This window comes from Ramlibacter albus, assembly GCF_014297445.1.
GTDB lineage: Bacteria > Pseudomonadota > Gammaproteobacteria > Burkholderiales > Burkholderiaceae_C > Ramlibacter > Ramlibacter albus.
Genome location: NZ_JACORU010000004.1, coordinates 112084 through 224250, shown reverse-complemented (window position 1 = coordinate 224250; position 112167 = coordinate 112084). Strand labels below are relative to the sequence as shown.

106 protein-coding genes (2 of these 106 cut by a window edge) are annotated in these 112167 nt (G+C 68.7%); 54 read left to right on the top strand and 52 right to left on the bottom strand.

The window, feature by feature from the left end; genetic code table 11:
• On the bottom strand, positions 1-2127 hold the 5' portion of the coding sequence (locus H8R02_RS12795; protein ID WP_187081816.1) for a polysaccharide biosynthesis/export family protein. It extends 201 nt beyond the left edge of the window; the window shows 2127 of its 2328 coding nt (coding positions 1-2127); the start codon lies at positions 2125-2127; its stop codon lies off the left edge, out of view.
• Between the two features lie 219 nt (positions 2128-2346).
• On the opposite strand from H8R02_RS12795, the gene H8R02_RS12790 reads away from it, so the two are divergent.
• Complete coding sequence (locus tag H8R02_RS12790; protein WP_255429321.1) at positions 2347-3270, top strand: S1C family serine protease; 924 nt, start codon at positions 2347-2349, stop codon at positions 3268-3270.
• Here H8R02_RS12790 and H8R02_RS12785 read toward each other — a convergent pair whose 3' ends face one another.
• Positions 3271-4200, bottom strand: a complete 930-nt coding sequence (locus H8R02_RS12785; RefSeq protein ID WP_187081814.1) for an NAD-dependent epimerase/dehydratase family protein — start codon at positions 4198-4200, stop codon at positions 3271-3273.
• 49 nt (positions 4201-4249) lie between these two features.
• On the opposite strand from H8R02_RS12785, the gene H8R02_RS12780 reads away from it, so the two are divergent.
• From H8R02_RS12780 to H8R02_RS12770, 3 genes are all read left to right on the top strand, one after another.
• Positions 4250-5287 (top strand): CDP-6-deoxy-delta-3,4-glucoseen reductase, encoded by a 1038-nt coding sequence (locus H8R02_RS12780; RefSeq protein ID WP_187081813.1) that lies wholly within the window; start codon positions 4250-4252, stop codon positions 5285-5287.
• 9 nt (positions 5288-5296) lie between these two features.
• Entirely contained in the window at positions 5297-6259 is a 963-nt protein-coding gene (locus H8R02_RS12775; protein WP_187081812.1) for a Bug family tripartite tricarboxylate transporter substrate binding protein, read from the top strand.
• Between the two features lie 94 nt (positions 6260-6353).
• Positions 6354-6809: a hypothetical protein gene (locus H8R02_RS12770; protein ID WP_187081811.1), complete on the top strand. Its 456-nt coding sequence runs from the start codon at positions 6354-6356 to the stop codon at positions 6807-6809.
• Between the two features lie 3 nt (positions 6810-6812).
• Here the strand turns inward: H8R02_RS12770 and H8R02_RS12765 are convergent, their stop codons facing one another.
• The 6 genes from H8R02_RS12765 to H8R02_RS12740 form a co-directional block, all read right to left on the bottom strand.
• The gene (locus H8R02_RS12765) at positions 6813-7535 is read right to left on the bottom strand and encodes an ABC transporter ATP-binding protein (protein ID WP_187081810.1); all 723 of its coding nucleotides are present in this window, start codon (positions 7533-7535) and stop codon (positions 6813-6815) included.
• Positions 7532-8344, bottom strand: coding sequence for an ABC transporter ATP-binding protein (locus H8R02_RS12760; RefSeq protein WP_187081809.1), 813 nt, complete (start codon positions 8342-8344; stop codon positions 7532-7534). The genes H8R02_RS12765 and H8R02_RS12760 overlap by 4 nt, the downstream gene beginning before the upstream one ends.
• A gap of 12 nt (positions 8345-8356) precedes the next feature.
• The gene (locus H8R02_RS12755) at positions 8357-9457 is read right to left on the bottom strand and encodes a branched-chain amino acid ABC transporter permease (protein WP_187081808.1); all 1101 of its coding nucleotides are present in this window, start codon (positions 9455-9457) and stop codon (positions 8357-8359) included.
• 13 nt (positions 9458-9470) lie between these two features.
• Positions 9471-10400 carry a branched-chain amino acid ABC transporter permease gene (locus tag H8R02_RS12750; protein WP_187081807.1) on the bottom strand — a complete coding sequence of 310 codons (930 nt, stop codon included), beginning with the start codon at positions 10398-10400 and terminating at the stop codon, positions 9471-9473.
• Between the two features lie 193 nt (positions 10401-10593).
• Positions 10594-13998 (bottom strand): PAS domain S-box protein, encoded by a 3405-nt coding sequence (locus H8R02_RS12745; protein ID WP_187081806.1) that lies wholly within the window; start codon positions 13996-13998, stop codon positions 10594-10596.
• On the bottom strand, positions 13995-15107 hold the full coding sequence (locus H8R02_RS12740) for a chemotaxis protein CheB (RefSeq protein WP_187081805.1): 1113 nt from the start codon (positions 15105-15107) through the stop codon (positions 13995-13997). Before H8R02_RS12740 ends, H8R02_RS12745 begins: the two co-directional genes overlap by 4 nt.
• A gap of 57 nt (positions 15108-15164) precedes the next feature.
• Between H8R02_RS12740 and H8R02_RS12735 the strand changes: the two genes are divergently transcribed.
• Positions 15165-15515, top strand: coding sequence for a hypothetical protein (locus H8R02_RS12735; protein ID WP_187081804.1), 351 nt, complete (start codon positions 15165-15167; stop codon positions 15513-15515).
• A gap of 3 nt (positions 15516-15518) precedes the next feature.
• Here H8R02_RS12735 and H8R02_RS12730 read toward each other — a convergent pair whose 3' ends face one another.
• From H8R02_RS12730 to H8R02_RS12715, 4 genes are read right to left on the bottom strand one after another with little or no spacing between them, the layout of a single operon-like run.
• Positions 15519-16811 (bottom strand): replication-associated recombination protein A, encoded by a 1293-nt coding sequence (locus tag H8R02_RS12730; protein ID WP_187081803.1) that lies wholly within the window; start codon positions 16809-16811, stop codon positions 15519-15521.
• A gap of 9 nt (positions 16812-16820) precedes the next feature.
• Positions 16821-17450: an outer membrane lipoprotein periplasmic chaperone LolA gene (gene lolA, locus H8R02_RS12725; protein WP_187081802.1), complete on the bottom strand. Its 630-nt coding sequence runs from the start codon at positions 17448-17450 to the stop codon at positions 16821-16823.
• Between the two features lie 55 nt (positions 17451-17505).
• Positions 17506-19836: a DNA translocase FtsK gene (locus H8R02_RS12720; RefSeq protein WP_187081801.1), complete on the bottom strand. Its 2331-nt coding sequence runs from the start codon at positions 19834-19836 to the stop codon at positions 17506-17508.
• On the bottom strand, positions 19837-20511 hold the full coding sequence (locus H8R02_RS12715; RefSeq protein WP_187081800.1) for a Crp/Fnr family transcriptional regulator: 675 nt from the start codon (positions 20509-20511) through the stop codon (positions 19837-19839).
• 111 nt (positions 20512-20622) lie between these two features.
• Here H8R02_RS12715 and trxB point away from each other — a divergent pair, with 111 nt between their 5' ends.
• From trxB to rpmG, 3 genes are all read left to right on the top strand, one after another.
• Positions 20623-21576 carry a thioredoxin-disulfide reductase gene (trxB, locus tag H8R02_RS12710; RefSeq protein ID WP_187081799.1) on the top strand — a complete coding sequence of 318 codons (954 nt, stop codon included), beginning with the start codon at positions 20623-20625 and terminating at the stop codon, positions 21574-21576.
• Between the two features lie 113 nt (positions 21577-21689).
• The gene (gene rpmB, locus H8R02_RS12705) at positions 21690-21923 is read left to right on the top strand and encodes a 50S ribosomal protein L28 (protein ID WP_187081798.1); all 234 of its coding nucleotides are present in this window, start codon (positions 21690-21692) and stop codon (positions 21921-21923) included.
• 20 nt (positions 21924-21943) lie between these two features.
• On the top strand, positions 21944-22114 hold the full coding sequence (gene rpmG / locus H8R02_RS12700) for a 50S ribosomal protein L33 (protein ID WP_187081797.1): 171 nt from the start codon (positions 21944-21946) through the stop codon (positions 22112-22114).
• Between the two features lie 46 nt (positions 22115-22160).
• Here the strand turns inward: rpmG and H8R02_RS12695 are convergent, their stop codons facing one another.
• The 4 genes from H8R02_RS12695 to purN all read right to left on the bottom strand — a co-directional run bounded on the left by H8R02_RS12695 (position 22161) and on the right by purN (position 25814).
• Entirely contained in the window at positions 22161-22544 is a 384-nt protein-coding gene (locus H8R02_RS12695; RefSeq protein ID WP_187081796.1) for a hypothetical protein, read from the bottom strand.
• Positions 22545-22640: 96 nt separating this feature from the next.
• Positions 22641-23831 carry a DesA family fatty acid desaturase gene (locus tag H8R02_RS12690; RefSeq protein ID WP_187081795.1) on the bottom strand — a complete coding sequence of 397 codons (1191 nt, stop codon included), beginning with the start codon at positions 23829-23831 and terminating at the stop codon, positions 22641-22643.
• A 130-nt stretch (positions 23832-23961) separates the two neighbouring features.
• Positions 23962-25224, bottom strand: coding sequence for an RsmB/NOP family class I SAM-dependent RNA methyltransferase (locus H8R02_RS12685; RefSeq protein ID WP_187081794.1), 1263 nt, complete (start codon positions 25222-25224; stop codon positions 23962-23964).
• An 8-nt stretch (positions 25225-25232) separates the two neighbouring features.
• Positions 25233-25814 carry a phosphoribosylglycinamide formyltransferase gene (gene purN, locus H8R02_RS12680; protein ID WP_187081793.1) on the bottom strand — a complete coding sequence of 194 codons (582 nt, stop codon included), beginning with the start codon at positions 25812-25814 and terminating at the stop codon, positions 25233-25235.
• A 24-nt stretch (positions 25815-25838) separates the two neighbouring features.
• Here purN and H8R02_RS12675 point away from each other — a divergent pair, with 24 nt between their 5' ends.
• The 14 genes from H8R02_RS12675 (at position 25839) to H8R02_RS12610 (ending at position 39601) form a co-directional block, all read left to right on the top strand.
• Entirely contained in the window at positions 25839-26489 is a 651-nt protein-coding gene (locus tag H8R02_RS12675) for a YceH family protein (RefSeq protein WP_187081792.1), read from the top strand.
• A gap of 43 nt (positions 26490-26532) precedes the next feature.
• Positions 26533-27711 (top strand): acyl-CoA dehydrogenase family protein, encoded by a 1179-nt coding sequence (locus H8R02_RS12670; RefSeq protein ID WP_187081791.1) that lies wholly within the window; start codon positions 26533-26535, stop codon positions 27709-27711.
• Positions 27712-27722: 11 nt separating this feature from the next.
• Entirely contained in the window at positions 27723-28838 is a 1116-nt protein-coding gene (locus H8R02_RS12665; RefSeq protein ID WP_187081790.1) for an acyl-CoA dehydrogenase family protein, read from the top strand.
• A 56-nt stretch (positions 28839-28894) separates the two neighbouring features.
• The gene (locus tag H8R02_RS12660; protein WP_187081789.1) at positions 28895-30235 is read left to right on the top strand and encodes an alpha/beta fold hydrolase; all 1341 of its coding nucleotides are present in this window, start codon (positions 28895-28897) and stop codon (positions 30233-30235) included.
• Positions 30236-30417: 182 nt separating this feature from the next.
• Positions 30418-31623, top strand: a complete 1206-nt coding sequence (locus tag H8R02_RS12655; RefSeq protein WP_187081788.1) for a helix-turn-helix transcriptional regulator — start codon at positions 30418-30420, stop codon at positions 31621-31623.
• 93 nt (positions 31624-31716) lie between these two features.
• The gene (locus tag H8R02_RS12650) at positions 31717-32202 is read left to right on the top strand and encodes a cyclic nucleotide-binding domain-containing protein (RefSeq protein WP_187081787.1); all 486 of its coding nucleotides are present in this window, start codon (positions 31717-31719) and stop codon (positions 32200-32202) included.
• 98 nt (positions 32203-32300) lie between these two features.
• Positions 32301-33446, top strand: a complete 1146-nt coding sequence (locus H8R02_RS12645) for a nucleotidyltransferase domain-containing protein (RefSeq protein ID WP_187081786.1) — start codon at positions 32301-32303, stop codon at positions 33444-33446.
• Positions 33443-35152 carry an ABC transporter ATP-binding protein gene (locus tag H8R02_RS12640; protein WP_187081785.1) on the top strand — a complete coding sequence of 570 codons (1710 nt, stop codon included), beginning with the start codon at positions 33443-33445 and terminating at the stop codon, positions 35150-35152. The genes H8R02_RS12645 and H8R02_RS12640 overlap by 4 nt, the downstream gene beginning before the upstream one ends.
• Entirely contained in the window at positions 35149-35607 is a 459-nt protein-coding gene (locus H8R02_RS12635; protein WP_187081784.1) for a lasso peptide biosynthesis B2 protein, read from the top strand. Before H8R02_RS12640 ends, H8R02_RS12635 begins: the two co-directional genes overlap by 4 nt.
• Positions 35604-37451, top strand: coding sequence for an asparagine synthetase B family protein (locus tag H8R02_RS12630; protein ID WP_187081783.1), 1848 nt, complete (start codon positions 35604-35606; stop codon positions 37449-37451). Before H8R02_RS12635 ends, H8R02_RS12630 begins: the two co-directional genes overlap by 4 nt.
• 46 nt (positions 37452-37497) lie before the next feature.
• A complete protein-coding gene (locus tag H8R02_RS12625) occupies positions 37498-37914 on the top strand; it encodes a tail fiber domain-containing protein (protein ID WP_187081782.1) in 417 nt (138 codons plus the stop codon).
• Positions 37898-38818 carry a hypothetical protein gene (locus H8R02_RS12620; RefSeq protein ID WP_187081781.1) on the top strand — a complete coding sequence of 307 codons (921 nt, stop codon included), beginning with the start codon at positions 37898-37900 and terminating at the stop codon, positions 38816-38818. The genes H8R02_RS12625 and H8R02_RS12620 overlap by 17 nt, the downstream gene beginning before the upstream one ends.
• On the top strand, positions 38812-39096 hold the full coding sequence (locus H8R02_RS12615; RefSeq protein ID WP_187081780.1) for a PqqD family protein: 285 nt from the start codon (positions 38812-38814) through the stop codon (positions 39094-39096). The genes H8R02_RS12620 and H8R02_RS12615 overlap by 7 nt, the downstream gene beginning before the upstream one ends.
• 22 nt (positions 39097-39118) lie before the next feature.
• Positions 39119-39601, top strand: coding sequence for a YkgJ family cysteine cluster protein (locus H8R02_RS12610; protein WP_255429320.1), 483 nt, complete (start codon positions 39119-39121; stop codon positions 39599-39601).
• A gap of 13 nt (positions 39602-39614) precedes the next feature.
• Here the strand turns inward: H8R02_RS12610 and H8R02_RS12605 are convergent, their stop codons facing one another.
• Positions 39615-40103 (bottom strand): Crp/Fnr family transcriptional regulator, encoded by a 489-nt coding sequence (locus tag H8R02_RS12605; protein ID WP_187081778.1) that lies wholly within the window; start codon positions 40101-40103, stop codon positions 39615-39617.
• Positions 40104-40319: 216 nt separating this feature from the next.
• Between H8R02_RS12605 and H8R02_RS12600 the strand changes: the two genes are divergently transcribed.
• On the top strand, positions 40320-42812 hold the full coding sequence (locus H8R02_RS12600; RefSeq protein ID WP_187081777.1) for a cadherin-like domain-containing protein: 2493 nt from the start codon (positions 40320-40322) through the stop codon (positions 42810-42812).
• Positions 42813-42863: 51 nt separating this feature from the next.
• Here H8R02_RS12600 and H8R02_RS12595 read toward each other — a convergent pair whose 3' ends face one another.
• Positions 42864-43421 (bottom strand): HNH endonuclease, encoded by a 558-nt coding sequence (locus H8R02_RS12595; RefSeq protein ID WP_187081776.1) that lies wholly within the window; start codon positions 43419-43421, stop codon positions 42864-42866.
• 147 nt (positions 43422-43568) lie between these two features.
• Between H8R02_RS12595 and H8R02_RS12590 the strand changes: the two genes are divergently transcribed.
• The 4 genes from H8R02_RS12590 to H8R02_RS12575 all read left to right on the top strand — a co-directional run bounded on the left by H8R02_RS12590 (position 43569) and on the right by H8R02_RS12575 (position 49737).
• A complete protein-coding gene (locus tag H8R02_RS12590; protein WP_187081775.1) occupies positions 43569-44579 on the top strand; it encodes a bifunctional riboflavin kinase/FAD synthetase in 1011 nt (336 codons plus the stop codon).
• Positions 44580-44687: 108 nt separating this feature from the next.
• A complete protein-coding gene (gene ileS / locus H8R02_RS12585; protein WP_187081774.1) occupies positions 44688-47531 on the top strand; it encodes an isoleucine--tRNA ligase in 2844 nt (947 codons plus the stop codon).
• Positions 47531-48037 carry a signal peptidase II gene (gene lspA, locus H8R02_RS12580; RefSeq protein WP_187081773.1) on the top strand — a complete coding sequence of 169 codons (507 nt, stop codon included), beginning with the start codon at positions 47531-47533 and terminating at the stop codon, positions 48035-48037. Before ileS ends, lspA begins: the two co-directional genes overlap by 1 nt.
• 23 nt (positions 48038-48060) lie before the next feature.
• Positions 48061-49737, top strand: coding sequence for a Na/Pi cotransporter family protein (locus tag H8R02_RS12575; RefSeq protein WP_187081772.1), 1677 nt, complete (start codon positions 48061-48063; stop codon positions 49735-49737).
• On the opposite strand, the gene H8R02_RS12570 is transcribed toward H8R02_RS12575, so the two are convergent.
• Positions 49725-50102 carry a response regulator gene (locus tag H8R02_RS12570; protein ID WP_187081771.1) on the bottom strand — a complete coding sequence of 126 codons (378 nt, stop codon included), beginning with the start codon at positions 50100-50102 and terminating at the stop codon, positions 49725-49727. The two genes, H8R02_RS12575 and H8R02_RS12570, sit on opposite strands and share 13 nt — an antisense overlap.
• 65 nt (positions 50103-50167) lie before the next feature.
• Entirely contained in the window at positions 50168-51148 is a 981-nt protein-coding gene (locus tag H8R02_RS12565) for a quinone oxidoreductase family protein (protein WP_187081770.1), read from the bottom strand.
• 92 nt (positions 51149-51240) lie between these two features.
• On the opposite strand from H8R02_RS12565, the gene H8R02_RS12560 reads away from it, so the two are divergent.
• The 4 genes from H8R02_RS12560 (at position 51241) to H8R02_RS12545 (ending at position 53961) form a co-directional block, all read left to right on the top strand.
• On the top strand, positions 51241-52143 hold the full coding sequence (locus tag H8R02_RS12560; RefSeq protein ID WP_187081769.1) for a DMT family transporter: 903 nt from the start codon (positions 51241-51243) through the stop codon (positions 52141-52143).
• Between the two features lie 58 nt (positions 52144-52201).
• On the top strand, positions 52202-52402 hold the full coding sequence (locus H8R02_RS12555) for a DUF3606 domain-containing protein (protein ID WP_187081768.1): 201 nt from the start codon (positions 52202-52204) through the stop codon (positions 52400-52402).
• Positions 52403-52468: 66 nt separating this feature from the next.
• Positions 52469-53068 (top strand): SH3 domain-containing protein, encoded by a 600-nt coding sequence (locus H8R02_RS12550; protein ID WP_187081767.1) that lies wholly within the window; start codon positions 52469-52471, stop codon positions 53066-53068.
• Positions 53065-53961: a M48 family metalloprotease gene (locus tag H8R02_RS12545; RefSeq protein ID WP_187081766.1), complete on the top strand. Its 897-nt coding sequence runs from the start codon at positions 53065-53067 to the stop codon at positions 53959-53961. The genes H8R02_RS12550 and H8R02_RS12545 overlap by 4 nt, the downstream gene beginning before the upstream one ends.
• On the opposite strand, the gene H8R02_RS12540 is transcribed toward H8R02_RS12545, so the two are convergent.
• The 7 genes from H8R02_RS12540 to H8R02_RS12510 all read right to left on the bottom strand — a co-directional run bounded on the left by H8R02_RS12540 (position 53936) and on the right by H8R02_RS12510 (position 61731).
• Positions 53936-54841 (bottom strand): DMT family transporter, encoded by a 906-nt coding sequence (locus H8R02_RS12540; RefSeq protein WP_354004911.1) that lies wholly within the window; start codon positions 54839-54841, stop codon positions 53936-53938. The genes H8R02_RS12545 and H8R02_RS12540 overlap by 26 nt on opposite strands.
• Positions 54838-56121 carry a DUF3422 family protein gene (locus tag H8R02_RS12535; RefSeq protein WP_187081765.1) on the bottom strand — a complete coding sequence of 428 codons (1284 nt, stop codon included), beginning with the start codon at positions 56119-56121 and terminating at the stop codon, positions 54838-54840. The genes H8R02_RS12540 and H8R02_RS12535 overlap by 4 nt, the downstream gene beginning before the upstream one ends.
• Positions 56122-56202: 81 nt before the next feature.
• Positions 56203-57714 carry a tripartite tricarboxylate transporter permease gene (locus tag H8R02_RS12530; RefSeq protein ID WP_187081764.1) on the bottom strand — a complete coding sequence of 504 codons (1512 nt, stop codon included), beginning with the start codon at positions 57712-57714 and terminating at the stop codon, positions 56203-56205.
• A gap of 9 nt (positions 57715-57723) precedes the next feature.
• On the bottom strand, positions 57724-58212 hold the full coding sequence (locus H8R02_RS12525) for a tripartite tricarboxylate transporter TctB family protein (protein WP_187081763.1): 489 nt from the start codon (positions 58210-58212) through the stop codon (positions 57724-57726).
• Positions 58213-58329: 117 nt separating this feature from the next.
• Positions 58330-60123, bottom strand: coding sequence for a type IV pilus assembly ATPase TfpB (tfpB, locus tag H8R02_RS12520; protein WP_187081762.1), 1794 nt, complete (start codon positions 60121-60123; stop codon positions 58330-58332).
• 7 nt (positions 60124-60130) lie between these two features.
• A complete protein-coding gene (locus tag H8R02_RS12515; RefSeq protein ID WP_187081761.1) occupies positions 60131-60892 on the bottom strand; it encodes a class I SAM-dependent methyltransferase in 762 nt (253 codons plus the stop codon).
• Positions 60889-61731, bottom strand: coding sequence for a TatD family hydrolase (locus tag H8R02_RS12510; protein ID WP_187081760.1), 843 nt, complete (start codon positions 61729-61731; stop codon positions 60889-60891). The genes H8R02_RS12515 and H8R02_RS12510 overlap by 4 nt, the downstream gene beginning before the upstream one ends.
• Positions 61732-61817: 86 nt before the next feature.
• On the opposite strand from H8R02_RS12510, the gene H8R02_RS12505 reads away from it, so the two are divergent.
• From H8R02_RS12505 to H8R02_RS12490, 4 genes are read left to right on the top strand one after another with little or no spacing between them, the layout of a single operon-like run.
• The gene (locus tag H8R02_RS12505) at positions 61818-62816 is read left to right on the top strand and encodes a S1C family serine protease (RefSeq protein WP_187081759.1); all 999 of its coding nucleotides are present in this window, start codon (positions 61818-61820) and stop codon (positions 62814-62816) included.
• A gap of 59 nt (positions 62817-62875) precedes the next feature.
• A complete protein-coding gene (locus H8R02_RS12500) occupies positions 62876-63874 on the top strand; it encodes an AAA family ATPase (protein WP_187081758.1) in 999 nt (332 codons plus the stop codon).
• Positions 63855-64796 carry a DUF58 domain-containing protein gene (locus tag H8R02_RS12495; protein WP_187081757.1) on the top strand — a complete coding sequence of 314 codons (942 nt, stop codon included), beginning with the start codon at positions 63855-63857 and terminating at the stop codon, positions 64794-64796. Before H8R02_RS12500 ends, H8R02_RS12495 begins: the two co-directional genes overlap by 20 nt.
• A gap of 16 nt (positions 64797-64812) precedes the next feature.
• The gene (locus tag H8R02_RS12490; RefSeq protein WP_187081756.1) at positions 64813-65853 is read left to right on the top strand and encodes a VWA domain-containing protein; all 1041 of its coding nucleotides are present in this window, start codon (positions 64813-64815) and stop codon (positions 65851-65853) included.
• Between the two features lies 1 nt (position 65854).
• On the opposite strand, the gene H8R02_RS12485 is transcribed toward H8R02_RS12490, so the two are convergent.
• Entirely contained in the window at positions 65855-66646 is a 792-nt protein-coding gene (locus tag H8R02_RS12485) for a transporter substrate-binding domain-containing protein (protein ID WP_187081755.1), read from the bottom strand.
• 104 nt (positions 66647-66750) lie between these two features.
• On the opposite strand from H8R02_RS12485, the gene H8R02_RS12480 reads away from it, so the two are divergent.
• Positions 66751-68409: a winged helix-turn-helix domain-containing tetratricopeptide repeat protein gene (locus H8R02_RS12480; protein WP_187081754.1), complete on the top strand. Its 1659-nt coding sequence runs from the start codon at positions 66751-66753 to the stop codon at positions 68407-68409.
• Here H8R02_RS12480 and lolD read toward each other — a convergent pair whose 3' ends face one another.
• Both lolD and H8R02_RS12470 read right to left on the bottom strand, forming a co-directional pair.
• Positions 68410-69084, bottom strand: coding sequence for a lipoprotein-releasing ABC transporter ATP-binding protein LolD (gene lolD / locus H8R02_RS12475; protein ID WP_187081753.1), 675 nt, complete (start codon positions 69082-69084; stop codon positions 68410-68412).
• Complete coding sequence (locus H8R02_RS12470; RefSeq protein ID WP_187081752.1) at positions 69077-70330, bottom strand: lipoprotein-releasing ABC transporter permease subunit; 1254 nt, start codon at positions 70328-70330, stop codon at positions 69077-69079. Before H8R02_RS12470 ends, lolD begins: the two co-directional genes overlap by 8 nt.
• A 36-nt stretch (positions 70331-70366) precedes the next feature.
• On the opposite strand from H8R02_RS12470, the gene H8R02_RS12465 reads away from it, so the two are divergent.
• Together H8R02_RS12465 and recJ are read left to right on the top strand one after the other, a co-directional pair.
• The gene (locus H8R02_RS12465) at positions 70367-71320 is read left to right on the top strand and encodes a phosphoglycerate mutase (protein ID WP_187081751.1); all 954 of its coding nucleotides are present in this window, start codon (positions 70367-70369) and stop codon (positions 71318-71320) included.
• Complete coding sequence (gene recJ, locus H8R02_RS12460) at positions 71317-73026, top strand: single-stranded-DNA-specific exonuclease RecJ (protein WP_187081750.1); 1710 nt, start codon at positions 71317-71319, stop codon at positions 73024-73026. Before H8R02_RS12465 ends, recJ begins: the two co-directional genes overlap by 4 nt.
• A gap of 79 nt (positions 73027-73105) precedes the next feature.
• On the opposite strand, the gene H8R02_RS12455 is transcribed toward recJ, so the two are convergent.
• Together H8R02_RS12455 and H8R02_RS12450 are read right to left on the bottom strand one after the other, a co-directional pair.
• A complete protein-coding gene (locus H8R02_RS12455; RefSeq protein WP_187081749.1) occupies positions 73106-73426 on the bottom strand; it encodes a hypothetical protein in 321 nt (106 codons plus the stop codon).
• 16 nt (positions 73427-73442) lie between these two features.
• A complete protein-coding gene (locus H8R02_RS12450; RefSeq protein WP_187081748.1) occupies positions 73443-73751 on the bottom strand; it encodes a hypothetical protein in 309 nt (102 codons plus the stop codon).
• Between the two features lie 114 nt (positions 73752-73865).
• Here H8R02_RS12450 and H8R02_RS12445 point away from each other — a divergent pair, with 114 nt between their 5' ends.
• Positions 73866-74423 (top strand): deoxycytidylate deaminase, encoded by a 558-nt coding sequence (locus H8R02_RS12445; RefSeq protein WP_187081747.1) that lies wholly within the window; start codon positions 73866-73868, stop codon positions 74421-74423.
• On the opposite strand, the gene H8R02_RS12440 is transcribed toward H8R02_RS12445, so the two are convergent.
• From H8R02_RS12440 to H8R02_RS12390, 11 genes are all read right to left on the bottom strand, one after another.
• Complete coding sequence (locus tag H8R02_RS12440; protein ID WP_187081746.1) at positions 74420-75652, bottom strand: ABC transporter substrate-binding protein; 1233 nt, start codon at positions 75650-75652, stop codon at positions 74420-74422. The two genes, H8R02_RS12445 and H8R02_RS12440, sit on opposite strands and share 4 nt — an antisense overlap.
• A 68-nt stretch (positions 75653-75720) precedes the next feature.
• Positions 75721-76692 carry a Bug family tripartite tricarboxylate transporter substrate binding protein gene (locus H8R02_RS12435; protein ID WP_187081745.1) on the bottom strand — a complete coding sequence of 324 codons (972 nt, stop codon included), beginning with the start codon at positions 76690-76692 and terminating at the stop codon, positions 75721-75723.
• Between the two features lie 4 nt (positions 76693-76696).
• Entirely contained in the window at positions 76697-77617 is a 921-nt protein-coding gene (locus H8R02_RS12430) for an alpha/beta hydrolase (protein WP_187081744.1), read from the bottom strand.
• A gap of 46 nt (positions 77618-77663) precedes the next feature.
• A complete protein-coding gene (guaD, locus tag H8R02_RS12425; RefSeq protein WP_187081743.1) occupies positions 77664-78953 on the bottom strand; it encodes a guanine deaminase in 1290 nt (429 codons plus the stop codon).
• Positions 78954-78959: 6 nt separating this feature from the next.
• Positions 78960-79982, bottom strand: a complete 1023-nt coding sequence (locus tag H8R02_RS12420) for a BMP family ABC transporter substrate-binding protein (protein WP_187081742.1) — start codon at positions 79980-79982, stop codon at positions 78960-78962.
• 73 nt (positions 79983-80055) lie between these two features.
• Positions 80056-81078: an adenosine deaminase gene (locus H8R02_RS12415; RefSeq protein WP_187081741.1), complete on the bottom strand. Its 1023-nt coding sequence runs from the start codon at positions 81076-81078 to the stop codon at positions 80056-80058.
• A 66-nt stretch (positions 81079-81144) separates the two neighbouring features.
• A complete protein-coding gene (locus H8R02_RS12410; protein WP_187081740.1) occupies positions 81145-82305 on the bottom strand; it encodes a BMP family ABC transporter substrate-binding protein in 1161 nt (386 codons plus the stop codon).
• A gap of 37 nt (positions 82306-82342) precedes the next feature.
• A complete protein-coding gene (locus H8R02_RS12405; RefSeq protein ID WP_187081739.1) occupies positions 82343-83263 on the bottom strand; it encodes an ABC transporter permease in 921 nt (306 codons plus the stop codon).
• Positions 83263-84336, bottom strand: a complete 1074-nt coding sequence (locus tag H8R02_RS12400; protein ID WP_187081738.1) for an ABC transporter permease — start codon at positions 84334-84336, stop codon at positions 83263-83265. Before H8R02_RS12400 ends, H8R02_RS12405 begins: the two co-directional genes overlap by 1 nt.
• Positions 84323-85834: an ABC transporter ATP-binding protein gene (locus H8R02_RS12395; RefSeq protein WP_187081737.1), complete on the bottom strand. Its 1512-nt coding sequence runs from the start codon at positions 85832-85834 to the stop codon at positions 84323-84325. Before H8R02_RS12395 ends, H8R02_RS12400 begins: the two co-directional genes overlap by 14 nt.
• Positions 85831-86775: a LysR family transcriptional regulator gene (locus tag H8R02_RS12390; protein WP_187081736.1), complete on the bottom strand. Its 945-nt coding sequence runs from the start codon at positions 86773-86775 to the stop codon at positions 85831-85833. The genes H8R02_RS12395 and H8R02_RS12390 overlap by 4 nt, the downstream gene beginning before the upstream one ends.
• Before the next feature lie 72 nt (positions 86776-86847).
• On the opposite strand from H8R02_RS12390, the gene xdhA reads away from it, so the two are divergent.
• Both xdhA and xdhB read left to right on the top strand, forming a co-directional pair.
• Positions 86848-88311: a xanthine dehydrogenase small subunit gene (gene xdhA, locus H8R02_RS12385; protein ID WP_187081735.1), complete on the top strand. Its 1464-nt coding sequence runs from the start codon at positions 86848-86850 to the stop codon at positions 88309-88311.
• Positions 88308-90599, top strand: coding sequence for a xanthine dehydrogenase molybdopterin binding subunit (gene xdhB, locus H8R02_RS12380; RefSeq protein ID WP_354004910.1), 2292 nt, complete (start codon positions 88308-88310; stop codon positions 90597-90599). The genes xdhA and xdhB overlap by 4 nt, the downstream gene beginning before the upstream one ends.
• Here the strand turns inward: xdhB and H8R02_RS12375 are convergent.
• The 6 genes from H8R02_RS12375 to H8R02_RS12350 form a co-directional block, all read right to left on the bottom strand.
• Complete coding sequence (locus tag H8R02_RS12375; RefSeq protein WP_187081734.1) at positions 90541-90756, bottom strand: hypothetical protein; 216 nt, start codon at positions 90754-90756, stop codon at positions 90541-90543. The two genes, xdhB and H8R02_RS12375, sit on opposite strands and share 59 nt — an antisense overlap.
• 82 nt (positions 90757-90838) lie before the next feature.
• On the bottom strand, positions 90839-91546 hold the full coding sequence (locus H8R02_RS12370) for a hypothetical protein (protein WP_187081733.1): 708 nt from the start codon (positions 91544-91546) through the stop codon (positions 90839-90841).
• Positions 91543-94641, bottom strand: coding sequence for an efflux RND transporter permease subunit (locus tag H8R02_RS12365; RefSeq protein ID WP_187081732.1), 3099 nt, complete (start codon positions 94639-94641; stop codon positions 91543-91545). The genes H8R02_RS12370 and H8R02_RS12365 overlap by 4 nt, the downstream gene beginning before the upstream one ends.
• Complete coding sequence (locus H8R02_RS12360) at positions 94638-95738, bottom strand: efflux RND transporter periplasmic adaptor subunit (RefSeq protein WP_187081731.1); 1101 nt, start codon at positions 95736-95738, stop codon at positions 94638-94640. Before H8R02_RS12360 ends, H8R02_RS12365 begins: the two co-directional genes overlap by 4 nt.
• Before the next feature lie 14 nt (positions 95739-95752).
• The gene (locus H8R02_RS12355) at positions 95753-97123 is read right to left on the bottom strand and encodes an efflux transporter outer membrane subunit (protein ID WP_187081730.1); all 1371 of its coding nucleotides are present in this window, start codon (positions 97121-97123) and stop codon (positions 95753-95755) included.
• The gene (locus H8R02_RS12350; RefSeq protein WP_187081729.1) at positions 97120-97329 is read right to left on the bottom strand and encodes a hypothetical protein; all 210 of its coding nucleotides are present in this window, start codon (positions 97327-97329) and stop codon (positions 97120-97122) included. Before H8R02_RS12350 ends, H8R02_RS12355 begins: the two co-directional genes overlap by 4 nt.
• A 110-nt stretch (positions 97330-97439) precedes the next feature.
• On the opposite strand from H8R02_RS12350, the gene H8R02_RS12345 reads away from it, so the two are divergent.
• Positions 97440-100319 (top strand): AAA family ATPase, encoded by a 2880-nt coding sequence (locus tag H8R02_RS12345; protein ID WP_187081728.1) that lies wholly within the window; start codon positions 97440-97442, stop codon positions 100317-100319.
• On the opposite strand, the gene H8R02_RS12340 is transcribed toward H8R02_RS12345, so the two are convergent.
• Positions 100306-101202: a LysR family transcriptional regulator gene (locus tag H8R02_RS12340; RefSeq protein ID WP_187081727.1), complete on the bottom strand. Its 897-nt coding sequence runs from the start codon at positions 101200-101202 to the stop codon at positions 100306-100308. The genes H8R02_RS12345 and H8R02_RS12340 overlap by 14 nt on opposite strands.
• Positions 101203-101285: 83 nt before the next feature.
• On the opposite strand from H8R02_RS12340, the gene H8R02_RS12335 reads away from it, so the two are divergent.
• Both H8R02_RS12335 and H8R02_RS12330 read left to right on the top strand, forming a co-directional pair.
• A complete protein-coding gene (locus H8R02_RS12335) occupies positions 101286-102251 on the top strand; it encodes a Bug family tripartite tricarboxylate transporter substrate binding protein (RefSeq protein WP_187081726.1) in 966 nt (321 codons plus the stop codon).
• Position 102252: 1 nt separating this feature from the next.
• A complete protein-coding gene (locus tag H8R02_RS12330) occupies positions 102253-102663 on the top strand; it encodes an acyl-CoA thioesterase (protein WP_187081725.1) in 411 nt (136 codons plus the stop codon).
• On the opposite strand, the gene H8R02_RS12325 is transcribed toward H8R02_RS12330, so the two are convergent.
• On the bottom strand, positions 102664-103578 hold the full coding sequence (locus H8R02_RS12325; RefSeq protein WP_187081724.1) for a MerR family transcriptional regulator: 915 nt from the start codon (positions 103576-103578) through the stop codon (positions 102664-102666).
• A gap of 92 nt (positions 103579-103670) precedes the next feature.
• Between H8R02_RS12325 and H8R02_RS12320 the strand changes: the two genes are divergently transcribed.
• From H8R02_RS12320 to H8R02_RS12275, 10 genes are all read left to right on the top strand, one after another.
• Complete coding sequence (locus H8R02_RS12320; RefSeq protein WP_187081723.1) at positions 103671-104978, top strand: NAD(P)/FAD-dependent oxidoreductase; 1308 nt, start codon at positions 103671-103673, stop codon at positions 104976-104978.
• A complete protein-coding gene (locus H8R02_RS12315) occupies positions 104975-105730 on the top strand; it encodes a DUF1365 domain-containing protein (RefSeq protein WP_187081722.1) in 756 nt (251 codons plus the stop codon). Before H8R02_RS12320 ends, H8R02_RS12315 begins: the two co-directional genes overlap by 4 nt.
• Positions 105727-106938 carry an SAM-dependent methyltransferase gene (locus tag H8R02_RS12310; protein ID WP_187081721.1) on the top strand — a complete coding sequence of 404 codons (1212 nt, stop codon included), beginning with the start codon at positions 105727-105729 and terminating at the stop codon, positions 106936-106938. The genes H8R02_RS12315 and H8R02_RS12310 overlap by 4 nt, the downstream gene beginning before the upstream one ends.
• Positions 106896-107453: a chalcone isomerase family protein gene (locus H8R02_RS12305; RefSeq protein ID WP_187081720.1), complete on the top strand. Its 558-nt coding sequence runs from the start codon at positions 106896-106898 to the stop codon at positions 107451-107453. Before H8R02_RS12310 ends, H8R02_RS12305 begins: the two co-directional genes overlap by 43 nt.
• Positions 107450-108682 carry an MFS transporter gene (locus H8R02_RS12300; RefSeq protein ID WP_187081719.1) on the top strand — a complete coding sequence of 411 codons (1233 nt, stop codon included), beginning with the start codon at positions 107450-107452 and terminating at the stop codon, positions 108680-108682. The genes H8R02_RS12305 and H8R02_RS12300 overlap by 4 nt, the downstream gene beginning before the upstream one ends.
• On the top strand, positions 108679-109212 hold the full coding sequence (locus H8R02_RS12295; RefSeq protein ID WP_187081718.1) for a DUF3833 domain-containing protein: 534 nt from the start codon (positions 108679-108681) through the stop codon (positions 109210-109212). The genes H8R02_RS12300 and H8R02_RS12295 overlap by 4 nt, the downstream gene beginning before the upstream one ends.
• Positions 109209-109970, top strand: a complete 762-nt coding sequence (locus H8R02_RS12290; RefSeq protein WP_187081717.1) for an SDR family NAD(P)-dependent oxidoreductase — start codon at positions 109209-109211, stop codon at positions 109968-109970. The genes H8R02_RS12295 and H8R02_RS12290 overlap by 4 nt, the downstream gene beginning before the upstream one ends.
• Complete coding sequence (locus H8R02_RS12285; RefSeq protein ID WP_187081716.1) at positions 109967-110389, top strand: nuclear transport factor 2 family protein; 423 nt, start codon at positions 109967-109969, stop codon at positions 110387-110389. The genes H8R02_RS12290 and H8R02_RS12285 overlap by 4 nt, the downstream gene beginning before the upstream one ends.
• Positions 110386-111180, top strand: coding sequence for a transglutaminase-like domain-containing protein (locus H8R02_RS12280; RefSeq protein WP_187081715.1), 795 nt, complete (start codon positions 110386-110388; stop codon positions 111178-111180). The genes H8R02_RS12285 and H8R02_RS12280 overlap by 4 nt, the downstream gene beginning before the upstream one ends.
• Positions 111181-111253: 73 nt before the next feature.
• Complete coding sequence (locus tag H8R02_RS12275) at positions 111254-111721, top strand: DUF3016 domain-containing protein (protein WP_187081714.1); 468 nt, start codon at positions 111254-111256, stop codon at positions 111719-111721.
• On the opposite strand, the gene H8R02_RS12270 is transcribed toward H8R02_RS12275, so the two are convergent.
• Positions 111684-112167, bottom strand: partial view of a cysteine hydrolase family protein gene (locus H8R02_RS12270; RefSeq protein WP_187081713.1) — the 3' portion only. 110 nt of this gene lie beyond the right edge of the window; 484 of the gene's 594 nt are visible here — the last part of the coding sequence; its start codon lies off the right edge, out of view; its stop codon occupies positions 111684-111686. The genes H8R02_RS12275 and H8R02_RS12270 overlap by 38 nt on opposite strands.

Here is a 112167-nt window from a genome sequence, read left to right as displayed (position 1 = left end):
ACTCTCGCTCTCGACGGTGCCATCCGCCCGGACGATGGAGACCGAATCGAAGTCGGCATCTCGCGTCGGGCCTGCGCGATCGAGGTAATCGCGAACCGAGAAGTTGTAGCGGTGCAGGAATGAGGTCTCAGCCGTGACGGCGCCGAAGACCCCGACAAAACTCGGCATGGGTGGTACGCTGATCTCGTCGCCATCTTCGAGGGCAACCGGCGGCACCGCGGGGCTTTCGGGTGAAAGCTCGAGTGCGATCCGACCACTGGCCCTCAGGCTCTGCAGCTTCGCCACGATGTCGCGCCGTGTGTAGTTCTCCACATAGAGCCGGTTGTCCTCGGGGGTCGAAACCGACTGAATCGCACGGCTCGCCTGCGAGGCAATTTCGGCCTGCATCCGACGGATTGCCTGGTCCAGGTTCCTCTGTTGTTGCTGGCGCGTCGACTCGCGCGTGAAAACCATTCCATACGGATAGGCATTTGTACTGAAGCCGCCCGCGCGAACAACCAGGCGGTCGAGCGTCTCCCCAGGAAGGATCTGGTACACGCCGGGGACGTTGATCTCCCCGGAGATCCGCACGTACTGGGACCGCTTGTGAACGGGTATCGGCAGATCGTTGACCCCGAATACGGTCACCACGTCCCCGGGCTGCAATGGCAGATCGTTGGCGGGATCCTTGTTGATGACGGCCTTGGCCAGGTTGAACGGAATGAGCTGCGAGCGGATCTCGCGCGGGTCCAGTCGCTCGACGACGGCGTAGTCCCAGTTGATCTCCTCGACGAGGTTCTTGACCTCGGCCTGGATGCGCGTGTCGCTCACCCGGCGGCCGGACTCGAATTGCACGAGCATGTTCCGCCGCACGTAGTAGTCGGGGACGATCAGTGCGTCGCGTTCGGGGATGAGGTCGGACACCTTCATCCCCGGACGCCAGGAATAGCGAAGGGGTGCGGCGACGTTGCCGCGCAACGTCACGGCATTGCCGAACTCAGGGCTGATCCTGAACAAGGTGATCACATCCCCGTCGCGAACGGTGCTCTGCAGGCCCTTCGCATCCAGGGCGCGATCCTCGACGATTCGAGGCGCTTTCGCGCGAGTCGCATCGACCCGCTCGATGTGAACCTTCTGCGGCGTGGTCAGCACGTTGGTGCGGCCCGCATACGACAGCAGCTTGCCCAGCGGCTCCTCCGCGCCGGCCAGCTCGTAGATCGCGGGGCTGTCCGTCGCACCGGTCAGCGCCACGCGCGGCCCGGCCGGCGGGATCACGATGACATCGCCAGGCAGCAGCTTGGCATCCGCCGACTTGTCGCCCTCGGAGATGAACCGGTACATGTCCAGCGTGCTGACGATCCGGCCGTCGCGGCGCAGCTGGATGTTGCGCATCGAACCCGTGGCTGACGGCCCTCCCACGTCGAACAGCGCGCTGACCAGCGTCGAGAGGCTCGACACCGTGTACGTCCCCGGCTGCCGCGCCTGGCCGACCACGAAGATCTGGATCGAGCGCAGCTGCCCCAGTGCGGCGCTCAACTGGAAGTTGTTGTACACACGGCCGATTTGCGCACGCAGCGCACCTTCGAGCTGCGAAGCCCTGAGGCCGGCGACATTCATCGAACCGACGCGAGGAATGGAGATCTGGCCGTTGCGGTCCACGGGAAGGCGCAAGTCCGCATCGACGGCGCCCCACACCTTGAGATTGACCTCGTCGCCCGGGCCGATCACGTAATCGGCCGAGACCGGTACGTTCTGGAGCGCGGGGAAACCGCCCGCCGAAAAGAGGTTGTAGCCAAAAAGAGGCAGGGAGCGACCGGTTGCCTCGCGCACGAACCGCTCGAACTCGGTCGACTGCAGCGCGGGCAGCTCGACGCCCCCGCGCGGGAAATCCTTCGCCTTGGAGTCGGCGCCCTCCGCCGCGGGCTTCTCCCCCGGCTGGGAGGGACGCTGCGGACCCTGCAAGGTCGGCGTTGACGGCATCGCGGGCGCGGGCACCGCCGCCCCCGGCACTACAGGAGCCGGCGCAAGCGGCGAGACCGGCGTCGCAGGCGCAGCCGCGCCCCCCACCTGCGCCACTGCAACGGTTGCCGCTCCCCATGCAACCGCCGCGGCCACGACCCACCTGCAACAAGTTTTCTTCACAAACATCTCTTATTCAACCCAGCCGGCCAGCGGAAAAGCCGCCATCTTATGCCAGACCCCACCGCGCTCCCAAGCGCAACTTGCGATCCGGGCGCCTTTCGCGCATGCTGGCTGCAACGCCCCGCCCCAAGGAGGCCGGCCATGCTGCTGCGCGCGCTTGCCCTTTCGCTGACATTCTTGTCAATTGCCTGTGAAGCCGCAGTGACGCCTGTCACACCGCAGGCCATGATCGAAGCCCTCACGCAGGCGCATGCAGCCGTGGTCGGCGTGCAGGTCCGCGCGGCCGAGGGCGCGCGCTCCGCGGACACGCTGGGGCGAGAGCGCGCCGGCTCGGGCGTGGTCATCGGCCCCGACGGCCTCGTGCTCACCATCGGCTACCTGATGCTCGAAGCCGACAACATCCAGCTGGTCACGCAGGACGGCCGCACCGTACCCGCCCGCCCGGTCGCATACGACCTGGCGACCGGCTTCGGCCTGCTGCGGCCGGTATTGCCGCTACGCGGGGTCCGGCCGGTGCCCCTCGGGTCGGTCGATGGGCTCAAGCAAGGGGATGCCCTGATGGCAGCCATCGGCGGCACCGAAGGCGACGTCGCGATGACGCACCTCGTGAACACGCGCCCGTTCTCCGGCTACTGGGAATACCACATCGAGTCCGCCGTGTTCACCAGCCCTCCCATCGGCAACCACAGCGGCGCGCCCCTCTTCAACCAGCGCGGCGAGCTGCTCGGCATCGGCAGCCTGTTCGTGGGCGACGCCCTCGGCGACGGGCGCCGGCTGCCCGGCAACATGTTCGTGCCGGTGGACCTGCTCAAGCCGATCCTCGCGGAGCTGCAGCAAAACGGCACGACGCGCGCCAGCCGGCGCCCGTGGCTGGGCGTGAGTTCCACCGAGCAGGGCGGCCGCGTGCAAGTCGTGCGCATCGCACCCGACAGCCCCGCCCAGGCGGCCGGGCTGGAGCCGGGCGACGTGCTGCTCGCCATCGACGGCACGCGCATCGACTCGCTGGAAACCTTCTACAAGCGCCTCTGGCAGCACGCCAACCCCGACGACGAGGTGCAGCTCACGGTGCTCCAGGGCAGCACGATCCGCCAGTTCACGATCAAGGCGGTGGACCGCATGACGGTCATCCGCAAGCCGGGCGGCATCTGATCAACCGCCGGCCAGCCCCTCGCGCACGGTGGGGTAGCGCAGCGCGACGCGCAGCTCGCGCTTCATGCGCGTGTTGTCCATGCGGCGCGATTCGCCCATGAAACTCAGGAGCACCAGCGGCAGCTGCTCCTGCGCGGTGCTGCGTGGCACGCGGGGCGGCCGTGGCAGCCCATAGATGTCGGCGGCGAGGTCGAAGTACTCGCCCATCTTCATCTCGGTGTCGTCGTTGGCGTTGTAGACGCGCAGGGGACGGGCCCGCCACATCGACGCCACGAGTGCACGCGCAAGGTCGTCGGCATGGATATGGTTCGTGTACACGTCGTCGCGCGCCTGCAGCACCGGCGTGCCCTTGAGCAGCCGGTCGCGGGGCGTGCCGCCACTGCGGTCCGGCGCGTAGATGCCCGGTATGCGCAGGATCGCCGAGCGAACACCGGTTGTACGGCCGAAATGGCGCACCAGCCGTTCCGCATCCGCGCGGCGCTGCGCACGCGGCGTCGCCGGCGCGATCAGCGCATCTTCGGCGACGAGCGCGCCGCCGCGGTCCCCGTACACGCCGCTCGTGGACGCATATACCAGCGACACGGGCGGCGAACGCAACCGCAACGCGCGCAGCAGCGCCGCGGTGCGCGCGTCGCGCCACCACTGCGCGTCGCCCTCGGAGCGCGGCGGCGCGAGGTGGACCACACGCGTGCCCAGCGCAGCCAGGCGCCCGAGCGTCGCCGCTTCGTCCAGGTTTCCGCGCAGCGGCGTGATCCCGCGCTCGCGCAAGGCGGTCACGCGCTCCGGCGACGATGTCAGCGCGAACACCCGCATGCGTCCCGCCACTGCGCGCGCGACCCGCAAGCCGACGTCGCCGCATCCCACGATGAGGAGCCGCTCGCGGCGGAAGCGGCCGGGCAAGGCGCCGAGGGGGTTCTGGTTTGAGGGCAAAATCCGGGGGCGTCGACCAAAGCAAAGAGAGCGAAGGATACCCACAAACATGAGCGCCGGCCCTTTCCAGATCACGGTGCAGCCCAGCGGGCGCGCGTTCGCCGCCAATGAAGGCGAACCCATCCTGCAGGCCGCGATCCGCCAGGGCATCGGCATGCCCTACGGCTGCAAGGACGGCGCCTGCGGCTCCTGCAAGTGCAAGAAGCTCGAAGGCACCGTCGTGCACGGCGAGCACCAGAGCAAGGCCCTGTCGGCCGAGGAGGAAGCCGCGGGCTTCATCCTCACCTGCTGCGGCGTGCCGCAGACGGACGTGGTGCTCGAGTCGCGCCAGGTCACCGACGAGAGCGCGTTCCCCGTGCGCAAGATGCCCTCGCGCGTGCTCTCGCTCGAGAAGGTTTCGCACGACGTGATGGTCGTCAAGCTGCAACTGCCGGCCAACGACACCATGCGCTACCACGCGGGCCAGTACATCGAGTTCATCCTGCGCGACGGCGCGCGGCGCAGCTACTCGATGGCGAACGCGCCGCACAACGGCCCCGGCGTCGAGCTGCACATCCGCCACATGCCCGGCGGCAAGTTCACGGACCACGTGTTCACCGCGATGAAGGAAAAGGAGATCCTGCGCGTGGAGGGTCCGTTCGGCAGCTTCTACCTGCGCGAGGATTCCGGCAAGCCGATGGTGCTGCTGGCCTCGGGCACCGGCTTCGCGCCGATCAAGGCACTCATCGAACACATGCAGTTCAAGGGCATCACGCGCCCCGCCACGCTGTACTGGGGCGGCCGCAGGCCGTCGGACCTCTACATGGACGAGTGGGTGAAGGCACGCCTGGCCGAGATGCCGCAGCTGAAATACGTACCCGTCATCTCCAACGCCCTGCCGGAGGACAACTGGACCGGCCGCACGGGCTTCGTTCACAAGGCGGTGATGGAAGACTTCCCCGACCTCTCGGGCCACCAGGTCTATGCCTGCGGCGCGCCGATCGTGGTGGATTCGGCGCGGGCCGAGTACAGCGCGGTGTGCAAGCTGCCCCCGGAAGATTTCTATGCCGACTCGTTCACGACCGAGGCCGACAAACACGGCAAGTAAGCAGTACCCATGAAACGCAGACACCTCCTCCTCTCCACGCTCGCCGCTTCCGTTGCAGCGCCCGTCTTCGCGCAGGCGAAGCCGATCCGCCTCATCGTCCCCTATGCGCCCGGCGGCCCCATCGACGTCACCGCGCGCCTGCTGGCCGAGCGCGTGAAGGACACCCTCGGCCCGGTAATCATCGACAACAAGCCGGGCGGCGGCGGCAACATCGGTGCCGACCTCGTCGCCAAGGCCGCGCCGGACGGCACCACCATCGGCATCTCGGCCGTCGCCACGCATGCGATCAACCCGTGGCTGTTCAGCAAGATGCCCTACGACGCGGTGAAGGACTTCGCCGCGATCACGCAGATGGTGCGCGTGCCGAACGTGCTCGTCATGAACGCGGAAACGGCGGCGCGGCTGAAGATCAACACCGTCGCCGACTTGATCAGGTACGCGAAGGCCAACCCGGCCAAGCTGAATTACGGCAGCGGCGGCAACGGCAGCGCAGGCCACCTGGCCGGCGAGATGTTCAAGCGCGACGCGGGCATCTTCGTCGTGCACATCCCATACAACGGCGGCAACCCCGCGCAGCTTGCCCTGCTGTCGGGCCAAGTCGACTTCAACTTCGACAACCTCGCCACGGCCGCGCCGAACATCAAGTCCGGCAAGCTCAAGCCGCTGGCGGTGACCACGCTGGCGCGCTCGCCGAACCTGCCGGAGGTTCCCCCGGTCGCCGACACGCTCAAGGGCTTCGCGATCGACACGTGGTGGGGCCTCGTCGCACCGGCCGGCACGCCGCGCGACGTGATCCAGAAGATGAACCACGCGTTCGTAACCGCGCTGCAGAGCCCCGAGGCGAAGACGCGCTTCGCGACGCTCATGGCCGAGCCCGTGACGAACACGCCCGACGAGTTCGCCGCATTCATGAAGGCGGAGCTGGCCAAGTACGAGAAGGTCGTCAAGGCCTCCGGCGCCAAGGTCGACTGAGCGGGCTGTCCTACCGCAGCGTGGGACTTGTCCGACACGGCCAGCCTCAGCCGCAGCGTAGATTGGTTACTCCAAGCAACAGCAGGAGTGCACCATGCCCGCGCTGCGACCCGTGCTTCGACACCTCGTGATCGCTGCCGCGGCCGTGCTGCCGGCACTCGGCACGGCGCAGACGTCGAGCACACAGCTGTACTCGGGGCCGGTCAGGGACCATTGGTGGGGGCGCACTGCGCTCGGCCTGTCGCTCAACCGCACCGACTTCCGCGTGCCCTGCTTCTCACCCGGCGGTTCGTGCGAGGAACTCAGCTTCGTCGGCCGCGCCAGCGTCGGCGACACCAGCTTCAACCTGTTCGGCAAGGTCGGCTCGACGAGCCACGTGAGGACGTACGCGCTCGGTGCGGACGCCGGCTTCGGCCTCGCATACGGCGCCGGCGTGAGCTGGGACTTCTCGCCGCGCGCCTCCGCGACGATCGCTTGGGACAGCTATGACCTGCGGCCGGGCAGCGGGGCGGTGCGGTCCACCAGCCTCGGCCTGCAACTGCGCTACTGAGAGCTACTCACCCAGGTACGCCGCGCGCACCTTCGGGTCGCTGAGCATCTGCTTGGCTTCGCCGGACATCGTGATCAGCCCGGACTCCATCACGTAGCCGCGGTCGGCGATCTCCAGCGCGCGGCTCGCGTTCTGCTCGACGAGCAGGATGGTCACGCCCTGCGCATGCACGTCGCGCACCACCTCGAAGATCTTGTCGACCATGATCGGCGACAGGCCCATCGAGGGCTCGTCCATCAGCAGCACCTTGGGGCGGCTCATGAGCGCCCGGCCCATCGCGAGCATCTGCTGCTCGCCGCCGGACATCGTGCCGGCCAGCTGCATGGCGCGCTCCTTCAGGCGCGGGAAGGTGGCGAACACCTTCTCCATGTCCGAAGCAATTCCGTCCTTGTCGGTGCGGATGTGCGCACCCATCTGCAGGTTCTCGACGATGGTCATGCGCGTGAACACGCCTCGGCCCTCGGGCACCATCGCGAGGCCCTGCTTGACGAGGTCCCATGCGCCCTTGCCGCGGATGCTCTTGCCCAGGTACTGGATGTCGCCGTCGTTGATGCCAAGAAGGCCGGTGATGGCCTTCATCGTCGTCGTCTTGCCGGCGCCGTTGGAGCCGATCAGCGTGACCAGCTCGCCCTCGCGCACCTCGAAGTCCACGCCCTTGACGGCCTGGATGCCGCCATACGCAACCTTCAGGTTGCTCACTTTCAGCAGCACTTCTCCCGCGCTCATTCTTCTTCTCCGTTCACGACCGGGTTCGGCTCGCCCGGCTTCGCATGGCTTTGGCCCAGGTAGGCCTCGATCACCTTCTCGTTGCGCTGCACGTCGTAGGGCGAGCCCTCGGCGATCTGCTTGCCGTAGTCGAGCACGGTCACACGGTCGCACAGACCCATCACCAGCTTCACGTCGTGCTCGATCAGCAGGATGGTGCGGTCGTCCTTGCGGATGCGGTCGATCAGCTCGCGCAACACCACCTTCTCGGTGGAGTTCATGCCTGCGGCCGGCTCGTCCAGCGCGATGAGCTGCGGGTCGGTGGCCAGCGCACGCGCGATCTCCAGCCGGCGCTGGTCGCCGTACGACAGCGTGCGCGCCTTGTAGTCGGCGAACTTGCCGATGCCGACGTACTCGAGCAGTTCGCGGGCGCGCGTCGTGATGGCCGCTTCCTCCTCGAGGAAGCCCTTGGTGCGGAAGATCGCGCCCATCAGCCCCGAACCGGTGCGGATGTGCCGGCCCACCATCACGTTCTCCAGCGCGGTCATTTCCGCGAAGAGCCGGATGTTCTGGAAGGTGCGCGCGATGCCGGCCTTGGCCACTTCGTGCACGGCCGTCGGCTGGTAGGGCTTGCCCGCGAGTTCGAACGTGCCGCTGTCGGGTGTGTACAGGCCCGTGATCACGTTGAAGAAGGTCGTCTTGCCGGCGCCGTTGGGGCCGATCAGGCCGTAGACCTGGCCGCGCTCGATGGTGAGCCCCACGTCGGAGAGGGCCTGCAGGCCGCCGAAGCGCTTGGAAATGCCCGCGACGCGGAGAACGGTGTCTACCATGTCCTCCCCCCCTTACTTCGGCTGCGCGAGCGTCTTGCCGTGCTCCGGCGTCGGCCAGAGGCCCCGCGGGCGCAGCAGCATCACCACGATCATCGCCAGTGCGATCAGCAGCTGGCGCAGGATCGATGCGTCCAGGCGCCCGTCAGTGAGGCGCTGCAGGTCCAGCTCGCCCGACACCCATCGCAGCACCTCGGGCAGCGCCGAGAGCAGCACCGCCCCGAGGATCACGCCGGGCAAGTGGCCGATGCCGCCCAGCACCACCATCGCGACGATCATCACCGACTCCATCAAGCCGAACGACTCCGGCGAGATGAAGCCCTGGAACGCCGCGAACATCGAACCCGACACGCCGCCGAACGTGGCACCCATGCCGAACGCCAGCAGCTTCATGTTGCGGGTGTTGATGCCCATGGCCTTGGCCGCGATCTCGTCCTCGCGGATCGCCATCCACGCGCGGCCGATGCGCGAGAGCTCCAGCCGGTGGCACACGACCACGCTGCCGATCACCAGCAGCAGGAACAGGTAGTAGTAGTTGGTCACCGCCGACATGTCGAAGCCGAGCAGGTCGTGCGTCTTGCCCAGGTTCAGGCCGAAGAACTTGATGCTGTCGATCTGCCCCAGCCCCTTCGGGCCGTTGGTGATGTTCACCGGCTGGTCGAGGTTGTTCATGAACACGCGGATGATCTCGCCGAAGCCGAGCGTCACGATCGCGAGGTAGTCGCCGCGCAGCTTGAGCGTCGGCGCGCCGAGCAGCACGCCGAAGATGCCCGCCAGCGCCGCCCCCGCCGGGATGCAGACCCACAGCGGCATGTGCAGCCCTTCGGGGAAGGCCTGCATGAACCACTGGAAGTGTTCGGTCAGGTGCGGCGACGCGAGCAGGCCGTACATGTACGCGCCGATCGCGAAGAAGGCCACGTAGCCCAGGTCCAGCAAGCCCGCGTAGCCCACGACGATGTTCAGCCCGAGCGCCAGCAGCACGTAGAGCAATGCCGTGTCGGCGATGCGCACCCAGAAGTTGCCGAAGTACTGCAGCACGATCGGCAGCACGAGCAGCAGCGCGAGGCCCACCGCCTTGACGACCCAGTGGTTCTGCCTGTTGATCCAGTCCATCATTTGCAGGTCCTCCTCAGGCGCGGTCCGCGACACGTTCGCCGAGCAGGCCGGAAGGCCGCAGCGTCAGCATGATGATGAGCACGATGAAAGCGAAGATGTCGGCGTAGTGGCTGCCCAGCACGCCGCCCGTGAGCGTGCCGATGTAGCCCGAGCCGATCGCCTCCACGATCCCCAGCAGGATGCCGCCCACCACCGCGCCGGCCAGGTTGCCGATGCCGCCGAACACGGCGGCCGTGAAGGCCTTCAGCCCCGGCAGGAAGCCCATGGTGTGCTGCACCGTGCCGTAGTTCGACGCCCACATCACGCCCGCGATGGTGGCGAGGATCGCGCCGATGATGAATGTCGCCGAGATGACCATGTCGGGCTTCACGCCCATGAGCGCGGCCACGCGCGGGTTCTCCGCCGTCGCGCGCATCGCGCGGCCCAGGCGCGTGTGGTTCACCAGGTACATCAGCACGGCCAGCGAGATCGCCGTCACCGCCAGGATCATGATCTGCGTGCTGGTGATCACCGCGCCGCCCACGTTGAACGGGTGCGGCGGCAGCAGCGTGGGGTACGGCTTGTAGTTCGGCTTGAAGATGATCATCGCCACCGTCTGCAGCAGGATCGACATGCCGATGGCCGTGATCAGCGGTGCAAGCTTGGGGCTGTTGCGAAGCGGCCGGTACGCCACCTTCTCGATCGCGAAGTTCAGGGCGGCCGCGACGATGCACGCGATGATGACCGACAGCAGCAGCATCAGCCATCCGGGCATGCCCGGCATCGACTCCTGCATCCAGACGATCACCTGCCAGCTGGTGAGCGCCCCCACCATCAGCACCTCGCCGTGCGCGAAGTTGATCAGGTTGATGATGCCGTACACCATGGTGTAGCCGAGGGCCACCAGGGCGTACATGCTGCCCAGGACCAGACCGTTGATGATCTGCTGAAGCAGGATTTCCATTCGGGTGTTCTCCGTTTCTTGTGCGCCGCCTTTGTGAGGCGTTCTGCCATCTAGCAAAAAACCCGCCATGCGTGCAGGACGGGTTTGCGGGGGGGATTGTAGCGACGGCACCTGACAGCCAGACGGGCGGCGGCAGGGGTTTACCCTTGGAGGCATCGCTCCATGCACGAACGGAATGTCCGTGCAGCGCGGCTTAAGCAGAAGGCGAAGGGGGCCGGTCCGACAGGTCGCGCAGCACCTTGACGAAGCCCACCGCCTCGCCCGCCGCATCGCGCATCAGCATCAGCACGCCGCTGCCGCGAAAGCGCGTGCCGTCCTTGCGCATGTGGTGGCGTTCGTCCGAGGCGCGCCCCTCGGCGAGCGCCGTGCTCGCTTCCTTCTCGGGCGCGCCGGCCGCGCGGTCTTCCGGCGTGAAGACCATGTCGGCGCTGCGGCCCACGGCCTCGTCGCCCGCGAAGCCGAGGATGTGCTGCGCGCCGGTGTTCCAGCTCGTGATGCGCCGCTGCAGGTCGGTCGAGAAGATCGCGTACTCGCGAACGTTTTCTATGACGAGGCGCAAACGTTCCTCGCTCTGGCGCAGGGCTTCGGCCTGCTGGCGCGCCTGCGTGATGTCGCGCACGATCGCGGTGCCCGCGAGCACCCGGCCAGTGGCGTCGCGGATCGGGGACGCCGTGATCGCCACGTGGATGCGGCGGCCGTCCTTGCGCGTGCGGACGCCTTCCAGGTTCTCGACCCCGCGGCCGGCCGCGATCTCGGCCAGCACCTGCTGCTGCCCGTCGTTGTCGACGGGCGCCAGCAGGGTGAGCGGCTGGCCGATCGCCTCTTCGGCGGTGTAGCCGTAAAGCCGCTCGGCGCCGCTATTCCAGCTCAGGATGGTCTGGTCCAGCGCGAAGCTGATGATGCCGTCCGAGGTCGCCGTGACCACGGCCGACAGCCACAGGCGCATCTCTTCCGCCTGCTTGCGTTCGGTGATGTCGATGAAGGTGAACACGACGCCCGCGATGCGGTCGTCGAGCGTTCGGTACGGCATCAGCCGCGCGAGGTACCAGCTGCCGTCGGCCTGGTCCACTTCGCGCTCCACCGGCACAAGCCGCTCGAGCATCTTGCGCGCGTCCTCGCCGAGCTGCGCGTAATCGAGCTGCGTCGCCATGTCGGTGAGCGGCCGGCCGACGTCTGTGGGGATCAGGTTGAACAGCCTCACGGCCGCCGGCGTGTAGCGCGTGATCTTCAGGTCGCGGTCGAGGAACACGGTGGCTATCGCCGTGGCGTCCATCAGGTTGTGCATGTCGCTGTTCGCGTGCGACAGCTGTTCGACCTTGCTTTTCAACTCCTGGTTGACGGTGGTCAGTTCCTCGTTGATCGACTGCAGCTCCTCGCGGCTGGTCTCCAGCTCCTCGGTCGCGGCGCGCAGCTCCTCGTTCATCGCCTGCAACTCTTCGTTGCTGGCCTTGAGTTCCTCGGTCGACGCTTCGTACTGCTCCACCGTGTCGCGCAGGTGCACCTTCAGCCGCTCCATCTCGCGGTCGAGGTGGCGCGCCAGCGGGTCGGGGTCCAGGCGCGCGTCCTGGACCTCGGCGAGCGGAAGCTGCTCCCCCTGCGCGGTGAAGGTGACGAGGAAGAGCGGCCGGCCCCCCTCCTGCATGGGCACGACCCGGATCGTGGTCGCCGTGACGGTGCCGCCCGCCTCCACCGGCATCTCCGGCAGCTCGGCAGGCTGCGACTTCTGCCCGGCCTGGTAAAGCGCCGCGCGCAACTCCAGCCGCACGTGCGCCGGCAGGGCGCGCAGCAGGTTGCGCGTGGGCTCGCCGCCGCCGAGCTGCAGGAAGCGGCCGGCCGACGGCGACAGGTGCAGGATGTCGTAGTCGGCGTCGACCAGGACGGAGGGCGGCGCGAGCTGCTCCAGCAGCTGCAGGTGGACCTCGCCCAAGGAAGCGCCGCGGGCCAGCTCGCGCAGGCGCGGCGGCTGCATGGCCGGCGTCACATCGAAGTTGGGCCGCGCGATGATCGGGCCTTCGCGCGCCGCGTGTTGCGCTTCGAGCGCGAGCTTGAGCGTGGCCGGCGCAGTGGGCAGCGCGAGCGCCGCGCGGGGCGCAGGCCGCTGCGCGAAGATGCGGTGCTTCTTGTCCAGCACCGTGAAGAGCGGGTTGCCCTCGTCGACGGACTCCGACGAGCCGAGCAGCAGCTTGGCGTGCGGCAGCAGGCCGAAGTGCAGCGTCTGCAGCACGCGCTGCTGCGACTCGCGCGTGAGGTAGATCAGCAGGTTGCGGCAGGTCACCATGTCCAGCCGCGAGAACGGCGAGTCCTTCAGCACATCGTGCATCGCGAACAGCACCAGCTCGCGCAGCTCGCGCCGCACCCGCCAGCCGCGGTGCTCCTTCAGGAAGAATCGGCGCAGCCGCTCCTCGCTCACGTCGGCGGCGATCGCGGGCGGGTACACGCCGTCGCGTGCCGCCTGCACCGCCTCCTCGTCGAGGTCGGTGGCGAACACCTGGATCACCGGCGGCGACTCCAGGGTCCGCGCGTGCTCGGCCAGCATCATGGCGACGCTGTACGCCTCCTCGCCCGTGGCGCACGCCACGGTCCAGACACGCACCGCATCGCCCGCGCCCTTGCCGGCGAACAGGCTGGGGATGTGCTTCTCCAGCGCCGAGAAGCACTCCGCGTCGCGGAAGAAGTTGGTCACGCTGATCAGCAGGTCCTGCAGCAGCGCGGCCGATTCGCCCGGGCGCGTGCGCAGGCAGTTCAGGTAGGCGCCAAGGTTGTCCACGCCGTTGACCTGCATGCGCCTGGCGATGCGGCGCAGCACCGTGGCGCGCTTGTAGTGCGTGAAGTCGCGGCCGGTGCGTGTGCGCAGGAAGCTCAGCACATCGCGCAGTTGTGCCTCGTCGTCGGGTCGCACGCCCGCCGTCCCCTTGAGCGCAGGGCCGTCCTCCGGCGGCAGCAGGATGTTCTTCTCGAGCCGGAAGTACGAGAGCAATCGCGCCGGCATCTCGGGGACGGGCAGCACCCAGTCCACCATCCCGGTGTCGATCGCCGAGCGCGGCATGCTCCCATGCAGGGCCTGGTCGGGGTCTTCCGCGACGGTCAGGCCCCCGCGCTCCTTGATGCGCTTGATGCCGATGACGCCGTCGCCGTCGACGCCGGACAGCACCACGGCGGCCGCGTGCGGGCCATGGCTGTCCGCCAGTGTGCGGAAGAAGAGGTCGACGGCGACGTTCGAAGCGTGTGCGGCGGGCACCTCCTCCACCCACAGCTCGCCGTCCGAGAACTGCAGCATGCGGCCGGCGCGGATCACGAGCACGCGGTTGGGCTGCACGTCGACCCGCCCGAGCGTGTCGATGACCGGCATGCGCGTTGTGCGCTTGAGCGTGTCGACCAGCTGGTCGCCCGCCGCTTGCGGCGTGTTGGCCAGGCAGATGAACGACACGCCGCTGCCCGCCGGCATGGTGGCGAAGAACGCATGCAGCGACTCGACGCTGCCCGTGGAACCGCCCAATCCCACCAGCGGCACCTTGTCGTAGCCGTTGCTCGGGATGATGTTGTCCGTCTCCTGGGCGACGCCCTCCTCGGCGCCGTCGGGACGCAGGTGCTCCGTCATCTCTTCCCCTTGGGGTGATGGGGCGCGGCGCGGCCGAAGCGCCGCAGCGCGCCGTTCGCGCCGTTCGCACCGTTCGCGCCGTTCCCGCCGGCCTCGCCGATCGAGCGAAGTTCGTCGATGCGGCGCCGCAGCCGGTCGGCCTCGGCACGGCCGGCACCCGCCTGGGCGGTGTCGCCGGTCGCATCCGCGATGCCGGCCAGGCGGCGCAGCAGCAGCTCGCGCTCGCGCAGCGCACGCACGGTGGTCTGGACCGCGTAGTCCGCGGATTCCAGTTGCGCCGATTCCAGCGTCGCGGCCGTGTAGCCGTGGCCGATGTGGCAGCGGTAGCGCGGTGGGTACTCGCCGCGCATTTCCCAGAGGCTGCCGCCGCAGTCCGGGCAGGTCAGCGGCGAAGGGTCGGCAAGCGCCTGCAGGTTGTCCATGGCCATGTCTCCGCGGTGGATTGCGGTTTCGCGTGCGATGCGAGCCGGCACGGGCGGCGCGCGCGCCGGCGTCGCGTGCGCCACGAGTTCGACGAGCAGCTGCGCGATCGCCCGCACCGGCATGCAGTGGTCCACGGCGACGCTGCGCAGGGCGCTCAGCGGCATGTCGGGCTCGACGGCTTCGTTCGGGTCCTGCACCACGGCGACGCCGCCGCATTCCTTGATGGCGCGCAGGCCCGCGGTGCCGTCATCCAGCTGGCCAGTCAGCACGACACCGATGGCGCCCGGCCCCCAGGATGCGGCTGCGGAGCGGAACAGCGGGTCGATCGCCGGGCGCGTGTGGTTCTCCTTGGGCCCGCGCGCGATGCGCATGCCGCCCTCTTCCACCAGGAGGTGATGGTCCGGCGGCGCCACGTAGAGCATGCCGGGCGCAAGGGGTTCGCCGTCCCTCGCGTGCTTCGCGGGGTTGGGCCCGCTGCGCGAAAGCAGCTCCGGCAGCAGGCTCGGGTGATTGCCAACATGCTGCACGATGCACACCGGCGCCGGGAAGCGCGCAGGCAACGCCGCCGCGATTTCCATCAGCGCGGTGATGCCACCCGTGGAGGCGCCGATGACGACGAGGAAGCCGCTGCTCACTTGCACTTTTTCGATTCTGGCCTTGCCGCCGCGGGCACGTTGCTCTGCCATGAGGTTTTTTTTCGCGCGCCCCCACAGCGCTACGGTCGCCTCGTAAACTGGCTGGCCATGTCCGCATCGCAAGCATCCGCACTCACCGCCATCGCGTTCCAGCTCGCGGCTGCGCTCGAGGCGTACGAGGCCGAACTCGATCGGATGACCGGCGTGCACATCGACCCCGAGCTGTACCAGCTCGTCGCGCAGTGCATGGACGACATGCGCATGTTCGCGGCGAGCCTGCCGAAGCTCTCGGTACTCTGGGTGGAGCTGATGATCCGTCACTTCGAGTACACGCATGGCCTCTGGCGCGGCCAGCGCGGCGAGGCCACGGCCGCCGAGTTGCAGGCGCTCTACGCGAGGCTGCGCGAAGCCACCCGCACCTTGCATGGCGCGTGCGTGCGCGAAATCACCGAAGGCTGAAGGTCAGCTTTTGTCGCGCCGCGCATTCGCGTTGCGCTCGGCCAGTTCCGCCAGCTTCTGCGCGATCCTGATCTCCAGGCCCCGTTCGACCGGGCGATAGAAGCCCGGCGGCTTCATGCCATCGGGCAGGTAGTTTTCGCCCGCCGCGAAGCCGCCCTCCTCGTCATGCGCGTAGCGGTAGTTGCGCCCGTAATCCAGGTCCTTCATCAACTTCGTCGGCGCATTGCGCAGGTGCAACGGGACGGGCCGCGTGCCGTCCTTGCGCACGAAAGCGCGGGCTTCGTTGTACGCCGTGTACGCTGCATTCGACTTGGGCGCGACCGCGAGGTACAGGATGCACTCGGCCAGCGCGAGCTCGCCTTCGGGTGAACCAAGCCGCTCGTAGACCTCGGACGCATCGAGCGCCATGCGCAGTGCGCGAGGGTCGGCCAGGCCGATGTCCTCCGCGGCCATGCGGATCATGCGGCGCGCGATGTAGCGCGGGTCGGCGCCGCCATCGAGCATGCGCACCAGCCAGTAGAGCGAGGCGTCGGGGTCGGAGCCCCGCACCGATTTGTGCAGCGCGCTGATCGTGTCGTAGAACTGCTCGCCGCCCTTGTCGTAGCGGCGCATGCGCTCGCCCAGTATCTTGAGCAGCCATTCGTCCGTGACTTCGGGGCGCTTTTCCTTCGTGGCCGCGACGGCCAACGTCTCCAGCGTGTTGAGGAGGCGGCGTGCGTCGCCGTCTGCGTACGCAATGAGCCGATCGCGCGCCTTGTCCTCGATCGGCGGCACCGCGTCGATCGCCTGCGCGCGAGCGACGATCTGCTCGAGGTCGGTTTCCGACAGCGGCTGCAGCACGTACACCGCCGCACGCGACAGCAGCGCGGAGTTCACTTCGAACGACGGGTTCTCCGTGGTCGCGCCGATGAAAGTGAAGAGGCCCGACTCCACGTGCGGCAGGAAGGCGTCCTGCTGGCTCTTGTTGAAGCGGTGCACCTCGTCGACGAACACGATCGTGCGGCGGCCATGCGCACGCGCGATGTTGGCCTGCTCCACCGCCTCGCGGATGTCCTTCACGCCCCCAAGCACCGCGCTGATGGTGATGAACTGTGCGTCGAAAGCCTCCGCCATCAAACGCGCAACGGTCGTCTTGCCGGTGCCGGGCGGCCCCCAGAGGATGCAGCTGTGCGGCTGGCCGGATTCGAAGGCGATGCGCAGCGGCATGCCTTCGCCCAGCAGGTGCTGCTGGCCGATGACTTCGGCGAGCGTCTTGGGCCGCAGCCGTTCGGCCAGCGGGGCGTGGGGTGCGGTCACACCCCGAGTCTATTGCTTCACGAGATCCGCATTCACGGGCGGCTTGAAGGCGAACGTTGCGGCCGGGATGTCGGTGTTCAGCTCCATCTTGCTGAACGTGATCTGCGAGCGCTGGCCGAAACCGTCGGTGATGTCCAGCGCCGCCAGGTCGTTGCCCTTGAAGCCGATCTTCACGTTGTTCAACTGCCCTTCCTTCACCTTGGGCGTGGCCTGCACCCACTGCATGCCGTTGCTGTCGGGCAGCGCCTGCAGGTCGAAGTCCTTGCGCAACGCGCCCAGGTCCGGCGATGCGGCGATGAGCGCGGCGGGCGTGGAGCCCAGTACCTTCTCCTGGCTGCGCGACGTCACCTGGTTCAGCTCCACGTCGTGCATCCACAGCGTCTTGCCGTCGGCCACGATGGTCTGCTGGAAGGGCTTGTTGTAGGCGAAGCGGAAGCGGTTGGGGCGGCTGAACTCGAAGGTGCCGGTGGACGTCTTGGTGCGCACCTGCCCGTCCTTGCCGGGCGAGGTGACGACCTGCGTGAATTCCGCCTTGCCGCTTTTCGCGGACCTGACGAAATTCTCGAGGGACTCGATGCCCCCGGCGTGCGCCATGTAGGCGAGCGCCGACAGCGCGATGGAGACGATGGTTTTCTTCATGGGACTCGGCATTGTCGGTTGAGTCCCGGCGGATGGGGAAGTTCGTTACCGAGCGTTATTCGGCAGCGTGCTTGACCAGGATTTCCCGCTGGCCGCGCGCATTCATCGCGCTCACCAGCCCGGCCTTTTCCATCGCTTCGAGCAGGTTGGCCGCCTTGTTGTAGCCGATCGAAAGGTGGCGCTGCACCAGCGAGATGCTGGCCTTGTTGTTCTTGAGCACGACTTCGACCGCGCGGTCGTACATCGGGTCGCCCTCGCCGCCGCCCTCACCGCCGCCGAGCCCCGGCCCGTCCTCACCATCGACGGTGCCGCCTTCGAGCACGCCCTCGATGTAGTTCGGCTCGCCGCCCTGCTGCTTGAGGTACGCCACGACGCGGTGCACTTCGTCGTCGCTCACGAAAGCGCCGTGCACGCGCACGGGCAGGCCGGTGCCGCTGGCCATGTACAGCATGTCGCCCATGCCGAGCAGCGCCTCCGCGCCCATCTGGTCGAGGATGGTGCGGCTGTCGATCTTCGACGACACCTGGAACGCGATGCGCGTCGGGATGTTCGCCTTGATCAGGCCCGTGATCACGTCCACGCTGGGCCGTTGCGTCGCGAGCACGAGGTGGATGCCGGCGGCGCGCGCTTTCTGCGCGAGGCGCGCGATCAGCTCCTCGATCTTCTTGCCCACCACCATCATCAGGTCGGCAAGTTCGTCGATCACCACCACGATGTACGGCAGCTTCTCCAGCGGCTCGGGGCTGTCGGGCGTCAGCGAGAACGGGTTGTAGATGAACTCGCCCTTCGCCTTGGCGTCCTCGATCTTGCCGTTGTAGCCATGCAGGTTGCGCACGCCCAGCTTGCTCATCAGCTTGTAGCGGCGCTCCATCTCCATCACGCACCAGTTCAGGCCATTGGCGGCCTGGCGCATGTCGGTGACCACGGGCGCCAGCAGGTGCGGGATGCCCTCGTAGACCGACATCTCCAGCATCTTGGGGTCGATCATCAGCAGGCGCACGTCGCGCGCCTCGGCCTTGTACAGCAGCGACAGGATCATCGCGTTGATGCCCACCGACTTGCCGGAGCCCGTGGTGCCCGCCACCAGCACGTGCGGCATCTTCGCGAGGTCGGCGACCACGGGGTTGCCGACAATGTCCTTGCCGAGGCCGATGGTGAGCATCGACTTGGCTTCGTTGTACGCCTGCGAGCCGAGGATTTCCGACAGCTTGATCGACTGCCGCTTGGCGTTGGGCAGCTCCAGCGCCATGTAGTTCTTGCCCGGGATCGTCTCGATCACGCGGATCGACACGAGCGACAGCGAACGCGCGAGGTCCTTGGCGAGGTTGACGATCTGCGAGCCCTTCACGCCCGTGGCCGGCTCGATCTCGTAGCGCGTGATCACCGGGCCCGGCTGTGCCAGCACCACGCGCACCTCGACGCCGAAGTCCTTGAGCTTTTTCTCGATCAGGCGCGAGGTCATCTCCAGCGTTTCGGAAGAGACCGTTTCCTGCTTCGCGCTCGCCGTGTCCAGCAGGTCCACCTGCGGCAGCTTCGAATCCGGCAGCTCGACGAACAGCGGCTTCTGGCGCTCCTTCGCCACGCGCTCGCTCCTGGGCACTTCGATCAGCGTCGGCTCGATCAGCACCGGCGTGGGATGGTGTTCCTCGATCTCCACGCGCTCCTCGTGCACGATCTCCTCGCGCTCGCGCGCGGCCTGCCGGCCCAGCTCGACGTCCTCGGCGATTTCGCGCTTCTCGCGGCGCTGCTCGACGAAGCCGTCGATGAGGCCGCCGATGCGCTCGGCGACGTGGCTCCACGAGAAGCGGAACACGATCGCCGAGGCCACCACGACGAGCGCGACGGACACGAGACCCGAGCCGGTGAACCCGAGCCACTTCACGGCCGCGGGGCCGACCAGCGAACCGAGTGCGCCGCCCGCATGGTCCGGCAGGCGCTCTTCGAACCGGTAGAGCCGCGACCATTCGAGTGCGGTGCTCGCAGCCAGCAGCAACGCCAGCCCGAGCCAGAACGCCCACCGCCCATGCAGCCACCGCGCAAATCCGGTCTCCGCCGGCGAACCACCACGCATCCACCTCGCCAGCAGCGCCATCCACGAGCGCACGCCCGCGGCAAAGCACCACCACGCCGAGAACCCGAGCAGGAAGTAGCTCGCGTCGGCGAGCCACGCCCCGAGCCGCCCACCCCAGTTGCGCACCGGCGCGCCCGCCCCGGACGTGGAGAACGCCGGGTCCATCGTCGAATAGCTCGCCAGCGCGAGCAGCCAGTACACCAGCGCCATGCCGCCCAGCACGAGGGCGAACTCCTGCGCGAAGCGCGCCGCGCCCGTGCGGGGCAAGGAAGGGACGGCGGCGGTGTCGGTGAGGGTGTTGAGGGAGTAGGTCACTTATCCGAGGGTCGTCAAACGGTCCTTGACGATCATCGACCCGTCCTCGCGCGTCTCGATGAAGCCCCGGTCCTCGAGGTCCTTCATGACGCGGCTGACCATCTCGCGCGAGGCACCGACCATCTTGGCGATGTCCTGCCGCGAGATGCGCTCGCGAATGAGCATGTTGCCGTCCCGGTCCGGCTGCGCGAATTCGAGCAGCGAGCGCGCGACGCGGCCGTAGACGTCCATCAGGGCCAGCGATTCGATCTTGCGGTCCGCCTGGCGCAGCCGCTGCACCAGCCCGCGCATGATGGCGTATGCCATCGAGCTGTTCTCGGGCAGGCAGCGCGCGAATTCGGCGCGGCCGAGCGTGAGCATGTCGGTCTGCACCTCCGCGCGGCACGTGGCGGAATGCGGCTCGTTGTCGATGAGGCTCATCTCCCCGATGTAGTCGCCGGGGTTGAGCGTTGCAAGGATGACCTCGCGGCCGCGCTTGTCGGAGGTGACGACGCGGATGCGGCCGGTGAGGATGATGAAAAGGGTGTTGGACTTCTCGCCCTGCTCCACGATGACCTCGCCGCGCTTGAAGCGCCGCTTGACCACCGCGTCGGCGACGTTCTCGGCCTGGTTGGCTGTCAGCAGGGCGAACAGCGGCACCCTGCGGATCAGTTCCAGGTTGGAGAGCATCGACATGAGTTCAATCCCTTCTCGCGAGGCGGGTGTGCGGTAGGTTCTTACAATCGCCGAACCGGCCCGAAATGTACACCGACCTGTGGCATTTACCACACAGGTCTCACCCGAACCATGACCACCCGCCACGCCAAAGTCCTGATCCTCGGCTCCGGCCCTGCCGGCTACACCGCAGCCATCTACGCCGCCCGCGCCAACCTCAACCCGGTGCTGGTCACCGGCATCGCGCAGGGCGGGCAGCTCATGACGACCACCGACGTCGACAACTGGCCCGCCGACGTGATGGGCGTGCAGGGCCCCGAGCTGATGCAGCGCTTCCTGGAGCACGCCGAGCGCTTCAAGACCGAGATGGTGTTCGACCACATCAACAAGGTCGACTTCAGCAAGCGGCCGTTCAAGCTCACCGGCGACAGCGGCGAGTACACCTGCGATTCGCTCGTGATCGCGACCGGTGCCTCGGCCAAGTACCTGGGGCTTCCGTCCGAGACCGCGTTCATGGGCAAGGGCGTGAGCGCGTGCGCCACCTGCGACGGCTTCTTCTACCGCGGCCAGGTCACCTGCGTGATCGGCGGCGGCAACACGGCGGTCGAAGAGGCGCTGTACCTGTCGAACATCGCCAGCAAGGTGTACCTGGTGCACCGCCGCGACAAGTTCCGCGCCGAGCCGATCCTCGTGGACAAGGTCATGCAGAAGGTCGCGGAGGGCAAGATCGAGCTGAAGCTGTTCAAGACGCTGGATGAAGTGCTGGGCGACGGCACCGGCGTGACCGGCGTGCGCCTGAAGGACACCAAGACCGGGGAGGCCGAGGACGTGAAGCTGCAGGGCTGCTTCATCGCCATCGGCCACTCGCCCAACACCGAGATCTTCCAGGGCCAGCTGGAGATGAAGGACGGCTACATCATCACCAAGGCGGGCCTGGGCGGCTTTGCCACGATGACGAGCGTGCCGGGCGTCTTTGCGGCCGGGGATGTGCAGGACCACGTGTACCGCCAGGCCATTACAAGCGCGGGCACGGGCTGCATGGCCGCGCTGGACGCGCAGCGCTTTCTGGAGCAGGCCGAAAGCTGATTGGCTATAATGGCGGGCTTTGCTGGGTCCCTGCGCCCAGCCGGTTACCGTCCCCGACAGGACGAGGTGAGCCCCTCGCGTGAGCGACGGGCGGTTTTCGAAGGAGTGCTGCAATGGCACGCGTCTGCGAAGTGACGGGCAAGGGCCCGATGGTGGGGAACAACGTTTCCCACGCCAACAACAAGACCAAGCGCCGGTTCGAAGTGAACCTGTTCTACAAGCGTTTCTGGGTGGAAAGCGAGAACCGCTTCGTGCGCCTGCGCATTTCCAACGCCGGCCTGCGCCTGATCGACAAGAACGGCATCGACGCCGTGCTGGCGGACATGCGTGCCCGCGGGCAAGCCTAACCCCCCGAAGGAGCACTGACATGGCAGCAAAAGGCGGTCGCGAAAAGATCAAGCTGGAGTCCACCGCGGGCACCGGCCACTTCTACACCACGAGCAAGAACAAGAAGACGATGCCCGAGAAGATGTCGATCATGAAGTTCGACCCGAAGGCTCGCAAGCACGTCGAGTACAAGGAAACGAAGCTCAAGTAAGCGCTTCGCTCCCCACGAAAAAGCCCCGCACCGCGGGGCTTTTTATTTACCGGAACCGCGGGTCGTCGGGATAGCGGTCGCGGTTGTCGCGCACGCCGTCGCCGTCGCGGTCGTTGCGGCGCGGCCTGATGCTGTACTGCTGGCCGGTCGAAGGGTCGACCCAGATGTGCGTCGCGTTGGCGTACGGGTACACCTGTTGCGGCAGCACCTGCGAAAGCTGCGGGTACGCGATGCCCGGGATCACGGCCTGCTCGGGGTAGTAATACGGCGGCGTCCAGCCGCTGTTACCCACGATCGGTGGCACCGCGTTTGTCGGGCCGCAACCGGGGTTCGTGCCCCAGGCGCTGCCGGCCTGGCAGTCCGCCTGCGCCCACGCCCCGCCGGCGAACAAGGCCGCCACGGCGGCCACGGAATAGATGAGCTTGTTCATGGTGGAAACTCCTTGCCCACCATTGAGCGCCCCAAAAGCAACGGGGGCACGAAGCCCCCGTCAAGTTTGCCTGTCGGACCGTTACGGCAGGTACTGTCAGGCGTGCGCGGCGCGCAGCTTGTACGAGAACTGGCGCAGGGCCTCGATCCCGCTTTCCTCGGCGCGGCGGCACCAGGCCTGCAGGTCGGCGGCAAGCTGCTCGCGCGACTGGTTGGTGTTGAGCCACATCTGGCGCAGCTCTTCGCGCATGGTCATCATCTTGTCGAGCGCGGGGTGGGCGGCACGGACGGCGGCCACCTGCGTGCGCACGTGGGCCGGCACACGCTCTTCGTCGCGGTGCATCCAGCGGCGTGCCGACTTCAGCAGCGAGCGGTCCTGCCCCTTGGCCTTGAGCGACTCGATCTCGGCCTTGCAGGCCAGCTTGAGCTCGCGGCCGTAGCGGGCCATCACCTCGTAGCGGTTGGCGATGAGCGCCTCGAGCGTCTTCTCGTCGGCCACCGGCTTGATCGCGCCCAGCACCAGCTTCGGCGGCACCTTCTTCACCGTGGCCCAGCCGACCTTCTGCATCAGGCTGATGTAGACCCAGCCGATGTCGAATTCGTACTTCTTGACCGAGAACTTGGCGGACGTCGGGTAGGTGTGGTGGTTGTTGTGCAGCTCTTCGCCACCGATGAGCACGCCCCACGGCGAAATGTTGGTGCTCGAATCCGGTGCCTCGAAATTGCGGTAGCCCCAGTAGTGGCCGATGCCGTTGATGACGCCGGCCGCGGTGACCGGGATCCACGCCATCTGCACCGCCCACACGGCCAGGCCGGCGGCGCCGAACAGCAGGACGTCCAGGATGAGCATGAGCGACACGCCCAGCACGGAGTGCTTCGTGTACAGGTTGCGCTCGATCCAGTCGTCCGGCGTGCCGTGGCCGAACTTGGCGACGGTCTCCGGGTTCTTCGCCTCTTCACGGTAGAGCTCCGAGCCACGCCACAGCACGGTGTCGATGCCGCGCGTCTGCGGGCTGTGCGGGTCGTCCACGGTCTCGCACTTGGCGTGGTGCTTGCGGTGGATGGCGACCCACTCCTTGGTCACCATGCCCGTGCCCAGCCACAGCCAGAAACGGAAGAAGTGGGAGGGGATGCGATGCAGGTCCATCGCGCGGTGCGCCTGGCTGCGGTGCAGGAAGATCGTGACACTGGCAATGGTGATGTGAGTGGTCACCAAGGTGTAGATCACGAGCTGCCACCAGGTAAGGCCAAGGAGGCCATTGGCCAGCCAGTCGATCGCGGCGTTCATGTTCAGGGGAGGTCCTTCTCGAAAAAAACCGGCAATCATCTGCCGGCTTTGTTATGGATCAATTTTAGGGCCAGGGGTTCATTTCGTTACTGTGGATAACCACAGCTGAGCCTGCTTTGGATCAACGGTACTAAGTCTTCTGCCAGCTAGCGGCGAAGAAACCGTCTGTCGAGTGACGGTGCGGCCACAGTCGCAGGTACTTTGCATCGGCCGTGCAAAGGTGCGGCGCGTCCGCCACTTTCAGCTGGGCCAGGAGGTCCGCGACCGGCAGGGGCGTGAAGTCGCGATGCGCTTCGCCGAACGCGTCCGCTATGCCTTCGTTTTCCTGCGGCAGCACGCTGCACGTCGCGTAGACGAGCCTGCCGCCGGGCTTGAGGAGGCGCGATGCGCTTGCGAGGATCGCCTGCTGCTTCTGGACAAGCTCTTCCACGCCCTTGGGCGATTGGCGCCACTTGAGGTCCGGGTTGCGGCGCAGCGTGCCGAGGCCCGAACACGGTGCATCGACGATCACCCGGTCGATCTTGCCTGCGAGCCGCTTGATGCGGTCGTCGCGCTCATGGGCGATGGCTGCCGGGTGGACGTTGCTGAGCTTGCTGCGCGCCAGGCGCGGCTTCAATGCGTCCAAGCGGTGGGCGGACACGTCGAAGGCATACAGCCGCCCGGTGTTGCGCATCTGGGCGCCCAGCGCCAGCGTCTTGCCACCGGCTCCGGCGCAGAAGTCCACCACCATCTCGCCGCGCTTGGGGTCGAGGAGCAACGCGAGCAGTTGCGAGCCCTCGTCCTGCACTTCGATGGCGCCGCGTGCGAAAGCGTCGAGCTTTGTCAAGGCGGGCTTGCCGTCGATGCGCAGGCCCCACGGCGAATACTTCGTCGGCAGGGCCTGGATGCCGGCGAGGCGCAGCTCGTCCCGCACGTCGTCCCGCTTGTCGGTGAGCGTGTTCACCCGCAGGTCCAGCGGCGCCGGCACATCGAGCGCTTCGACGAAGGCCCAGAACTCGTCGCCGAGCTGCTCCTTCAGCGGCGCCACGAGCCACTCGGGCAGGTTGTGCCGGTGCCGCTCCATCAGGTCCTTGCGGTCGATGGCATCGCACTGGTCGAGCCAGGCCTTCTCCTGCTCGTTCAAGGCGCTCTTGAGGAAGTCGCGCGGGCCGGCGAAGCCGAGGATCGCCAGCCGACGCTCCTTGGGCCCGGTGCCCGAGGGCGCAAGGTGTTCGTACAGCAGCTTGCGCCGCAACACCGCATAGGCGGTCTCCGCCAGCGTCGCGCGCTCGCGCGGGCCGAGCGACCGGTGCTCACGGAAATAGCGGGACACCACCGCGTCGGCCGGGTGGTCGAACTTCAGCACGAGCTTGACGAGCTCGGCGCAGGCATCGAGCAGCGCTTTGGGATGCATGGTTCCTTCTAGAGCGCCGGCAGCAAATCGGCGATGGCGCGCGGGTAGATGAGGTGCTCCTGCGTCAGCACGCGCGCGGCCAGCGCGTCGGCAGTGTCGCCCGGCAGCACGGGCACGGCAGCTTGCGCGAGGATCGGCCCGAAGTCGAGCTCTGCAGTCACCTGGTGCACCGTGGCGCCGGCGAAGCGGCAGCCGGCGTCGAGCGCGCGCTGGTGCGTGTGCAGGCCGGGAAAGGCGGGCAGCAGCGACGGGTGGATGTTCACCATCCGCCCCTGGTAGCGCTCCACGAATCCGGGCGTGAGGATCCGCATGAACCCGGCCAGCACCACCAGCGACGGCTGGAACGAGTCGATCGTGCACGCCAGCTGCTCGTCGAACGCCTCGCGCGTTGCGAACTGCTTGTGGTCCACCACGGCCGTCGGGATGCCCTGCTCCCGCGCGAATACAAGCCCTTTCGCGTCCGCGCGGTTGCTGACCACGGCGGCGATGCGCGCGTCCAGCCGCTCGCGCCAGCCCCCCTGTTGCGCCGCCCTCACGATGGCGGCCATGTTGGAGCCGCCGCCGGAGATCAGAATGACGATGTTCTTCACGCCGCGGATTATCCCTTCCAGAGAATGCGCCCCCTCACCGACATCGAAGCCCGCGTGCTCGGCACGCTGATGGAAAAGGCACGCACGGTGCCCGACAGCTACCCGCTGTCGCTCAACGCGGTCGTCTCCGGCTGCAACCAGAAGTCCAGCCGCGAGCCGGTCATGAACGTCACCGAGGCGCAGGCGCAGGAGGCGCTGGACTCGCTCAGGCAGCTGAGCCTCGTCTTCGAGTCGAGCGGCAGCCGGGTCGCGCGCTGGGAACACAACTTCCAGCGCGGCGTGGGCGTGCCGGAGCAATCGGCGGTGCTGCTCGGCCTGCTGATGCTGCGCGGGCCCCAGACCGCAGGCGAGCTGCGCATCAATAGTGAGCGCTGGTACCGGTTTGCCGATATCTCCTCGGTCGAAGCGTTCCTGGACGAGCTGCAGGAGCGCTCCGAGGAAAAGGGTGGCCCGCTCGTGGTGAAACTCCCTCGCGCGCCGGGCGCCCGCGAGCAGCGCTGGGCCCACCTGCTGTGCGGTCCGGTCGACGTCGCGTCGGAAGCGCCGGCACCGGCTAGGCCCGGCGGCCTGGAAACCCGCGTGGCCGCGCTGGAAGCCGAGGTGGCCCAACTTCGCACCACCCTCGCCGCCCTGTGCGACCAGCTCGGCATGTCGCAACCCGGACACCCAAAATAGAACGACCGTGCTTAAATGACCTTCTCTCCAAGGAGACAGTGACATGGATTTGGCTTTCACGCCCGAAGAACAGAAATTCCGCGAGGACATGCGCGCCTGGGTGCGCGAGAACCTGCCGCAGGACATCGCCCACAAGGTGCACAACGCCCTGCACCTGACCCGTGAGGACCACCAGCGGTGGGCCAAGATCCTCGGCCGCAAGGGCTGGCTGGCCTCCGGCTGGCCGAAGGAATTCGGCGGCCCCGGCTGGACAGCCGTGCAGAAGCACCTCTTCGAAGAGGAATGCGCGCTGGCCGGTGCGCCGCGCGTCATCCCCTTCGGCCCCGTGATGGTGGCGCCGGTGATCATGGCTTTCGGCTCGCCCGAGCAGCAGAAGCGCTTCCTGCCCGGCATCGCCAGCGGCGAAGTGTGGTGGAGCCAGGGCTACAGCGAACCGGGTTCCGGCTCCGACCTCGCGTCGCTCAAGACCCGCGCCGAGCGCAAGGGCGACAAGTACATCGTCAACGGCCAGAAGACCTGGACCACGCTCGCGCAGCACGGCGAGTGGATCTTCTGCCTGGTGCGCACCAGCAACGAAGGCAAGCCGCAGACCGGCATCTCCTTCCTGCTGATCGACATGAAGTCGCCCGGCGTCACCGTGCGCCCGATCATCATGCTCGACGGCGGCCACGAGGTGAACGAGGTCTTCTTCGACAACGTCGAAGTGCCGGCCGCGAACCTGATCGGCGAGGAGAACAAGGGCTGGACCTACGCCAAGCACCTGCTCTCGCACGAGCGCACGAACATCGCCGACGTCAACCGCGCCAAGCGCGAGCTGGAACGCCTCAAGCGCATCGCCAAGGCCGAGGGCGTGTACGAGGACACGCGGTTCCGCGACGAGATCGCGAAGCTGGAGGTGGACATCGTGGCGCTGGAGATGCTGGTGCTGCGCGTGCTGTCCGCCGAGAAGTCCGGCAAGAACCCGCTGGACATCGCGGGCCTGCTGAAGATCAAGGGCAGCGAGATCCAGCAGCGCTACACGGAGCTGATGATGTTGGCCGCCGGCCCCTACTCGCTGCCTTACATCAAGGAAGCGATGGAAGCCGGCTGGCAAGGCGACTACGTCGGCGCCGCGCATTGCGCGCCGCTCGCCGCCACCTACTTCAACTACCGCAAGACCACGATCTACGGCGGGTCCAACGAAGTGCAGCGCAACATCGTCGCCCAGACGGTGCTCGGCTAAGGAGACAAGAGATGGATTTCAACTTCACCGACGACCAGGAAGCGCTGCGCGACGCGGTGCGCAAGTGGGTGGACCGCAGCTACACGTTCGAGCGCCGCAACGCGATCGTCAAGGCCGGCGGCTTCGACCGCGCCGTGTACGGCGAACTCGCGGAGCTGGGTCTTGCGGGCCTCTATGTGGCCGAGGAGCATGGCGGCATGGGCATGGGCCCGGTCGAAGCCATGGTGGTGATGGAAGAACTCGGCCGCGGCATCGTCATGGAGCCGCTGAAGCACACGCTCGTTGCCAGCGGCACGATCGGCGCGTATGCGCCCGAAGACGTGAAGGCCCAGTGGCTGCCGAAGATCGCGTCCGGCGAAGCGCTCGTGGTGCTCGCGCACCAGGAACGCGCAGCGCGCTACAACCTGCACAAGTGCGAGACGCAGGCGTCGCAAGCGGGCGACGCGTGGACCGTCACCGGCAGCAAGAGCATCGTGCCCGCCGGCGACCACGCCGACGCTTTCATTGTGCCGGCGGTCGCGAACGGCAAGCTCGCGCTGTTCGTCGTCGAGCGGCAGGCGCAAGGCGTCGCCACGCGCGGTTACGGCACGCAGGACGGCTCGCGCGCCGCGGAAGTCACGCTGAACAAGGCGCCCGCGCAGCTCCTCACGCTGGACGGCATCACGGCGCTGGAACACGCGGTGGACGTCGGCATCGCCGCTACGTGCGCCGAAGGCGTGGGCGCGCTGGACAAGACGATGGGCCTGACGGCCGACTACATGAACACGCGCAAGCAGTTCGGCGTGGCGCTGTCCACCTTCCAGGCGCTGCGCCACCGCATGGCCGACATGAAGATGCAGCTGGAGCTGGCTCGCTCGATGAGCTACTACGCGTCGCTCAAGCTCAATGCCACGCCGTCCGAGCGGCGCCGCGCGCTGTCGCGCGCCAAGTACCAGCTGGGCGTGTCGATGCGCTTCATCGGCCAGAACTCGGTGCAGCTGCACGGCGGCATCGGCGTGACCGACGAGTACGCGGGCAGCCACTACTTCAAGGCGCTCACGCAGCTGGAGATGGCCTTCGGGGATACCCTGCACCACCTCGGCGAGGTGTCGGAAAGAATGCAGGACACCGCCGGCGTGTTCGCCTGACGTCGCGACGCAAACCGAACGCCCGCAGCCGCGGGCGTTTTTCATTGGAGGAGACGATGACACTCACGAGAAGGTTCCTGCTTGCAGCGGCCGCGGCCCTGCTGGTTTCATGTGCACAAGGCCCGTCGCTCACCGAGGCCCCGCCCATCGTGTTCGTGCACGGCAACGGCGATACGGCCGGGCTGTGGCAGACGACGATCTGGCGCTTCGAGTCGAACGGCTGGCCGCGCGAGCGGCTGCACGCGATCGACATGCCGCTGCCGAGCGCGCGCGAGGACGACACGAAGGAGCAGGCGGGGCGCAGCTCCGCCGCGGAACACGCGGTCTTCCTCAAGTCCGAAGTCGACAAGGTGCTCAAGGCCACGGGCGCGAAGCAGGTAGTGCTGGTGGGCAATTCGCGCGGCGGCAACGCGATCCGCAATTACGTCTACCACCACGGCGGCGAGCCTTTCGTGAGCCACGCGGTCCTCGGCGGCACGCCGAACCACGGCGTGTGGGCGGTGCCGATCGAAGGGCTTTCCAACAACAGCGAATTCGCAGGCCACGGGCCGAACCTCACCGCGCTGAACAGGCCGAAGAACGCCAACGGCGATGAAGTCGCGGGCCCGGTGAAGTGGATGACGATCCGCTCCGACAACAACGACAAGTTCGCGCAGCCGGACGGCTTGTGGATCGGCAAGCGCGGCGTGGCCACCGGCGTGACGCCTGCCGGCCCCGAACTGAAAGGCGCGACGAATGTCGTCATCCCGAAGATCGACCACCGCGAGACGTCGTACTCGGCCGCCGCGTTCGAAGCCACCTACCGCTTCATCACCGGAAAGGCGCCCGCGCGCACGGACGTGGCCACTGAGGACAAGGTGGTGCTTTCCGGCAAGGTGAGCGGCGCGGGCACGAACATCGGGCTTGCCGGCGCACAACTGCAGGTGTACGCGATCGACCCGGTCACGGCGGAGCGACGGGGCGGTGCCGTCTACACGAAAGCCATCGCGCAGGACGGCGCGTGGGGGCCGTTCGACGCGCAGAAGGAGTCCCGCTACGAATTCGTCGTCGGTGCGCCGGGCTACGCGACGACGCACTTCTACCGAAGCCCGTTTCCCCGCTCGAGCGGCATCATCAACATGCGCCCCGAGCGCGTGCCGGAGGCGGACAGGCACGCACCTTCGCTGGCGATCATGACGCGCCCGCGCGGCTACCTGGACCCGGCGCGCGACCGGATGGCTTTCGACGGCCAGTCGCCGCCACCGGGCGCCGTGCTTGGCGCGGGCGTGTCTTCGTCGCGGCTGAAGCCCACCGGCTTGCCCCGCCCGATCACGGCGGAGTTCAACGGCGAACGCGTGGTCGGGCGGACCTGGCCTTTGGCCGACAACCACATCGCTGTACTGGAATTGACTTACTGACGACACGAAAGAGGTGGTCCTGACTGACCACCACCTGACCTCTTATTTGTAACCTGTTGCAAGTTGCGCGGGGGAGACGCCACCTATCGGGGAGTTGTTGCGTTCCGCATAGGGCATTCGTAGGATGTCCGAAAACAATTTGTTGCTCTTTCACACAAGAGCGAACAGGAGAAGGGTCAGAGATGGGCATCGCCGCAGGCGCGCCGCTGCATTGCCGTGAGCCGGATCCGGACTGGATCCTGGTGCTCGTGGCTTCGCTGTACGGCTCGATCGAGGAACCGGAACGGCTGCGGGAGTCGCTGCGCCTGCTCGGCGACATGTCGGGCGCGGACTGCACGCAGCTGCTGCTGATCGCCACCGACACCGGCTGGGTCGCCGACATCGCGGCGTACGATTCGCGCCCCGGCGAGGCCGTGGCCGACGAGAAGTGGCTGCATCGATGGGACGACGTCGACCTGTCGCTCTCGTCCCTGCAGCCGAGCCCCGCGGGGCGCATCTTCGGCACCGAGGGCGGTCTGGATGCCGGCTTCCTGGGCGGCCAGGCGTTCGCCAAAGCGTTCCTAGGCGGCGACGGCTTCGGCGGCGCCGTCGCGGGCGTTGTCTCCTGCGACGCCTCGACCACCGCCGTCCTGGTGCAGCTGCGCTCACGCGAGCGCCTGCCTTTCGGCGCGTCCGCGGGTGACACCCTCGCCCACGTGCTGCCGCACGTCGCGCGCGCATCGCGCGTCCGCACGAAGCTCGGTACCTATGCGTGGGCCGCGTCGCCGGCGCGCCTGCTGAACATGCTGCCGCTGCCCTGCATGCTCACCGACAACGCGGGCCGCTGCCTCGAGCGCAACGGCGCCCTGGAGGAAGCGATGCACGCGCTGGACATGAAGGTCTCGGCCGGCCGCGCGCGCTTCGCGGACACCTACCTGCAGGACTCCTGGCAGGCCGCTTTGGCCGAAGTCCACCACACCTCCGTGCCGACCGCGCTGCTCGCCACGTCCGAGGCGGGGCGGCAATGGAAAGTGCACCTCACACCCGTCAGCACCATCCAGCCGAGCCTGGCCGGCACGCCGCTGATCCTGATGGTGATGGAGGAGCGCGGATCGTCGATGAATACCGCGGCCAACGGCTTGCTCGCGGCGGCCACGAGCACGCTGACCCGCGCGGAGAACGAAGTCCTCGCCGGCCTGCTGCGCGGACACACCGCGAAGCTGATCGCGCGTGCGCGCAACGCATCGGTGAACACTGTGCGCAGCCAGATCATGGCCATCCTGGAGAAGACGGGCCACCACACGCAGAAGGAGTTGATCGCATCGTTCGGTGCGAGCAGTTTCGGCGCCAGCACGTTCGGCGACGCGGACGGGTTCTCGGTTTCGCAACCGTCCTCGCGCCACCGGTAATTGCAACCCTGTCATTCAAACGCATGATGCGTTAAACGCTTTATTTGCAGACGATCCCCTGCGGCGGCAGAACGCCGGAGGGGAAATAAGAAGATGTCGTATGCGAATGCGGCGCCTGTGCGTCTGGACGGCCTGATCAGCGCGGTGACGCGCAACCGCTCCAAGGACTCGGTGGGGCCGCTGTTGAACAGGTCGTGCTGGGACGCGCTTGCGCACCATCTCGAGCCGCGCTCGGTACAACCGCAGGAAGCGCTGATCAACCAGGGCGCCTCCGACCGCAGCCTGTACTTCGTCGAGTCGGGCATGCTGCGCATCTATCGCTCCGACAACAACAAGCGGCTGCAGCTTGCGGTGCTGGGGCCGGGTGCGGTCGTCGGCGAGGGAACCTTTTTCGCAACCATCGTGCGAAATGCTTCCGCGGAAGCGGTGGAGCCTACTTTCCTGTGGGAGTTAAGCCGCGATTCGTTCGACGAGATGCTGCGCGAGGCGCCGACGGCGGCGTGCGAGATTTCGCTGGCGCTGGGGGCGGTGATCTCGATACGGATGCTGAGTGTGGCGGGCAGGCTGGCGATTACGTAACACGTCATGCAAATGCATGATGCCGTAAATCTTCCGTTCCGAAAGCATGTGTTCGGGACATGACGGCCCTCATTACGCCAAGTCCGAAAAACACTTTCATGCAATCGCAGTACTCGCTCTCTCGCGAATTTCGCTGGCTTGCTGCGGCGTGCCTGCCCACTGGTGTGCAAGCCGTCGCTGACGGCCCGGCTCGGGGCGAGCTGTGTTGGCGGCGCATCGGCCGGCTCGCGATCCAGCACCAGGTCGTGCTCCCGCTTGCCGTGGCTTGCGGATCCGGGATGCCCCCGGCCCTCCAGGCGGAGCTCGCATCCGAGAGCCGGTTCCTCGCCGCAGTCGCGATGATGCACGTGCGGCAGCTGTGCCGCGTGCTCGTCGCGTTCGAAGCGGCCTCGATCGACGCCGTCCTCGTGAAGGGTCCGGCGCTTTCCGCCGATGTCTATGGCAGCGCACTCGCGCGCCAGTCGAACGACCTCGACATCCTCGTGCGGCGCGAGAGCGTCGAGCGTACGCGGTCGCTGCTCCACTCCCTTGGCTTCACGGAAATGCTGCCGCTGGAAGCGCACCTGCGCGACGCGCTGCTCGAAACACAGCACGAGTGCCTTTACAGGTCCGCCGGCACCGGGATCTGCGTCGACCTTCATTGGGATGTGGACACCACCGAGATCGCAATCGACGTCGAGGAACTGTGGGCCGACGCCCGGCCGCACCGCTTCATGGGCCGCCGCGTCATGCGGCTGTCGCCGGAGCTGGAATTCGTCCTGCTCTGCGCGCATGGCTCCAAGCACGGATGGGACCGGCTCAAGTGGCTCGTGGACATCAAGGTGCTCAGCGATCGGCCGCTTGCGTGGGAGAAGGTCTGGCAACTCGCGCAGGAACACGACGCGACGGCCGAAGTATCGACAGCCATGGCTGTCGTCGGCGCGATCTATGGAGCCGCTGAGCCGGTTCCGGTTGCCATACAGGCGATCGTGAAGCGCAGGCTCGCGAGGCTCGAGCATCCGCCGGCCAGGCTCACGGAGGACTCGCCGGTCCGGGACGTCGGGTTCATGCTGTCCCTTCCGAAGCCCTGGCGCTCGAGGCTGGCTCTTGTCGCCGCGATGGCCACGCGGCCGGCCGAACGTGAATACCGCTCGGGCCGCCTCCCACCGTTCATGTACCGCATCGTCCGCCTGCGGCGAGTCTGCGCAATCGCAGCCCGCATGGCCATGGCGCTGATGCGTCGCACGATGGGGCTTTCCACGTGACAAGCCTGGCCCTGCGCATCGGCACCTGGGCACGGCTGCCCCGGTTCGGGCCCACGGTCTCGCTTGCATGGCGGTCGCGCACGAAGATCGCCGGAAGCTCCGCGCTCCTGGTGGCCCAGGCGGGCTTCGCGCTCTCGCTGCCGTGGCTGTTCGGCCACCTCACCGGCGGCCTCCTGGATGGAGCCGGCGGCATCGACCGCGCATTGCTCTGGGTGATCCTCGGATTCGTCGCGATGCACATTGCATGCAAGCTCGCGGCCTCGCTCCTGCTCGCGCAGGTTAGCGAGTCCATCGTTGCGCAGGTGCGGCTGCGGCTTTACCGCCACCTCCAGCGTGTCCCCGTCAGCTACGTGCACGAGCGCCGGCGAGGCGAGATCCTCTCCGTGCTCATGGACGAGGTGTCGCGGCTCTCGACGTTCCTGTCCCACACGCTGCCGCAAGTGGTCCCGGTCGTCCTCACGTTGGCAGGCGGCCTCGTGGTGATGACCCGCATCCAGCCGGTGGCGACGCTCCTCATCGCCGCAGGCTTTCCTCTGGTCGTGCTGGCCCTCCGCTTGACGCGGCGCAAGCTGCGGCCCGTCTCGGACCGGCTGCGCCAGGCCGAGGAAGACGCGGTTTCCATGGTGGACAGCGGCCTGTCGCTCCTTACGGTCGTCAAGAGCTTCAGCCGTGAAGAGCTCGAGTCGAACCGGTACGCAACCAAGCTGGAGGAGATCAGCAGGCTGACACGGATCGAGCGGTCGGTGCATGCTACGTTGCCCGTTGCCGTCGAACTGCTGGCGGCGGTCGGCCTGGTCCTTGTCGTGTGGGCGGTGGCCGCGCATGGCGTGCGCACGCCGGCTGCGGAACTCGTGGCGTTCGCGATGTACGCCGCGATGATCGCTCGGCCGGCCGCGAGCCTGACGGACATCGCCAACCGGATACGTCACATCGGCACGACGGTCGGGCGGATCGATGCGTTGCTGCAGCAGCCGCTCGAGCCATATGGTGCGGGCGCCGAGATGCCGCGCGCGAGGGGCGCCATCGACATCCACGGGCTCTCGTTCGCTTACGGTGGCAGGCAGCCTGTGCTCGTGGACGTGGACCTGCGCGTGAACGCCGGCGAGACCGTGGCGATCATCGGCGAAAACGGCGCCGGGAAGAGCACGCTCGCCCACCTGCTGATGAGGCTGGTGGAGCCGAGCGCGGGGACCATCCTGTTCGATGGCAACAATATCCACGCAATGGAGCTGTCGAGCATCCGCCGGCAGGTCGGCATCGTCGCGCAGCGCACGCAACTGGCGAACGCGACGGTGCGGGAGAACATCTGCTGGGGCAGCCCCGACGCCAGCGACGCCGATGTCGAACGCGCAGCGGCCAGGGCACAGGCCCATGCCTTTATCCAGGAACTGCCGCAAGGCTATGACACCCGCGTCGGCGATGACGGGATCCGGCTTTCCGGCGGGCAGTGCCAGCGCATCGCATTGGCACGTGCGCTCCTGAAGGATCCGGCCATCCTCATCCTCGACGAGGCCACCTCCATGTTCGACCCGGCCGCGGAGGAAGCGTTCGTGCGCGCATGCCGCGCGTGGCGCCGCCGTACCGTCGTGATCATCACCCACAGGCCTGCGACGCTGCAATTGGCCGACCGGGTTTTCCGACTCGAATCCGGAACCCTCACCGAGGTGCCGTGCGCGCAGCGGGTCCGCGAGCCGGCTGCTGCATGAACGCGCAAACCGTCATCGCGAGGCTTGCGAAGTTCCGGGCGCTCGGGCTGCGGTGCCAGTGCATGGTCGCCGCCGCATCGTTGCTGCTGCCTGTCGTAGCCCTGCTGGTGAAGGTGGTCGGTTACGCCAGGCTCATGGCCCATATCGAGCGGGGCGGCGTTGCGCGCGCGGTTCCCAGCCGCGATGTGGTGCGGGAGATCGGCCGTGCGGTCAACATAGCCGGCCTGCACGGGCTGGTACGGGTCCGGTGCCTCTCCCGTTCGATCCTGCTGCACTGGCTCCTGCGGCGCAGTGGGGTGCAATCGCAGCTTCGCATCGGCGTGCGGGCGGATCGCGGCGGCATCCGGGCGCATGCGTGGATCGAGCTCGATGGCGAGCCCGTCAACGACGCCCCCGGCGTCCGCCATGAGTTCTCCGCGTTCGCCCCGCGGGATGCTGCGGGGGTGCAGCCATGAGCGGCATCGCGGGCATCATCCACGTCGACGGCCGCCCCGTGGACGGGGCGCAGCTGCAGGCAATGACCGCTGCCATGGCGTACAGGGGCCCCGACGGCACCAGCCAGTTCGTCGCCGGCCCGGTGGGGCTTGCCCACTGTGCCTTCCATACGACGCGAGAGGCGCGCGGGGAACGCCAGCCGCTGGCGAGTGCGGATGGGCAGCGCGTGCTCGTCTTCGACGGTCGTCTCGACGAGCGTGAAGAGCTTCGGGCGGGCCTGCGGTCGCGCGACGTGACGCCACGCACCGGAGGCGACGCCGAGCTCGTCCTCGCCAGCTACGAAGCCTGGGGCGAAAAGTGCCTCGATCACCTGACCGGTGACTTCTCCTTCTGCCTCTGGGACGGCCGCGCCCGCACGGCATTCCTCGTGCGGGACCGCTGTGGCAACCGTCCACTCGTGTACTGGCGCAACGGTAGCACGCTTGCCTTTGCGTCCGACGTGCACGCTTTGCTGCGGCTGCATGGGGTGCCTTCGGAACTCGACGAAGAGGCACTTGCCGAGATGGCGGTGTTCGATCCGCGTTCCGCAGTGCGCACGCTGTGGTCGGGCGTGTCGCGCCTTCCGCCGGCGCACGCCGTGTCCACCGACGGCGCTTCGTGGGCGCCGCGACGGTACTGGGAGCCGGAGTCCGCGCCCGTCTTGGCCTACAAGGACGACGCCGACTATGTCGCTCACTACCGCGACGTCCTGTTCAAGGCCGTTCACGCGATGTCCCGCAGCGACAGCGCGATCGCGTGCGAGGCGAGCGGCGGCCTCGACTCTTCGGCCCTGTTCTCGATCCTGGTGCACTTCTCCCGTACCGGGCAGCTTCAGGCACCGGGCGTCCACGGCGTGGCCCTGCAATTCGACGCTGCCGAGTCGGATGAATCCGTTTACCAGCAGGCGCTGTGCGATCACTTGCAGGCGCCCATCGAGCAATTCCGGCCGGGCGAATACACGCTCGACTGGTACCTTGATTTCGCCAGGGCCTTCAGGAGCTTCCCGCCCATGCCGAACGGTGCCATGCTGATTCCCCTGCATGCGGCATCCAGCGCCGGAGGGCGCCGCGTCGTGGTCTCCGGCATCGGCGGTGACGAGTGGCTTTCCGGTGTGTCCGACTACAGGGCAACAGCGCTGCGCGAGCGGCGCTGGCGCGAGCTCGCGGCTTTGCTGGCGAGCGAGAGTCGCCGTGACGGCTGGGCGTGCACGCTGGCGCGGCTGGGGCGGCACGGATTCCTGCCTTTGGGGCCCGAACGCCTGAAGCGGCCGCTGAAACAACTGCTCACCCGCGGCCTGCCGCAGGCCGAGTGGGTCGCACCGCGCCTGCGCGAGTTGGCAGCGAAGGCCCGGCGTGCCGACCGCAGCGGCGAAGGGGCCGACGTCGTGCGCACGCGCCTGCTCGAGAAGCTGGATTGCGCGGCCGGGTTGTGGTGGCGCGAGATCACGGAGTTGCAGATGGCTCAGACAGGCGTGGAGCGCCGCTCGCCCTTCTGGAGCCGCAGGGTCGTCGAGACGGCCTTTTCGATGCCGGAATGGCTGCGCGTCAAGGACGGCCTGCCGAAGTCGGTGCACCGCCTCGCGATGCGGGGGCTGCTGCCGGACGCCATCCTGGAGCGTGCCGACAAAGCCACCTTTCCGTGCGTCCTTCACACCCTTCGTCCGGCCCTGGCCGCGAAGCTCGAGCGACGCGCCGATGGCGGGCACGCACAGTGGATCGACGCGCGAGGCGTCGCTCGCGCGCTCGACCTGATGAAGCAATCCCCGAGTATCTGTGTCGATTTCAGTGTCATCAGCATCCTTGCCGCGGCAGCGGCCCGTGCTTGACGCTCCGGAGACCATCCGTTACCTTAAACCATCGCAGGAGGTGAAAATGAAGGACGTCATCAAATTGCAACCGAAAGCGGAACCTTTGCAGCCTGAAGAAGCGCGCGAAGCCGTGTCCGCCCCGAAGGGCGAATACAGCGCGCCCAAGCTCAAGCTGTATGGAGCCGTCACAGAGCTGACTGCGGGCTCCAACGGGCCGAACACCGACGTCGGGGGCAAGTTGCGATCCGACCGGCGCGTGAAGCAGAACATCGTGCGCGTGGGCGACCACCGGCTCGGGTTCGGGGTCTACCTGTTCGAGTACATGCCCCACGCGGGATCGGCCGGCACGCACTTCGGCGTGATGGCCGACGAGGTGGAGCCGATCGTTCCGCATGCCGTCTCGACCGACCCGGATGGCTTCAAGCGGGTCGACTATGCGGTGCTCGGCATTCGCGACTTCGGCGGTGCGGCTGTCCACTAGGCACCTGGTCTCCTGGGGGGGGCTGGGAGACGGCTGCGCGGACATCTGGTTCGAGGAGAAGGAGCCCGGCGACATCAGCACGCCCGGCTCCGAACCCTTGCGCGTGCGCAAGGATTCCGACGGATCGGCGTGGCCTGCGATCTACCGCCCGGCGGGCGGCTACCTCCTCCAGTTTCCGCCTTACGCCGAATTCACGCTCGATGCGGCGGGCCGTGAGCTCACGGCGCGAAGGAGCCCTGCCACCCCGGCCGGCACGGTGGACTACCTCCTGCACTCACAAGTCATTCCGCTGGCATTGAGCATGCGGGGGGATATCGTGCTGCATGGCGGTGCTGTCGAAATCGACGGCTTCGCCGTGTTGCTGCTGGGCCCGAGCGGCCGCGGCAAGTCCACGCTCACCGCATCGTTCGCGGCTGCGGGGCACCCCTTCCTCGCCGACGACGGCGTGCTTGTCGCCTTCCGTGCCGGCGGCCTGGCCGCAGTCCCAGGTCAACCGAGCATCCGGGTCTGGGGTGACTCCGGCCGGGCATTGATGGATGGCGCGCAGCGCGCCGAAGGCGCCGCCTACACGTCGAAGGCCTGCTTCGTCGCAGACTCGAAATTCCGCCACGCAGGCCGTGAACTGCCCGTGGGCGCGATCTACTTCCTGTCCGAACCGGCGACGGCCCCGGTATTCGAGCGGGTACCTCCCGGAGAGGCGATTTACCAATTGATGAGCAATTCGTTCCTGCTGGACACGAGCGCGCCCGGGCTGCTGCAGGCCCGCTTCGAATTCTTTGCCCGCGTCGCCCGCACCGTGGCAATCTACCGGTTCGGCTTTCCGCGCCGGTACGAGATGCTGGCGCAGGTGCGGACCCAACTCGCAGCGCACGCAAGGGGCCTGCAGGAGAAACCAAGATGTTGAGCGAGACGACCTGCCTGAAGGCGACGGAGGGTGTGCTGACCACCAACCTCAGTGGCGAACTGGTCCTGTTGCAAGCCGAGAGCGGCAACTACTACGGCCTGGACACGATCGGCACGCAAGCGTGGGACCTCCTGACCGTGCAGGGGCTCACTGTGCAGGCGGCGGCTCGCGCCATCGCAACTGAATTCGGCGTCGACGTCGAGCGCGTGCGTCGCGACCTCGAGGAATTGGCGCAGGCTTTGCTGTCTGCCGGCCTCGTGGCCGTGGCCCACTCCTGACAACAAGATAGGCCAGGCCGGCATGTCGAGACTCTGCATCGAGTGCGGCCTCTGTTGCTCCGGGGCCTTGCTCGGCGCCTTCGAGGTGTCCGACGCCGAACGCAAGAAGCTCGAGCACTCGGGCATCGTGTTCAAGCCCGTGGGCGAATGGTTTCGCGCTCCCCTGCCGTGTGCCGCGTGGGCAAGGAGTGGTTGCACGGTTTATGACGTCAGGCCGGAGGTATGCGTGAAGTTCCGCTGCGCCCTGCTCAAGGCCGTCGACGCGGGTTCGGTTGCGGAAGCAGAAGCCCTGGCCACGGTTGCGCAGGCTCATCGCTTGACGGCGGCGGTGAACGAGGGATTGCAAGCGGCGTTCCCCGGATCCGGCGAAAGCCGGGAAAAACAGTTGCGCGATGCGGCCGCGACCTCCGAAGGGCGTGCTCGCCATGTGCAACTCCTGTTGGACAAGGCTGCGCTGGAAGTTCACCTGCAACGCCACTTCCGCGAGACGGTTCCCGCAAAGTGAGTGGACACGCGCCCTACGTAATCGCCATCCTCCCCGCCACACTCAACATCCTCACCGACAGCACGCACCCCAGCCCCATCGAGATCTCCAGCGCCGCCTTCGCGTTCTCCTCGGCCAGCCCCGCGAACGTCTCCGGCGTCAGCTCCCACAGCACCGTGGGCTCCGCGGCTTCCACGGACGCATTGCGAACGATCGGCGCGAAGAACGTGCCCTCGCCCACGACGCTGCCGGCACCCAGCACGGCCAATTGCACGCGCGACGTCTTGTCGGAGCGGAACACGCGCAGCAGCCCGGACTCGATGAAGTACATGCTGCGCTCGGTGGCGCCCTGCTCGATCAGCAGCGTGTGGCCCTTGACCTTGCGCTGCACGACATAGCCGGCCAGCGAACGCCACGTCGTCTCGCTGAAGAACGGCTCCAGGGAATCGCGGCCGCGGTTCTTGCGGGTGGCCGTGACGAGGGCGGACAGGTCCGCGACCTTGCTGGCTTGCTTTGCGCTCATGTCACCTCCACCGGGCGGGTTTTGTAACGCATTGTTGGCACGTTCGTGGCGGGGCCGCCATAGCGCGTTTGCATGACGCTCCTGCATTCGCAGGAGAAAGTCACGGTCGTCATGCAAACGTACGATGGAAAAGGTGCGGAGGCTGCCTACATTTCGTTGCAAGCGGAACGCCCGGAAACGACGTTCTTCCCCTTGACCACCGCGAAGGAAACGCAAATGGCAGCCAAGACAACCAAGGAAGTTGCCTGGATCAACGGTCCGGCCAAGGACGACAGCTTCGCGGACGTTGTGACCAACGCCCAGGGCTCACTCAGCCCGACGACGACGACCGTCGCCGCGCTGCTGGCCAACGATGCGGCGTCTTCGACCTATGTCGGCGTGTACACGCTCGCAGAGGTGCAGGCGGCGCAGAACAACGCGAGCACGAAGAGCGCTTTGCCCACCGCGAAGAACACGACGGCCACGTCCATGGGCGGCTCGATCTCCGTCTCGGGCGGTGTCGTGACCTATACGCCCCCGCCGATGACACCGGCGCTGGCAGCGCAGTTGGTCGCCCTGCCCGCCGGCGCGTCGATCGCGGACAACTTCTACTACATCGTCTGGGTCGGCAACAACGGCGCGTACAGCACCGCCAAGGCTTCGGTGCTGCTCACCGGCATCAATGACGTCCCGACGTTCATCTCGACGGGCGCCGGCTCCGTGGTGGAGGACACGAGCCCGTTCACCTCGGGCACGCTGAGCATCACCGACCCGGACACGGGCGAGAGCGGCTTCCAGGCGCAGACCGCCACCAGCGGCGCGCTCGGCTCTCTCAACGTCAAGTTCGGCGGCGGGTGGGACTACACGCTCGACGGCCGCGCCAATTCGCTGGCGCAGGGCGAGACCGCGTCCGAGACCTTCAACGTCAAGTCGTTCGACGGCACGAAGAGCACCACCGTCACGATCTCGATCACGGGCACGAACGATGCGCCGACGGCGAAGGCCGATACAGCTTCGACGACCGAGAACGCGTCCATCACCATCGCCGCCGCGTCGAACGACGAGGATCCGGACCATAACGCCGCGCTGAACGTCACGTCGGCCACGGCCTCGAAGGGCACGGCGACGGTCTCCAACGGCCAGATCGTGTGGGACCCGGGCAGCGAGTTCAACCACCTGGCGCAGGGCGCCAGCGAAACGGTGACGGTCAACTATGTCGTTTCCGACGAATTCGGCGCGACCAGTTCGAGCACGGTCACGATCACCGTCACCGGCCAGAACGACGGCCCGACCGCCAACCCCGACACGTCATCCGGCGGCGAGAACTCCGTGCAGACGGTCAACGCGCTTGGCAACGACACCGACCCGGACGACGGCGCGCAACTGAGCCTGGTCTCCGCGTCGGCCGACAAGGGTTCCGCCAGCGTCGTCGACGGCAAGGTGCAGTTCAATCCGGGCGCGGCCTTCGACCACCTCGCCCAGGGCACCAGCGAAGACGTGACCGTGAACTACACGATCACCGACGAATTCGGCGCGCAGAGCTCCAGCTCGATCACGGTGACGGTCAATGGCGAGAACGACACGCCGACGGCCAACTCGGACACCTCGTCCGGCGGCGAGAACTCCGTGCAGACGATCGATGCGCTGGCCAACGACACCGACCCGGACGACGGCGCCGGCAAGCAGCTGGTCTCGGTGGCAGCCTCGGCGGGCGCGGCCAGCATCGCTGACGGCAAGGTCCAGTTCGACCCGGGCAGCACGTTCGACCACCTGAAGGTGGGCGCGAGCGCGACCGTGACGATCGACTACACGATGTCTGACGAGCACGGTGCGCAGAGCTCCAGCAGCATCACCGTCACCGTCAATGGCGAGAACGATGGCCCGACGGCCAATGCGGACACAGGCGTGGTCAACGAGAACGCCTCGGTCAGCGTCGCCGTGCTCGCCAACGACACCGACCCGGACGACGACGCTGCGCTGTCGCTGGTCAGCGTGAGCGGCAGTGGCGCGTCGATGGACGGGAACAACGTGGTCTTCACGGCGGGCGCATCGTTCGACCACCTGGTCGCAGGTGCGACGCAGGACGTCGTGATCGACTACACGATGTCCGACGAGAACGGCGCGCAATCGAGTTCGTCGGTCAAGATCACGGTGACGGGCGTCAACGACCCGGCGAGCATCGGCGGCGGTTTGACCGGCGTGGTCGTGGAAGACGGCGTGATCACCGCGACCGGCACGGCGACCGTCAGCGATGTCGACGACGGCCAGAACCATTTCGGCAGCCATGGCGCCACGGACGGCACGTACGGCAAGTTCACGTTCGACGACACGACGGGCCAGTGGAGCTATACGCTCGACAACTCGGCGGTCGTGAATGCGCTGAACACCGGCGACAACCGTTCCGATTCGCTGTCCATCACGTCCGCAGACGGTACCGCAACGGCGAACATCGAGATCGCGATCCAGGGCCACACGGACGCGGACCCGAACGGCGCGGTGAAGTCCTGGATGGTCAACCACGGCCTCGACACGATCAACCAGCGTACGCAGTTCATCGGCTTCGACGGCAACGATGTCCTGAAGTCCGCCAACAATGTGAAGTACCTGAGCTCGAACGACCAGGGTGACGGCTTCCACGTGTTCTACGAATACAAGGATGGGAAGACCACCGAGAACATCGAGATCGTCCTGGTCGGCTACCACGCCCTCACGGCTGCGCAGATCACCTGACAGTGTTGTGCAACCCAAAGTGAAAGAGCCCCGCGAGGGGCTCTTTGCATTTCAGGAGTGCAACCGCGAACTCTTGGGCAAATGCGCCATCAGGAACTCCATCTGGTCCGCCAGTATCCTGCGGTTCCTCAAAATGAAGTCCTCCCACAAGCTAGGCACATACGGCGCATAAACCAGGCTCATCCCCGCCTGTTCCGGCGTCCTGCTCCCTTTGCGGTGGTTGCACGCCCGGCACGCCGTCACCACATTCATCCAGTGGTCCTTCCCGTTCTGCGCGAACGGGATGATGTGCTCACGGGTGAGGTGCTCCTCATGGAACTCCCCGCCGCAATACGCGCAAACGTTGCGGTCGCGCGCGAACAACTTGCCATTGGTGAGCCCGGGCTTCAGGTCGAAGGGGTTGATGTTGGGCACGCCCTTCGTGCCGATGATGCTGTTGACGGTGATGATGGACTGCTCGCCCGTCACCGCGTTGTGCCCGCCACGGAAGACGGCCACTTCGGCGCCCGCCTCCCAGCGCACCTGGTCGCAGGCATAGTGCAGCACCGCCTGTTCCAGCGAGATCCACGACTGGGGCAGCCCCTGCGCCGACAGCTTCAACACCTTCAAAACGCGCCTCCGTTCCTCGGAACCGAACACACACTGAAAGCCACGGCACAATATACCTTGTTTTGGCGCTGCCCTGCTTGGTGCTCACCCGCTGATGCGCCTTGATACACGGGCTCGCGCTGCTACAAAAATGATTGCGCCAAGCCAATGCACATCTTCCGCGGCCTGAACCATCCCGGCATCGCACCGGCCTGCGCGCTCACCATCGGCAACTTCGACGGCGTGCACCGCGGCCACCAAGCCATGCTGGCGCTGCTGATCAACGAGGCAAAGCACCGCGGCGTGCCCAGCTGCGTGATGACCTTCGAGCCGCACCCGCGCGACTACTTCGCCGCGCTCACGCGCAAGCCGGAGCTCGCCCCCGCGCGCGTGGCCACGCTGCGCGACAAGCTCACCGAGCTGGCGCGCTGCGGCGTCGACCAGTGCGTGGTGATGAAGTTCGACGCGCGCTTTTCCGGCCAGCAGCCGGAGGCGTTCATCGAGGACGTGCTGGTCCAGGGCCTGGGCGTGAAGTACGTGCTGGTGGGCGACGACTTCCGCTTCGGCGCCAAGCGCGCGGGCGACTACCGCATGCTGGACGAGGCCGGCGGGCGGCGCGGTTTCGACGTCGCGCGCATGAACAGCTACGAGGTGCACGGCCTGCGGGTTTCAAGCTCTGCCGTGCGCGAGGCGCTGGGCCGCGGCGACATGGGTGGCGTGGCCGCGCTCCTGGGCCGGCCCTACAGCATCAGCGGCCACGTGGTGCACGGGCGCAAGCTCGGCCGGCAGCTGGGCTTCCACACCGTCAACCTGCGGTTCTCCCACTGGAAGCCGGCGGCCAGCGGGATCTTCGCGGTCAAGGTGCACGGCCTCGCCGGGCGCGAGCTGGAGGGCGTGGCCAACCTCGGCATCCGGCCCTCCATCGACGCCGACGACGTCAATGGTGGCCGGGTGCTGCTTGAGACGCACTGCTTCGATTGGCCCTCCGAGCTCGGCCCGGAGGGGGCCTACGGTAAAATCATCCGCGTGGAGCTGCTGCACAAACTGCACGACGAACTGCGCTATGACGGGCTTGACGCGCTCAAGGCCGGGATAGCGCGCGACTGCGAGGCCGCCCGCGCGTTCTTCGCCTCCACGCACGCCGAAACCCGGCGGCAGACCACGCGCGACCGAATTTGAAACGGGTGTCATTGCGGACTTGATCCGCAATCCATCCCCCGTGGTGCCACGCCACCATGGATGCCGGGTCGAGCCCGGCATGACAGTACGTTTCGCCAAGGCTACCCCATGACCGACAAGACCGATTACCGCGCCACCCTCAACCTGCCCGACACGCCCTTCCCCATGCGCGGCGACCTGCCCAAGCGCGAGCCGGGCTGGGTGAAGGAGTGGGAGGACACCGGCCTCTACAAGCGCCTGCGCGAGGCGCGCTGCGGCCGCCAGAAGTTCGTGCTGCACGACGGCCCGCCGTACGCCAATGGCCAGATCCACATGGGTCACGCGGTCAACAAGATCCTCAAGGACATGATCGTCAAGTCGCGCCAGCTCAAGGGGCTGGACGCGTCGTACGTGCCGGGCTGGGACTGCCATGGCCTGCCCATCGAGAACGCCATCGAGAAGCAGTTCGGCCGCAACCTCTCGCGCGACGAGATGCAGGCGAAGAGCCGCGCCTACGCCACCGAGCAGATCGCCCTGCAGATGGCCGACTTCAAGCGCCTGGGCGTGCTGGGCGACTGGGGCCACCCCTACCGCACGATGGACTTCGTGAACGAGGCGGAGGAGATCCGCGCGTTCAAGCGCGTCATCGAGCGCGGCTTCGTCTACCGGGGCCTCAAGCCCGTGTACTGGTGCTTCGACTGCGGCTCGTCGCTCGCCGAGTTCGAGATCGAGTACGCGGACAAGAAGTCGCAGACCCTGGACGTGGGCTTCCTGGCCGACGAGCCGCGGAAGGTCGTGGCCGCGTTCGGCGGTGGTGACGCTTCGAAGCCGATCTTCGCGGTGATCTGGACGACGACCGCCTGGACGATCCCCGCCAACCAGGCGCTCAACCTGAACCCCGAGCTGGAGTACGCGCTCGTCGACACGCCGCGCGGCCAGATCATCGTGGCGCAGGTGCTGGTCGAGAAGGTGCTCGCGCGCTACAAGCTCGCAGGGACGGTGGTCGCGACGACCAAGGGCGAGAACCTCGCCAACCTGAACTTCCGCCACCCGCTGTACGACGTGGACCCCGGCTACAGGCGCCTGTCGCCCGTGTACCTGGCCGACTACGCCACGGCCGAGGACGGCACCGGCATCGTCCACTCCTCGCCCGCGTACGGCCTGGACGACTTCAACAGCTGCGTCGCGCACGGCCTGAAATACGACGACATCCTCAACCCGGTGCAGGCCAACGGCAGCTACGCGCCGGACTTCCCCCTGTTCGGTGGCGAGAACATCTGGAAGTCGGTGCCGCACATCATCCAGACCATCGAGCAGGCCGGCCGGCTCTTCGCCACCGAGAACATCGTCCACAGCTACCCGCATTGCTGGCGCCACAAGACGCCGGTGATCTACCGCGCCGCGGCCCAGTGGTTCATCCGCATGGACGAGGGCGAAGGCGTGTTCACGAAGGACAAGGCGCCCGACACCCTGCGCAACATGGCGCTCAAGGCCATCGAGGACACCAGCTTCTACCCCGAGAACGGCAAGGTGCGCCTGCGCGACATGATCGCGGGCCGCCCCGACTGGTGCATCAGCCGCCAGCGCAGCTGGGGCGTGCCGCTGCCTTTCTTCCTGCACAAGGACACGCACGACCTGCACCCGAAGACGATGGAGATCCTCGACGTGGCGGCCGACATGGTCGATGCCGGCGGCATCGAGTCGTGGAGCAAGGCCACGACCGGGGAGATCCTCGCGAGGGTCGGTGCGGGCGCCGACGCCGCCGACTACGTCAAGAGCCAGGACATCCTCGAGGTGTGGTTCGACTCCGGCACCACGCACACGACGGTGCTGAAGAAGTCGCACCCCGGCGCCGGCCACGACGAAGGCGGCCCCGAGGCCGACCTGTACCTCGAAGGCCACGACCAGCACCGCGGCTGGTTCCACTCCTCGCTGCTCACCGCCGCCGCGATGTACGGCCGCGCGCCCTACCGCGGCCTGCTCACCCACGGCTTCACGGTGGACAGCCAGGGCCGCAAGATGAGCAAGTCGCTGGGCAACGGCATCGAGCCGCAGGCCGTCAGCAGCAAGCTGGGCGCCGAGATCATCCGCCTGTGGGTGGCGGCCTCCGACTACTCCGGCGACATCGCCGGCGACGACAAGATCCTCGCGCGCGTGGTGGATGCGTACCGCCGCATCCGCAACACGCTGCGCTTCCTGCTGGCCAACGTGAGCGACTTCGACCCCGCGAAGGACGCAGTCCCGCTGGGCGAGATGGTGGAGATCGACCGCTACGCCCTCGCGCGCGCGGCCGAGTTCCAGGCCGAGGTGCTGGCGCACTACGAGGTGTACGAGTTCCACCCGGTGGTGGCCAAGCTGCAGGTGTACTGCTCGGAAGACCTGGGCGCGTTCTACCTCGACATCCTCAAGGACCGCCTCTACACCACGGCGCCGAAGTCGCACGCCCGCCGCAGCGCGCAAACGGCGCTGTGGAACATCACGCACGCCATGCTGCGCTGGATGGCGCCTTTCCTCAGCTTCACGGCCGAGGAGGCGTGGAAGGTGTTCGGCAGCTCCGACTCCATCTTCTTCGAGGAGTACGCCGAGATCGGCAGCCCCGACACGGGCCTGATCGCCAAGTGGAACCGCATCCGCGAGATCCGCGACATCGCCAACAAGGAGATCGAGGCGGTGCGCGAGAAGGGCCTGGTCGGCTCCTCGCTGCAGGCCAACCTCGTGGTGACGGCCGACTCGAACGACCACGCCCTGCTGCAAGGCCTGGGCGAGGACCTGAAGTTCGTCTTCATCACCTCGGCCGTCGCATTGGTGAAGGGGGATGCGCTGTCGGTGCAGGCGCTGCCTTCGCAGGACACCAAGTGCGAGCGCTGCTGGCACTGGCGCCCGGACGTCGGCCGCGACCCCGCCCATCCCACGATCTGCGGCCGCTGCGTGAGCAACCTCTTCGGCGCGGGCGAGCCCCGGGTGCACGCCTGATGGCTCGCGGGGGTTCGTCGTCTTCCGCCTCGGGCGGGATGCTGGTCTGGCTGGCGCTGGCGCTCATCGTCGTTATCGCCGACCAGTTCACCAAGGTGCTGATCCTCGGGTACTACAAGTACGGGGACGTCACCTACGTCACGTCGTTCTTCAACGTCGTGCGGGCCCACAACACCGGCGCGGCCTTCTCCTTCCTCGCGGGGGCGGGCGGCTGGCAGCGCTGGCTGTTCACGGGCATCGCGGTGGCGGCCGTCGTGTTCATCCTCTGGCTGCTGCGCTCGCATGCGGGGCAGAAGCTGTTCTGCTTCTCCCTTGCGCTGATCCTCGGCGGCGCCGTCGGCAACCTCGTGGACCGTCTGCTGCACGGGTACGTGGTCGACTTCCTGCAGTTCCACTGGAACAACACGCATTTCTTCCCGGCGTTCAACATCGCCGACAGCGCGATCACCGTGGGTGCGGCGTGCCTGATCCTCGACGAAATCCTTAGGGTGCGCCGCAGCAAATAAGGTGGGTTTATGATGCTTCAAACATGAAGCATCTGCTGAACCTGCTGGCAGCCGTCGCGCTGCTGGTCTGGGGCACGTACCTCGTCAGAACCGGCATCCTTCGGGTCTTCGGCGCCAACCTGCGGCACGTCCTTGCCCGCAGCATCGACACGCGGCCCGCCGCGGCGCTCGCCGGCGTGGGCGTCACCGCCCTCATCCAGTCCAGCACCGCCACGGCGCTGATCGTCTCGTCCTTCGTCGCCCAGGGCCTTGTCGCCCTGCCCACGGCGCTGGCCGTGATGCTGGGCGCGGACGTGGGCACCAGCCTGATGGCGGTCGTGTTCTCGTTCGACCTGTCGTGGCTGTCGCCGCTCTTCATCTTCGTGGGCGTGGTGATGTTCATCTCGCGGCAGGCCATGCCGGCCGGCCGGTTCGGGCGGGTGCTGATCGGGCTCGGCCTGATGCTGCTGGCGCTGCGGCTGGTGGCGGAGTCCACGGCGATCATCGTGCGTGCGCCGGCGGTGCAGGCGCTGCTGTTGTCGCTGTCCTCGGACATCATGCTGGAGGTGTTCGTCGGGGCCGTGCTGGCGGTGGTCTCGTATTCGAGCCTCGCCATCGTGCTGCTCACGGCCACGCTGGCGGCCTCGGGCGCCGTGCCCATGGACGTGGCGCTCGGCCTGGTGCTCGGCGCCAACCTGGGCAGCGGCATCCTCGGCGTGCTGGTCACCGCCAAGTCCACCATCGAGGCCCGGCAGGTGCCCTTGGGCAACCTCGTGTTCAAGATCGTCGGCGTGGCCGGCTTCATGTTCCTCGTGGGGGCGTGGCTGCGCTATGTGCGGCCGTACCTGGGCGAGCCGGCACAGGTCGTGGTGCTGTTCCACCTCACCTTCAACATCGTGATGGCGCTGGTGCTCATGGGCTTCACCGTGTCGGTGGCGGGCGTGGTCGAGCGCTGGCTGCCGAAGGAAGACAAGTCGATGGTGGCCGGCCGGCCGCACCATCTGGACCCCTCGGCGCTGTCCACGCCCTCGCTGGCCATCTCCTGCGCCGCCCGCGAGGCGCTGCACCAGGCCGACGTGGTGGAAACCATGCTCATCGGCATGCTGCGCGTCATGCGCGAGAACGACCTGCGCCTGGCCGAGGAGCTGCGCAAGCTCGACGACACGGTCGACCAGCTGTACTCGGCGATCAAGTACTACCTCACCAAGATCTCGCGCGACGCCCTGTCGGAGGACGAGAGCCGCCGCTGGACCGACATCATCAGCTTCACGATCAACATGGAGCAGATCGGCGACATCGTCGAGCGCATCCTGATCGACATCGAGGACAAGAAGATCCGCAAGGGCCGCAATTTCTCCGAGGCGGGCATGGCCGAGATCTGCGAGCTGCACGCCCGCCTGATCGACAACCTGCGCCTGGGGATGAGCGTGTTCCTCAACGGCTCGGTGCGCGACGCGCAGAAGCTGCTGGAGGAGAAGGCGCGCTTTCGCGACCTCGAGCGCGCCTACGCGGGCACGCACCTCACGCGCCTGACCGACAACACGGTGCAGAGCATCGAGACGAGCTCGCTGCACCTGGACCTGATCAGCGACTTGAAGCGCATCAACTCGCACATCTGCTCGATCGCCTACCCGATCCTCGACTCGGCCGGCGCGCTCGCGCCCAACCGCCTCAAGCAGGTAGTGCCCGAGGCCGAAGGCGAGACGTCTCAGGCGCTCTGAAGGCCGGCGCAGAAGTCCACGAGCTCGTCGATTTCGGTCGACTTGTCGAAGACGCCGTCGGCACCCAGTTGCTGGCAACGCCAGCGCACGTCCTTGCTGGAATGGTTCGACAGCACCACGATGCGCTGGCCCGGGCGGCGCCTGGCCTGCAGCGCCTGCAGGATGTTCAGGCCGCTGCCTTCGCGCAGGAACAGGTCGACGATGGCGAGGTCCCATCCTTCGCCGTTGCCGGCGAGCCAGCGCTTCGCCTCGTGCTCGGTTTCGGCGGTGCCGACGACCTCGACGCCGGCGAGTTCATGCAGCGTCTCCATCAGGTTGCTGCGGATCGTGGAACTGTCTTCGACGAGGTAGGCCTTGCACTTCATGCGCCCAATCTACAGTCCGGCGCCCAGCCCGGCTGCAAGCAGCGGAGCAATGGCTTTGTAGGATGTCAGAGAGTCAGCACCGTACTGCCGGTCGTCTTGCGCGCCTCGAGGTCGCGGTGCGCCTGCTGCACCTGCTCCAGCGGGTAGCGCTGGTCGATGCGGATCTTCACCTTGCCGGAGGTCACCGCCTCGAACAGGTCGTCGGCCATCTGCTGGCAGGACTCGCGCGTGGCAATGTGGGTGAACAGCGTCTGGCGCGTCACGTAGAGGGACCCCTTCGGCCCCAGGATCCCGGGCGCGAACGGCGGCACCGGGCCGGACGAGTTGCCGAAGCTCACCATGATGCCCAGCGGCTGCAGGCAGTCCAGCGACTTGTCCCACGTGTCCTTGCCGACCGAGTCGTAGACCACCTTCACGCCCTTGCCGCCGGTGAGCTCCTTCACGCGCGGCAGGAAGTCTTCCTTGTTGTAGTTGATCATGTGCGCGGCGCCGTGCTCCTTGGCGAGCGCGCACTTCTCGTCGCTGCCGGCCGTGCCGATCACCTGGTAGCCGAGCGCCTTCGCCCACTGCGTGGCGATCAGGCCGACGCCGCCGGCCGCTGCGTGGAAAACGATCATGTCGCCCGGCTGCAGCTTGCCGAGCGGCGAGCGCTTGAGCAGGTACTGCGCGGTCAGGCCCTTGAGCATCATCGCCGCGCCGGTCTCGAAATCGATGGCGTCGGGCAGCTTGCAAACGTGCAACGCCTTCATCACGCGCACCTCGCAGTAGGAGCCGGGCTGGTTGCTCGCGTAGGCCGCGCGGTCGCCGGCCTTCAGGTGCGTCACGCCCTCGCCCACGGCCTCGACGATGCCGGCGCCTTCACCGCCGATGCCCGCGGGCAGCGGCAGCGGATACAGGCCCGTGCGGTGGTACACGTCGATGAAGTTCAGGCCCACTGCCTTGTGGCGGATGCGGATCTCGCCCGGGCCGGGCTCGCCCACCTGCACGTCGTCGATCTTCAGCTGCTCGGGGCCGCCGGTCTGGTGGATACGCACTGCCTTGCTCATGGTGTTCTCCTCGTGTTCGCGCGCATGGTGCCACAACGGTGTCAGCCGTGTCTCAGTCCGGAAATGCGCGCGCCGTTAAAGTGACCGGTCCCATGAACCAGCGATTGAGCCTTTCGACTGCCGCGCTGCTGACGGTGCCGCCGCTGCTGTGGGCGGGCAACGCGGTCACGGGCCGGCTGGTGAGCGGGCTCGTGCCGCCGATCACGCTCAACTTGCTGCGCTGGCTGCTCGCCTTCCTCATCCTGCTGCCGCTGGCCGGCTGGGTGCTGCGCCGCGGCAGCCCGCTCTGGCCGCACTGGAAGCGCTACGCGCTGCTCGGGCTGCTCGGCGTGGGCTGCTACAACGCGCTGCAGTACCTAGCCCTGAAGACTTCCACGCCGATCAACGTCACGCTCGTGGCCGCGAGCACGCCGGTGTTCATGCTCGGCCTCGGTGCCATCTTCTTCGGCCAGCGCATCCATGGCCGGCAGTGGATGGGCGCCGTGCTGTCGATCGCGGGCGTGCTGCTCGTGCTCGCGCGCGGCGAGCCGTCGCACCTGGCCGAAGTGCGCTTCGTGCCCGGCGACTTCTACATCCTGCTCGCCACCGCCGCATGGGCGTGGTACAGCTGGCTGCTGACGCGCGTGGAGCAGGACCCGCCCGAGCTGCGCGCGAGCTGGTCCGCTTTCGTGATGGCGCAGGTGGTGCCGGGCCTCGCGTGGTCGGCGCTATTCGCGGGCGGCGAGTGGGCCGCGGCGCCGCAGCACATCGACTGGGGCTGGCCACTCGCGCTGGCACTTGCGTACGTCGCCATCGGGCCCGCGATCATCGCGTACCGCTGCTGGGGCGCGGGCGTGCATCGCGCCGGGCCCAACGTGGCGGGGTTCTTCTCCAACCTCACACCGCTCTTCGCCGCTGTGCTCTCGGCGGCCTTCCTTGGCGAGCCGCCGCGCATCTACCACGCTGTGGCCTTCGTGCTCATCGTCGGCGGCATCCTCGTCTCTTCGCGGCGCTGATTCCTACACGGCTGCTTGCACGGCCGGGCCACCATCGATGAGAAAGGAGCTTCTCATCATGTCCGACGACAAGTCCAAATCCGGCGGCCAGGACCGCGAGCGCATCAACGTCAACCAGGATTACGAGCTGCGCGACTGGAGCAAGAGCCTGGGCGTGAGCCCGGAAGAGCTGAAGAAGGCCGTTGCCGCTGTCGGCGACCGCGCGGAGAAAGTGCGCGAATACCTCCGCTCGCGCAGCGGCAGCGACCGCCCGGGCTGACGCGCGCTGGCCGCGGCACCGGCCGGTGCCTAGAATGCTTGCCTTCTCCTTCGGACAACACGAACGATGACAGGCAAACGAATGCCGCGCCGCCTCGGGGCGCTCGCGGCCACCCTGCTGCTCGCATGCGGGCTCGCGGCGGCCCAATCGCCCGGCGAGCCGGCCCTCATCAAGCGCGCGACCGAGTTGCGCGACGCACCCGGTGAGTCGGGCCGCAGCCTCGGCGCGCTGCCCGCGCAGTCCACCGTCACGCGCCTGGAGCAGCGGCAGGGCCCCTGGGTCCAGGTGCGCAATGCCGCCGGTGCCACGGGCTGGGTCCACCTTTTCGACATCGCGCCCACCACCGGTGCGCAGGCGCCGCAGGGCACGCAGGGGCCTTCGGCCGGCGGGTTGATGCGCGGCGTGACCGGCATGTTCGCGCGGCCGCAGCAGCAGCAGATGACCACGAGCACGTCCACCATCGGCATCCGCGGCCTCGGCGCCGAAGACATCGCCAAGGCGCAGCCCAACACGGCGGCCGTGGCGCAGATGGAAGCGCAGCGAGCCAACGAAGGCCAGGCGCGCGAGTTCGCCTCGCGTGCGCAACTCAGGAGCGAGAACGTCGAACCGCTGCCTGCGCCGCGCCGCGCGCCGGGCACCGCCAACCCGCCGGGGAACCCGCAATGAGCCGCACCACCATCACCCTTCGCGCCGCGGCCTGCGCCGCGTTGCTTGCCGCCGCGGCGCTGCCCGCCTCCGCCCAGTTCGGCGGCCTCTTGCGCAACCTGCCCGTCCCCATCCCGGGCGTGTCAGCGCCCGCGGCCGCGCCCGCCGGCGGCGGTGACCTGATCCAGATGCTGCAGCAGTCGCTGGAGTCGATCGACGAGCCGAAGGAAATCGAGATCGGCCGCCAGCTCGCCGCCGTGCTGCTGGGCAGCAAGCCGCTGCATGCCGACATGGGGCTGCAGCGCTACGTCAATGAGCTCGGCCGGTGGATCAGCCTGCACTCGACACGGCCCACCCTGCCCTGGAGCTTCGCGGTCATCGATGACCCGGGCTTCAACGCGTTCGCCGCGCCGGGCGGGTACATCTTCGTCACCAAGGGGCTGGTGGACCGCGTCGACGAGGCCGAACTGGCGGGCATCCTCGCGCACGAGATCACGCACGTCGTCGACAAGCACCACCTGCAGGCCCTGAAGTCGAAGGCGGCCGCGGGCTTTGGCGCGACGCTGGTCGGCTCGCAATTGCGCGGCGATGCGCGCGGGCTCGTGCAGTCGCAGGTGCTCTCGCTCATCCGCAACATCTACACGAGCGGCCTCGACAAGGGCGACGAGTTCGACGCCGACCGCCACGGTGTGGCACTGGCCGCGCGCGCCGGCTTCGACCCCTACGGCCTGCCCGGCGTGCTGCAGCAGCTGCGCACCGTGCCGCAGGACAACCCGCTCTTCACGCTCACGCTCGCAACGCACCCGCCCGCGGACCAGCGGCTGGACAACCTGGAGCAGGCGATGGGCAAGCGGCTCGACGCGTTCGCGGGCAAGCCGTCGGTGAGCATCATGCAGCGCGTGCAGGCGCGCTGAAGACGAAGATCCCGGCGATCACGAGCACCGTTCCCGCGACCAGCCACGCGGTGAACGGCTCGCCGAGCAGCCACACGCCCATCGCGATCGTCGTCAGCGGGCCGATCATGCCGGTCTGCGCGGTCGCCGCCGGGCCGATGCGCTCGATGGCCATCATCACCAGCAGCACGGGGACCGCGGTGCACAGCGTGGCGTTCAGCAGCGCGAGCCAGACGACCGCCGGCGCGATGTCCAAGGCCGTCGCGGGCGGCCGCAGCACCGCGTACTGCACGACGCACAGCACGCAGGCCACGGAGGTCGCGAGCCCCACCAGCCGCAGGGAGCCGAGCCGCTTCACGAGCTCGCCGCTATAGACCATGTAGCACGCGTAGCTCACGGTGCTGGCGAAGATGAGTGCCGCGCCCAGCCCCACGTTCGCGCCTTCGAGCCGCAGCTCGCGCCCCAGCACCAGCAGCACGCCGCAATAGCTCACCGCCATGCCCAGCACCTGCGTGGCCCGCCAGCGGCGGCCGTACAGCAGCCAGCCGAGCAGCATCACCAGCGTGGGGTTGAGGTACAGAATCAGGCGCTCGAGCGATGCAGTGACGTACTGCAGCCCGAGGAAGTCGAGCATGCTCGAGAAGTAGTAGCCGCTGAAGCCGAGGCCCACGACGCCCACCCAATCGCGCCCGCTCAGCGCCTCCTTGCCCCGGCCGGCCCACCAAGCCATGGCAAGGAAGATCGGCAGCGCGAACAGCATGCGCAGCATGATGACCGTCACCGCGTCGACGCCATAGCGGTACGACAGCTTGACGATGATGGCCTTGCCGCTGAAGGTGATGGAGCCGGCGGCCGCGATCAGCAGCCCGCTGACCAGCGGCCGCCCGGGGCGGTCGGTCACGCGTTGAACACCCGGTGGTGCAGCCGGCGAAGCGATGCCCACACGGCCAATGCCACCACCGGGATCGCGCAAGCGGCCGTGCCCTCCGGGCTGAAGGGCCAGCCGATCGCGTGCGCGCCTTTGGCGAGGTAGCTCACGAGTCCGACGATGTAGTAGGTGATCGCGGCCACCGACAGCCCTTCCACCGTGGCCTGCAATTTGAGCTGCAACCCCTGGCGCCGGTTCATCGTGGCCAGCAGGTCCTTGCTGCTTTGCTGCTGCTCGATCTCCACGCGCGTGCGCAGCAGCGTGCTGATGCGCGAGACGCGCTGCGAGAGTGCGTCCTGCCGCCGCACCGACCACTCGCAGGTGGAACGCGCGGGTGACAGGCGCCGGTTGATGAACTCGCCGATCGTCTGCAGCCCGGCGAGCCGCGACTCGCCGATGTCGGCGATGCGCCGGTCCACGAGCTCGAAGTACGCGGCGCTGGCCGAGAAGCGCGAATGTGTCGCCGCATAGTGGCTCTCCACCTGCCCCGCCAGCCGCGTAAGGCGGTCCAGCAGCACAGGCTCCTGGTCGCGCCCGGCAACGCGGATCGCCTCGGCCAATTCCGCCAGCTCGCGTTCGGCATAACCCAGCACCGCACCCGATTCGCGCGCCGCGGGCAGCCCCAGCAAGGCCGCCATGCGATACGTGTCGATCTCGATGAGCTGCTGCACGAGGCGCCCCAGCCGGCGCGGCGTGACGCTGCCCGTGAGCAGCACCATGCGCGAGAACCCGTCGGCGTGCAGTGCAAAGTCGGTGTAGACCTCGCCGAACCCGTCGGCCACGGTGGAGCCCACCAGCGTGTCCTCGTTGAGCACGTGCTTGACGAGCGAGTTGCTCTCGAAACCGTTGGTGGGCAGCACCCACAGGTGCAGCGCCGCGAGCGTCTGACCCGGCAGGCCCGAGAGCCACTCCTTGGGCACGGAATCCATCGCCGTGGCGGGCTCGCGTTCGCCGAAGCCCTGGGGGTCGAAGGCGCGCGAGAAGCTCCACGTGACGAACTCGGTGTGCAGCTCCCACCGCAGGCGGAACGCGCCCAGGTCCATGCGGATATGGGACGACTCCGCGTCGGGCTGCGGCAGGTGGTGGTCGCGCAGCAGCGCGGCCACGTGGCGGCGGCTCGCCTCCCGCTCGGCGGCGTCGCACAGCATCACGGCGTGCGAGATCGCCAGCGGCGCCGTCATGGCTTCCGGCGGGCGGGCGTGGATTTCGTTGTGCAGCGCGATCCGCTGGGGATGCGCAGGTGTCTGTGTCATGGCAGGGGCAGGGAAGGCAAACATTGTGCCTAAAACAAAAACGGCACCCGGAGGTGCCGTTTTTTGGCGAGGCGGTGAGGATCAGTCCTCGACGAACGCCTCTTCGCGCTTCGCCTTGATCGACGGCAGCGCCACGATGATCACCAGCAGCACCGCGGCAGCCAGCAGGCAGGCGGACAGCGGGCGCGTCACCAGCACGCTCCAGTCGCCGCGCGAGAGCAGCAGCGCCCGGCGCAGGTTCTCCTCCATCATCGGCCCCAGGATGAAGCCGAGCAGCAGCGGCGCGGGCTCGGCCCCGAGCTTGATGAAGATGTAGCCGATCACGCCCATGATCGCCACCAGCCAGATGTCGAACACGTTGTTGTTCGTGGAGTAAACGCCGATGGCGCAGAACAGCACGATGGCCGGGAACAACCAGCGGTAAGGCACCGTCAGCAGCTTGATCCACATGCCGATCAGCGGCAGGTTCAGGATGATCAGCATCAGGTTGCCGATCCACATCGAGGCGATCAGGCCCCAGAACAGCGACGGGTTGCTGGTCATCACCTGCGGGCCCGGCTGGATGTTGTGGATCGTCATCGCACCCACCATCAGCGCCATCACGGCGTTGGGCGGGATGCCCAGCGTGAGCAGCGGGATGAAGGAGGTCTGCGCGCCGGCGTTGTTGGCCGACTCGGGCGCGGCCACGCCGCGGATGTTGCCCTTGCCGAACGGCACTTCACCGGGGCGCAGCTTCGTCTTCTTCTCGACCGTGTAGGCCGCGAACGCCGCCAGCAGCGCACCGCCGCCGGGCAGGATGCCCAGGGCCGAGCCGAGCGCCGTGCCGCGCAGCACCGCCGGGATCATGTTCCTGAAGTCTTCCTTGTTCGGGAACAGGCCCGTGACCTTGGCCGTGAACACCTCGCGGTCGTCCTCGTGCTTGCCGAGGTTCATGATGATCTCGCCGTAGCCGAACACGCCCATGGCGATGGTGATGAAGCCGATGCCGTCGGTGAGTTCCGGGATGTCGAACGAGAAGCGCGCGACGCCCGAGTTCACGTCCGTCCCCACCAGGCCCATGAGCAGGCCCAGCACGATCATGCCGATCGCCTTGATGAGCGAGCCGGACGCCAGCACCACGGCGCCGATCAGGCCCAGGATCATCAGCGAGAAGTATTCGGCGGGACCGAACTTGAACGCCACTTCGGTCAGCGGCGCGGCGAACGCCGCCAGGATCAGCGTGCCCACGCAGCCCGCGAAGAACGAGCCGAGGCCGGCAGCGGCGAGCGCGGGGCCCGCGCGGCCCTGTCGCGCCATCTGGTAGCCGTCGATCACGGTCACCACCGACGACGATTCACCCGGCAGGTTCACCAGGATGGCCGTGGTGGAGCCGCCGTACTGCGCGCCGTAATAGATGCCGGCCAGCATGATCAGCGCCGACACGGGCGGCAGCGCGTACGTCGCGGGCAGCAGCATGGCGATGGTGGCCACCGGGCCGATGCCGGGGAGCACGCCGATCAGCGTGCCGAGCAGGCAGCCGATGAACGCGTAGAGCAGGTTGATCGGCGTGAAGGCGACGCCGAAGCCGAGCATGAGGTTGTTGATCAGGTCCATGTCAGCCCCTTAACCGCCGATGAAGCTGGGCCACACCGGGAACTGCAGCTTGAGCAGCACGATGAACGCCAGGTAGCTGATGATGGCCAGGACGGTGGCGAGGACCACCACCTCTTTCCAGTTGAACTCCTCGCCCGCATAGGCCGAGATGAACGTCAGGAAGTAGATCCCGACGATGAGGCCGAGCGACGGAATGCCGATCTTGGGCAGGCCGCCCAGGCAGACACCGAACATCACGTTGGCGCCGATGATGAACACCAGGGGCTTCCACGCCCAGGAGCCGATCGGCTCGCCGTCTTCCGTCTCCACCACGAGCGCTTCGAAGATCACGAAAGCGCCGATGGCGGCGAGCAGGACGCCCAGCACGAGGGGGAAGTAACCGGGGCCCATGCGAGCCCCTTCGCCGATGTTGTAGGTTGTGGCTCCCCAGGCGAAAGCGATGCCCATGACAAGGAACATCAATCCCGCCCAGAAATCCTTCTGGCTCTTGATTCGCACTTGAGTTGTCTCCGAAGGTAACGCGACGCGGCCGATTTTGGGCCCAAAGGCCGCCCAACCCCTTGTGGGTTCCACCTACGGGAGACGGTGGGGACTCAATCGAATGGCTTAATCGTGCTACTCGAGCGGAGGCGTGGCGCCGAGCACTTCCTCGAGCGTGGTGTGCCCTTCGGCGACGCGCAGGGCCCCCGCGAGGCGCAGCGGGCGCATGCCGTCGGCAATGGCCTGGCGCCGCAGCGACGTGATCGACGGCTCCTCGCCCAGCCGCTCCTTGAAGCCTTCGGTGACGGTCAGCAGCTCGTACAGGCCCATGCGGCCGAGGAACCCCGTCATGCGGCAGTCGACGCAGCCCACCGGCTTGTAGGGGCGCCAGCCGGAGATCTTCCACGGCTTGACCAGCTCGTCCATGGCTTCGCGCGGCGTGGACTCGTCGCGCACGCGGCACTGCTTGCACAGCGTGCGCACGAGGCGTTGCGCGAGCACGCCGAGCAGCGTGGCGTTGATGAGGTACGAGGGAACACCGAGCTCCATCAGCCGCGTCACGGCCGAGGGCGCATCGTTCGTGTGCAGCGTGGTGAAGACGAGGTGCCCGGTCAGTGCGGCCTGCACCGCCATCTCGGCGGTCTCGAGGTCGCGCACCTCGCCGACCATGATGATGTCGGGGTCCTGCCGCATCAGCGCGCGCAGGCCTTCGGCGAAACCGAAGTCCAGCTGCGGCTGCACCTGCGTCTGGTTGAAGGCCGGCTCGATCATCTCGATCGGGTCCTCCACCGTGCTGACGTTGACCTCCTCGGTGGCGATGCGCTTGAGCGTGGAATACAGCGTCGTCGTCTTGCCCGAGCCCGTCGGCCCGGTCACCAGGATGATGCCGTGCGGCCGGTCCACCAGCTGCTCCCAGCGCTGCGCGTCGTGCGGCGAGAAGCCCAGCGCGTCGAGGTCCTTCACCGCGGTGTCGGGGTCGAAGATGCGCATCACCATCTTCTCGCCGAACGCGGTGGGCAGCGTCGACAAACGCATCTCGATCTCTTCGCCGCGCGGGTTGCGCGTCTTGATGCGGCCGTCCAGCGGGCGGCGCTTTTCCACCACGTCCATGCGGCCCAGCAGCTTGATGCGCGCGATCATCGCGTTGAGCACGCCCATCGGCATCTGGTAGACGGGGTGCAGCATCCCGTCGATGCGGAAGCGGATAACCCCCTGCTCGCGCCGCGGCTCCAGGTGGATGTCGCTCGCGCGCTGGTCGAAGGCGTAGGTCCAGAGCCAGTCCACGACCTGCACAACGCCCTGGTCGTTCGCGTCCAGCTGCTTGGTGGTCTTGCCCAGCTCCACCAGCTGCTCGAAGCTCGCGGCGCCCGCGTTGCCGCCGGCCTTCTGCGCGGCGCGCACCGACTTCGCGAGCGCGAAGAATTCGGCCGTGTAGCGGTGCACGTCCTGCGGGCTGGAGAGCACCCGGCGCACGCTGCGCTTGGCCTGCCGCTCGACCTCCTCCACCCAGTCGGTGATGAAGGGCTCCGAAGTCGCCACCACGACTTCACTGGTCGTGACCTGCACCGGCAGCACGCGGTGGCGCTCGGCGTACGCGGCGCTCATCGCGTCGGCGACCTTCGCCACGTCCACCTTCAGCGGGTCGATGCGCAGGTATTCGAGGCCCGTGCGCCCGGCGACGTATTGCGTGAGCGATTCGATGTCCAGCGGCTTGCCGTCGGCGGCGCGCTGCATGGCGACGGCGGCCAGCCGCACCAGCGGATGCTGCGCGCTCTCGGCCTGCGCGCAACGCGCGACGGTGCGGCGCGCCTCGTCGGCGGTGATGACGCCGTCCTCGCTGAGCCACTCGACGATCTGGTCCCAGCGCAGCGGCCCCCGGGGGTTCGTGCGCGCGAGCGAATGGGGCTTGGCCTTGTGCGCTGCGGTCATGCTTGCATTATCCGGCGACGGGCTTGAACGCCCGCAGCCACTTGCGCGCGGGCAGGCCCCAACGTTCCTCGATGATGTCGGCGCGCGACGCCAGCTCGCCGCGCACCGGGAATTTCGGCTCGCGCAGCGCCAGCACCACCGTGTTGCCTTCGCGCGTGGGCCGGAACGCCCACACCGCCACCTCACCGAAGGCGGCTGCGATGTGCTTGAGGCTGCGCTCGTAGCTCGAGTCGCGGCCGAACAGGTTCACCGTCATGCAGCCGTCGCCGGTGAGCAGGCGCCTGCAGTCGCGGTAGAACTCCACGCTGTCCAACACGGGCGCGGCGGCCTCGTGGTCGTAGAGGTCGACCTGGAGCGCGTCGACCTGGCCGCGCCAATGGTCGTGCGCCGCGACTTCGGCCGCATCGCCGAGGACTACCGAGAGCTTTGCATCGTCGGCAGGCAAGCGGAACCACAAGCGGCACGCGGCGACGACCTGCGGGTTCAGCTCGATGGCCGTAGTCTTCATGCGCAGCCGGCGCCGGCAGAACTTGGTGAGCGCCGCCGCACCCAGCCCGAACTGCATCGCATGGCGCTGGGGCACGGTGTCCGGCTCGACGAACAGCAGCCAGGCCATCATGCGCTGGATGTATTCCAGCTCCAGGCCGAACGGGTCCGTCATCCGCATCGAGCCCTGCACCCAGACGCTACCGAGGTGCAGGTAGCGGATGTCGCCGTGGTCGGAGAAATTGACTTCGGGAAGCGGTGCCTTCTTGTTGGAGGGTGTCATGCAGCAAATGCGCCACGCGGGGCGGTGATTTTCCTCAAGTTGGGCAATGCGTCGATGGCGTTGCGCGTGGTCGCGTCGGCGAGCGCTTCGGGTTCGATGCCCCGCAATTGCGCGACGACCTGCGCGATGCGCGGCAACTCGGCCGGCTCGTTGCGGCCCTGCGGCAACCCGGCCTCGCGCTGCGCGGCGGTGCGATACAGCCAGTGCGGCGGGATGTCGGGCGCATCGGTCTCCAGCACGATGGCATGGAGCGGGAGTTCGCGCGCGAGCCGCCGCAGCTGCAGCGCGCGGTCGTAGGTGACGGCCCCGCCGAAGCCGAGCTTGAACCCGAGGTCCAGGAAGGCATGCGCCTGCTGCAGGCTGCCGTTGAAGGCATGGGCGATGCCACGCACGGGCAGCTCGCGCAGGTGCTTGAGCAGGCGGTCGGCCGAGCGGCGCACGTGCAGCAGCACCGGCAGGCCGTGGCTGCGTGCGAGCGCCAGCTGCTCGCGATAGAAAAGTTCCTGCCGCGCGGCGTCGAGGCCGGGCACGAAGAAGTCGAGGCCGATCTCGCCGACGGCCACCAGCCGCGCATCGCCCCGGTGCATCGCCAGCGCGGCATCCAGCGTGGTCAGGTCGTCGTCAGCCGCTCGCGGCGTTGCCATTGGATGGATACCCAGCCCGTACACGTCGCCGTGCCGATGAGCCAGTGCACGCACGGCCTCGAAGTTGCCGGCTTCCACGGCCGGCAGCACGCAGCAGGCCACGCCGGCCGCGGACGCGCGCAGGCGCATGGCATCCACGTCGGCGGCGAATTCCGCGGCGTCGAGGTGGGCGTGCGTGTCGATCCATACGGGCATACCTTCCGATGATGCCGGAAGCCGTGCACGCCAGCGAAAAGCGTGCTACCGTGATGCGCAAGCAGTTCAGTTTTCAAGGTGCACGGATGCGCAGGCCCGCCCTCTACAGCTCCAGTCGCCCGGCGCGGCCCGCCACGGCCGTGCCCGCAGGCAGCGAGGCCGCGCCCGCCAGCCCCGCGGAGTCCCTTCCCACCCCCGCCGCCAAGCCCTCCCGCTGGCGGCGGCTTCGTCCGAGCCAGACAGCGATGATGTGGAGCGCCATCGTGCTGCTCGCGATCGCGCTCATGGCCTCCGTCGGCCTGAACCCGCGCCAGCGCAGGCTCACGCAGGAGGACATCAACGCCGCGGTCCTCAAGACGATGGAGACGCAGGTGCTTCCGTCCGAGTACGCGCGGGCCTACGACAACATCCGGCCCTCGGTCGTGCGCGTGGTGAGCTACGTGAAGAAGAGCCGGCTGAGAGACGAGAAGGACGCGAAGGCGGCTTCCTCGAAATCGAAATCCAAGCCGGTCGCCGCGTCGGAATCGAAGCCGGAGGACGATGAGGTCGAAGCCGGCGTCGGCACCGGCGTGGTCATCATCGACAAGGGCATCATCCTCACCAACCTGCACGTCGTCTCCGGCGCCGACCGCATCAAGGTGATCTTCAGCGACGGGCTCGAGTCGCCCGCCACCGTCACTGGCGCGCAGCCCGAGAATGACCTCGCCGTGCTGCAGGCGAGCAAGATCCCCGACGACCTGATCGCCGCGACGATGCGTTCGACGTCCGACCTCGCCCCCGGCGACAAGGTGCTGGCCGTGGGCTTCCCGTTCGGCATCGGCCCGTCGGCGTCCGGCGGCATCGTCTCCGGCCTTGGCCGCGTCTTCAAGTCGCCCGAAGGCAAGCAGGAGATGAAGAACCTCATCCAGTTCGACGCGGCGGCCAACCCCGGCAACTCCGGCGGCCCGCTCGTGACGATGGACGGCGAGGTGGTGGGCATCGTCACCGCCATCCTCAACCCGACGCCTGCGCGCACCTTCCTCGGCATCGGCTTCGCCGTGCCGATCGAGAACGCCGCTTCCGCCGCCGGCCTGCCGCCGTTCTGACGCGGCCGCCCGGTCTTCGCTTTCCACGCCCGAAATCCCCCCGAAGGACCCGCACACCCATGGAACCCACCCCCAGCACGACCGCGCAGCTCATGGAACAGATCCTCTACGAGGTCAAGCGGGTCGTGGTCGGCCAGGACCGCTTCCTCGAACGCGTGATGGTCGCCATGCTGGCGCAGGGCCACCTGCTGGTCGAAGGCGTGCCGGGCCTGGCGAAGACGCTCACCGTGAAGACGCTCGCCAACACGATGCGCGGTCAGTTCAAGCGCATCCAGTTCACGCCCGACCTCGTGCCGGCGGACCTCGTGGGCACGCGCATCTACAACCAGAAGACGGGCGAGTTCTCCACGTCGCTGGGCCCCGTGTTCGCCAACCTGCTGCTTGCCGACGAAATCAACCGCGCGCCGGCCAAGGTGCAGTCCGCGCTGCTGGAAGTGATGCAGGAGCGGCAGGTCACCATCGCCGGCGAGACGCACAAGGTGCCCAGCCCCTTCCTCGTGATGGCGACGCAGAACCCGATCGAGACCGAGGGCACCTACCCGCTGCCCGAGGCGCAGGTGGACCGCTTCATGATGAAGGTGCTGGTGGACTACCCCACCGACGACGAGGAATTCGTCATCGTGCAGCGCGTCACCGGCCCGCGCGTCGACGTGACGCCCGTCGCCACGACCGACCAGCTCGCGGTGCTGCAGGCCGAGTGCCGCGAGGTCTACGTCGACCCCTCGCTCGTGCAGTACGCGGTGAAGCTCGTGTCGGCCACGCGCTACCCCGACAAGCACGGCCTGAAGGATCTCGCGAAGTACATCACCTTCGGTGCGTCGCCGCGCGCCACGATCAACCTGACAGAAGGCGCGCGCGCGCTCGCGATGCTGCGCGGCCGCACCTACGCGCTGCCCGAAGACATGGTGGACCTCGTGCCCGACGTGCTGCGCCACCGCGTGGTGCTGTCGTACGAAGCGCTGTCCGAAGGCCTGACGAGCGACGCGCTGATCGGCAAGATCATGGCGAAGATCCCTGCCCCGGCCAAACCCCTGGAACATGACAAGCTCGTTGCATAGCGAAACCGCCGAACAGGTGCTGCGCCGCCTCGAATGGAAGGTGGTCAAGCGCCTCGACGGCCTGCTGCAGGGCGACTACCGCACGCTGCTGCGCGGCACGGGCCTGGACCTGGCCGACCTGCGCGAGTACCAGCACCATGACGACGTGCGCCACATCGACTGGAACGTCACCGCGCGCATGAACATTCCGCACGTGCGGGTGTTCACCGAAGACCGCGAGATGTCCGCGTGGTTCCTGCTGGACCTGAGCCCGTCGGTGGATTTCGGCTCGGGCGAGCTGCGCAAGCGCAACATCTCGGCGGAGTTCGTGGCCGTGCTCGCGCGCCTGCTCACGCGCCACGGCAACCGCGTCGGCGCGATGCTGTACGGCAACGGCGTCGACACGGTGATCCCCACGCGCAGCGGCCGCCGCCACGTGCTGCACCTCATGGCGAGCATGCAGCGCCCGCCCGAGCGCGAAGCCGGCGCCACGCGCCTGGCGGACCTGCTCTCGTCCGGCGCCAGCTTCATCAAGCGCCGCTCGACGGTGTTCGTGGTCTCCGACTTCATCAGCGAGCCCGGCTGGGAAAAGCCGCTCGCGCAGCTGGCGCAGCGCCACGAAGTCGTCGCCGTGCGCGTGCTCGACCCGCTGGAGCTGGAGCTGCCGGACCTGGGCCTGCTCACGCTGCGCGACGCCGAAACCGGCGAGCAGATGCTGGTGGACACGCACGACAAGGGTTTCCGCAAGCGCTTCGCGCGCATCGCGGCCCAGCGCGAGGCCGACCTGCGGCAGGCGATGGTGAACGCGGGCGTGGACGCGCTGGAGCTGGCCACGGACAGCGACCTCGTGGACGCGATCGTGCGTTTCGTGGACATGCGCAGGATGCGCATCCGGATGGCCGCCGGCGGCGGCATGCCAACCCACCTGCGGCACGCAGCGTAGGCGTGGGAGAACGACCATGAACTTTCTCTGGCCCCAAAACCTCTGGTTCCTGCTGGCGCTGCCGCTGCTGGTGCTCGCCTACCTCTGGCTGCTGCGCCGCAAGAAGAAGATGGCGGTGCGCTACGCGTCGCTGTCGATCGTCAAGGAGGCGATGGGCAAGGGGCAGCAGATGCGGCGGCACATCCCGCCCGCGCTCTTCCTGCTCGCGATGGCCGCGATGCTGCTCGCGACCGCGCGCCCTGTCGCCGTCGTCACGCTGCCGTCGAACCAGCAGACGATCATCCTCGCGATGGACGTGTCGGGCAGCATGCGCGCCACGGACGTGCAGCCGAACCGGCTGGTTGCCGCGCAGAACGCCGCCAAGGCCTTCATCACCGAGCTGCCGCGGCACGTGAAGGTGGGCATCGTGGCCTTCGCCGGCTCCGCGCAGGTCGCGCAACTGCCGACCACCAACCGCGAAGACCTCTTCACCGCCATCGACCGCTTCCAGTTGCAGCGCGCCACCGCCACCGGCAACGCGATCGTCATCTCGCTGGCCACGCTGTTCCCCGACGACGGCATCGACCTGCAGGCGCTGCAGGGCGGCCGCGACCGGCAGCGCGGCTTCGCGATCGACACCGAGAAGAAGGAGAAGAAGGAGCGGCAGCCCGTCGCACCCGGCTCCTATGCTTCGGCCGCGATCATCATGCTCACCGACGGCCAGCGCACGACGGGCGTGGACCCGATCGAGGCGTCCAAGCTCGCTGCCGAGCGCGGCGTGCGTGTGTACACGGTGGGCATCGGCACGGTCGACGGCGAAACGATCGGCTTCGAAGGCTGGTCGATGCGCGTGCGGCTGGACGAAGAGGCGCTCAAGGCCGTGGCGCAGAAGACCGCCGCCGAGTACTTCTATGCCGGCACCGCGCAGGACCTGAAGAAGGTCTACGAGTCGCTCAGCTCCCGGCTGACCGTGGAGAAGAAGGAGACCGAGGTTTCCGCGCTGCTCGCGATGGCGGCCGCGGCGTTGGCTTTGCTGTCTGCGGGGCTCTCGCTGCTCTGGTTCAACCGGATTCTCTGAGTCACTGCGGCGGCGGCGCCACCCGCGCTGCCACGCCCGCGCGTTCGATCGACGCAGCGATCGCGCCCTGGGCGCGCTGCTGCTCCACCACTTGCCGTACGAAAGCCGCCGCCGTGGTGCGGGCCTGCGGTACCGCCAGCGCGGGCCGCGCCGCGTCGAAGCGGCTTTCGAGCACCCGTGAACCGGGTATCTTCGCCACCAGCGGAACCAGCCCGGGCCGCAGGTAGGCGTACGCATCGGCCCGGCCGGCGGCCACGGCGTCAGCGGCGGCGGCGAAGTTGTCGGCTCGCAGCAGCTCGGCATGCTTCAGGACGCGGCCGAGCGCGAGGTCGCTGATGGTGTTTCTCGGCACCGAGATGACGACGCCTTGCCGGTCCATGTCCTCGATCGAAGTCACCTTCGATTTCGGGCCGACCAGCAGCGTCAGGTCGATCTCCATGACGGGCGCCGAGTAGGCGACGACGTTCTCGCGGGCACGGTCGTAACCCATGATCGTCAGGTCCCAGGCACCCGTCTGGGCGCCCTCGACGAGCTTGTTGAAGTCCTGGTACAGCATCGGCTCGAAAGGCACGCCGGCCGCCGCCGCGACCGCGCGGCCCATGTCGATCGCGACCCCGCTCAATTCGCCGGAAGCCGCATCGCGGTTGACGAAATAACCCACCTGCGTGATCGCCATGCGCAGCTTTCCGGTGGGCGCGAGTTCGGCGCGCACCTGGGGCGTGGCTGTGGTGGCGGGTTGCGCGGCACCCTGCAGCGGCAGGAGCGCGGCCAGCGCGAGGGCGACGACGGGCATTGACAGGCATCTCATGCGCTTCACCTTGGCACGGGGTTGGACATGGCCTAGCATGGGCGCAGCTTCGCGGCGCGGGCCGAACCCGCGCCCGAAAAACGCCGAAAATGAGCGAAACCGCCCTCGCACCCGAAGCGCCGCTGCGCTTCGGCCCGTTCGAGATCGACCCGCTGCGCGCGAGGCTGACGCGCGACGGGGAGCCGGTGCCGCTGCGCCCGCAGTCGGTGGCCGTGCTGGGGTTGCTGGCCGCCTCCGCGCCGCGGGTGGTCAGTAAGCGCGAAATCTTCTCCCGCGTCTGGCCGGGCACCGTCGTGACCGACGATTCGCTCGTGCAGTGCATCGGCGACATCCGGCGCGCGCTCCACGATGCGGACGGCAGCCTCGTGACCACGGTGCCGCGGCAAGGGTATCGGCTAACGGCCACGGTCGAACGTGGCACCGGGTCCGGTCCGGCGCGGTCGGCCGCCCGCCCCTCCCGTTGGTCTACGCTCGCGGCTTTGCTCGCCGCGTGCGCCACGTTCGCCGTGCTCGCCGGCGCGGCGGCCTGGTGGGCGATGCCACGCGAGAAGGGCGCGAGCCCGCTGTCCGTGGTCGTCCTGCCTTTCAAGCTGATCGGCGGCGCGGCATCCGACGAATACCTCGCCGACGCGCTGACCGACGACCTCACCACGGACCTGTCGCGCCTGCCCGAAAGCGTGGTGATCGCGCGCGGCACCGCCTTCACTTACAAGGGGCGCTCGGCCGACCCGCGCACGGTTCACGCCGAGCTCGGCGTGCGCTACGTCGTCGAGGGCTCGATCCACCGCGAAGCCGACAGGGTGCGCGTCAACCTGCAACTGGTCGAGGCGCGCACCGGCGCGCAGCAGTGGAGCGACCGCATCGAGGTCGCAGGCCAGGAGTTGCAGGCGTTTTCTCTCATCGCGGCAGGCCGCATCGCGCGCGCGCTCCACCTGAAGCTTGTGGACGTCGAAGCCGCGCGGGGCGCGCGCAACGCACGGCCCGATGCGCACGACCTGGCGATGCGCGGCTGGTCGCTGTGGGACCGGCACACGCGCGAGGCGAACATGGAGGCACGCGCGGCGCTCGAAAAGGCCGTCGCGCTCGATCCGGACTACGCCTTTGCATGGATCGGCCTGGCCAACACCCACCTCTCCGACGTCGGGCTGCGTTACTCGAAAGACCGCGGCCGCTCGCTGGACGCTGCGGAAGCGGCGATACGGCGCGCTCTCGCCATCGACCCCAAGCACCCGAACGTGAACGGCTCCCTCGGCACCGTGCTTTACTACCGCAGCGACATCGCCGCCGCCGAAAAAGCCTTCGAGCGCCAGATCGCGATGAACCGCAACTACGCACCCGCGTACTACTGGCTCGGCATCACCAACGCCTCGAAGGGCGACTTCACCGCATCGCTCGGCCGCATCGACGAGGCCATCGCGCTGAGCCCGCGCGACGCGCGCCTGCACCTCTTCTACGCGGTGCGCGCCAATGCCTTGCTCGGGGCGCAGCAGCCGGCCCAGGCCATGGAATGGGCGCGCCGCGTCGTCGCGCTGCGGCCGGATTTCACCAATGGCCACGTCATTCTTGCCGCTGCGGCGTGGCAGGTTGGCGAGCAGGCCATTGCCCGGGAGGCGGCGGCCAGGGCGCTCGCACTCTTTCCGCAATTGACCGTCACCCGGCTGCGCAGCGAGACCATCGCGACGCAGCGCGAGCGGCCTGACCTGCTCGCTAGGTGGGCGGCCCTGGAAGCGGCCGGGTTGCCCCCCTAGCTAACCCAGCTTGCCGCTCGTGATGCGCACCGCGCGAGCGCAGCGGGCGGCCAGCTGCTCGTCGTGCGTCACCATGACGAACGCCGTGCCGCGGTCGCGTGCCAACCCGAGCATCAGCTCGAACACCGCATCGGCCGTGCCGCGATCGAGGTTGCCCGTCGGCTCGTCCGCGAGCACGCACGCGGGATGCGCCACCAGCGCGCGCGCGATGGCGACGCGCTGGCGCTCACCGCCCGACAGCTCCGCGGGGCGATGCTTCAGGCGTGCACCGAGTCCCACTGCGGTGAGCATCTCCGTGGCCGCTTCGGCCACCTTGTCCAGCGGCTCGCGCCGGATGCGCAGCGGCATGCCGACGTTGTCCAGCGCGCTGAACTCCGGCAGCAAGTGGTGGAACTGGTAGACGAAGCCCAGGTGCTTGTTGCGCAGGCGCCCCTGCTGCGCGGCATCGAGCTTCGACAGCTCCTGGCCCATCAACCGCACGCTGCCGCTCGTGGGCGCGTCCAGGCCGCCCAGCAGGTGCAGCAGCGTGCTCTTGCCCGAACCCGAGGCGCCGACGATGGCGAGCGTCTCGCCGGGGTGCACCGTGAGGTCCACGCCCCGCAGCACCTCGACGTCGATGTCGCCTTCGTGGAAACGCTTGGTCAGGCCCTGCGCGACGAGCACAGGCTCACTCATAGCGCAGTGCCTCCGCAGGGTTCACGCGGCTGGCACGCCAGCTCGGGTAGATCGTGGCGAGGAACGCCAGCACCAGCGAGATCAGTGCGATGGGCACGATGTCCGCAGACTGCGGCTCGCTGGGCATGCGGCTGATCAGGTAGATGTCCTTGGGCAGGAAGCTCGCATTGAGCGCGTGCTCGATGGCCGGCACGATGACGTCGATGTTGTAGGCCACCGCGAGGCCCAGCGCGAGCCCGGCCAGCGTGCCGATCACGCCCACGGCCGCGCCCTGCACGACGAAGATGCCCATGATGCTGCCCGGGCTCGCGCCCAGCGTGCGCAGGATCGCGATGTCGGCGCGCTTGTCGGTCACCGTCATCACGAGCGTGCTCACCAGGTTGAACGCCGCCACCGCGACGATCAGCGTGAGGATGATGAACATCATCCGCTTCTCCAGCTGCACAGCGGCGAACCAGGTGCGGTTCTGGCGGGTCCAGTCGCGGATGAGGAACGGCCCGGTCATGCTGCGTTCCAGCTCGAAGGCCACTTCGCGCGCGAGGTGCAGGTCCTTGAGCTTGAGGCGCACGCCGGTCGGGCCCTCCAGCCGGAACATGCGCTGCGCATCCTCGATGTGCAGCAGCACGAGGCCGCTGTCGTATTCGAAGTGGCCGGAATCGAAGGTGCCCACCACCTGCATCTGCTTCAGGCGCGGCACCACGCCCGCGGGCGTCACCTGCCCGCCCGGTGCGATGAGCGTGACGGGGTCGCCGATGCGCACGCCGAGGTTGCGCGCGAGCTCCGCGCCGAGCACGATGCCGAATTCACCGGGCTTCAGGCGCTTGAGCGTGTCGTTCGACGTCGCGGCGAGGTCGGTGACCTGCGGCTCGAGCGCGGGGTCGATGCCGCGCACCACGGCGCCGCGCATGTCCTCGCCGTGCGCCAGCAGCGACTGCGTGGCCACGAAAGGCGCGGCGCCGATCACCTGCGGGTTGCGCCGCACCTCGGCCAGCGTACGCGCCACGTCCGGCAGCGGCCCGCCGCCCGGGCCGTACACCTCGATGTGCGACACCACGCTGAGCATGCGGTCCCGCACGGCCTTCTGGAAGCCGTTCATCACGGACAGCACGATGATGAGCGCCGCCACGCCCAACGAGATGCCCAGCATCGAGACGCCGGAGATGAACGAGATGAAGCCGTTGCGCCGCGTGGCGCGCCCGGCGCGCGTATAGCGCCAGCCGAGGACGAGCTCATAGGGGAATTTCATGCGGGGTGGAGTATGGCATCCCCGACAATACGGCCCGTGTCAGACGCAGTCCACTTGCTCATCCCTTTTGCCGGCGTGGCCGGCGGCTCCTGTGCCGAGGCGATGCAGCGCCTGGACCTCCCGCACCTGGAGAAGCTGCTGGCCCGGCTCGCCCCCGAAGCCGCCGACGAGGGTGAAGCCACCACGCTCACGCTGCCCCACGAGCGGGTGCTGGCGCGCGAGTGCGGCCTTTCGGCACCCGATGGGCAGCTACCCTGGGCCGCATGGCAGGTCCAGCAGGGCGGCCGGGAGACCGGCGACGAGGCATGGGCGTGGCTCACGCCCTGCCACTGGCGCGTGGGCGCCGACCACATCGCGATGACGCACCCGCAGGAGCTGCAGCTGTCCGCCGGCGAGTCGCGCGCGCTGCTCGACGCCATGCAGCCCTACTTCACCGAGGACGGGCTCGCCGTCGAGTACGACGCGCCGACGCTGTGGCTGGCGCGCGGCGAGATGTTCCGCAACCTGCCCGCCGCCTCGCTCGACCGCGCCATCGGCCGGCACGTCGACGCCTGGCTGCCGCGCACCGAAGCCGCGCGCCCGGTGCGGCGGCTGCAGCAGGAAATGCAGATGCTGCTCTACACGCACCCCATCAACGAAGCCCGCACGCTCGGCGGCCTGCCGCCGGTGAACTCGTTCTGGGTGAGCGGCACCGGCGCGCTCCCGGCCTCGCACCGGCCCGCGCCGCCGGCCGGCCTCGCCGTCACGCATTACCTGCGCGACGCGGCGCTTCTGGACGACGCCGCCGCCTGGGCCGCCGCATGGCACCAGCTCGACAACCAGGAGTGCACGCGATTGCTGCAGGCCGCCGACCGCGGCGACGCCGTGCGCCTGACGCTTGCCGGCGAGCGCAACGCACGCACCTGGTCGAGTGCGAGCCAGGGCTTGTGGCGGCGCGTCTCCAACCTGTTCTCGCGGCCCGCCGCGCTACCCGTTTTGCAGTCCCTATGAAGATCCTCACCCGCGATGTCCCGCCGCGCGCCGCCTGGGCGCTGGAGCAGGCCGGCATCCACCCGCTCCTTGCCCGCCTGTACGCCGCGCGCGGCGTTCTCGCCAAGGACGAGCTCGACGACGGCCTCGGCCTGCTGCTGCCGCCCACCACGATGAAGGGCGCGGCCGAAGCGGCCGTGCTGCTGGCCGATGCGATTGCCTCCCGGCAACGCATCTGCATCGTCGCCGACTACGACTGCGACGGCGCGACTGCATGTGCGGTGGCGGTGCGCGGCCTGCGATTGCTCGGCGCCTCGCAGGTCGGCTACCTCGTGCCGGACCGCGTTGTGGACGGCTACGGCCTCACGCCGCCGATCGCGCAACGCGTGAAGCAGCAGGGTGCCGACGTGCTCGTCACCGTGGACAACGGCATCGCGAGCGTCGAAGGCGTGGCCACGGCGCGTGCGCTCGGCCTGAAGGTGCTGGTTACCGACCACCACCTGCCCGCCGCGACGCTGCCGGACGCCGACGTGCTGGTCAATCCCAACCAGCCGGGCTGCGGGTTCGAGAGCAAGTCGATCGCGGGTGTCGGCGTGATGTTCTACGTGCTGCTGGCGCTGCGTGCCGAACTGCGGGCGCGCGGTGTGTTCGATGCCTCCAGCCAACCGAAGCTCGATGCGCTGCTGCCGCTCGTGGCGCTCGGCACTGTCGCCGACGTCGTCAAGCTCGATGCGAACAACCGGCGCCTCGTCGCACAGGGCTTGAAGCGCATCCGGGCGGGCGCGCTGCCTTGCGGCCTCGCGAGCCTGTTCAACGTAGCAGCGCGCAAGCCGCAGGCCGCAACCACGTTCGATTTCGGTTTCGCGCTGGGCCCGCGCATCAACGCGGCCGGCCGCCTTGCCGACATGACGCTCGGCATCGAGTGCCTGCTCACCGACGACGCCGCGCGCGGCGAAGAGCTCGCCCGCGCGCTCGACACGATCAACCGCGAGCGCCGCGACATCGAGGGCGACATGCGCGAACAGGCGTTCGAGATCGCCGAGTCGCTGTTCGAGGAAGGCGAGGAGCCGCCGCCCGCCATCTGCGTGTTCGACCCCGACTTCCACGAAGGCGTGGTCGGCATCGTCGCTTCGCGCATCAAGGACAAGCTGCACCGCCCGTGTTTCGTGTTCGCGCAGAGCGCCGCGCCGGGCAAGGAGCACGAGCTCAAGGGCTCGGGCCGCTCGATCCCGGGGTTCCATCTGCGCGACGCGCTGGACCTCGTCGCCAAGCGACACCCCGGCGTGCTGCTGCGCTTCGGCGGGCATGCGATGGCCGCGGGCTGCACGGTGGCCGAGGAGCACCTCGACACTTTCGAGCAGGCGCTCGCGCAGGTGGCGCAGGAATGGCTGGATGCCGCGACGCTGATGCGCCGGCTGCACACCGACGGCCCGCTCGATCCGCAATACCGCCGGCCCGACCTCGTGGACACGCTGCATGGCGCCGTGTGGGGGCAGGGCTTCGCGCCGCCGGTGTTCAGCGAGGAAGTGGAAGTGGTGTCGCAGAAGCTGGTCGGCGAGAAGCACCTGTCGCTGAAGATCCGCCACCAGGGGCAGCCGGTCGAAGCCATGTGGTTCGGCCACACCGAGCCCTTGCCGGCCAGGGTGAAGGTCGCGTTCCGCCTCGATGCCGACGAATGGCAAGGCGTGCGCCGCGTGCGCTTCCTGATCGAAGGCGTCGAGATATGAGCCCCCACGCTCCCCGCTTCGCGAGGATCGCTGCCCCCCGAGGGGGCTTTCGCGGGTTGGGGCGGCCCGGCGCCGCGAACTAAGCCGTGCCGAGCACCGGCATGCCCGTGTGCTGCGGATCGTCGAAGTACGCGAACAGCCGCTTGGCGACGGCGCAGAGCTGCGCGTCGTCCATCGCGCTCGCGCAGGCGATCTGCCACATCGCGTACTCGCGGTCGCCGAGCATCATCGACGTGCAGATGCAGCGGCCGTGGCCGGCCATCAACAGCGCGAAGTCGGCGAGCAGGTCCGTGGGGCAGTAGCGGGCTTGCCCGCCCTGCTCCAGCTCCTCGCAGGTCTCGAGCGATTCGTCGCGCGTGAAGGCTCGCGAGTCGACGCTTGCCAGGGTCCTCGGGTTCATGGCGCCTCCCTCGTTGTCAGCGTGCGTTGAATGACACTTGTTGCGTCGCACCGTCGCCGGGCGCCGGCGCGATGCGCTGCGTGCAGCTGCCGATCGTGGCGCCGGGGATGTACTGCAGGCAGTCGGCCAGGGCCACCTGCGCCAGGCTGCTTTCCGTCCTGCGGGCCTCGGCCCGCTCGACCTGCGCGTTGCAGACGAGCCAGAAGGTGGCGAGCAGCAGTGCGGCCAGCGCGCCGAAGGCCCACCAGAAACCGGGGCTGCGCGGTTCTTGCGTCTGGGGGTCCAGCAGGGCGTTCAGCATGGCGTTGTCTCCGATGGAATCCATCGTAGATGCCACCCCGGGCGCACGCTTCCCGCGCTCGGCGCAATCCGGTGTAGGACGGGAACGGAACAGATGAGCTTGCCGGCCCGCGCGCCCGTCTCATGTAGCATTTCACCCATGAGCACCGACGCCAACCGCCCCAAGGCCCTCATCGGCTGGCACGAGATGTTCATGGGCGTGGCGTTGCTTGCATCGGCGCGCTCCAAGGACCACCGGGCGCGCAACGGCGCGTCCATCGTCTCGCCGGACCAGCGCATCCTGGGGGTGGGCTACAACGGCCTGCCGCGCGGCTGCGACGACGGCGACCCGGTGTACTGGTCCGACAACGACGAAGACCCTTTCCACTCGCGCCACAGCTACGTGGTGCACGCGGAGATCAACGCCATCCTCAATTGCGTGGTGCACCCGCTGCGCGAGGCGACGATCTACACGACCCAGTTCCCCTGCCCGCGCTGCGCGCAGGCGATCATCCAGGCGGGCATCCGCAACGTGGTGTACCTGCGCGAGAAGAAGCACCACGCCGCCGAGAACCAGGCCGCGCTGAAGATGTTCGCGGCCAGCGGCGTGAAGTGCGAGTCGATGGAAGCGTTCGACCCGGGTGCATACGGCTGGTCGCGCGACCTCGCGGGTGCGCTCCAGCTCGCCCCCATGTCCAGGGGCGAGAACGACGTCTAGCGTTCCTTGCGGCGCACGTAGCCCGCGCGCTTGGCGTCTTCCGGGTAGAAATACTCGATCTGGCCCTTCTTCCACACGCCGAGGAACAGCATGTTCTCGCTGAACGCCTCGTGGTCGTCGGGGGTGAACGGCCGCACGTAGGTGGTGACGACGCCCTGGTAGGGGTTCTCCATGGACTCGAGCGCCTTCTTGAGCGCGTCGCCCTGGGTGCTTCGCGCGATGAAGACGGCGCGAAGCATCAGGTGCACCGCGTCGTAGCTTTGTGCCGCCGACATGAGCGAGCCGATGCGCGGTTCGCCGGCATGGCGCGAGTAGCGCGCGAGGAAGGAGGCGCGGCGCTCGTTGAGCGTGTCGTGGACGATGGTCTGCACCATCATCGTCCCCTCCAGCGCCGCCGGGCCGGCGGCCTCGAGCACGCTGCGGAACGACAGCGGCCAAGGCGCGAAGAACGGGGCGGCCAGGCCGGCTTCCTGCCGCGACTTGACCGCGACGGCCTGTTCGGGGCCTACCGTGTAGGCAACGATCGCGTCCACGCGCGCCTCCTTCGCGGCGCGCATCTGGGCGGCGAGGCTCGCGACGCCCAGGGGAAAGCGGGCCACGTACTTCGCCGCGAGGCCCCGCTTGGCCAGCTCCGACTGCAGGTCGTTCAGCCCGCCGGACCCGTAGCCCGTTTCGTCCGCGAAGATGGCGACGCTCCTGAGCTTGCGCCGGTCCACGATCTCGGACACGAGGAACTTCGCGTTGGTGGCGTCCGGCGGCGCCACGCGGAACACGTAGCTCTGCGCCGCGGGGAACTTCGTCGTCACGGCCGTGCCCTGCGAACACGGCACCATGAGCAGGTTGCGGTTCGCCTGGAACACGTCCAGCGACTTCATCGCGACGCCGGTGTTGCAAAAGCCGATCGTGAAGTCCACCTTCTCGCGCAGCACGAGGTCCTGCGCCGCCTTCAGGCCGGTCTCGGGGTCGGCCTTGTCGTCGCGCACGACGAGCTCGAGCTTGCGGCCGAGGTAGCCGCCGACCTCGTTGATCTCCTTGACCGCGAGCTCGGCGCCGTAGCGGACGCTGTTGCCGAAGTCGGCCGAGCCGCCGGTGAACGGGCCGATCAGGCCCACGCGGACCGGCTGCGCCGCAGCCGCGGTTGCGAGCCCCAGGCTCGCGGCAGCCACGAAGGCCAGGGTGCGCGGCGACGCGAAAAAGCCGCCGCGGGTTGCCGGGTTGCGATCCATCATTCAGCCCTCCAGGACGGGACTGAATCTATCGAGCGACGCCCTCCACTGCCACGATACGGACGTCTCGATCAGTCGAGCTTGATGTTCGCTTCCTTCACCACCTTGCCCCAGCGCGCCAGCTCCTCGGCCATGTACGCCGCCATCTCCTCGGGCGTGGAAGACGCCGGCTCCACGCCCGCATCCTCCAGCGCCTTGCGCGTGTCGGCGCTGCCCATGGCCTTCGCGACTTCGGCATTGAGCTTCATGACGACCTCGCGCGGCGTGCCCGCGGGCGCGAGCAGCGCAAGCCATACCGAAGCGTCGTAATCGGGCACGCCGGCTTCCTTCATCGTGGGGACGTCGGGCAAGGTGGGCCAGCGCTTGCCGGTGGTCACGGCCAGCGCGCGCAACCGTCCCGCGGGCACCTGCGCCAGCGCATTGGGCACGCCCGCGAAGCTGCTCTCGACCACACCCGCGACGAGGTCCTGCGCGGCGCCGCCGCTGCCGCGATAGGGCACGTGCTTCAGCGGCGCGCCGGTGAGTGCGACGAACAGGCCGCCCATCAGGTGCTGCGCGCTGCCGTTGCCAGACGACGCGTAGTGCACCTGGTTCGGCTGCGCCTTCGCCAGCGCGATGAACTCCTGCACGTTCTTCGCGGGCACTTTCGGGTTCACGAGCAGCACATACGCCGAGTCCGCGAGCTTGCCGACGACACTGAAGCTCTTGAGCGGGTCGTACGGCAGCGACTTGTAGATCCAGGGGCTGATCACATGCGTGCTGGACACCATGAGCAGCGTGTAGCCGTCGGGCGCCGACTTCGCGACGAAATCCGTGCCGATGGTGGAACCGGCGCCGGGCTTGTTGTCGACGACGACCTGCTGCCCCATCGCAACGGAGAGCTTCTGCCCGAGGATGCGCGCGACGACGTCGGTGAAGCCACCGGGCGCGAAAGGCACGACGAGCCGGATCGGCTTGTTCGGGTACGAGGCCTGCGCCGTGCCGGCCAGGGGAGCGATTGCGAGCACGGCACTGAGGAGAACTGCGCGGACCGTGTTTCGCATCGCTTCATCCCCCTGTGTACACCGGGTCGGGCAGCGTGAAGAACGAATGCAGGATGTGGTAGACCATCATGTAGTTCTTCTGCTGGAAGCTCGCGTGCGAGATGCCCTTCATCACGCTGAACTGCTTGTTGGTGTTGGGCAGGCGCTTGAAGAACTCTATCAGGTCATCGAACGCCGCGATGCCGTCGTACTCGCCGCGCAGGATGATCGTGGGCACGTCGATCTTTTCCGGGTCGACGAGCGGCAGCTTCGAGCACATGTCGACGTACGTGCCGGTCGGCAGCGAGTCGTCGAGCGTGAGGATCGCGTCGGCGAAAGCTTCGACCGTCGCGTCGTCCGCGGTGCCGGGGTGGTCGCGGTTGAAGATGCTGTGCACGAAGGCGCGGTCGGCGGGCCGGCGGTTCTTCGCCAGGAACTCGGGCAGCTTCTTGCGCCGCTGCTCAAGCGTGTGCGCGCCCTCGCCTGTCCAGACGAATGCGTCGAGTGCGAGCTTCGCCACGCGGTCCGGGTGGCGCTGCGCGAACAAGGCCGCCTTCAGCGCGCCGGAAGAGATGCCGTACATGAGGAACTGCTTCACCCCGGTCACGCGCGTCACGTACTCCGTGCCCGCCGCCAGGTCGTCGGCGCCGCAACTGATGTCGCTGTTGTGGTCGCGGTGCTTGGAGGAGCGGCCGTAGCCCTCGTTGTCCATGGTCCACGTGTCGTAGCCCTGGTCGGTGAACCAGTCCATCGCCGACGAGTAGGGCCGCCCGGGAACGTGGAGGTCGAACGTGGGCTGCGAAGCCATCGACGAACCGTGCACGAAGAAAACCGTCCCCTTGTGCGGGACGCCGTCCTTCGCCTTCTTGTGCCACAGGAACAGGCGCACGTCGTCGCCCTTGTTCGTCCAGTGCTCGGTGCCGCCGGACCACGTAACTGCTGCCATCGGGACCTCCTGATGCGGCGGATTCTGTCAGGAAGCAGTTGGCGTGCTAACCGTGTTTCCCCTGCCCGTCGATGACCACGCGGTCGACCACGCGGTCGTCGCCGAGCACGATCATCGCGAAGAGCAGTTCGTCCAGCGAACCCGCGTTCGCCGTCTTGCGCGCGAGCAGGGGCGTGGCCTTCGGGTCGAGCACCACGAAGTCCGCCTCGCAGCCGGGCTGCAGGTTGCCGATCACGCCACCCAGGCCGAGCGCCTCGGCGGCGCCCGCCGTGTGCTGCCACCACAGCTCCTGCGGCGGCAGGCTCACGCCGGGCTTGGTCTGCCCCTCGCGGCCCACGTAGTACGCGGCCAGCATGGTGTGGAAAGGGCTGAAGCTGGTGCCGCCGCCGACGTCGCTGGCGAGGCCGTGTTTGAAGCCGATGCGCCGGGCGCCTTCGTAGTCGAAGAAGCCGCTGCCGAGGAACAGGTTGCTGGTGGGGCTCACCGCGGCGGCCGAACCCGTGTCCCGCATCAGCGCCCGGTCGGCATCGTCGAAGTGGATGCAGTGCGCGTAGATGGCACGCTCGCGCATCAGGCCGAAGTCGTCGTAGATCGAGAGGTAGCTGCGTGCCGAGGGAAACAGCTCGCGCGCCCAGCGGATCTCGTCGCGGTTCTCCGCCACGTGCGACTGGATCCAGACGTCCTTGTGCTGCGCCGCGAGTTCACCGGCACCGCGCAGCTGCGCCTCGCTGCAGCTCGGCGCGAAGCGCGGCGTGATGGCGTAGCCCAACCGGTCCACGCCGTGCCAGCGACGGATCAGTGCTTCCGTGTCGACGAGCGATTGTTCCGTCTCGTCGCGCACACCGTCGGGCGAGTGCCGGTCCTGCAGCACCTTGCCCGCGATGAGGCGCATGCGGCGCTCCTGCGCGGCTTCCATCAGCGCATCGACCGAGTGCGGGTGCGAAGTGGCGAACGCCAGCGCGCTCGTCACGCCGTTGCGCTGCAGCTCGTCGAGGAAGACCTGGGCCACGCCCACCGCATACGCGTGGTCGGCGAAGCGCGACTCGTGCGGGAAGGTGTAGTTCTCCAGCCAGGGCAGCAGGCCTTCGGCGGGAGAGCCGATCACGTCGGTCTGCGGGAAGTGGATGTGCAGGTCGATGAAGCCGGGCGCGAGGATGCGCCCCGGGAAGTGTTCGACCGTGATGCCGGGGTAGTTGGGCGCGAGCTGGTCATAAGCACCCACCGCCCGCACGACCTTGCGCCCGGAAGCATCGGGCCCGACCACGAGCAGGCCGTCACTCTCGTAGACGGCCTCGCGGTCCCGGAAGCGGAGGATGGCGGCGCGATACGCTCTCATGGCCCCCTATTGTGGGAGCTTGCCGGCCACGCCCGATACCAGTTCCTTCATATTCAGTATCTGCTCGTCGGTCATGGTGCCGAAGGGCTTGAGCTTGCCGCTCGCGATGTCGCGCTGGCGCGCCAGCACCTCGTCCTGCACCGCCTTGGGCACCTTGGGGCCGAAGCCTTCCACGCGCACCATGCCTTCCTTCACGCCGCCCCACACGTTGCCCGGCTTCCAGGTGCCGTCGAGCACCGCCTTGGCGCGCTGCGTGTAGTAGTCGCCCCAGTGGTGCGTCACCGCGAGCAGCTGCGCGTCGGGCGCGACCTTGCGCATGTCGGAGTGGTAGCCGATGGCGAGCTTGCCGCGCTCCTGCGCGGCGGCCATGACGGCCGTGCTGCCGGTGTGGAAGGCCAGCACGTCGGCGTCCTGGTTCATGAGCGTGATCGCCGCGTCGCGTTCCTTGGCAGGGTCGAACCACGTGCCGAGCCACACGACCTTGACGGTCGCCTTCGGGTCCACCGAGCGCATGCCGAGCGTGAACGCGTTGATGCCTTGCAGCACTTCGGGGATCGGGAAGCCGGCGACGTAGCCCGCGACATGCGTCTTCGTCATGCGGCCGGCCGCGATGCCCGCGAGGTAGCGGCCTTCGTAATAGCGGGCGTTCGCGACCGACACGTTGTCCGCGGTCTTGTAGCCGGTGATCGACTCGAACTTCACGCCCGGGAATTCCTTGGCCACCTTCAGCGTCGGCTCCATGTAGCCGAAGCTGGGCGTGAAGATGAGCTTGTGGCCTTGCTGCGCGAGGTCACGGATCACGCGTTCGGCATCCGGCCCCTCGGGCACGTTCTCGACGTAGGTGGTCTTGACCTTGTCGCCGAGCGCCTTGTCGACCGCCTTGCGGCCTTCGTCGTGCTGGCGCACCCAGCCCGCGTCGCCCAGCGGCGCGACGTAGACGAAGCCGACCTTGAGCGGCTCGGGTTTCTGGGCGAACAGGGGAATGGCAAAACAGGCGGCCGCGAGCGCGGCAGCGAGGTTTTTGTACATGGTGGTCCTCTACATGGCCCCGGGTTGGCAGGAAAAGCAAAAGGCCGCCGGGGCGCGACCTTTGCCCGTGATTTTACCCGCCGCGGGCCGCGAAGGCGGCATCGAGCCGCTGCACGTACTCCCGCTTCTTCGCGTCGTCGGCGAAGCTGCCTTCGAAGCTGTTCTTCGCGAGCCGGTACGCGTGCGCCTTCGTGAGCCCCGTCGCCTCGAACGTCTGCACGAAGTTGTCGTTCATGTAGCCGCCGAAGTAGGCCGGGTCGTCGGAGTTGAGCGTGGCGCACAGGCCCGCATCCAGCAGCTGGCGAATGTTGTGCTCCTTGAGCGTCGGGAACACGCACAGCTTCAGGTTGGACAGCGGGCACACGGTCAGCGGGATGCGGTCCTTGGCCAGCCGCTGCACGAGCGCGGGGTCCTTCACCGATTGCACGCCGTGGTCGATGCGCTCGACCTTCAGCACGTCGAGCGCCGACCACACGTACGCGGGCGGGCCTTCCTCACCCGCATGCGCGACGAGGTGCAGCCCCTGCTGCCGGCACTTCGCGAACACGCGCGCGAACTTTTCCGGCGGGTGCCCGACTTCGCTCGAGTCGAGCCCCACGCCGATGAACTTGTCGCGGTAGGGCAGCGCCTGCTCCAGCGTGTCGAACGCCTCTTCCTCGGACAGGTGCCGCAGGAAGCACAGGATCAGCTCCGCATCGATGCCCAGCTGCGACTTCGCATTCGTGCACGCGCGGTGCAACCCGTTGATCACGGTCTCCATCGACACGCCGCGCGCGGTGTGGGTCTGCGGGTCGAAGAAGATCTCGGCACGGATCACGTTGTCCGCCTTGGCACGCAGCAGGTAGGCCCAGGCCATGTCGTGGAAATCCTGCTCCTTGAGCAGCACGCTCGCGCCGGCGTAGTAGATGTCGAGGAAGCTCTGCAGGTTGGTGAAAGCGTACGCCTTGCGCAGGTCCTCGACGCTCGCATACGGGATGGCGACGCCGTTGCGCCTTGCCATCTCGAAGATCAGCTCAGGCTCCAGCGAGCCCTCGATGTGGATGTGCAGTTCGGCCTTGGGCATGGCCCGCAGCAGCTCGGTCAGGTTCTGGGTCATCGTCGTGCTCCCCGGAAAGCAGAAGGCCGCCCGCAGGCGGCCCTCGCGCAGGCGTTGGCGCCTAGCTTACTTCTTCTCGCCGGGGACCTTGCCCTCGACACCCTTCACGTAGAAGTTGATCCCCGTGAGGAACTTGTCGTCCGCCACCGCGTCCTTCGCCAGCACTTCCTTGCCGGTGTTGTCCACGATCGGGCCCCTCCAGATGACGAAGCTGCCGTCCTTCAGGCCCGCCTTCACCTTCTCGAGTGCCTGCTTGGCGTCGTCCGGCACGTCGGCGGCCACGGAGACGAAGTCGATCGCGCCTTCCTTCACGCCCCACCACGCCTGGCCGGTCGTCCACTTGTTCTCCAGCGCGTCGCGCACGGCCTTGATGTAGTACGGGCCCCAGTTGATCACGGCGGAACCGAGGTGCGCCTTCGGGCCGTAGCTCGTCATGTCGCTGTCCCAGCCGAACGCGCGCTTGCCCATGCTCTCGGCCGTCTTCAGCACGGCGGGCGAGTCGGTGTTCTGCATCAGCACGTCGGCGCCGCCGTTGATGAGGGCCGTGGCCGCTTCGGTTTCCTTCGGCGGGTTGAACCAGTCGCCCACCCAGACCACCTTGGTCTTGACCTTCGGGTTGACCGACTGCGCACCCATCGTGAAGCTGTTGATGTTGCGCACCACCTCGGGGATCGGGATCGAGCCGACCACGCCGAGCGTGTTGCTCTTGGTCATCTTGCCCGCGATCACGCCGGCCATGTACGCGCCCTCGTAGGTGCGGCTGTCGTACGTGCGCATGTTCTCCGACGTCTTGTAGCCGGTGGCGTGCTCGAACTTCACGCCCTTGTTCTCGGCGGCCACCTTGGCCATCGGCTCCATGTAGCCGAACGTGGTGCCGAAGATCAGCTTGTTGCCCTGCGCCACCATGTCGCGCATCACGCGCTCGGCGTCGGCGCTTTCGGGCACCTTCTCCACGTAGCTGGTGACGACCTTGTCGCCGAACTCCTTCTCGATGGCCTTGCGCCCGTTGTCGTGCGCGAAGGTCCAGCCGCCGTCGCCCACCGGGCCGACGTAGGCGAAGGCGATCTTCAGGGGTTCGGGCTTTGGCGCCGGGGCCGGCGCAGGCGCAGCGGCCGTAGGCGCCGGGGCGGGCGCGGGCGCTTCCGTCTTGCCGCAGCCCGTGAGGGCGGCGGTCGCGGCGGCGAGCGCGGCGAGTTGCAGCAGGGTACGTTTCCTGGCGTCGGTCATTTCCTTCTCCGAGAGGCTATCGACTGTGAACCCGGGATTATGAGCCGGGATAGAAAGGCTTTCCAAGCGAGGCCGGCATGTTGATGCGGATCCACGCCGGGTTGCGCGAGATCAGCGCCAGCACGGCGACCGTCGCCACGTAGGGCAGCATGTTCAGGAACTGGCTGGCCACCTCCACGCCCGTGCCCTGCAGGTGGAACTGCAGCATGGTCACGCCGCCGAACAGGTAGGCGCCAAGCAACACGCGTGCCGGCCGCCAGGTGGCGAAGGTGGTCAGGGCCAGCGCGATCCAGCCCTTGCCGGCCACCATGCCTTCCACCCACAGCGGCGTGTAGATGATCGAGAGGTAGGCACCGGCCAGGCCGCAGAGTGCGCCGCCCGCGACGACCGCGCCGAGGCGGATCAACCGCACCTTGTAGCCCAGCGCGTGCGCCGACTCGGGCGACTCGCCCACCGAGCGCAGTACCAGCCCGGAGCGCGAGCGGTCCAGGAACCAGATCAGGCCGACCGTCAGCGCGATCGCGACGTACACCATCGGGTGCTGGCGGAACACGGCGGGCCCGAGGAGCGGGATGTCGCCCAGCCCCGGGAAGGCGAAGCTCGGCCGCGTGGGCAGTTTCTCCTGCACGTACTGGATGCCGGCGAACGCCGAGAAGCCCGCACCGAACAGGCTGAGCGCCAGCCCCGTCGCGTACTGGTTGGTATTGAGCCAGATGACGAGCACGCCGAAGATCGCCGCCAGCAGCGCCCCCGTGCCCATCCCGGCCGCAAAGCCGACCCAGTCGTTGCCCGAGTGCACCACCGCGGCAAAGCCGGCGATGGCGGCGCACAGCATCATCCCCTCGGCGCCGAGGTTCACGATGCCGGCCTTCTCGTTGATCAAGAGGCCCAGCGCCGCGATGGCCAGCACGGTGCCGGCGTTCAGCGTGGCGGCGATGAGCAGTGCATACGACTCCATCACGCCCCCTTCAGGTGAGCGCGGCCGAACCGCACGCGATACGCGATCAGCGTGTCGCAGGCCAGCAGCGTGAACAGCAGCAGGCCCTGGAACACGCCCGTGAGCGACTTCGGCAGGCCCAGGCGCGACTGCGCGAGTTCGCCGCCGATGTAGAACATGCTCATGAGAACGGCGGAGAACACCATCCCCACCGGGTGCAGCCGGCCGACGAAGGCGACGATGATCGCCGCGAAGCCGTAGCCCGCCGGCACATAGGGGGTGAGCTGGCCGATCGGCCCCGCCACTTCCAGCGCGCCCGCCAGGCCCGCCGCGCCCCCGGACACCAGCAGCGCCAGCCACAAAGCCTTGCGCGACGAGAAACCCGCATAACGCGCGGCGTGCGGTGCCAGCCCGCCCACCTGCTGCGCGAACCCGGCGCGCGTGCGGAACAGGAACACCCACAGCGCCGCAACGCCGGCCAACGCGAGGAACAGGCCGATGTTCACGCGCGAGCCCTCCACCAGCCGGGGCACCTGCGTCACCAGCTCGAAGGTCTTGCTCTGCGGGAAGTTGTAGCCGCGCGGGTCCTTCCACGGCCCGAACACGAGGTAGCCCAGCATCTGCTCGGCCACGTACACGAGCATCAGGCTCACGAGGATTTCGTTGGCGTTGAAGCGGTCCCGCAGGAACGCCGTGACCGCCGCCCAGGCCATGCCGCCCAGCACGCCCGCGAGCAGCACCGCGACCACGATCCAGCGCCCGGTGTCCTTCTGCGCGAGCAGCGCGACGCCGCCGGCAACGATCGCGCCGACCACGAACTGCCCTTCCGCGCCGATGTTCCACACGTTGGAGCGGAAGCACACCGCCAGCCCCAGCGCGACCAGCAGCAGCGGCGTGGCCTTCACCATCAGCTCGCCGATGCGGTAGCCGCTGCTGACCGGCTCCCAGAAGAACACCTGCAGCCCGCGCACCGGGTTCTTGCCGAGCGCGGTGAACAGGATCACGCCGAGCACCACGGTGATCACCAGCGCGAGCAGCGGCGAGGCGATGCTCCACACGCGCGAAGGCTCCGGGCGGACTTCAAGCCGCAGCATGCGCGCCCTCCCACAACCCGCTCATCCACTCGCCGATCTGCGCGACCGTGGCCTGCGCGCGCGGTACCGGCGGCGACAAGCGCCCCTTCGCGATCACGTAGAGGCGGTCGCTCACCTCGAACAACTCTTCGAGCTCCTCGCTCACGACCAGCACGGCGCAACCTTCGTCGCGCAGCTGGAGCAGCTCGGCACGGATCTGCGCCGCCGCGCCGACGTCGACGCCCCAGGTGGGCTGCGAGACGATCAGCAGCTTGGGTTTCGCGTCGATCTCGCGGCCGACGATGAATTTCTGCAGGTTGCCGCCGGAGAGCGATTTCGCCGCCGCATCGGGTCCGCCTGCCTTGACGTTGAAGCGCTGGATCAGGTCCTGCGCCTGCGCGCGCAAGCCCTTCACATTCACCCAGCCGCTTTTGCCCACCGACTCGGTGCGCGTGAGCAGCAGGTTCTGCGCGAGCGAGAGCGTCGGCACGGCGCCGCGGCCCAGCCGCTCCTCGGGCACGAAATGCAGCCCGAGGTGGCGGCGATGCGCCGGCCCCCAGCGGCCGACGCCTTTGCCGCCCACCCGGATCGCATCCGGCGCGGCGCGCCTGTCCTCGCCCGAAAGCGCATACAGCAGCTCGCGCTGGCCATTGCCGGACACACCGGCGATGCCCACGACCTCCCCCGCACGCACTTCGAGCGACACGTTGTCCAGGTCCACGCCGAACTGGTCTTCGCGCGGCAGGCTCAGGCCCGCCACGCGCAGCACCGTCTCGCCCGGCTGGCGGTCGTGGTGCTCCAGCTCGGGCGGCTCGGCGCCGATCATCATCTTCGACAACGAGGCATTCGTTTCCTGCCGCGGGTCGCACACGCCCGTGACCTTGCCGCCGCGCATCACCGTGCAGGCCGTGCACAGCTCGCGGATCTCGTGCAGCTTGTGGCTGATGTAGAGAATGCTGCAGCCCTCGGACGCCAGCTTCTTCAGCACGACGAAGAGCTTCTCCACGGCCTGCGGCGTCAGCACCGACGTGGGCTCGTCGAGGATCAGCAGCTTGGGATTGGTGAGCAGCGCACGGATGATCTCCACGCGCTGCATCTCGCCGACCGACAGCGTGTGCACCGGCCGCGACGGGTCAACGTCGAGCCCGTACTCCGCCGCCTTGGCGCGGATGCGCCCGGTCACGTCCACGAGCGAGATGCCGCGCTCCAGCCCCAGCCAGACGTTTTCCGCCACCGTCAGCGTGTCGAACAGGCTGAAGTGCTGGAACACCATGCTGATGCCGCGCGTCCGCGCCTCCTGCGGGTTGTGGATGTGCACGGGCTGGCCGTCGAACGACACGCTGCCCTCGTCGGGCTTGACCGCGCCGTAGATGATCTTCATCAGCGTGGACTTGCCCGCGCCGTTCTCGCCGAGCACCGCGTGCGTTTCGCCCGGCTGCACCACGAGCGACACGTCGTCGTTGGCCACGACGGCGGGGTAGCGCTTGGTGATGTGCGAGAGCTGCAGGCGCGGCGTCATCGGTGCGGCCGCCTTTGCTTCAGGCCGGCGGCGACCGACTTCACGCGCTCGCGCAGCCACTTCGCCGAAGCGGAGGCGTGCGAGCGTTCATGCCAGAGCTGGTAGTACACGAGGGGCGGGAACTTCACGGGGCAATCGAGGATTGTCACCGCAAGGGCGCCGTTAAACCTTTCGCAGAACTGCCGGCCGGTGGTCAGCACGAGCAGCGTGGACTCCACCATGCGCGGGATGAGGCCGAAGTGCGGACAGCGGGCCGTGATGTTGCGCTGCAGGCCCTGCCCTTCGAGGTATTCGTCGATCACGCCGCGCGCGCCGGGGTGTGTGGGGGTCGGCGCGATGTGCTCGGCTTCCAGCCAGCTCTCCTTCGTCCAGCCGCGACGCACCGCCGGGTGGCCCTTCGCGACGAGGCAGACGACGTCGTCCGTGAACAGCTCGCCGCGATGCAGGTCGTCCGGCGGCTGCAGCCAGTTCCCGATGACGACGTCGATGTCGCCCTGCGCGAGGTGCGCGTGGTAGTCGGCACTGGCGGCCAGCGGGTGGATCTCGAAGCGGCAGCGTGGCGCCTCGGCCTTCACCTGCGCGAGCAGCTGCGGCAGGAACAGCGGGTCCAGGTAGTCGCTGGCCGCGATGCGGAAGGCGCCGGTGGCGGTCTGCGGGTCGAAAGCACGCGCATCCGTGAACATCATCTCGGCGGCACGAAGGATGCTTGCGCTCGGCTCGATCATGCGCAGCGCCGCGTCGGTGGGCACCATGCCGGAGCCCGAGCGCACCAGCAGCGGGTCCCCCGACAGCTCGCGCAGGCGCTTGAGCGCGGCGGACACGGCCGGCTGGTACATCCCCAGCCGCAGGGCGGCTTTCGAAACGCTGCGTTCGGCAAGCACGGTATGGAGCACCCGGATGAGATGGAGGTCGATCTTGTCGAAAAGCGCCGGGTCTCTCATACCTGGGGTGCGATCCGGCCCATACGCCGCGGCGTATGCTTCAGGCCAGCGCTTCTCCTTATCTTTCAGGGAATGCAATTGCAGACGATCCGCTTCGTACGCCGTGGGCAGCTCGTCAGCGTGGGCAATGTAACACCCAGCCGCACGCTGCTGGAAGTCCTGCGCGAGGACCTCGCCGCCTGCGGCACCAAGGAGGGCTGCGGCGAGGGCGACTGCGGCGCCTGCACCGTCGTGGTCGGCGAGCCCGAGGGGGGCAAGCTGCGCTATCGCGCCATCAACAGCTGCATCGCGCTGGCGTCCTCGGTGGACGGCAAGGCGCTGTGGACGGTCGAAGACCTCGCGGCCGACGATGGGACGCTACATCCGGCGCAGGAAGCGATGGTGCAGTGCCACGGGTCGCAATGCGGCTTCTGCACGCCGGGGTTCGTGATGAGCCTGTTCGGCATGTACCAGAACCACGTCGCGCATGGCCGGCCGATCACGCGTGAACTGGCGCAGGAAGAGCTCTCCGGCAACTTGTGCCGCTGCACCGGGTACCGGCCGATCCTCGATGCGGCGCAGGCGATGGCCTCGCTGCCGGCCGCGCGCATCGACGAAGCCGAAGTGCTCGCCCTCCTCGGCCGTCATCCCCGCGGAGGCGGGGATCCAAAGCGTTCAGGGAAGCCTTGGATTCCCGCCTCCGCGGGAATGACGCTGGCGCAACTGCTGGCGCGACGTGCAGCCGAACCTGCCGCGCAGGTCGTCGCCGGTACCACCGACGTCGGCCTGTGGATCACCAAGCAGCACATGCAGTTCCCGCAGGTGCTCGACGTCACGCGTTGCGAGGAGCTCAGGCGCGTCGAGCGCTACGAGAACCACCTCGCCATCGGCGCGGCCGTCACGCTGACCGCTGCGTTTTCAGCACTGGTCGAAGACCGCCCGCAGCTCAAGACCTTCGCCAACCGCTTCGCCGGCCTGCCCGTGCGAAACGCCGGCACGCTGGGCGGCAACGTCGCCAACGGCTCGCCGATCGGCGATTCGATGCCGCTGCTCATTGCCCTCGGCGCGCACGTGGTGCTCATGAGCGTTCACGGCCACCGCGACCTGCCGCTGGAGCAGTTCTACACCGGCTACCGCGAGAACATCCTCGCGCCCGACGAGATCCTCGCGTGGATCAAGGTACCGCGGCCCCGCGTGGGCGAGCTGATGCGCGTCTACAAGATCAGCAAGCGTTTCGACGACGACATCTCGGCGGTGTGCCTCGCGATCTCGATGCATCTCGAGGACGGCGTGGTTGCCGGCGTGCGCATCGGCGCAGGGGGTGTCGCCGCGACACCCGCGCGAGCCGTGCAAGCCGAAGCCGCACTCGTGGGCCAACCCTGGAACGAAGCCGGGGCACGACGCGCGGCCGACGCCCTGCGCGCCGAATTCAAGCCGATCTCCGACATGCGCGCGTCGGCCGCGTACCGCAGCGAGGTGCTCGGCAACCTCATGCACCGCTTCTGGCTGGAAAGCCAGGGCGCGCGCGACATCAACCTCGAGGCGCTCGCAACGTGAACGCGCCGGAGAAGATCCTCGCCCCCGCGATCGGCGCTTCGCAGCCGCACGAAAGCGCCCGCGCGCACGTCACCGGCACGGCAACCTACATCGACGACATCCCGGAGATCAAGGGCACGCTGCATGCCGCGCCGATCCTGTCGAACGTTGCACACGGCAAATTGCGTGGGGTCGACACGCGCGAAGCCGAAGCGATGCCCGGCGTGCGCGGCATCGTGCTCGCCCGCGACATCCCGGCCGACCCGGTGCTCGCCACGTTCGTGCACGACGAACCGATCTTCGCGCGGGACAAGGTGGAGTTCATCGGGCAGGTCATCGGCCTCGTCGTGGCCGACACCGTGATGGAAGCCCGCCGCGCCGCACGCAAGGTCAAGCTGGACATCGAGCCGCTCGAAGCCATCCTCACCACGCACGACGCCATCCGCGCGCAGAGCTTCGTGCTGCCGCCCGTCACCGTGAAGCGCGGCGAGCCCGATGCCGCGCTCGCGCGCGCGCCGCACCGGCTGCAGGGCACGCTCGAAGTGGGCGGCCAGGAGCACTTCTACCTTGAAGGCCAGGTCGGCTACGTGGTGCCGCTGGAGCAGGACCAGTGGCACGTCTACTCCAGCACGCAGCACCCGGGCGAAGCGCAGCACTGGGTCGCGCACGCGCTCGGCCTGCCGACGAGTGCCGTGAAGGTCGAGTGCCGACGCATGGGCGGCGGCTTCGGCGGCAAGGAAACGCAGTCCGGCCACATCGTCGTGTGGGCGGCCATCGCGGCGAAGAAGCTGCGCCGCCCCGTGAAGCTGCGCCTCGACCGCGACGACGACTTCATGGTGACGGGCAAGCGCCACCCGTTCACGTACGAATACGACGTCGGCTTCGACGACAGCGGCCTCGTCACCGGCATGAAGCTCGTGCTGGCCGCCAACTGCGGCTGGTCCGCCGACCTGAGCGGCCCGGTCGCCGACCGCGCGGTCTTCCACGTCGACAACGCCTATTACCTGTCGGACGTGGAGATCGTCTCCTACCGCTGCAAGACGAACATCCAGAGCCACACCGCCTTCCGCGGCTTCGGTGGGCCGCAGGGGATGATCGTCACCGAGGCCATCCTCGGCGACATCGCGCGCACTTTGAAGCTCGACCCGCTCGACGTGCGCAAACGCAACCTGTACGGCATCGGCACGCGCGACACGACGCACTACCAGATGAAGGTGGAGGACAACATCCTCGAGCCGCTCATCTCTCGGCTCGAGGCTTCTTGCCAGTACCGCGCGCGGCGCGAAGAGGTGGCGCGCTTCAACGAGCAATCGCCCGTCGTCAAACGCGGCATCGCGCTCACGCCGGTGAAATTCGGCATCTCCTTCACCGCCACCTTCTTCAACCAGGCCGGCGCGCTGGTGCACGTGTACACCGACGGCAGCGTGATGGTGAACCACGGCGGCACCGAGATGGGCCAGGGCCTGAACACCAAGGTGGCGCAGATCGTCGCGGACGAGCTCGGCGTGCCGCTGGAGCGCGTGCGCGTCACCTCGGCCGACACGAGCAAGGTGCCCAACGCCAGCGCCACCGCCGCGTCGAGCGGCACCGACCTCAACGGCCGCGCCGCGCAGTTCGCCGCGCGCCAGGTGCGCGAGCGACTCGCCCGGTTCGTCGCCGAAAAGCAGGAGTGCGAGCCCGGCCAGGTGATCTTCGCCGCCGGCCAGGTGAGCACGCCCTCCACGCACATGACGTTCGAGCAGCTGGTCGACGACGCCTACAAGTCGCGCGTGCAGTTGTGGAGCGACGGCTTCTACAAGACGCCCAAGATCCACTACGACAAGGTCACGCTCACCGGCCGCCCGTTCTACTACTTCGCCTACGGCGCCGCGTGCACCGAAGTCGCGATCGACACGTTGACCGGCGAGAACCGCGTGCTCAAGGTCGACATCCTCCACGACGTCGGCCACTCGATCAACCCGGCGCTCGACCTCGGGCAGATCGAGGGCGGCTTCGTCCAGGGCATGGGCTGGCTCACCACGGAAGAGCTGGTCTGGACCGACAAGGGCTACCTGGCGACGCACGCGCCCAGCACGTACAAGATCCCGGCCACGGGCGACTGGCCGCCGCACTTCAAGGTCGAGTTCTGGCCCGAAGCCAACCGCGAGGACAACGTGGGCGGCAGCAAGGCGGTGGGCGAGCCGCCTTTCATGCTGGCGATCAGCGTGTGGGAGGCTTTGCGCGACGCCGTGGCTTCGGCGCGCGGTGCGGCTACTGTCCGGCTGGACGCGCCTGCGACGGCGGAACGCGTGCTGGGCGCGCTGCGCTGAGCGGGGACTGCGAAGGCGTGAGCCGGCTCGTCGCCGGCGCCTGGAAAGCCTGCATCACCGCGAAGCGCGAGGCGCTCGGGAACACGCCCTGCCGCTCGGGGTCGGTCGTGCAGAAACCCCGCGTCGAGCCGTCGTGGCGGAAGGTGGAAGCGTTCATGCGCCGGATTTTCCGCACGCACCCCCTTGCCGGGAAGCTTCCCGGCCCAAGTCGCGGAGTTGTCCTACACAAGCTCATCCATTCACGCGAGCCGGTACACGATCGGCATCGCCGCCACGCGGTGGGCCGCGAAGGTGTCCAGCAGCCGCCGCCGCAGGCCCGCGGGCCACAGCAGCCAGCGCAGGAGGTCGCCGAGCCGCTCCCAGCGCGAGTGGCTGATCAAGGTGTACTGCGAGCGGGAGCGGGGCCGCAGCGCGACGGCGTTGTCGAGGCCCGCGGCGGCCTGCAAGGTGCCGGCGGCGACCTTCCAGGCGGCCACCGTGCTGTCGACCGAGTCGGCGAACAAGTAGCTGAACAGGAAGAAGCCGGGCCGCGTGTGGTCCACCGGCCCGATACGCCGCGCATTCGTGGCGGTGACCACGTGCGAGAAACGCGCGTTCGCGTCCAGCATGTGCCGCAGCATCGCGAACGCGGGGTCGCGCATCACCTGCTCCGCGGTCTCGTCGTCGGCGCATTCGATGAGGATCGCGAGGTCATAGCGCGCCACCCGCACGCAGCCCTCGCTGTCCTCGAGGAAGGCGCTGCGCGAGGGCGCGACGAAGAGCGCATCGAAGACGGCCGTGTCCAGCACACCGGGCAGCTCGGCGAGTTCGCGGCAGCGCAGCTTGCAGCGCCGCGCCAGGTGCTTCTTGTGCGTGCTGGACGGCAGGAACGCCGGCCGCGCGTCCACTTCCGCGGCGATGTGGATGAACACGGACGTGGACGGGTCCATCAGCTTCGGCGCGTTCATGGATGCACCTCCTGCGCCACCAGGCCGCGCGAGCGCGTGATGGTGAGCTGCCTGAACCTGCGCACGATCCACAGCTGCAGGTCGTCGATGTACGTGAACACGGCCGGCACCACCAGCAGGCTGAGCAGCGTTGACGTCACCAGCCCGCCGATCACCGCGATCGCCATCGGCGCGCGGAAACTCGGGTCGGCGTCGCCCATGCCCAGGGCCAGCGGCAGCATGCCCGCGCCCATGGCGATGGTGGTCATCACGATCGGGCGGCTGCGCTTGTGGCACGCGTCCACCAGCGCGTCGAAGCGGCTCATGCCCTCGCGGCGCGCGACGATCGCGTATTCGACCAGCAGGATCGAGTTCTTCGTCACCACGCCCATCAGCATGATCAGGCCGATCATCGACGGCATCGACATCGCGCTGTGCGTCACGAGCAGCGCCACGAACGCACCGCCGATCGACAGCGGCAGCGCGGCGAGGATGGTGACCGGCTGCATGAAGTCCTTGAACAGCAGCACCAGCACACCCCAGATGCACAGCACGCCCACCGCCATCGCGATGCCGAAGCTCACGAACAGCGCCTGCATCTCCTGCGCGTCGCCCAGCTCCACCACCCGCACGCCGGGCGGCAGGTGCTTCAGCGCGGGCAGCGCCATCGCCTCCTGGTAGGCCGCGCCGAGGTCGCGCGAACCCAGCTCCACGTCGAGCGTCACGTTGCGGCGGCGGTCCAGTCGCTTGATCTCGGCCGGGCCGCTGTCCATCGTGAGCCTGGCGACTGCCGCCAGCAGCACCGGGCCGTCGCGGCCGGGCAGCGTCAGCCGCTCGAGCGACGCGAGGTCGGCGCGCGCCGCGTCCGGCAGCTTCACGCGCACGGGCACCTGGCGCTCCGTGAGGTTCAGCTTGGGCAGGCCCGTGCTGTAGTCGCCGGCGGTGGCGATGCGCACCGTCTCCGCGATGCTGGCCGATGTGACGCCGAGGTCGGCGGCACGCGCGAAGTCGGGCCGCACGATGATCTCCGGCCGCGCCAGGCTGGCGCTGGAGGACACCGTGCCGATGCCCTTGAGCGTGCGCAGCTCGCGCTCGGCGCGCTGCGCGGCGGAGGCCAGCGCCGCCGGGTCGTCGCCTTGCAGCACGATCTGCATCTTCACGCCGTTGTCGCCCATCAGGCCCACGCCGAAGCGCGCGCCGGGGATCGCGGCGAGCCGGCTGCGGAGCTGCGCCTCCACCTCGCGCACCGACTCGTCGCGCTCGGTGCGATGCACCAGCGTGAGCGTGAGGATCGCGCGGCGCGCTTCGGCCGCCGTGCCGGCGTTGAATGCATCGCCCGCGGCGCCGCCGCCGACGGAGCTGAACACGCGCTGCACGCCCTTGACGCCCCTGGCGATCTCGCGGGCGCGCTCCGCCACCGCCGTCGTCTCCTTCAGCGTGCTGCCGGGCGGCAGCTCGATGGTCAGCTGCGTCTGCGCGCGGTCGGCCGACGGGACGAAGCCGGTGGGCAGCAGGCCGACCAGCGCGATCGAGCCGACGAAGAACAGCGCCGCGCCCGCGGCCGTCACGGCGCGGTGGTGCAGGCACCAGCGCATGGTGCGCATGTACCAGTTCATCAACTTGCCGTCCTGCTCCTCGTGCAGGCCGCCCTTGAGCATGTACGCGGCCATCACCGGCGTGACGAGGCGCGCAACGAGAAGCGAAGCGAGGATCGCGACCACCGCCGTCCAGCCGAACTGCTTGAAGAACTTGCCGGGGATGCCGCCCATGAAGGCCGTCGGCAGGAACACCGCGACCAGCGCGAAAGTGGTGGCGACGACGGCGAGCCCGATCTCGTCCGCCGCTTCCAGCGCCGCCTGCATCGGCGTCTTGCCCATGCGCAGGTGGCGCGAGATGTTCTCCACCTCGACGATCGCGTCGTCGACGAGGATGCCGACCACGAGCGCCAGCGCGAGCAGCGTCACGATGTTGAGCGTGAAGCCGAACCACGCCATGCCCAGGAAAGCGGGGATGGCCGACAGCGGCAGCGCCGCGGCGGCCACGATCGTGGCGCGCCAGTCGCGCAGGAACCACCACACCACCAGCACGGCGAGGATCGCGCCCTCGTACAGCATGTGCATCGAGCCGTCGAAGTTCTCCTTCACCGGCACGGAGTTGTCCACTTCCTGCGCCAGCTTCAGCTGCGGGTTCTCGGCGCCCAGCCTGGCGACCACCGCGCGCACGCCCGCTGCGACGTCGAGTTCGCTCGCACCCTTGGAGCGGTAGACCTCCACGCCGACCACGCGCCGGCCGTCCTGCAGCGCGAGGCTGCGCTGCTCGGCGACGGTGTCGGTGAGCGTCGCCAGCTGGTCCAGCCGCACGCGGCGGCCGTCGGCCAGCGGCAGCTCGAGGGCCGCGAGTTCGGCCGCGGTGCGGACCGTGGCGATCGTGCGCACGCTCTGCTCCGCGCCGCCGACGTCGCCGCGCCCGCCGGGCGCCTCCTGCTGCACCTGCTTCAGGCGCCGCGACACTTCGGCGGCGGACACGTGCAGCGCCGCCATCTTCATCGTGTCCAATTCCACCAGCACTTCGCGGGTGACGCCGCCGACGCGCTTGACGGAGCCGACGCCGGGCACCGACAGCAGCGCCTTGGTCAGCTTGTCGTCGACGAACCAGGAGACCTCCTGCTCGTCGAGCACCGTGGAGCTCGCCGACAGCACCTGTACCACGCGGCCCGCGGTCGCGGCCTTGCTGATGACGGGCTCCTTCAGGTCGCCGGGCAGGTCGGAGCGGATGCGGGTGACCGCGTCGCGCACTTCGGTCAGCGCATCGGACGGGTCCTTCTCGATGATGAACTCGACCTTGATCGAGACTTCGCCGTCGTGCACGCTGGTATGGATGTGCTTCACGCCCTGCACGCTGGCGACCGAGTCCTCGATCTTGCGGGCGACCTCGGTTTCCAGCTGCGCGGGCGCCGCGCCTTCGAGCGTGGCGACCACGCTCACCACCGGCAGTTCGATGTCCGGGAATTCCTGCACCTGGTTGGTCTTGAAGCCCCACAGCCCGGCCAGCGTGAGCAGGCCGAACAGCAGGATGATGACCACCGGGTTGCGGATGGCGTAGGCGGAGAAGTTCATTGGCCCACCACCTTCACGAGGTCGCCTTCGTTGAGGAAGCCCGCGCCGCTGGCCACGATCTGCGTCGTGGGCGCGAGGCCGTCGACGATCTCCACGCGGTCGCTCAGCTGCCGGCCCGTGCGCACCTTCACCTGCGTGACGTGGTTGTCCGGCTTGACGGTGAAGACGTAGTTGAAGCCGTCGCGCAGCACCAGCGCCTGCTGCGGCACCGTCACCGCGGGCGTGCGGCCCAGGCTGAACTGGCCGCGGGCGAACATGCCGGCGCGCAGGCCCTTGGCCGCGGGCAGGTCCACGTACACCAGCGTCGTGCGGGTGCGCGAGTCCACCGTGGGCGCGAGCTGGCGCACCTTCGCGGCAACCTGCGTGCCGTCCGGCGCCTGCACCGTCACCTCGCCACCGGCCGCGACGCGCGTGGCCTCTTCCGGCGTGACCTCGGCGCGCCACTCGAGGCGGCCGCCGCGGATCAGGCGAAACAGCTCCTGGCCCGCGGGCACCACTGCACCGGCCGTGGCCGTGCGCGCGGAGATGATCCCGTCGTCCGGCGCGAGCACGTGCGTCCTCGCGAGGCGCAATTGCTGCGAACGCGCGGCGGCACGCTGCGCCTCGAGGCGCGCCAGCGCCGTCTGTTCGGCCGTGAGGTACTGGTTGACCTCGCGCGCCGACAACGCGCCGCTGTCCGCGAGGCCGCGCGCACGCTCCGCGTTGGCGGTGGCTTCGGCGGCATGCGCCTTCGCTTCGGCAACGCCCGCTTCGATCTGCGCGAGGTCCGCCTGCACCGTCTCGGGCGCGAACGTAGCGAGCACCTGGCCGCGCTTGACGACGTCACCCACGTTCACCAGCACGCTGGCCAGGCGCAGGCCGTTGGCTTCGCTGCCCACGCTGGCTTCCTGCCACGCGGCGATGGCGCCGTTGGCTTCCAGCTGGCGCGGCAGGTCCATGCGCTGCGGCAGGTCCAGCCGCACGGTCAGCGCGGGCGCGACCACCGCAGCCGCCGCCGGTGTGGCGCGCGCCTCGTGCAGCACCATCAGTGCTGTGGCGCTGATGCCGAGCACCGACGTGGCCACCCAGACCAGGGTCATGTTGAAAGGTGTGTTCATGCGAGGTTCTCCGTTCATGAGGCTTCCCAGCCGCCGCCGAGCGCGCGATAGAGGTTGATCCATGCCTGGACGCGCTCCTGCTCCAGGTCGATCAGGGAAATCTGCGACTGCACGTCGCTGCGGCGCGCCTCCTCCAGCTCGAAGAGGCTGGCGAGCCCGCCGCGGTAGCGCGTGTCGGTGGCCTGCAGCGACACGCGAAAGCCTTCGGCCGCGATACGCGCGTCCTGCGCGCGGCCGGCCGTGCTGTGCAGGGACAGCAGCGCGGTCTCCACTTCGCGCACCGCTTGCCGCAGCTTGGCGCGGTACACCACGCCGGCTTCGTCGAACTTCGCGCGCGCCGCTTCCGCCTGCGCCTTGCGCTGGCCGCCGTCGAAGACGGGCAGCACCAGCGAGACGGGGCCGAAGCTCCACACCGAGCCGCTCGCGTTGGACCACGAGGTTTCGGCGTGCGCGCGGCCCACGTTGCCCTGCAGCACCAGGCGCGGCCACTGGCGGGCGCGCGACTGGTCCCAGTCGGCCGAAGCGGCGACGACGTTGCGTTCGGCCGCGAGCAGGTCCGGGCGTTGCGCGAGCGCGCGAGCCGGCACGTCGTTCACTTCGATTTGCGCCGGCCGCGGCAGGCGCGCCGTGGCGGCGGCGAGTTCGGTTCGCAACTGCACTTCGTCGAAACCGGTCATGGCGACGAGCGACTTCACGAGGGCGCTGCACTGGGCCATCAGCTGCGTCGCGCCGGCCCGCGCTTGCGCGGCGCTGGCCCGTGCGAGGGCTTCGTTACCCGGCGACTGCATGCCGAACTGGCGGCTCGCGGACGTGAGCCGCGCGGTCTCCTCGCGCGAGGTCACGTCGATCTGCGTCTGCACCAGCCGCGCCTCGCACGCGCGCAGCTGCGTGTAGCTGGCAGCCACTTCGGCGGCCACCGCAACGCGCGCTTCGTGCCAGCCCGCATCCGCCGCGACGGCGCGGGCATCGGCGGCGCGGGCCCCGGCCCGGTTGCCGCCGAACAGGTCCAGCTCCCACGACCACTGCAGCCCCGCGCTGCCGCTGTTCGCAATGGGCTGCTGCAGCTCGGAGCGGCCGCGGGCGGCGCCCAGGTTGGCGTCCACCGAAGGCAGCAGCGCAGCGCCGGCGGACGTGCGGCTGGCGCGCGACTGTGCGATGCGCGACGCGGCCGCCGCGACGTCCGGGCTGGCGGCCTGCGCCGCATCGACCAGCCGCAGCAGCAGCGGGTCCTCGAACTGCGCCCACCATTGCTGCAGGCTGGCCTTGGCACCGCCGTGGGGCAGCGCTTCGTACCACTGGACCGGCAGCGGGGCTGCGGGCTGCGCCTGCGCGCCGGCGGTGCCGGCCACCAGGGCGGCGGCCAGGGCGATCGTCCATCGTTTCATGTCGGGGCTCCGGGGTTGTCGGCGGTGGGCAGCGGCAGCGCGGCGGCCAGCCAGGCCAGCAGCGCGTCGCCGTCGGCGAAATCCATGCTGTCGCCGCTGGTCATGTGCACGAGGCGGCCGAACATGCGGCCGGCGTCGGCGTCGCGGTGCAGCTGCAGCACGAAGGCGCGGGACTGCGGGTAGGTGGTGACGGGGTTGAGGACCATGGCCGGCAGTGTCGAATCCGCCCGCCGGAAAGTCGTCACGGAACCGTCTGGCTTCGGTCTGGATTCCGTGCGGCGATTGCCTCAGAATGGCCCGAAGCCTGGGGGACCGGATGGACACGCAGCCGCTGCTGGCGCGCTTCGACAACTTCGTGCTGGACGAAGCCAACGCGCGCGTGGAGCGCGACGGCGTCGCGGTGGACCTGCCCCCGCGCGCCTTTGGCGTGCTGTGCGCGCTGGTGCGGCAGGAGGGGCGGCTGGTCGTCAAGAACGCCCTGCTGGACGAGGTGTGGGGCCACCAGCACGTGAGCGAGTCGGTGCTCAAGACCACCATCAGCCAGCTGCGTGCCGCGCTGGCCGACGACCCCAAGACGCCGCGCTACATCGAGACCGCGCCGCGTCGCGGCTACCGCTTCATCGCGAGCACGCTGGGCGCTGCGCCCGCCCCGCCGCCGCCCGGCCCGGCCGCCCACATCACCACGGCGCCCGGCACGCCCATCGTCGGCCGTGAAGCGGCGCTGGCGGTGCTGGATGCGGGCCTGGATTCGGTGTCCGCCGGCGCCTGCCGGCTCGTGCTGGTCGCCGGCGAGCCGGGCATCGGCAAGAGCACGCTGGTCGCCCGCTTCCTGCAGGTGCACCCCGAGGTGAGGCAGGCAGTGGGCCAGTGCATCGAGGCGTACGGCACCGGCGAGCCCTACCTGCCCGTGCTCGACGCGCTCAACGGCATCGCGCGCGGCGCGGGCGCCGGCGAACTGGTGGACCTGATGCGCCGCGTGGCGCCCACGTGGCTGGTGCAGCTGCCGTGGCTGATGACCGATGCCGACCGCGCCAGCCTGCAGCGCGAGGTGGGCGGTGCCACGCAGCAGCGCATGCTGCGCGAGCTGGGCGAGCTGCTGGACCGCTACACCGCGCAGCGGCCGCTGCTGCTGGCGCTGGAGGACCTGCACTGGAGCGACGAAGCCACGGTGCAGCTGCTCGGCTACCTCGCGCGCCGCCGCGGCAGCGCGCGGCTGCTCGTGGTGGGCACGCTGCGGCCCGCGGAGGTGATCGCATCGGGCCACCCGCTGCACGGGCTGCGCCAGGAGCTGCATGCGCACCGGCTCTACGACGAGATCGACCTCGAGACCTTCTCCGAAGCCGAGGTCGCCGACTACATCCAGCGCCGGATGGGCGCCGGCGTGGCGTCCGATGCGCTGGTGCGGGACCTGCACTCGCACACCGACGGCCTGCCGCTGTTCGTGGCGAGCGTCGTGGACGCGATGCTGGCCGGCGGCACGCAGGAGGCGCTGGCGATCCCGCGCAACGTGGTGAGCGTGGTGGAGCGGCAGATCGCAATGCTGCCCTCCGCCACGCGCGAATGGCTCACCGCCGCGAGCGTGGCCAGCAGCGTGTTCACCGACCACGTGCTGGCCGAAGCCGTCGGCGTGCCGCTCGACACGATGCGCGTGACGCTCGACGGGCTCGCGCGCATCGGCCAGTGGCTGCGCCTGGACGGCGTGATGACGGTGGCGGGTGGACGCACGGCCACGCGCTACGGCTTCCGGCACGCGCTGTACCGGCACGCGTTCTACCAGTCGCTCGGGCAGGCGCAGCGCGTGCACTGGCATGGGCACTGGATGGCCGCGATCGAGCGCGTGCACGGCGCCAGCGCCGTGGAGCTGCTGTCCGCGGAGCTCGCGATGCACGCCGAGCGCGCGCACGACCTGCCGCGCGCCATCGGGTACCTGCAAATGGGTGCGGCGCGCGCGCTCAGCCGCTTCGCGCCGGCCGAAGCGGCGGGTGCCGCCCACCACGCGCTGGAGCTGCTCGCGCAACTGCCCGAAAGCGAAGCCAACCTCGGGATGGAGCTGGAGCTGCGCGTGCTGGAGGGCGTGGCCCTCGCGCAGCAGACGGTGTTCTCCGAGCCGACGGTGGCCGTCGCCTTCGACCGCGCGCAGGTGCTGGTGGACCGCCTGCCCGCAAGCCCCGCGCGCGCCCGCGCGCTGCACGGGTTGTGGTGGGTGCAGTTCGGGCGCGGCGAGCTGGCGCGCGCACGCACGCTGGCCGAACGCATCCTGCGCCTGGGGGAAGACGCGAACGACATCAGCCTGAAAGTGGCGGGCCACGGCTCGCTCGGCATGACGCTGACGCACATGGGCGAAGTACCGCTCGCCCGCACCCACCTCGAACACGCGCTGGCCGCATACCGCGAAGCGGGTTCGGCCCTGAGCACCGAGCTCTTCGTGCAGGACCCCGGCGTGGAGGCGCTCAGTTACCTCGCGCTGCTCGCGTGGTGGATGGGCTCGCCGTCCGAGGCGCGCGGGTTCATGCGCGAGGCGGAAGTCGCCGCCGAGCGCAGCCGCCACCCGCCGACGCAGGCGATCGCGCTGCACATCTCCGCGGTCGTGTACAGCGTCGCGCGGGAGTACGAGACGGTGCTGCGCAAGACCGAGCAGATCTACCGGCTGGTGGAAGGCCACTGGCTCGCGGGCGGCCCCAGCGCCCACGGCTGGATCTACGGGCGAGCCCTGGTGGCGCTCGGCCGCACCGAGGAAGGCCTCGAGGCCATGCGAGCGGCGGCCGAGAGATGCCGCGCCAGCGGGCTGCGCATCGGCCTGCCGGGCTACTACCAGATGTATGCGGACGCGCTGCGAACCGTCGGCCGTCTCGGCGATGCGCTGGAATCGGTCGAGGCCGGGCTCGCGGCCGCCGGCGCGACGGGCGAGCACTGGGTCGACGGGCCACTGCTGCGAGTGCGCGGCGAGCTGCGGCGGGAGAAGGGAGAAGCCGACGCGGCACGCGCCGACCTCGAGGCCGCGATGGCCTACAGCCGCGAGCGCCGCACCCTGCAGCACGAGCTGGAAGCCACCGTGGCATGGGCTCGCCTGCCGCAAGTGCCGGCGCGCGAGAAGCGGCGCGCGCTGGACGACCTGATCGCGCGCTACGGGAACGAGCTGACGTGGATGCTCGACGAGGCGAGGCGCCTGCGCGACGCGGTCGTCACCCTTCCTTGAACAACGCCTCGATGCGAGCCCGCAGCCAGCGGTTGCCGGGGTCCGACTCGAACCGGCGGCTCCAGTGCAGCGACACCACGAATTCGCGCTGCGCGAACTCCGGCTCGACGATCGCGTAGCCCCCTTCGAAACCGCGCGCGATGTTGCGCGGCATCACGGCCGCGAGGTCCGTCTCGCGCACGATGGACGTCAGCACCATGAAGTGCTCGGTGACGAGCCGCACGCGCTCCTCCAGCTCGAGGCGCTGCAGGATGCGCAGCGTGTCGGCATGCGAGCGCACCGCCACGAACTCCAGCTCGCGCAGGGCGGCGAGCAGCTCACGGCCCGCGAGCTTGCGCCGCGTGAACGGGTGCGCGCGGCGCAGCAGCACGACGTAGCGGTCCTTCAGCAGCTGCAGCTTCTGGGTCTCCTTGACCATCGGCAGGAAACCGAACGCGAAGTCGATGCGCCCGGCGTCCAGCGCCTCGGTGATCTCCTCGCGCGGCAGCGGCTGCGTTTCCACGCGCACGCCCGGCGCCTGCTCGCGCAGCAGCACCATCAGCTCCGGCAGGAAGCGCGCTTCGCCGATGTCGCTCATGTGGATGCGGAAGGTGCGGCGCGACTGGGCGGGGTCGAATTCGGTGGAATCGCCCAGCGCCTGCTCGAGCGTGGAGAGCGCTTCGCGCACGGGCGTGGCGAGGCGATGCGCCTTGGGCGTGGGCTCCACCCCGCCGGCAGCGCGCATGAAGAGCGGGTCGTTCAGCACGCCGCGCAAGCGCGTCAGGCCCTGGCTCGCGGCGGGCTGCGTCAGGTCCAGCAGCTCGGCCGCGCGGCTGACGTTGCGCGTTCGGTACACCGCGTCGAACAGCCGCAGCAGGTTGAGGTCGATGTCCTTGATATGCACGATGCTGATAGCTGTTAGTCGGGTTATTTTATTGATGGATGATCGATGCGCCTGCGACACTGCGCCGGAAAGAAGGAGACACCATGGCCCTGCTGCGCCCATTCATCCTGCTGCTCGCCCTCGCCGCCGCGCCCGCGGCATTCGCGCAGGCTTTCCCGAGCAAGCCCGTGCGCTTCATCGTGAGCTTCCCGCCGGGTGGTGCCGCCGACCAGATCGCCCGCGCGATCTCGCAGCCGCTGCAGGAGGCTCTGGGCCAGCCCGTCGTCGTGGAAAACCGCGCCGGCGCCAACGGCAACATCGCGGGCGAGTACGTCGCCAAGTCGCCGCCGGACGGCTACACGCTGCTGATGAGCTCGGGCGGCACGGTGTCGATCAACCCGCACCTCTATTCGAAGATGCCGTTCGACCCGGCCAGGGACCTCGTGCCGGTTGCCGCAGGCGCGAAGGTGCTGGTGTACCTGGAGGTGAACCCGCAGAAGGTGCCGGTGAACACCGCGCAGGAGTTTCTGGCATACCTGAAGAAGAACCCCGGCAAGCTCACGTTCGGCTCGCCCGGCAACGGCAGCTCGCCGCACCTCGCGGCGGAGATGATGAAGTCGCAGGCAAACGTGTTTGCCACGCACATTCCGTATCGGGGTGCGGCGCCCGCGATGCAGGACCTGCTGGGCGGCCAGATCGATTTCATGTTCGACCCCGGCATCGGCCTGCAGCAGGTGAAAGCGGGCAAGCTGAAGCTGCTGGCGATCGGCAGCCCGAAGCGTTCCCCGCAATACCCGGACGTGCCGACGATGGACGAGGCGGGCCTCAAGGGTTTCGACGCCGACACGTGGTTCGGCTTCTACGCGCCCGCGGGCACGCCGGCCGACGTGATCACGAAGCTGAACACGGAGATGAACAGGATCATCGCGAGCAAGCCGTTCCAGGACCGCATGGCGGCGATCGGTGCCATCCCCGCGGGCGGCACGCCGCAGGATTTCGCGAACCGCGCGAAAGTGGACAGCGACCGCTTCGGTGCGCTCATCAAGGCCCGCAACATCAAGGGCGACTGAGTTGACTCGCGAAGTCATCTACCCCGTGAAGGTGGAGTTCGGCGACTGCGACCCCGCGCGCATCGTCTGGTTTCCCAACTTCTTCCGCTGGATCGACGCGGCGTCGCGGCACTTCTTCATCGAGTGCGGCGTGCCGCCGTGGCACGAGACCGAGAAGCTGCTCGGCGTGATCGGCACACCGCTCGTGGACACGCACGCCAGCTTCGTGAAGACCGCGAGCTACGGCGACACGCTGCACATCCACACCTTCGTGCCGGAGTGGCGCACGAAGAGCTTCGTGCAGCGGCACATCATCCGCCGCGATGGCGAGCGCATCATGGAATGCGACGAGGTGCGAATCTTCGCGGGCCGCACGGAAACGGGCATCAAGGCCTTGCCCATCCCCGAGGACATCCGGCGCCTCTGCTCGTAGCTACTGCCGGCGCAGCGGCAGCGCGAAGTCCTCGGCCAGCAACGCCGGCACGTCGCCCACGTCCTGCACGACGCGCACGCCGGGCACGCTGCGGCGCGCCAGCACGGGCGCCGGCCCGCCGGCCCAGATGCGCACCGGCGCGGGCAGCGCACCACGCAGTTCCTGAAGGCCGCGCACGACCTGCGCGGCGTTGATCGTCGCGGTGAAGCTCAAGCCGACGAGGTCCGCCCCATGCGCCTTGCAGGCGGCCACCACCTGCTCCACCGGCAGCCGCACGCCGAGGTTGACCGTGCGGCAGCCCTGCAGCGCGAACATGGCCTGCGCCATGAGCAGCCCCAGCGCGTGGGACTCGCCCTCGAAGGTGGTGAGCAGCACGGCGGGCGCCTCGGGCCGCGTGGCGGCGTCCAGCTTGGCGACCGGCGCGCGGACGAGGTCCTGCACGCACTCGGTGAACATGTGCTCCTCGTGCACATCGAGCTCGCCCGCGCCCCAGGCCTCGCCCACCGCCTGGCACAGCGCCGGCAGGTCGCGTGACGCGAACTTCGCGAGGCCCTCGCGCGCCAGCATCGCCGCCAGCTCCTGGCGCACGGCGCCCACGTCGTGCTTCTTCAGCACGCGCAGCAGGTGGCTCACGCCCTTCGAGCGCGGCGCGGGCGGCGCGCCGGCCTCGCCATGCAGGCGCCGGATCTCCTCGGGCCCGCCCTCGAGCAGGCGCGCGGGGCGGTGCCCCTGCTCGATGAGCCGCGCCATCAGGCGCAGCTGCTCCACCTGCTCGGGCGGATACATGCGCTCGCCGCGGCCGTCGCGCAGCGGCGCGGGAAAGCCGTAGCGCCGCTCCCAGATGCGGAGGGTGGCGCGCGGCAGCCCGGTGTCGCGCTCCACATCCGAAATCGGCTTGCCTGCGTATGGGTCCATGGACGCGGATTTTCTCCCGGCATCGATTGTCCCACTTTTTCACTTTGTCATACGACAAACAGATAAACTGATTGAAACGGAAGGAGCGTCGGATGTACGGTGCTTACAGGAATGCCGGGGCGGGCGCGGCCGCGCCCCGGGTCGCGGTGGTCGGCAGCGGCATCGCCGGGCTGGCGGCGGCGCACGCGCTGCGCGGCCACGCGCACGTCACGCTCTACGAGGCGGGCGCGCATTTCGGCGGGCATGCGAACACGGTCGAGGTCACGCTGGACGGCGTCACCCATGGCGTGGACACCGGCTTCCTCGTCTTCAACGACCGTACCTACCCCGGCCTGCGGCGCCTGTTCGCCCAGCTGCGGGTGCACGTGTCGCCGTCCGACATGTCGTTCTCGGTGCGCGCCGGCGCGCTCGAGTGGAGCGGCACGAACCTCGACACCGTCTTCTGCCAGCGCCGCAACCTGCTGCGCCCCGCGTTCTGGCGGATGCTGCGCGACCTGCTGCGCTTCAACGCGCTGGCCACGCGCATCGCCGAGCGTGGCGAGGACCGCGCGCTCGTGCAGCCGCTGGGCGACTTCCTCGACGCGCAGGGCTTCGGCCCCGAGCTGCGCGACCACTACCTGCTGCCGATGACGGCCAGCATCTGGAGCTGCCCCACCGGCACGATGCTGAACTTCCCGGCCGGCACGCTCATCCGCTTCTGCCACAACCACGGGCTGCTGCGCGTGACGCAGCGGCCGCAGTGGTACACGGTGACGGGCGGCTCGCGCGAGTACGTGCGGCGCATCGTGGCGCAGCTGCCGGATGCGAGGCTCGCCACGCCCGTGCGGCACGTGGCGCGCGACGCAGCGGGTGCGGTCGTCGTCACCGATACCGGCGCGGAGCGCTTCGAGGCGGTCGTGATGGCCACGCATCCCGGCCAGGCGCTGCAACTGCTGGCGAACCCCACCGCGGAGGAGTCGATGCTGCTGGACGCCATCCGCTACCAGCCCAACCGCGCGGTGCTGCACACGGATGCGAGCGTGCTGCCGCGCGAGACGAAGGCGTGGTCCGCCTGGAACCACGAAGCGGGCCCGGACGGCACGCAGGTGTGCCTGCACTACCTGCTCAACCGCCTGCAGCCGCTGCCGTGGTCGCGGCCGGTGATCGTCACGTTGAACCCCTTGCGGGCGATCCCGCGGGAACACGTGCTCGGTGAATTCGACTACGAGCATCCGGTGTTCGACGCCGGCGCCATCGCCGCGCAGCGCGAGCTGGCATCGATCCAGGGCCTGCACCACACGTGGTACTGCGGCGCGTGGGCGGGCTACGGCTTCCATGAGGACGGGCTCGTCTCGGGCGAAGCCGCCGCGGACTCGGTGCTGGCCGCCTTCGAGGCGCGGCGGCTGGAGCGTGCGGCGTGAATGGGCCGCTGATCGCCACCGGCGACGTGCGGCATGCGCGATTGCGGCCGGTGCGCCATGCGTTCCGCTACCCGTCGTTGTTCGTGCTGCTGCCCCTGCGCAGCTGGCGCGGCGGCGGCGCGCTGGCGCGCAACCGCTTCGCGCCCCTCTCGTTCCACGATGCCGACCACGGTGACGGCCGAGGCGATGCGCTTTCGTGGATCGACGGCTTGCTGCGCAGCGAAGGCATCGACGACGCGACGGGCGAGGTGTGGCTGCAGTGCTTCCCGCGCGTGTTCGGCTACGCTTTCAAGCCCGTGAGCTTCTGGTATTGCGAGCGCGCGGACGGACGGCTGCGCGCCATCGTCGCCGAGGTGAACAACACCTTCGGCGACCGCCACTGCTACCTGCTCGATGCGGCGCAATGGGGCCGCGAGCTGCAGGCGCGCAAGGTCTTCCACGTCTCGCCCTTCTGCGCCGTCGAAGGCGGCTACCGCTTCCGCTTCCTGTGGGCGCGCGAGCGGCAGCGCATCGTGGTGCGCATCGCCCACGACGACGCCACGGGCCCGCTTCTCGAGACCAGCGTCAGCGGCGAACTGCAGCCGCTCACCGCCGGCCGCGCACTGCGCGCGTGGCTGCGCTTCCCCCTCCACGGCCTCGGCGTCGTCGCGCGCATCCACTGGCACGCGCTGCGCCTGTGGCTGGCCGGCGTGCCGTTCTTCCGCCGCCCCGCCCCTCCCGTGCACGGCACCAGCCGGCAAAAGACCGCATGACCACTCTCTTCGCCCCCACGTTCGCGCCCGGTGCGCGCATGCCCCGCGCCGCGCGCATCGCCCTCGGCCTGCTGCAAAGGTTGCGGCACGGCACGCTCCACTTGCGACTGCCCGGCGGCGCAAGCCTGCAGTTCGGCAGCGGCGAGCCGCACGCCACGCTCGCCATCCACGAGTGGTCCGTCTTCGACCGCGCGCTCGCCGGCGGCGACATCGGTTTCGCCGAGGCGTACATCGACGGCCAGTGGAGCACGCCGGCGCTGGCCGACCTGCTCGCCCTGCTGCTGCGCAACCGCCGCGAGCTCGACGACGCGATCTACGGCACCGCCTGGGGCCGCCTTGCCTACCGCTTGCGGCACCTGCTGAACCGCAACACGCGGCAAGGCAGCCGCCGCAACATCGAGGCGCACTACGACCTGGGCAACGCGTTCTACCGGCTGTGGCTCGACGAGACGATGAACTACTCGGCGGCCTGGTTCCGCGAGGGCACGGAGTCGATGGCCGATGCGCAGCGGCTGAAGGTGTCGCGCGCGCTCACCGAGGCCGGCGCGCAGCCCGGCGCGCGCGTGCTGGAGATCGGCTGCGGCTGGGGCGCGCTGGCCGAGATGGCGGTCGCCGAGTTCGGCGCGAGCATCGTCGGCGTGACGCTATCGCACGAGCAGCTGGCCCATGCGCGCGCCCGGCTCGACGCCACCGGCCACGGCGCCGCCGCCGACCTGCGCCTGCAGGACTACCGCGACATCGCCGACGAGCCTTTCGACGCGATCTGCTCGATCGAGATGGTGGAGGCGGTGGGCCGCGAGTACTGGCCGCAGTACTTCGGCACCGTCGCGCGCCTGCTGCGCCCGGGCGGGCGCGCCTGCATCCAGGCGATCGTGATCGACGACGCGCTGTGGGACCGCTACGTGCGCGGCACCGATTTCATCCAGCAGCACGTCTTCCCGGGCGGTTGCCTGCCCTGCCCGCGCGAGTTCGTGCGGCATGCGAACGCCGCGGGGCTGGAGGTGGTGAACGAGCTGAAATTCGGCCGCGACTACGCCCGCACGCTCGTGGAGTGGCGCCAGCGTTTCACCGCGCAGCAGGCCGCGGTGCGTGCGCTCGGCTTCGACGAGCGATTCCTCAGGACCTGGGAGTTCTACCTGTGCTACTGCGAAGCGTCCTTCCGCGAATGCAGCACCGACGTCGTGCAATACACGCTGCGCAGGCCCTGAGCTGCGCGATCGCGTTCGCGGCGACCGCTGCCGGCGCCCAGCAGGACGAGGCCGTTCGCGCAGCGGTTCCGCAGGCGCGGCTCGTCGGCGAAGCGCCGATGCGCTGGTTCGGGCTGCCGATCTACGACGCGAGGCTGTTCGCGCCCGCCGGGTTCGACGCGCTCGAACTCGCGCGGCATGCCTTCGTGCTGGAGCTCACCTACCGCCGCGCGCTGCGCGGCCGCGACATCGCGCGGCGCTCGATCGAGGAGATGCGCCGCGCGCCTTCGTTCCCCGAGGATCGTGCCGGGCGCTGGGAAAGCGAACTCGCCGCCGTGCTGCCCGACGTCCAGCCCGGCGACCGCATCGCGGGGGTGCACACGCCCGGCGGCGGCGCGGCATTCATCGTGAACGGGCGCCGCGCAGGCGAGATCGCGGACGCGCAGTTCGCCCGGCTCTTCTTCGGCATCTGGCTTGCGCCGCACACGTCCGAGCCCGGGCTGCGCGCCGCCCTCCTCGGGAGCGCGCAGCGATGATTCCCCGCCGCGACGGCTGGCGCTACGGGCTGCTCGGGCTGCCGCTCGCGTTCGCGGCCCTGCCCTTGTACGTGCACGTGCCGGCCCGCTACGCGGCCGACTTCGGCGTGCCGCTGACCGAACTCGGCGCTCTGCTGCTCGCCGCGCGGCTGGCCGACGCCGTGCTGGACCCGTGGATCGGCCGCTGGATCGACGGCCTCTACCAGCGCTCGGTGCGACACGTGCTCGCCGTGGCGGCAGGCGCCGCCATCGCGCTCGCGGCCGGTTTCGCACTGCTGCTCTTCCCGCCGGTGCGCGGCACGGGCGCGCTGCTCGCGTGGGCCGCGATGTCGCTCGCGGTCACGTACTTCGCCTTCAGCGTGCTCAGCGTGGCGCACCAGTCGTGGGGCGCGATGCTGGCCGACAGCGACGACCTGCGCGCGCGCATCGTCGCATGGCGCGAAGGCCTCGGGCTCGCGGGCGTGCTGCTCGCAGCGGTGCTGCCCGCCGCGGCCGGCTGGCCCGCGACGACGGCGGTCCTCGCGCTCGCCCTCGCGTGCGGCTGCGTCGCGCTCGCGGCGTCGCGCTGGCCCCTTCCACTGCCGCACACGTCCGCGGCCGCGTGGCACCGGCCCCTGATGCAGCCGGCGTTCCGCAAGCTGCTGGCCGTGTTCCTCGCGAATGGCATCGCGAGCGCGGTGCCCGCCACGCTGCTCCTCTTCTTCGTGCGCGACCGCCTGCAGGCGCCGCAGGCCGAAGGCACCTTCCTCGGCATCTACTTCGCCTGCGGTGCGGCGTCCCTGCCGTTGTGGCTGCGTGTCGTCGCTCTCGCAGGCCTCGCGCGTGCCTGGCTCGCCGGCATGCTGCTCGCGATCGCGTCGTTCGCCGCCGCGATGGCGCTGGGCCCCGGCGACAGCGTGGCCTTCGGCATGGTCTGCGCGATGTGCGGAATCGCTCTCGGCAGCGACCTGGCCGTGCCGGCCGCACTGCTCGCCGGCGTGATCTCGCGTGCACGCGAGCCCGGCGCCGTCTACTTCGGCTGGTGGAATTTCGCGAGCAAGCTGAACCTCGCGCTGGCCGCGGGGCTCGCGTTGCCGCTGCTGCAGCTCGCGGGCTATTCGCCGGGCGATGCCTCGCCGCGCTCGATGGCCGCCCTCACCTTCGCCTATTGCGCCGTGCCCTGCGTCCTCAAGGCCGCCGCCGCGCTGCTGCTCTACGTCCAGCTCGTTCGAACCAAGGAAGTCCCATGACAAGGTCCCTTCGCGTGGCGGCGCTCGCCGCGCTGCTGGCGCTCGCCGGCTGCGCCAGCCCCGACGTCGCCACCTACGCCACCGAAAAACCCACGCTGCTGCCCGAGCAGTACTTCAACGGCCGCGTCGACGCGTGGGGCATGTTCACCGACCGCTCCGGCAAGGTCGTCAAGCGCTTCGTCGTCACCATCGACGGCCGCTGGAGCGGCGACGAAGGCGTGCTGGCCGAGGACTTCACCTATGCCGACGGCACGAAGCAGCAGCGCACGTGGCGCATCCGCAAGCTGGGCGACGGCCGCTACGTCGGCCGCGCGGACGACGTGGTCGGCGACGCGCAGGGCGAGGCCCGCGGCAACGCGCTGCACTGGACCTACACGCTCGCCCTGCCCGTGGACGGGCGCACCTGGAACGTGGAGATGGACGACTGGATGTACCTGATGGACGACCACGTGCTGCTGAACAGGACCGCGATGAGCAAGTTCGGCGTGCGCCTCGGCGAAGTCACGATCTCCTTCCGCAAGCGGCCATGAAACTCAACCCTTCGCTCGCGCCGTGGCGCGGCAAGCGCGTGTGGATCGTGGGCGCATCCACCGGCATCGGCCGCGCCGTGGCCGAGGCGCTGATGGCGCGCGGTGCGCACGTCACGGTGTCGGCCCGCAACGAGCGCGAGCTGCGCTCGTTCGCGGCGCCCGGCTGCGTGCTGGCGCTGGACGCCACGTCGCCCGGCGCGCTGCAGGACGCCGCGGCGAGCCTGCTCGCGCAGGGCCCACTCGACCTCGCGGTCTACTGCGCCGGCTACTGGCAGCCGATGCGCGCCGACAGCTTCGACCTCGCGCAGGCGCTGAAGCACCAGGAGGTGAACTACAGCGGCGCGCTGCGGCTGCTGGGTGCCGTGCTGCCCGCCTTGCACCGTCAGGGCCACGGCCACGTCAGCCTGGTCGGCAGCGTCGCCGGCTACCGCGGCCTGCCGCTGTCGCTGGCGTACGGGCCCACCAAGGCCGCGCTCATCAACCTGGCCGAATCGCTCTACCTGGACCTGCGCGCGGAAGGCATCGGCGTGAGCATCGTCAACCCGGGTTTCGTGGAGACACCGATGACCGCGGTGAACGACTTCCACATGCCGGCGATGACCCAGCCGGCCGACGCGGCTGCCGCCATCCTGCGCGGCTGGGAGCGCGGGCAGTTCGAGATCCACTTTCCCAAGCGGTTCACGCTCGGCGTGAAGCTGCTGTCGATGCTGCCGTTCGACCTCTACCAGTCGCTCGTGCGCCGGGGGACGGCCCGATGAAGGCCGACAGCGTGACGCACCTCGTGGCGATGTTCGAGTCGATGGCGCCGCATGACGTGCCGCGCCTGGCGCGCTGGTACACCGACGACGCGTGGTTCAAGGACCCGTTCAACGACGTGCGCGGGCTTGCGGCCATCCAGCGCATCTACGCGCACATGTTCGAGGCGCTGGAGTCGCCGCGGTTCACGGTCGTCTCGCAGGTGGTGCAGGCGGACGAATGCGCGCTGATGTGGGAGTTTCGCTTCCGGCGGCGCGGCGAAACGATGGTGATCCGCGGCGCGTCGCACCTGCTGCTCGCGGCGGACGGCCGCATCGAGTCGCACCGCGACTACTGGGACCCCGCCGAGGAGCTGTACGAGAAACTGCCGCTGCTCGGCGCGTTCATGCGGTGGCTCAAGAGGAGGTTGCAGGCAACATGAAAGGCGACAGCAACTTTGCCCCGAGCTCGCAGCCGCCGGCGCACTCGTTCCTGCGCGCGCTGAACGAACCGGAGGACCGCCAGAACTGGCTGTGCAACACGCCGCTGCTGGAAACGGGCCACCCCAAGATCCGCCTGCTGGCCGCGAAGCTCACGCAGCTCAAGCGCACGCCACGCGAACAGGCGGTGGCCTGCTACGAGTACATCCGGCGCCTGCCCTTCGGCTGCATCGCCGACAGCACGGGCACCAGCGCGCTGGCCGTGCTGCGCGCCGGCATGGGCGACTGCCACACCAAGAGCACGCTGCTGATCGCGCTGCTGCGCAGCCTGGGCATCCAGTCGCGCCTGCGCTTTGTCACGCTCAAGCCCGACTTCCTGCACGGCATCATCGACACGGGCGGCCAGCCGATCGAACACGGCTACACCGAGGTGCTGCTGGACGGCGAGTGGCTCGCCACCGACAGCTACGTGGTGGACGTGCGGCTGGCGATGGCCGCCAAGACGCGGCTGAAGATCGAGCAGCGCACGCTCGGCTTCGGCATGCATCGCGACGGCGCCATCACGTGGGACGGGCGCGGCAATTCGTTCGCGCAGTTCACGCTGGCGGACACCGCGAGCATGCCGCTGCACGACTGGGGCGCGTTCGACGACCCGTACCAGTTCTACTCCAAGGTGCCTTACGTGCGCGAGCGCCTGAGCCTCGGCAGCCGCTTCAAGTGGCTGGTGGGGGCGGGGCTGGTGAACCGGCGCGTGCGGGAGCTGCGCGGCAAGGTGCCGCCGCGCAAGGTGTAGACGGCGCAAGGGGGATTGCCGAACTCTTCCGCGCCGCGGGTATCCAATGGAGCCTGCACCGAAGGAGGCTCCCATGAAAGCCCTGCGCCTGCTGCCGCTCGCGGCCCTGCTCACCCTGTCAGCCCCTGTTTTCGCGGGGCCTGTGGACGTCACCGCACGGCCCGTGCCGGCGCACAACGACGCCGGCCGCACCACCTGGGACGCGCAGTCCAACCTCGACGTGCTCGGCCGTTACCTCAAGCGCCTCGGCACGGAGTTCCTGCGCCCGGACCAGGTGCTGAAGATCGAGATCCTCGACGTGGACCTCGCGGGCACCGACATCGGCGGCGGCCGGCCGCGCGTGATCACCGGCGGCGCCGACTGGCCGAAGATCCGCCTGCGCTACACGCTCGAGACGCCGGGGCAGCCGGTGCGCAGCGGCGAGGAGCTGGTGCAGGACATGAACTACACGCGCGGCCTCACCGGCGTGCGCAACGACCCGCTGCACTACGAGAAGCGCATGCTCAGGGCGTGGTTCCGCGAGCGCTTCGCGAACGTGTAGCCGCGGTGGAGGGGCGTACGTCGCACCTGAGCACGTCCTTCATGTACTTGACCGCCGCTGCCTTGGCGGGGGCCGTCTCGGCTGCTATGCAGTCGGCGGGCACCCATACCTTGTAGTCGCGCAGGAAGGCGTCGGCCGCCGACATCTGCACGCACATGTCCGCCGCGACCCCGGCGAGGACGATCTCCCGCGCCCCCATCTGGTCCAGCAGCAGCTCCAGCGGGGTCGCGAAGAAGGCGGAGTGCCGCGGCTTGAGCAGCGTGATGTCGGTCGCGCGCGGCGCGAGCAGCCGGGCGATCTCGCCGGGCGGGCCGTCCATGTCGATGCAGCGCGAGACGAGGCTGTGGAAGTCGGACTGCCAGACGCCGTAGTTGTCGTTGGCATACACCACGGCCACCTTCTCTCGGTCGAGCTTCTCGCGGAGTTTGAGCGTGGCGCGGGCGGCG

Excerpts from the sequence above, each read along its gene's own strand:
- H8R02_RS12610 (WP_255429320.1), top strand. The coding sequence starts at position 39,119 with ATGTCGAGACTCTGCATCGAGTGCGGCCTCTGTTGCTCCGGGGCCTTG.
- H8R02_RS12775 (WP_187081812.1), top strand. The coding sequence starts at position 5,297 with ATGAAACGCAGACACCTCCTCCTCTCCACGCTCGCCGCTTCCGTTGCA.
- H8R02_RS12750 (WP_187081807.1), bottom strand. The coding sequence starts at position 10,400 with ATGGAAATCCTGCTTCAGCAGATCATCAACGGTCTGGTCCTGGGCAGC.
- H8R02_RS12675 (WP_187081792.1), top strand. The coding sequence starts at position 25,839 with ATGCGCCCCCTCACCGACATCGAAGCCCGCGTGCTCGGCACGCTGATG.
- H8R02_RS12735 (WP_187081804.1), top strand. The coding sequence starts at position 15,165 with ATGTCCGCATCGCAAGCATCCGCACTCACCGCCATCGCGTTCCAGCTC.
- trxB (WP_187081799.1), top strand. The coding sequence starts at position 20,623 with ATGACCACCCGCCACGCCAAAGTCCTGATCCTCGGCTCCGGCCCTGCC.
- H8R02_RS12320 (WP_187081723.1), top strand. The coding sequence starts at position 103,671 with ATGTACGGTGCTTACAGGAATGCCGGGGCGGGCGCGGCCGCGCCCCGG.
- H8R02_RS12665 (WP_187081790.1), top strand. The coding sequence starts at position 27,723 with ATGGATTTCAACTTCACCGACGACCAGGAAGCGCTGCGCGACGCGGTG.
- H8R02_RS12485 (WP_187081755.1), bottom strand. The coding sequence starts at position 66,646 with ATGCCCGTCGTCGCCCTCGCGCTGGCCGCGCTCCTGCCGCTGCAGGGT.
- H8R02_RS12400 (WP_187081738.1), bottom strand. The coding sequence starts at position 84,336 with ATGCTGCGGCTTGAAGTCCGCCCGGAGCCTTCGCGCGTGTGGAGCATC.
- H8R02_RS12615 (WP_187081780.1), top strand. The coding sequence starts at position 38,812 with ATGTTGAGCGAGACGACCTGCCTGAAGGCGACGGAGGGTGTGCTGACC.
- H8R02_RS12310 (WP_187081721.1), top strand. The coding sequence starts at position 105,727 with ATGACCACTCTCTTCGCCCCCACGTTCGCGCCCGGTGCGCGCATGCCC.
- H8R02_RS12770 (WP_187081811.1), top strand. The coding sequence starts at position 6,354 with ATGCCCGCGCTGCGACCCGTGCTTCGACACCTCGTGATCGCTGCCGCG.
- H8R02_RS12575 (WP_187081772.1), top strand. The coding sequence starts at position 48,061 with ATGAAGCATCTGCTGAACCTGCTGGCAGCCGTCGCGCTGCTGGTCTGG.
- H8R02_RS12660 (WP_187081789.1), top strand. The coding sequence starts at position 28,895 with ATGACACTCACGAGAAGGTTCCTGCTTGCAGCGGCCGCGGCCCTGCTG.
- H8R02_RS12445 (WP_187081747.1), top strand. The coding sequence starts at position 73,866 with ATGAGCACCGACGCCAACCGCCCCAAGGCCCTCATCGGCTGGCACGAG.
- H8R02_RS12685 (WP_187081794.1), bottom strand. The coding sequence starts at position 25,224 with ATGCATCCCAAAGCGCTGCTCGATGCCTGCGCCGAGCTCGTCAAGCTC.
- H8R02_RS12430 (WP_187081744.1), bottom strand. The coding sequence starts at position 77,617 with ATGGCAGCAGTTACGTGGTCCGGCGGCACCGAGCACTGGACGAACAAG.
- H8R02_RS12375 (WP_187081734.1), bottom strand. The coding sequence starts at position 90,756 with ATGAACGCTTCCACCTTCCGCCACGACGGCTCGACGCGGGGTTTCTGC.
- H8R02_RS12440 (WP_187081746.1), bottom strand. The coding sequence starts at position 75,652 with ATGATGGATCGCAACCCGGCAACCCGCGGCGGCTTTTTCGCGTCGCCG.
- H8R02_RS12790 (WP_255429321.1), top strand. The coding sequence starts at position 2,347 with ATGATCGAAGCCCTCACGCAGGCGCATGCAGCCGTGGTCGGCGTGCAG.
- H8R02_RS12390 (WP_187081736.1), bottom strand. The coding sequence starts at position 86,775 with ATGAGAGACCCGGCGCTTTTCGACAAGATCGACCTCCATCTCATCCGG.
- H8R02_RS12285 (WP_187081716.1), top strand. The coding sequence starts at position 109,967 with ATGAAGGCCGACAGCGTGACGCACCTCGTGGCGATGTTCGAGTCGATG.
- H8R02_RS12530 (WP_187081764.1), bottom strand. The coding sequence starts at position 57,714 with ATGGACCTGATCAACAACCTCATGCTCGGCTTCGGCGTCGCCTTCACG.
- H8R02_RS12480 (WP_187081754.1), top strand. The coding sequence starts at position 66,751 with ATGAGCGAAACCGCCCTCGCACCCGAAGCGCCGCTGCGCTTCGGCCCG.
- H8R02_RS12630 (WP_187081783.1), top strand. The coding sequence starts at position 35,604 with ATGAGCGGCATCGCGGGCATCATCCACGTCGACGGCCGCCCCGTGGAC.
- tfpB (WP_187081762.1), bottom strand. The coding sequence starts at position 60,123 with ATGACCGCAGCGCACAAGGCCAAGCCCCATTCGCTCGCGCGCACGAAC.
- H8R02_RS12510 (WP_187081760.1), bottom strand. The coding sequence starts at position 61,731 with ATGCCCGTATGGATCGACACGCACGCCCACCTCGACGCCGCGGAATTC.
- xdhA (WP_187081735.1), top strand. The coding sequence starts at position 86,848 with ATGCAATTGCAGACGATCCGCTTCGTACGCCGTGGGCAGCTCGTCAGC.
- H8R02_RS12410 (WP_187081740.1), bottom strand. The coding sequence starts at position 82,305 with ATGACCGACGCCAGGAAACGTACCCTGCTGCAACTCGCCGCGCTCGCC.
- H8R02_RS12305 (WP_187081720.1), top strand. The coding sequence starts at position 106,896 with ATGCAGCACCGACGTCGTGCAATACACGCTGCGCAGGCCCTGAGCTGC.
- H8R02_RS12605 (WP_187081778.1), bottom strand. The coding sequence starts at position 40,103 with ATGAGCGCAAAGCAAGCCAGCAAGGTCGCGGACCTGTCCGCCCTCGTC.
- lolD (WP_187081753.1), bottom strand. The coding sequence starts at position 69,084 with ATGAGTGAGCCTGTGCTCGTCGCGCAGGGCCTGACCAAGCGTTTCCAC.
- H8R02_RS12505 (WP_187081759.1), top strand. The coding sequence starts at position 61,818 with ATGCGCAGGCCCGCCCTCTACAGCTCCAGTCGCCCGGCGCGGCCCGCC.
- H8R02_RS12780 (WP_187081813.1), top strand. The coding sequence starts at position 4,250 with ATGAGCGCCGGCCCTTTCCAGATCACGGTGCAGCCCAGCGGGCGCGCG.
- H8R02_RS12365 (WP_187081732.1), bottom strand. The coding sequence starts at position 94,641 with ATGAACTTCTCCGCCTACGCCATCCGCAACCCGGTGGTCATCATCCTG.
- H8R02_RS12420 (WP_187081742.1), bottom strand. The coding sequence starts at position 79,982 with ATGTACAAAAACCTCGCTGCCGCGCTCGCGGCCGCCTGTTTTGCCATT.
- H8R02_RS12370 (WP_187081733.1), bottom strand. The coding sequence starts at position 91,546 with ATGAACGCGCCGAAGCTGATGGACCCGTCCACGTCCGTGTTCATCCAC.
- lolA (WP_187081802.1), bottom strand. The coding sequence starts at position 17,450 with ATGAAGAAAACCATCGTCTCCATCGCGCTGTCGGCGCTCGCCTACATG.
- H8R02_RS12360 (WP_187081731.1), bottom strand. The coding sequence starts at position 95,738 with ATGAACACACCTTTCAACATGACCCTGGTCTGGGTGGCCACGTCGGTG.
- lspA (WP_187081773.1), top strand. The coding sequence starts at position 47,531 with ATGGCTCGCGGGGGTTCGTCGTCTTCCGCCTCGGGCGGGATGCTGGTC.
- ileS (WP_187081774.1), top strand. The coding sequence starts at position 44,688 with ATGACCGACAAGACCGATTACCGCGCCACCCTCAACCTGCCCGACACG.
- H8R02_RS12690 (WP_187081795.1), bottom strand. The coding sequence starts at position 23,831 with ATGAACGCCGCGATCGACTGGCTGGCCAATGGCCTCCTTGGCCTTACC.
- recJ (WP_187081750.1), top strand. The coding sequence starts at position 71,317 with ATGAAGATCCTCACCCGCGATGTCCCGCCGCGCGCCGCCTGGGCGCTG.
- H8R02_RS12455 (WP_187081749.1), bottom strand. The coding sequence starts at position 73,426 with ATGAACCCGAGGACCCTGGCAAGCGTCGACTCGCGAGCCTTCACGCGC.
- H8R02_RS12625 (WP_187081782.1), top strand. The coding sequence starts at position 37,498 with ATGAAGGACGTCATCAAATTGCAACCGAAAGCGGAACCTTTGCAGCCT.
- H8R02_RS12740 (WP_187081805.1), bottom strand. The coding sequence starts at position 15,107 with ATGGCAGAGCAACGTGCCCGCGGCGGCAAGGCCAGAATCGAAAAAGTG.
- H8R02_RS12590 (WP_187081775.1), top strand. The coding sequence starts at position 43,569 with ATGCACATCTTCCGCGGCCTGAACCATCCCGGCATCGCACCGGCCTGC.
- H8R02_RS12555 (WP_187081768.1), top strand. The coding sequence starts at position 52,202 with ATGTCCGACGACAAGTCCAAATCCGGCGGCCAGGACCGCGAGCGCATC.
- H8R02_RS12355 (WP_187081730.1), bottom strand. The coding sequence starts at position 97,123 with ATGAAACGATGGACGATCGCCCTGGCCGCCGCCCTGGTGGCCGGCACC.
- H8R02_RS12515 (WP_187081761.1), bottom strand. The coding sequence starts at position 60,892 with ATGACACCCTCCAACAAGAAGGCACCGCTTCCCGAAGTCAATTTCTCC.
- H8R02_RS12600 (WP_187081777.1), top strand. The coding sequence starts at position 40,320 with ATGGCAGCCAAGACAACCAAGGAAGTTGCCTGGATCAACGGTCCGGCC.
- H8R02_RS12655 (WP_187081788.1), top strand. The coding sequence starts at position 30,418 with ATGGGCATCGCCGCAGGCGCGCCGCTGCATTGCCGTGAGCCGGATCCG.
- H8R02_RS12565 (WP_187081770.1), bottom strand. The coding sequence starts at position 51,148 with ATGAGCAAGGCAGTGCGTATCCACCAGACCGGCGGCCCCGAGCAGCTG.
- H8R02_RS12280 (WP_187081715.1), top strand. The coding sequence starts at position 110,386 with ATGAAAGGCGACAGCAACTTTGCCCCGAGCTCGCAGCCGCCGGCGCAC.
- H8R02_RS12635 (WP_187081784.1), top strand. The coding sequence starts at position 35,149 with ATGAACGCGCAAACCGTCATCGCGAGGCTTGCGAAGTTCCGGGCGCTC.
- H8R02_RS12495 (WP_187081757.1), top strand. The coding sequence starts at position 63,855 with ATGACAAGCTCGTTGCATAGCGAAACCGCCGAACAGGTGCTGCGCCGC.
- H8R02_RS12535 (WP_187081765.1), bottom strand. The coding sequence starts at position 56,121 with ATGACACAGACACCTGCGCATCCCCAGCGGATCGCGCTGCACAACGAA.
- H8R02_RS12300 (WP_187081719.1), top strand. The coding sequence starts at position 107,450 with ATGATTCCCCGCCGCGACGGCTGGCGCTACGGGCTGCTCGGGCTGCCG.
- H8R02_RS12550 (WP_187081767.1), top strand. The coding sequence starts at position 52,469 with ATGACAGGCAAACGAATGCCGCGCCGCCTCGGGGCGCTCGCGGCCACC.
- H8R02_RS12645 (WP_187081786.1), top strand. The coding sequence starts at position 32,301 with ATGCAATCGCAGTACTCGCTCTCTCGCGAATTTCGCTGGCTTGCTGCG.
- H8R02_RS12450 (WP_187081748.1), bottom strand. The coding sequence starts at position 73,751 with ATGGATTCCATCGGAGACAACGCCATGCTGAACGCCCTGCTGGACCCC.
- H8R02_RS12350 (WP_187081729.1), bottom strand. The coding sequence starts at position 97,329 with ATGGTCCTCAACCCCGTCACCACCTACCCGCAGTCCCGCGCCTTCGTG.
- H8R02_RS12755 (WP_187081808.1), bottom strand. The coding sequence starts at position 9,457 with ATGATGGACTGGATCAACAGGCAGAACCACTGGGTCGTCAAGGCGGTG.
- H8R02_RS12335 (WP_187081726.1), top strand. The coding sequence starts at position 101,286 with ATGGCCCTGCTGCGCCCATTCATCCTGCTGCTCGCCCTCGCCGCCGCG.
- H8R02_RS12395 (WP_187081737.1), bottom strand. The coding sequence starts at position 85,834 with ATGACGCCGCGCCTGCAGCTCTCGCACATCACCAAGCGCTACCCCGCC.
- H8R02_RS12295 (WP_187081718.1), top strand. The coding sequence starts at position 108,679 with ATGACAAGGTCCCTTCGCGTGGCGGCGCTCGCCGCGCTGCTGGCGCTC.
- H8R02_RS12695 (WP_187081796.1), bottom strand. The coding sequence starts at position 22,544 with ATGAACAAGCTCATCTATTCCGTGGCCGCCGTGGCGGCCTTGTTCGCC.
- H8R02_RS12415 (WP_187081741.1), bottom strand. The coding sequence starts at position 81,078 with ATGACCCAGAACCTGACCGAGCTGCTGCGGGCCATGCCCAAGGCCGAA.
- H8R02_RS12325 (WP_187081724.1), bottom strand. The coding sequence starts at position 103,578 with ATGGACCCATACGCAGGCAAGCCGATTTCGGATGTGGAGCGCGACACC.
- H8R02_RS12275 (WP_187081714.1), top strand. The coding sequence starts at position 111,254 with ATGAAAGCCCTGCGCCTGCTGCCGCTCGCGGCCCTGCTCACCCTGTCA.
- H8R02_RS12570 (WP_187081771.1), bottom strand. The coding sequence starts at position 50,102 with ATGAAGTGCAAGGCCTACCTCGTCGAAGACAGTTCCACGATCCGCAGC.
- H8R02_RS12345 (WP_187081728.1), top strand. The coding sequence starts at position 97,440 with ATGGACACGCAGCCGCTGCTGGCGCGCTTCGACAACTTCGTGCTGGAC.
- rpmG (WP_187081797.1), top strand. The coding sequence starts at position 21,944 with ATGGCAGCAAAAGGCGGTCGCGAAAAGATCAAGCTGGAGTCCACCGCG.
- H8R02_RS12765 (WP_187081810.1), bottom strand. The coding sequence starts at position 7,535 with ATGAGCGCGGGAGAAGTGCTGCTGAAAGTGAGCAACCTGAAGGTTGCG.
- H8R02_RS12435 (WP_187081745.1), bottom strand. The coding sequence starts at position 76,692 with ATGCGAAACACGGTCCGCGCAGTTCTCCTCAGTGCCGTGCTCGCAATC.
- H8R02_RS12650 (WP_187081787.1), top strand. The coding sequence starts at position 31,717 with ATGTCGTATGCGAATGCGGCGCCTGTGCGTCTGGACGGCCTGATCAGC.
- H8R02_RS12560 (WP_187081769.1), top strand. The coding sequence starts at position 51,241 with ATGAACCAGCGATTGAGCCTTTCGACTGCCGCGCTGCTGACGGTGCCG.
- H8R02_RS12715 (WP_187081800.1), bottom strand. The coding sequence starts at position 20,511 with ATGTCGATGCTCTCCAACCTGGAACTGATCCGCAGGGTGCCGCTGTTC.
- guaD (WP_187081743.1), bottom strand. The coding sequence starts at position 78,953 with ATGAGAGCGTATCGCGCCGCCATCCTCCGCTTCCGGGACCGCGAGGCC.
- H8R02_RS12745 (WP_187081806.1), bottom strand. The coding sequence starts at position 13,998 with ATGACGGAGCACCTGCGTCCCGACGGCGCCGAGGAGGGCGTCGCCCAG.
- H8R02_RS12500 (WP_187081758.1), top strand. The coding sequence starts at position 62,876 with ATGGAACCCACCCCCAGCACGACCGCGCAGCTCATGGAACAGATCCTC.
- H8R02_RS12290 (WP_187081717.1), top strand. The coding sequence starts at position 109,209 with ATGAAACTCAACCCTTCGCTCGCGCCGTGGCGCGGCAAGCGCGTGTGG.
- H8R02_RS12545 (WP_187081766.1), top strand. The coding sequence starts at position 53,065 with ATGAGCCGCACCACCATCACCCTTCGCGCCGCGGCCTGCGCCGCGTTG.
- H8R02_RS12470 (WP_187081752.1), bottom strand. The coding sequence starts at position 70,330 with ATGAAATTCCCCTATGAGCTCGTCCTCGGCTGGCGCTATACGCGCGCC.
- H8R02_RS12405 (WP_187081739.1), bottom strand. The coding sequence starts at position 83,263 with ATGGAGTCGTATGCACTGCTCATCGCCGCCACGCTGAACGCCGGCACC.
- H8R02_RS12670 (WP_187081791.1), top strand. The coding sequence starts at position 26,533 with ATGGATTTGGCTTTCACGCCCGAAGAACAGAAATTCCGCGAGGACATG.
- H8R02_RS12760 (WP_187081809.1), bottom strand. The coding sequence starts at position 8,344 with ATGGTAGACACCGTTCTCCGCGTCGCGGGCATTTCCAAGCGCTTCGGC.
- H8R02_RS12490 (WP_187081756.1), top strand. The coding sequence starts at position 64,813 with ATGAACTTTCTCTGGCCCCAAAACCTCTGGTTCCTGCTGGCGCTGCCG.
- rpmB (WP_187081798.1), top strand. The coding sequence starts at position 21,690 with ATGGCACGCGTCTGCGAAGTGACGGGCAAGGGCCCGATGGTGGGGAAC.